Genomic DNA, 115,343 nt, shown 5'->3' on the forward strand with positions numbered 1-115,343 from the left:
GGGTAGACAAGGCAAGCGCCCGCTGCCGCCGAGGCGATTGCCTTCGGGACTCCGTTCTCTTCCAGACAGCGAATGGCATCTTCTACCCGTCCTTTCTTGGCCAGGTTGATGGGAATCCCGACGTTGGACGCAGATGTTCCGATCTGATGGTTGATCTGAGTTTCACCGGTGCTGGTGTAAATTTCCGCATTGGCCGCCGGAGTGAAGCACAGTGCGGCAAATGCAACCGGGGTGACAATGGAGATAGTTGTGCGAATTATATTCATTGCTGGCTATCTTTCTATCGGGTTAGTTGCTCGGATCAAGGGTTAGAGTCTGGAGATCGCACGGCCTTGGCAGTAAGCCGCAGTGGCTGCACCAACGCCACCCGCAACGAGGCAGGCGGCCAGACCCGGGCCCATGATCGGCTTGCAGGCAACTATTACTGCGGCAATCATCCACGCGGGAATGCCGGCACTCGACAGGCAGGAATTCAGTTCACCGATCGCATCGCCGATTCCCCGCTTGATCGCTCTGTCCGTAGCGGCGGTGAAGTCTTGGTCGAGTACGACCTGATCCTTCGACCACTTCGTGACGTGCCCGGAGTCGGGCGTGTACTCGGTGAAATGAACCTCGCTGTAGTCGGTGACTTCGTTGTCGCGGTCGACGACCAGCTGCAGGGTGCTGAACGGCGTACCGCCCACCGCAAGTGGGATCGTGACGTGGCGTTCTCCGTTGGCCGCGATCTGCGTCATGCGCGAGAAGTCGAGTGCCGCGAGGTCGGTATTGACCTTGACCGAGCCGGATTCGATCGAATCGGTGACTGTTTGAATCGCGGCGGCGGATGTCGGTGGCGCGGCGGCGAACGCTGGTGCGGTGGTGCTCGCGCCGGCCAAGGCAGAGAGTAGAATTGCGCTGGTCGCTATGGACCTACTGATGATCATTGAGAAACTCAATCCTTAGGTTGGTATGTGACTGTCTGCGCGCATGCGCAGATCTCGGGTCGGGGAGTGACAGCTCCCCGGCTCGAGTTTCATGATTGGTAGTTATCAGCCCTAGTGAGTCATCTGGCCACCTTTCTCGGCATGGTGATATGGCCTCATGAATGAATGAGGTTTGTGCACTGCCGACTCTGTCGACACCTGTTCGATACGACTGGCTGCCATTTTTTGGCGGCAGTCGCCGATTGTGATGCGCGCAAAGCGCGCCTTCCCCGTTCCTCCCCGTCTTACACCGGCCCCCGATTTGTCCGGTTACTGGTATTGACGCACTGATCCTCGGATCGGTTCCGCTTATTTCAGATTTATTTTCTGACGGAGTGGCTTCATGACTGGCTCGGCTGTTGCCCACTCGACGTACTGCTCAGCTGGATGTGTGCGGATTCCGGGTGGCTTCGGTGACGGTGCAGAGGCGGCCCAGCAATGGGGTCGGCGGCATCGCCGACCCGGTGGTGCCCGTTCCTACGGTCCGTGCCGATGCTCGGTGACTACGTGCTGGTCAGCGGCCCGGGAAATGCGGTGCAGCCTCGCGACGCGCCTCGAATTCCGCGAGTACAACCCTTTCGCGCAGCATGATCGAGATAGGGTCCTTCGCAGAAGTCCCGGCGTAGCATGAGCCGGATTTGCGTGTTGTGTGTGGGATGTCCATACACCGAAGAGAGGGAACCCGTGCGTCGCAAGCTGTTCGCCGCCGCCATGCTCGCCATCGTCGCCGCCACCGGGCTCACCGCCTGCAGTAGCAGCAGCGATGCGAACGTGTTGAAGGTCGGCACCGAAGGCACCTACTCCCCGTTCAGCTTCCAGGGCACCGACGGCAAGATCACCGGTTACGACATCGAGGTGATCCAGGCGGTCGGCGACAAGCTCGGCAAGAAGGTCGAGTTCGTGCTGACCCCGTGGGACGCGATCTTCGCCGGCCTCGAGTCCAAGCGCTTCGACCTGGTCGCCAACCAGGTGACGATCAACGACGAGCGCACGAACAAGTACGCGCTGTCGAGCCCCTACACCACCTCCGACGGCGTGATCGTCACCCGCGCGGACAACAACGCCATCACCACCCTCGCCGACCTGAAGGGCAAGACTTGCGCCCAGTCCGCGACCAGCAATTGGGGCAAGGTCGCCACCGGCGCGGGCGCGAAGGTCGAGGCCGTCGAAGGTTTCGTGCAGGCCATCCAGCTGCTGAAGAACGGCCGCGTCGACGCCACCGTCAACGACACCCTCGCGGTCGCCGAGTACACCAAGAAGACCGGCGACACCGGCGTGAAGGTCTCCGGCAAGACCGGCGAGACCAGCAAGCAGGCGTTCGCGGCCCGCAAGGGCGACGCGGTGATCGCCGATGTCGACCGGGCGCTCAACGAGCTGCGGGCCGACGGCACCCTGGCGAAGATCTCGGACAAGTACTTCGGCACCGACGTCAGCAAGTAGCCGACGCTCTCCATGGATGCCGCTACTCGGGAACTGATCTGGCACAACCTGTGGCCGATGCTGCAGGCCACCGTCGAGAAGACCCTGCCACTCACCGCGATCAGCTTCGTCATCGGCTTGGTGATCGCGGTGTTCGTGGCGCTGGCCCGGATGTCACCGATCTGGCCGCTGTCGGCGGCCGCCCGGTTCTACATCTCGATCATTCGGGGCACGCCGCTGCTGGTGCAGCTGTTCATCGTGTTCTACGCGATGCCGCAGTTCGGCCTCGTGATCGATCCGTTCCCAGCGGCGGTGATCGCGTTCAGCCTCAATGTCGGCGGGTACGCGGCCGAGATCGTGCGGGCGTCGATTCTCAGCGTGGCGAAGGGGCAGTGGGAGGCCTCGCAGGCGCTGGGCTTGCGCTATCCGCAGATGATGGGACTGATCATCCTGCCGCAGGCCTCGCGGATCGCGGCCCCGCCGCTGTCCAATACGTTGATCTCGCTGGTGAAGGACACCTCGCTGGCCTCGACCATCCTGGTGACCGAACTGTTGCGCGTCGCGCAGATCGCGGCCGCGCCGACCTTCGACTTCTTCGCGCTCTACGGCGTCGCGGCGATCTACTACTGGGTTATCTGCCTGTTCCTCGGCTTCGGCCAGACCCGATTGGAGACGCGCCTGGCCCGGCACGTGGCGACCTGATCGATCGGGTCCTCCGAGACCCGATCGGACGCGACAGCTAACTACCAGCGAGTAACATTTCCGCGCTGCTGTCGGGACGCCACGACGCTGGCCAGGCATGTTGCGCAATGCGTAACGCTTGGAGGTTTCACCAAGTAAACGTTCATTTTTTTACCCAGCTTTCACCTGGGGCACAGCGGGCCCCGGGTACCGGTCGGGACTAGGCTCTACCCGTGATGCGACGGACGAAGATTGTGTGCACGCTCGGCCCGGCTACTGCCACCGAGGACCGTATCCGCGAACTCGTCGAGAGCGGCATGGACGTGGCTCGACTGAACTTCAGTCACGGCGAACACGCGGATCACGCTGAGAACTACAAGAAGGTGCGGGCGGCCTCCGACCACCTCGGCAGAGCGGTCGGCATCCTGGCCGACCTGCAGGGACCGAAGATTCGACTCGGCCGATTCATCGAGGGCAAGACCGTCTGGGCGACGGGTGAAGAGGTCAGGATCACCGTCGACGAGGTCGACGGCACCCACGACCGTGTTTCGACCACATACAAGGAACTCGCGCAGGACGCGAAGGCGGGCGACCGGCTGCTCGTCGACGACGGCAAGGTCGGGCTCACCGTCATCCGGGTGGACGGCAACGACGTCGTCTGCCGGGTGACCGAGGGTGGACCCGTCTCCAACAACAAGGGCGTTTCGCTGCCGGGCATGGACGTCTCGGTGCCCGCGCTGTCCGAGAAGGACATCGAGGATCTGGAATTCGCGCTGAAGCTCGGCGTGGACTTCATCGCGCTGTCGTTCGTGCGGTCCCCGGCCGATGTCGAGCTGGTGCACGACATCATGGACCGGGTCGGACGCCGGGTGCCGGTGATCGCCAAGCTGGAGAAGCCCGAGGCCATCGACAACCTGGAAGCCATCGTGCTCGCGTTCGACGCGGTCATGGTGGCCCGCGGCGACCTCGGCGTCGAGCTCCCGCTGGAGCAGGTGCCGCTGGTGCAGAAGCGGGCCATCCAGATGGCGCGCGAGAACGCCAAGCCGGTGATCGTGGCGACCCAGATGCTGGAGTCGATGATCGAGAACTCCCGCCCGACCAGGGCCGAGGCCTCCGATGTCGCCAACGCGGTGCTCGACGGCGCCGACGCGGTGATGCTCTCCGGCGAGACCTCGGTCGGCGCCTGGCCGATCGAGACGGTGCGCACGATGGCGCGCATCGTGCATGCGGTGGAGACCGAATCGACCAGGGTGCCCCCGCTGACCCACGTGCCGCGCACCAAGCGCGGTGTCATCTCCTACGCCGCCCGCGACATCGGCGAGCGGCTCAACGCCAAGGCTTTGGTGGCGTTCACCCAGTCCGGTGACACGGTGCGCCGCCTGGCCCGGCTGCACACCCCGCTGCCGCTGCTGGCGTTCACCCCGCTGCCGGAGGTGCGCAGCCAGCTCGCGCTGACCTGGGGTACCGAGACCTTCATCGTGCCGATGGTGGACACCACCGACGCTATGATCCACCAGGTCGATGTAGCACTGCTGTCCATGGAGCGATACCAAAAGGGTGACCTCGTGGTAATCGTGGCCGGCTCCCCGCCGGGTACGGTCGGTTCCACCAACCTGATCCACGTGCATCGCATCGGTGAGGAGGATCATTAATAGTGAACAGTTCCCTTGGAGGGTCGGTCGTCGATTCGTCGGCGGCCGGGAAGTCTGATCTCGACGTTTTGCTCGGTCTGCTCGATCTGCAGCAGATGGACGAGGACGTGTTCGTCGGTCAGCATCCGGAGAAGGTGTGGAGCCGCACGTTCGGCGGCCAGCTCGTCGCGCAGGCGATCATCGCGGCGGGCCGCACGGTCGGTGACCGTCCGGTACACGCGATCAACGCGCATTTCGTGCGCGGCGGCGATACGAAGAAGCCGATCGAGTACCGGGTGGACCGGCACCGCGACGGCCGCGCGTTCGCCAACCGCACCGTCACCGCCCTCCAGGACGACCAGGAGCTGTTCGTGATGCTCGCGGCGTTCCAGGACTGGAACAAGGGCCTCGAGCACGGGCATCCGCTGCCCGACGTGCCCGACCCGGACACGCTGCCGCGCATCGAGGAGAGCTTCGTCGGCTTGGAAGACAAGCTGGAGATGTTCATCAAGGCGCCGCACCCGATCGACATGCGCTACACCAACGACCCGGCCTGGATACTGAAGGGCACGGGGGAGCGGCTCAACCACAATCGAGTGTGGATGCGCACCGACGGGCGGCTGCCCGACGATCCGCTGCTTCATGTTGCGACGCTTGGTTATTCGTCCGACACCACGGTGCTGGACTCGATCATCACCACGCACGGACTGTCCTGGGGACTGGACCGGATCGTGGCGGCCACGGTGAACCACTCGATCTGGTTCCACCGGCCGTTCCGGTTCGACGAGTGGGCGCTCTACGCCACTGAATCCCCGGTCGCCTCGGGCTCGCGCGGTTTGGCCACCGGCCGCTTCTTCTCGCGCAGCGGGGAGTTGCTGGCTACCACGGTGCAGGAGGGGCTGATTCGGCACTTCCCGGCGCGGGGGGCCGACGCCGCGCGGTAGGTTCACTGTTCGCCGACTTTCGCCGCATCCGCTTCCCTGCCGGGAAGCTGGTGCGGCGCAGTCGTTTCGGGGGTCCTAGCGTCAGATCCGTTCGCGCTCGACGTCGAGGTCCAGATCGGCCCGCTGCATGGCGCGGATGGAGAACGGGATGTTTTGGCCCGGCTCGGTGCGGGCGACACCGTAAATCCCGTGCAGCAGTTGCTGTTCCAGGCGAGCCACGTCGGCGTCGGTGAGCACGGTGGGCGCACCGACCAGGCTGAGCGCGATCTCGTAGGTGCCGCGGTCGCCCGGCTCGTCGCCGGGATGCTCCATCCGCCACTGGGTTTCGAGGGTCACGTGGGTCGGCTCGTCGGTGTCCACCGGCAGCGTGAAGCGCCACGCGAACATGTCGCGGTCCTGCAGGTGGTCATCCACCACCTCGCGCACGGTCTCGACGATTCGTTCGAGGGTTTCCGGTGTCACATACACATGGAGCGAAACATCCGAAATGCGTTTCGGCATGTCTATTCCTGTCGTGTGTCGAACCAGCAACGGCGGAAAGTTGTTGTCCGCGGGAGTGTAATACTTCCGGCGCGGAAATGGACATAGCAGCCCTGCATTGCTGTGTCGAAGGGGTGATATTCGCTGAGCCGGAAGACTACCTGACGCGGTGCGCGGCCAGAAAAGTCGCCAGCGGCGGGTTGGCGTCCGGCTCGATGATCAGTCCGCGCTGCTCGTCCGCGACGGGTCTGGTCTGCTCGTGCGGGGCCAAGGCGAGCAGCAGCGGGACCAGCGCCTCGGCGATCCGGTCGCCCACGTCGCAGTACGCCTGCTCGGACAGCCCGATCGGGTCGGTGATGTTCTCCCGGCCGACGATCGACAGGTCGTTGCGGGACTCGTGCAGTTCGGCGATGGAGCGGGCGCCGGTGACGTGGGCGATCCGGTGCGCTTCCAGCAGGGTGAAGGTGCGGCAGGCCACCCCGAACCCCATCTCGCTCACCGTGTCGCGGATCTGCTGGGTCATGGTGAGCACCAGGTCGGCGTTGTCGACCATCTCGTCCTTGAGGCGCCGGGCCTTGAAGTTGCTCGCGTCGCCGCCGAGGCCCTCGATGGCTTGCGCGGCAAGTGGTTCGACCGGGAAACCCACCAGCGCCCGGGTGCCCGCGCTCTCCGCGGTGAGGTTCGGCAGGGCGTGTTCGACCGCGATAGCGCGGGTGAGGCGCTCGGCAATCACAGAACGGCAAACATTGCCGTTGCAGACGAACAGGACGTGCATAGGAATACGGTAAACGTTCGATAACGCCGTCGATGTCCGAAAACCTCCGAAACGTGCGCTCTGGAGCAATATTCATCTGCAGGTCAGTTGCCGTACACGAGGAACGGCGCACAAGTTCCGGAGATGAGGTGTGCGTCGCATTTGCCGTTGATCATGTTCAGGTGTGTCCCTGTGCACTTACCCCATGATGGGACCATCGAAACACAGCGTTGTGATTAGCTTGTGATACGAACTACTCGGGTTCGCCGCTGTAGTAACTCTTTTCGTCCACCACCGGCGCGACCTTCGCCGGCTCGTCCCGCACCCGGCCCCTGGTGGAGAACATCCGCCCGCGCGAGGCGACCACCGGCGCGAACCGTGCCATGCCGGTCGGGGAGTGCATGTCGCCGTACATCGCGTCGATGCCGCCGCGCATGAAGTACGCCTCGTGCCAGAACCCGGTGCCGCCGGAGTCCTGCAGAAACTTCTGCCACCAGTCCCGGTGTGGGGCCGATCTGGTCCAGCGTTCCAGGCTGTCCAGGTCGCGCCAGTACTGCCGGGCGCCCCAGTGCGGCGGGAACAGCGACCAGATCACGTCCTCGTGCGAGAGCAGCCCGTCCGGCCGATCCTTGTGCGAGCGATAGAGTTTCGGCCCGAGGCCGAGCAGGCGCAGGATGCCGCGCGGCTTGTGCACCCGCATCCCGAGGTAGATGACCACCAGATCTGGGTATTCACTCAGATCGACAGTCGTTCTGTTCACCCGCATCGCAACCTCCGCTGATTTGGGCGTCGTTGTGCCCTACTCTACGGATGAATACGAGCTGGGAGCCCGAACGGTTCGATGTGGTGTGCTGCGCCCCCGGTTCATGCACCGAGGGCGCCGCTCTTCGCGAATATCAGGGCTTGCGTGCGACTCCGCCGTACGCGGAAATGGGCTGTGCCTCGCCCACTTCGGTCGTCGGGGGCCGCCACTGGGTGATCGAGACGAAGCCGGGCTCGATCAGCTCCAGGCCGTCGAAAGCGGCGCGGATCTGCGCCTGGGGGCGGGGGACATAAGGCACGCCGCCGCTGTTGGTGTAGTTCTCGCACAGCGTGACGTAGGCCTGGCTGTCGTCGGTGCCGTCCCACAGCACCAGGTAGCTGCCCGGCTGGACCTCGCCCATCACCGTGCGCACAATGCGCAGCATTTCGTCGTAGCTCTTGGCGTGGCCGAGCACGCCCATGAACATCACGCCGATCGGTTCGTCGAAGTTCAGCACGTTGCGCGCGTCCGCGACGATCTGCTCCGGGTAGTGGTAATCCGAGTCGATGTAAGTGGTGACGCCTTCGTTCGTGGTGCTGTTGAGCAGCGCGCGGGCGTGCGCGAGGACCAGCGGATCGTTGTCGACGTACACGACTTTCGACTCCGGCGCGATCGACTGGGCGACCTCATGGGTGTTCTGCATGGTGGGCAGCCCGGTGCCGATGTCGAGGAACTGGCGAATACCTTCCTCACGGGCGAGGTGGCTCACCGCGCGGATCAGGAACTGCCGCGACTGCACCGCCATCGTGCGGATGTCCGGGTCCACCTCGAGGCTGGCATCCCCGACGACCTGATCGATTTCGTAGTTGTCCTTGCCGCCCATCCAGTAGTTCCAGATTCGTGCGGAATGAGGGATATCGGTCCGGATCGTGGGGATGTGGTCATCGGACATGATGTTTCGACTCCTCAGCGAAATGACCGGCAGCACCGCCGATCATGTTGGTACGAGTTGCATCCGATCTGCTGTGCGTCAGTATAAGTTTCAAGCTTCAACCGTGGTGGAGATCCGCCAGCTACCCGTTCCTTTTCTCCCGGGATTCGGTGGGTGTGTGCGTACGCGGACGTTCCGATACGCACCACTACACCCCTGCGGTGAAGACCGTGCGCGCATTGCGCCGGACGTGCAAACCCCCAGCACAACAGGGCTACGCCCCGTCACAACCAACCCGCTCGCTCGGGCTTCTGGCGATGCCGCCCCAGGTGGCCGACTGCTCAGAAGGATGACGGCACACGACCGCCCGTTGGAGACCTCCAAGGCCCTCCGACCGGACACTCAGCACCACTCGGGTAAACCCTTGTCAGGCAATCGGACCCGAATGTTTCCCCTTTAGAGATGGTGTGCACGCCCCTTGTCATCCGCCCGCATGTAGGGCGTACGGCTCACAGAAGGGGTGTGAGGTTCCAGTCTGCACCCTCGAAGGGTGTGAAAGCGTGCTGATTTGGGACGGAATCGCCTGTGTGCCAACAATTCTGGCCGTCACCTGCCATAGAGTGGTGATACCTCTTCCCGAGGGGCGATGGACACGGTCCAGACATCGCGCCCAGGGAGGAGGTGGTGGGGAATGGCGAAACATCGCCGGAAAAAACGAGAGGCTCCGGTCGATTACGGCATCATTTTCACAGGTGCTGCCGTGATCGCCGGAGCGCTCGTACTGGTCCGCCGAGTGCGGGCTAGGTAATCCCACCAGGTGGGGCGTCGTGCCACCGGCGTCCCACCGCCCAGCATCACTTACGTGACGACTCGATTGTACTGGTTGCCGCCAGCGGCGCGCGACTTCCCAGCGAATCAAATGCGAAGCCGAACCGGCCTTTCCCCGCCGCAACCGAGCCATTTGCGCTGCTAAAGGTTGTGCGGTTCCAGTCTGCACCCAAAGAGGGTGTGAACGCACGCTGATTCGGCGTGTAATCGCCTGTGTGACAACACTTATGGTCGTCACCTGCCATAGAGTGGTGAGACCTCTTTCCGAGGGGCGATGGACATGGTCCAGACATCGCGCCCAGGGAGGAGGTGGTGGGGAATGGCGAAACATCGCCGGAAAAAACGAGAGGCTCCGGTCGATTACGGCATCATGTTGACAGCAGGAGCCGTAATCGCCGGAGCACTCGTCTTGGTCCGCTGGAAGCGGGCTAAGTAAACCCACAGGTGGGGCGTCGCACGAACGGCGTCCCACCGCCCAGCATCACTCACGTGACGAGTCGATTGTACTGGTTGCCGCCACCGGCACGCGACTTCCCAGCGAATCAAATGTGAAACCGATTCGGCCATGTGCCGTTCGACTCGCCTGAGCGAGGTGTGCTGTCGAGCGGGCCGCACACCTGGCGAAATGCGCCGAACCGACTACGACAAGCGCGTTGGCAACTATTCAATTGTTGGCGCGTTGGATGGAGCGTCGGGCCAGGCCGCGGAGGCCGGGGAGCTGGATGGCTCGCAGCATCAGTTCGCCGGCCCAGACTTGAGTGCGGGTCGACGGGGCGAATCGGCCTATTCCTTTGCGGGCCAAGGCCTGTCGTTTATGTGCTTCTGGGCGCAACGCCGTCTCCCACGTCGCGAGAGCGGTCGGAATGTCGTCGCCGTGTGCTGCGAGCGCGGTGCCGAGCCGGTCTGCGCCGTCCAGGGCGAGGGCGGCACCGTAACCGGCGAATACCGTTACACACCATGCCGCGTCGCCGAGCAGAACGACTCGGCCCTGACTCCAGCGGTCCGTCACGATTTGGCCGACCGAGTCGAAGTACGCGGTGGCGGGGTCGGCCGCGAGTTGGCGCAGAGCGTCGGCGACACCGCCGCCGAGGTCCCCGAACGCTCGGTCGAGTGCGGGCGCGGCGCCCAGGGCGAGCTCGGCGGTCGGGTCGGGGCAGCGGTAGGTGAAGAACGCCGAGGACCGTTCCGGTCCGAAATTCATCACCGCGGCCGTGCGTCCGGGTCCGATGAAGGTGGTGCCGGCGCCTTCGGGGACGTGCTCCGGAACTGTTGCCAGCGGGAATGCGCCGACCATGTGGCCCAGGTCCACGAAGTGTTCGGATTCGGCGCCGAATACGAGCTCGCGGACTCGGGAGTGCACGCCGTCGGCGCCGACGAGGAGGTCGCTGTGCAGGCGGGTGCCGTCGCTGAGGGTGACCACGACTTCCTCGGCGGTCTGGTCGATGGTCTGCACGGTGGTGCCGAAACGGATATCGGCGAGGTCGGCCACCGCGTCGTACAGTGCCGACTCCAAGTCGCCGCGGAACAAGCTCAAAGCCCTGTTCCCGACAGCGGACTCGGCGACCGCAGCCGGGATCCGGAATTTCTCCCGGCCGTCGGCGTGCACGAGGACCGAGGTGAAGAATCCGATATCACGCGGAGTCAGTGCTGGTAGCAGGCCGAGGCGCTCGGCAGCGGCGTATCCGGGTCCGTGCAGGTTCAGCAGGTAGCCGCTGCTGCGGCGAGCTGGGGCGCGTTCGATCATAACGACGTCCCAGCCTTGCTGATGCAGCCGCAGTGCGGCGGCCAGCCCGGCGATACCGGCGCCGACGACCGTCGCCCGCTGCTGTGTGCCGGCGCGATGGTGCGTGGGGTTGTTGCGAGCTTCCATATGCGACTCCTGGGTCCGTCCGGTGTCGGCGAAAGTCCTTCCAGCGCAGTCGCCCTTGCCGTCAACTAGTAGTTGACGGCAAAGCGATCGTCAACCTATGGTTGACGCATGAGTCAGCTGGCGCCACCGCCCGATCGTCGTGCACCGATTGCCACCGGCGTTCCGTGCAGCAAAGGCATTGCCGTCGGCCCGGTCCGGCTGGTGCGCAGTGTCGATGACTTCGACGCGGTTCAGCCGGGCGACGTCATCGTCTGTCGCACAACCGTTCCGGCGTGGACAATGCTCTTCGGTATCGCGGCCGCGGTGGTGACCGAGACCGGCGGGATACTGTGCCACGCGGCAATCGTCGCCCGCGAGTACGGAATTCCGGCCGTGGTGGCGGTCGAGGGCGCGATGCGGACCCTGGCCGATCACCGGGCCGTCTCGGTCGATGGGACCAGTGGACAAGTCCATGCCGTTCGCTCCCGGTTTGGGTGGAAAGGCCTGAAATGACGCACGTTTCGTGCAGTTCCCTGCTCGCGTTGCACGCCATCCGCCTCGGCGGGTTCGTCGATACCTCCTTGGTGGCCGACAGATTCGGAATGCCGGTCGGCCTCGCCGAGTCCCACGTGCGTGACTTCCAGGCGCGGGGCTGGGCCGGCCATTTCCGATTCGGCGCGGACGCAGGGTGGTCGCTGACCGAGAGCGGCCGCGCCGAAAACGAACGGCTACTCGACGACGAGCTTTCCGCCTGCGGGGCAAAAGCTTTGGTGCAGGACGTCTATCGCCGGTTCCTGCCACTCAACGCACGGCTGGTGCAGGCTTGCACGGCCTGGCAGCTGACCATCCTGCCCGACGGCAGCATGCAGGACAACGATCACGCCGACACACAGCGGGACCGGCAAACCCTAGCCGAACTCCGAAGCCTCGCACAGGAATTGGTTCCGCTGACAAAGCAGCTCACCGAACAACTCGTCCGGTTCTCCGGTTACGACGCCCGTTTCGCCGCCGCCGTCTCCCAGGCCGCCGACAATCCCGACATGGTTACCGGCATCGAACCCGATTCCGCCCACCGCATTTGGTTCGAGCTGCACGAAGATTTGATTGCCACGCTGGGTATCGATAGGGCACTCGGCTCCGGCGCCTAGGTCGACGTTTTAGAAGCTCGCGGCAAGGCGAGGCGGCACCGTTGTTCGGTGCCACCCGCGCTGCTCGCGTGTAGGCCTATCGTTGCGGTCCTACGGCTAAGCGGTTCTTTACGTATTCACCCACTCGCAGCAGCCTTTTGGCATTCTTCGTCGGTACCTCCGGCGCGTCGGCAGTTTCCGTAGGCCTCGCCTCTTTGCCGGCTCTTCTCGAACTGTTGTCGTGCCCGTTCTTCCTCGTCCTTCTTGGTCTTGTTGATGATTGCGTACTCGACGTAGACAGTGGGGTCCGTGGGATCGTCGCTGATCGACGGCGGCTTGACCCCTGGTTTGGGTGGCCACACGGATACGGTCTTTTGCATGAGGTGGTCATCGCCGCCGACGGGGTCGCGGTCCCACAGGTCGATTTCGAAGGTGAACGGCGTGTCCTTTGCCTTGTCGCCGGTGAACTTCTTGGTGATCTCGGTGGTCCCGTACGCCCAGGCACGGAGCAAGCCGGACTGTGTTCCTTCCCGCTCGGGACGGTTGGGCTCGCACACCTCGACGGCTTCGTCCCTTTCCGCCCGGAAGAACGTGTAGCCCGCGGCGCTCACATAGTCCTGCACGTCGACTATCCCGTAGATCTCGGCGCAATACTCTTCCGGGTCGACACGGTGCGAGATATCTCTGATCTGCACGTAATAGATCTCCAGCCGGTACTCCGCCGCTGGATAGTCAGCCGCGGGCTGCGCCTGCGCCCAGCCGACCGACAGAGAACCCAGAAGGGTCGTCGTTGCTGCTACCGCAATGATTTTGCCAGGTATCCGCACTCTGCTCACAATCCTTCGAACTCGGCGTCGCCGGATCGCGACGACGCGGCCTGAACTCGGGGTTGTTGTCCTGCAACCCTATTCGAGGCGGAGACTTGGACGGATGGCTCAGCAGCGAGATTCGGCATAATCACGATGCCAGCGGCAAGTCACTGGGCAACATCACCAACAGTCAGTCGCAGCGCTCGCCGAAGTTCCGTTGACACCAACAACATTCACTCGTCGGAAGCGCAGCCGCGAGGTACGCCTTGACGGCTTCGTTATCCTCGAACGCGCCACGGGCCGACGGTCGCGGCTTCGGACTGTTCCGGCTACCCGATGATGGGCAACTCGAAATCGAATACCACGTCGTGGCTTTCGCGCTGCGGCACACTATCGCGCGGTAGCTGACCAACGGTAGTTGGCAATGAACTGGTACCGCAGGTCTGCCGTTCCGAGCTGACCTGCGGTACCTTCGGGCCGGGAGGCGAGCGGCCTGCGCCGGCTGTTAGAGCAAGTCGATGTCGACGTTGAGGTCGAGCAGGCCGTCGACGCCTGCGCTCGCATCGATCGAGTCGTCCAAGCCCAGCGCGGTGATCAGATCGGCGTTGAGCTCTTTCCCGTTCGCGAGGTCGACGTCGACATCCAAGGTGGCGTCGATGTCGATTCCGGTGCTGACGTCCATATCGCTGGACAAGGTGGTGCCGAGAGCCTTGTCGAGGGCGGCGAAGAAATCGGCGGAAAGTTCGATTCCGTCGCCTGCCGCCAGCTTCAGCGTGGCGATCGTGCTGTTGTCCTCCAAGACGATCGCGGCGCTGTCCGGATGCCTGATCGTCGCGAATCGAATGTTGGGTTGGCTGCCGAACTTACCCCTCAGGGCACCGGTCTCGAGGTCATAGGCCACGTTCGAGATCGTCAGCTTCTTCTCTCCTTTCGACAGCTGAATACCGCCCTGAAGGCGCACCGTGCCACCGGTGACCTTCTTTCCGTATGTGATCTTGCTGCCTTTATCGACAGGCAGGATGACGGCGCTGTCGTCCATTCGCGCACCATCGACTGCCTTTACTGCGATGCCTTGGGCGTCCAGGTCGATCGCCTGGTGCAAGTCGAGGGTCAATCCGGTTCCCGCGAGCGTGGACTCGCTCTGACGCTGGGACTGGGCGTGGACCAAAGCGGACACCGGGGCGGCGTCGGCAGCGGGAAGAAGGATCGTCGGGAGGGCGAGGAGTGCCCCCGCGGCGGCTAGGGCGGCGGCGCTGCGGCCATAGGATTTGATAGTCACCAACGTCATTCGGTCCCGACCGAGTTGCGGATGGGGTGCCGAATCCCATTGATGCCGTTGAATTCGATCGCCGATATCGCTGTCACGTGTGGATATCGGCGATCGACACAGACTGGTGTCAAACCTCTTCCTCGGTGACGTAGCCGCCACCGTGGGGCAGCTCGTGATAGACCTTCTTCCTGGGGACGACGATGCTGTCATCGCGCTCGAGCGGCATCGACTGGCTGGTGGTATTGCTGGGGTATTCGTAGGGGTTGGTGGAGTACTCGACATCGAACCAGTGGTAGGTCGGCGTACCCTTCCACTTCTTGCCGGTCTCGATCTCTTCGACGATGACCCAGTCCAGATACCACGCGGCACCGAGTCCGCTCATATCCATTTCGATGTTGAGGTATTCGGGATCGCCACCGAGGTAGGTGGTTTGAATGACGTAACCGTCGAGATCCCCTTGCTCGAAGTCGTCGTAGCCGGGTTTATCCAGGTCGAACCACCTCGACTGTTGGTATCGGCTCCGGATACTGGCTCTCACCCTGGCGTCCGTACCCGCACCGTGGACGTCTCCGGTCTTCAGAATGAGCTTGTATTGCGGCATAGCACTTCGCCTTTCAGCGTAGAAGCAAGCAGCTAGCCGACATCGGGGCGACGATCGCCCGTAACGGTGTAGAACTTCCCGCCGGATGCCGGCTCGGTGGAAGTCGAAACAACGGTCCCGGACTTCTCTGTCAGCGGACCTACCCGACTGATACCACCCGGCATCACGCCCAAACTTCCTCTGAAACAATACTTTCCGGTTCTTCACGGCGAATGTTCGGCGTAAGTCCACCAACAGAGCGCCGTGGCCGCCCGCACCTACCCCATTGCCGACGGCGACGGCATAACAGCGAACACGAACTCACCTGAACGGTGCGAAGAAGGTGTGCGCGTCCACCTGATAACGATGACCCACCGACTTACGCAACCACCGCAGGGGGGTTCGGGGGGCGAAGCCCCGCCGAGCGGGGTCTGGGGGCTGCGCCCCCGGTGTAACGACGAGACACCCCCGCCCGCGCGTTCCGCGAGCAAGGGTGTCCCGGTGTCGAGTGCCGAGTGTGGGACTCGAACCCACACGTCCTTTCGGACAACGGTTTTTGAGACCGTCGCGTCTGCCAGTTCCGCCAACCCGGCGCACCGGGAGGAAATGATAGCGGGTGGGGTGGGCTGGGACCTAACTGGTCGGTCGTCGACCCGCGGCCGGGCGGTTTGCCCTGGGTATATGAGTTCTATGCCGAAGTGAAAGGTACTCTTTACATCACTCGATAGCGCGGTGGTGAGGTCGATGGTCGGCTAGTTGGACCAACGTCCACCCTTCGGCGTGTCGGGACAGGCATCTGAACCAGAGGGGTCTACCTATGAGCACAGCAGCAGGGGGCGCAGGCACGAAGCGCGACGCGGGGGCGAAGCGGGTTGTCGTCGCCGAGGACGAGGCGCTCATCCGCATGGATCTGGTGGAGATGCTGACCGAAGAGGGTTATCTGGTGGTCGGTGAGGCCGGCGACGGTCAGCAGGCGGTGGATCTCGCGGTGGAGCATCGACCGGATCTGGTGATCATGGATGTGAAGATGCCGCGCCGGGACGGCATCGATGCGGCGGCCGAGATCGCGTCGAAACGTGTTGCGCCGGTGGTGATTCTGACCGCGTTCAGCCAGCGTGACCTGGTCGAGCGGGCGCGTGACGCGGGTGCGATGGCCTATTTGGTGAAGCCGTTCACCAAGTCGGATCTGGTGCCGGCGATCGAGCTGGCGGCGAGCCGCTTCCATGAGATCACCGCGCTGGAGGGCGAGGTGGCGAACCTGTCCGACCGGCTGGAGACGCGCAAGCTGGTGGAGCGGGCCAAGGGCGTGCTGATGCAGACCCAAGGTCTTTCCGAGCCGCAGGCGTTCAAGTGGATTCAGCGGACCGCAATGGATCGCCGGACTACGATGAAGGCTGTCGCGGAGGTCGTGCTGGAGAACCTCGCTCCCAAGTGACCTCGGCCGTCGCCGGGTGTGAATTTTACGCGTGCGAAACGCGATCGTGAACAAAAATTCGACACGATGTCGCGTTCATGATCCGAATGTGATGCGGAACTAACGTATGAACGCTAAGTTCTGACCGGGCTGACGTGGTCGGCCTCCTCGGTGATCCCGGGGGAGCACAGGACTTAGAGGTGAAACGTGCTTAGTTCGACATGGCACAGTCGTACGACGCGAGGTGTTTTGGCTATCGGCGCTGCCGCCGCGCTGGTGCTGACCGGTTGTAGTGACAAATCGACCAGCAGCAACGGTACGGATTCGTCCGGTACCAGCGGCGCAGCCGGGCTGTCCATCCAGCCGGTAGTGCAGGTAGACATCAACGGCAAGGAAGTTGCGAAGACTGACGCGTCCAAGGCCGCCGACCCCGCCGGTGACGGCAAGGCGACCTGCGCTCCGACCAGCATCGCCTTTGCCGGCGCGTTGACGGGCCCGAATGCCGCGCTCGGGATCAACATCGACATGGGCGCGAAGCTGGCGCTCGATCAGCACAACAAGGCCAACCCCGGCTGCCAGATCACGTTGAAGTCGTTCGACACCGAGGGCGATCCGCAGAAGGCCACCCAGGTCATCCCGCAGATCGTGAACGACAAGTCGATCGTCGCCCTGCTCGGCCCGACGTTCTCCGGTGAGACCAAGGCGACCGGCAAGATCCTCAGTGATGCCGGCCTGGCCTCGCTGACCTCCTCGGCCACCAACGCCACGCTGACCCAGAACGGCTGGACCAGCTTCTTCCGCGGCCTGGCCCATGACGACGTGCAGGGCCCGTCGGTGGCGAAGTACCTGACCGGCACCGCGGGCTACAAGAAGGTCTGCGTCATCCAGGACAACAGCGACTACGGCACCGGCCTGGCCAAGAGCATCACCGAGGGTCTCGGTGCGGCGGCCGACGCCAGCTGCTCGTCCAGCATCAAGACCGGTGACAAGGACTTCTCCGCCACGGTCACCAAGATCGCGGGTGCGAACGCGGACGCTGTCTTCTTCGCCGGCTACTACGCCGAGGGTGCGCCGCTGGCGCAGCAGCTGAAGTCGGGTGGCTTCAAGGGCGTTTTCGTCGCCCCGGACGGCACCAACGACCCGCAGTTCCTGTCCCAGGCGGGCAGCGCGGCCAAGGGCGCGACGCTGACCTGCCCGTGTGGTCCGGCTCCGGAGAAGTTCGAGAAGGACTACCAGGCTTTCAACAAGCAGCCTTCGGGTGTCTACTCGGTCGAGGCCTACGACCTGGCCACCATCCTGGCCAAGGGCATCGACGCGGGCAAGGTAACTCGTCCCGACCTGCTGGAGTACGTGCGTAGCTACGACGGTGCCGGACTGGCCCGTCAGTACAAGTGGAGCGCCAACGGCGAGCTCAGCAACGCACTGATCTGGATCTACACGGTCAAGTAACCCATACACACGAGTCGCGCAGCACGTACCGGGGTTCGCGCGAATCCCGATACGTGCTGCTGTTTCGTGAGGGTGAATGAATGAGGGCGAATTACGAATGACACCCACTGCATTAGCCGGCGCTGTACAACTCGCCGGCGGGTCAATCGACTTCAACTATGAAGGCGTGATCCAAGATTTCTGGCGACTGACCGTCGACGGATTGTCCTATGGTGCGATCTACGCACTGGTCGCTGTCGGCTACACCCTGGTCTACGGCGTTTTGCGGCTTATCAATTTTGCCCATTCGGAAATATTCATGCTCGGCCTGTTCGGTCAGTACATCGGGCTCATGTTGCTCGGTTTCTCGCCGAGCGGTGATGTCTACTCCCAGGGCATCATCCTCACCATCACCTATTTGGCGCTGGCGATGATCTTCGGCATGGCGGTCTCCGGGGCCGCGGCAGTCGGATTGGAACGCGTCGCCTATCGGCCGCTGCGCAGGCGTGGCGCCAAACCCCTGATCTTCCTCATCACCGCCATCGGCGCCTCGTTCGTGATCCAGGAAATCGTGCACTTCGTGCTGCCGAAGATCTGGCCGTCCGTGGGTGGCACCAATGCCCAGAAGCCGATCATGCTGGTGGAGCCGACCACGCAGTTCAGCTTCGGCGGCGCGGACATCAGCAATGTGACGCTGGTGATCATCGTCTCCGCGATCATCCTGGCCATCGCCACCGAGCTGCTCATCAATCAGACCAAGTTCGGCCGCGGCATCCGGGCCGTGGCGCAGGATCCCGATACCGCGACGCTGATGGGTGTCTCGCGGGAGCGGATCATCATGCTCACCTTCCTCATCGGCGGCGTGCTCGCCGGTGCGGCCGCGTTGCTGTACGCGCTCAAGATCCCGAACGGGATCATCTACTCGGGCGGATTCATCCTCGGCATCAAGGCATTCAGTGCCGCGGTGCTCGGCGGTATCGGTAACCTGCGCGGCGCGCTGCTCGGCGGCCTGCTGCTCGGACTGGCGGAGAACTACGGCCAGATCCTGTTCGGCACCGAATGGCGCGACGTGGTCGCGTTCGTGGTGCTCGTGCTGGTGCTGATGATTCGACCGACCGGCATTTTGGGTGAGAGTCTCGGGAAGGCACGAGCATGAACGTTTCGACCAAGACTGCCGCCCCGCCACCGGCGCCGGGGCGTCCGATGCACGGCGTCGGTGACGCCCTGCGTTCCTGGTGGGGCGGTCTGTCCCGGCCGGCCCAGTGGGCGGTCGGGGTCCCCGCCATCATCGCGCTGGCGTTGCTGCCGTTGTTCCCGCCGCCGTTCATCGACACTCCCGGCACCAGCTTCGGCGGTGTGATGGCGCAGTTCGCCATGTACGCCCTGCTCGCTGTCGGCCTGAATGTCGTTGTCGGACAGGCGGGTCTGCTCGACCTCGGTTATGTCGGGTTCTATGCCGTCGGTGCGTACACCGTCGGCCTGCTCACCAGTCCGAACAGTCCATGGAATCAGACCGGCGGCGGCTGGTTGAACGACGACTGGGCGTGGCTGGCCTGCTTGCCGCTGGCGGTGGCGGTCACCGCGATGTCCGGCCTCATCCTCGGCACGCCGACGCTGCGCTTGCGCGGCGACTACCTGGCGATCGTGACGCTCGGCTTCGGTGAGATCGTCCGGCTGCTGGCCGACAACCTCGGTGACGTGACCAACGGCAGCCTCGGCCTGTCCGGCATCGCTTACCCGCGCGTCGGCGAGTCGGAGGCGAAGCCGAACGGCGTGTTCTCCTCCGGCAATGTCGGAAACTCCGACTCCGCAAACCTTCTCGACAAGGCCAACGCGGGTGCATGGTGGTTCTGGGTCGGCATGGTGCTGGTGATCGTCACCCTGCTGATCGTCGGCAATCTGGAGCGCAGCCGCGTCGGCCGGGCCTGGGTAGCGATCCGGGAAGACGAGGACGCGGCCGAAGTAATGGGCGTGCCCGCGTTCAAGTTCAAGCTGTGGGCGTTCATGATCGGCGCCGCGGTCGGCGGGCTCTCGGGCGCGCTGTACGCGGGGCAGGTGCAGTTCATCAATCCCACCGGGTTCAACATCATCAACTCGATGCTGTTCCTGTGCGCGGTCGTGATCGGCGGGCAGGGCAACAAGCTCGGCGTGATCGTCGGCGCGTTCGTCATCGTGTATCTGCCGAACCGGTTGCTTTCGGTGCAGGCGGTCGGGCAGACGGCGGTCGGCTGGCTCGCGTTGATCTTCACCATCGTGCTGGTGGTCGGGCTGATCGTGGGGTGGCGCCGGTGGGCTCGTGATCAGGAACGGCCGATCCGGCTCGGCTATCTGGCCGGCGGACTGGTTGCCCTGATCGTGATGCTCGTCGTGCTGAACAACGTGCTGGTCTTCCAGAAGCCGGGCGCCCAATCGCTCGGCGACTACAAGTATCTGTTCTTCGGCATCACGCTGATGGTGGTCATGATCTTCAAACCGCAGGGCCTGTTCCCGGTCCGGCAGAAATTGCTCGCCTACGGGCGGCAGGTGTACCAGGCCGTGCGCAGACCGTCCGGCGACGACACGATCGGAGCGACCCGATGACCGGGCCGGGCGCCGGTGGCGCACTGTTCGACAACGAGGACATGGCCGCGGGTTATGTCGCCGAACCCGAGGTGGAGCCCAGTGCCGGTGTGGTCGACGTGACCGCGGTGATTCCGGACCTGGCCGACGCCGAGACGGTCGCGGAGGTCGTGGCCTCGCATCGCGAGATCTCGACCGAAGTCGGTGCGCCGCTGCTGCGCACCGACGAGCTGACCGTGAAGTTCGGTGGTCTGACCGCGTTGGACGCGGTGAGTTTCGAGATCCGCCGCGGCGAGATCCTCGGGCTCATCGGGCCCAACGGCGCGGGCAAGACCACCTGCTTCAACGCGATCACCGGGGTGTACCGCCCGTCCTCGGGCACCGTGTATTTCGACGGCGCACCGCTGACGAAGACCAAGCGCAACGCCATCACCCGGCTCGGCATCGCGCGTACCTTCCAGAACATCCGGCTCTTCAACGAGATGACCGCGTTGGAGAACGTGGTGGTCGGCACCGACGCCAGGCACAAGACCTCGGTGCCCGGCGCCATCTTCCGCACCGCGCGGCACCGCCGCGAGGAACGCGACGCGATCGAGCGGGGCATGGCGCTGCTCGAATTCGTCGGTATCGCACCGATGGCGGTGGAGAAGGCGCGCAACCTGTCCTACGGCGATCAGCGCCGGTTGGAGATCGCCAGGGCGCTGGCGACCGAGCCGAAGTTGCTCTGCCTGGACGAGCCCGCGGCCGGCTTCAATCCGAGCGAGAAGTCGGCGCTGATGGATCTGATCCGCAAGATCCGCGACGACGGGTTCACCGTGCTGCTGATCGAGCACGACATGCGCCTGGTGATGGGCGTGACCGACCGGATCGTGGTGCTGGAGTTCGGCCGCAAGATCGCGGACGGGCTGCCCGCCGAAATCCGGGAGGACCCCGCGGTGATCGCCGCCTATCTCGGTGTGCCCGACGACGGCATCGAGTCGGGGACGAGCGCGCACGGGACGGACGGGTAGGAGCAGCGATGACATCGCACAGAGAACCGGATCAGCAGACCGTCGACGTGACCAAGGGAGCTTCGGCCGAGACCCTGCTCGAGGTCACCGACATGGTCGTCAACTACGGCAGAATCCAGGCGCTGCACGGGATTTCGCTGCGGGTGGCGGCGGGCGAGCTGGTGACCCTGCTCGGCGCGAACGGTGCGGGCAAGACCACCACCATGCGGGCGTTGTCCGGCCTGCTGCCGCTGACCCGCGGCAAGATCATGTTCGAGGGTCGCGACATCACCCACATGAAGGCGCACGAACGGGTGGGTGAGGGCCTGATCCAGGCACCGGAAGGCCGGGGTGTTTTCCCCGGCATGACGGTGCAGGAGAACCTCGACATGGGTTGCTACGGAAGGCCGTTCAAGCAGAAGGCGGAGTACAACCAGACGCTGGAATGGGTGTTCGAGCTGTTCCCGCGCATGTCGGAACGGCGCAAGCAGGTCGGCGGCACGCTCTCCGGTGGTGAGCAGCAGATGCTGGCCATCGGCCGGGCGTTGATGGCGCGGCCGCGGCTGCTGTTGCTGGATGAACCGTCGATGGGCTTGGCGCCCATGATCATTCAGCAGATCTTCAGGATCATCACCGAGATCAACCAGCAGGGCACCACCGTGCTGCTGGTCGAGCAGAACGCTCAGCAGGCGCTCTCGCGCAGCGACCGCGCCTACATCATGGAGACCGGTGACGTCACCAAGACCGGCTCCGGTCGCGACCTGCTCACCGACCCGTCGGTGAAGTCGGCCTACCTGGGCGTCGGGTAGTTCCGGTGTAATCCCCAGGGCCGCAAGGCCGTCCTCGAGGCATGATCGTGACCATGAATGGTCACGATGAGCTGACGGGTCTGGCCGAGCGGTACTGGGACACCTTCCTGGCGGCCAAACCCAGCGACGCGACACTGCTCGGCGATCGGCGCTTCGACGATCGGGTCGAGGATCTGTCCGTCGCGGCCGAACAACAATTGCTGTCGACCTGGCGCGACTTGTTGCGCCAGGTCGACGCGTTCGACGCCGAGCGGCTCGACCCCACCGATCGCACCACCCGCAGCCTGCTGCGCACCGAACTGGCGGGCGCGATCCAGCGGCTGGAGTGCCGTCCGCTGGAAATGGCGTCCGATCAGATGGAGGGCGTGCACGCCTACCTGCTGACGATGGCGCCGCAGACCAACGCGCCGGAGCCGGCCAACGCGCTCGCGCTGGTGCAGCGCTTCCGGCAATTCGACACCATGCTCGCGCAGGCCGTCGATCGATTCCGGGACGGGTTGGCCGCGGGCCGCACGCCGCCCCGGATCACCCTCGAGCGGTCGCTGAACCAGCTCGACGGATATCTGGCCTCGGAGCTGGCCGAGGATCCCTTCGTCACCTTCGCCGGCCCGCCGAACTGGGATGGCGAGGCGAACTGGCGCGCCGAATTGACCGAGGTGGCACGCGATGTCATCCGACCGGCGTTCCAGCGCTACCGGGAGGTGCTGTTCAACGAACTGCTGCCCGCGAGCCGGCCGGACGACAAGCCGGGCCTGTGCTGGCTCGGCGCCGACGGCGCGGACATCTACCAGCGCCAGCTGCGCTACCACACCACCCTGCCCGATCTCGGTGCCGACGAAATCCATGAGCTGGGCCTGACAGAGCTCGCGGCGCTGCGTGAGGAATACGCGACGATCGGCGAGCGGCTGTTCGGCACCGCCGACCTCGGCGAGATCTTCGCCAGGCTGCGCGACGATCCCGCGCTGTGTTACGTCGACGGCGAACAGATCATGTTCGACGCGCGGCACGCGCTGACCTCCGCGAACGCCCAGGTGGGCAACTGGTTCGGCAGGCTGCCCAAGGAATCCTGCGAGATCGTGCCGATGCCGGAGTTCCTCGCCGCGGACGCCCCTGCGGCGTACTACTTTCCGCCCGCCGCGGACGGTTCCCGGCCGGGCACCTACTTCGTCAACACCTATCACCCCACCGGCCGCGGGCGGTTCGAGACGGCCGCGGTGGCGTTCCACGAGGCCATCCCCGGCCACCACCTGCAACTCACCATCGCCAACGAACTCGACCACCTGCCGCGCTTCCAGCGCCAGTCGTACGCGAACACCGCGTTCGTCGAGGGCTGGGCGCTCTACACCGAGCGGCTCGCCGACGAAATGGGTTTGTACGAGGACGATCTGGGCCGCCTCGGCATGCTGTCCGGCGATTCCATGCGCTCCTGCCGCCTCGTCCTCGACACCGGCCTGCACGCGAAAGGCTGGAGCAGGCAGCAGGCCATCGACTTCATGGTGGCCAACGCGCCCGCCGGCATCGCCGAGATCACCACCGAGGTCGACCGCTACATCGGCATGCCCGGCCAGGCCGTCGGCTACAAGATCGGCCAGCTGGAAATCCGCCGCCAGCGCCTCGCCGCCACCGAACGCCTCGGCAGCGCCTTCGACATCAAGGCCTTCCACGACATAGTCCTCGGCTCCGGCTCCCTCAGCCTCCCGGTCCTCCGAGAACTCGTCGCCACCCTGTAACCCCGTGCGCCGCCCGCCTCAGAATTCGTACTCGGGCGGGCGGCGCTGGAGACCCTCCGGGGGTGAAGGAGAGGTCGCTGCGAACGGGCCGGGCGCGGGCAGGATCGGCGCGGCTTGCCGTCCCGCGTTCGCGCAATGAACAGGCGGGGTTTCGGGGTGGGTGGGTGTCGGCGTATCACCTTGTCGGTGCTGGTCCCTAGACTCTGGGGCGTGAGTTCACCCACGACTGCTCAGCGTCCTGTCACCGCGTCCGGCTCCAGCGAATCCGCACCGGGAGACCGGCCGACTCTGCTGTTGCTGGACGGGCATTCGATCGCCTATCGCGCGTTCTTCGCGCTACCGGCGGAGAACTTCAAGACGGTGACGGGGCAGACCACCAATGCGGTGTACGGGTTCACCGCGATGCTGATCAACCTGCTGCGCGACGAGAAGCCGACGCACATCGCGACGGCGTTCGACGTGAACCGCAAGACGTTCCGCACCGAGGCGTACCCGGAGTACAAGGCGAACCGGTCGCAGACTCCGGACGAGTTCCGCGGGCAGGTCGAACTCACCAAGGACGTGCTCGGCGCGATGGGCATCCCGGTGATGGCGATCGAGGGCTTCGAGGCCGACGACATCATCGCCACGCTCACCACCCGGGCGGTGGACGAAGGCTTCCGGGTGCTGATCGTCTCGGGTGACCGCGACGCCATCCAGCTGGTCAACGAGAACGTGACCGTGCTCTACCCGCGCAAGGGCGTCTCCGACCTGACCCGGTTCACCCCCGACGAGGTGTTCGCCAAGTACGGCCTCACACCCACCCAGTACCCGGACTATGCGGCGCTGCGCGGCGACCCGAGCGACAACCTGCCCGGCATCCCCGGCGTCGGCGAGAAGACCGCGGCCAAGTGGATCCGGGAGTACGGCGATCTGAACTCGCTGGTGGACAAGGTGGACGAGGTGAAGGGAAAGGTCGGTGACGCGCTGCGCGCCAACCTGAGCAGCGTCATCCTGAACCGTCAGCTCACCGAGATGGTGCGCGACATGCCACTGCCGTACACCCCGGACCAGCTGGCGCAGCAGCCGTGGGACCGCAACAAGATCCACCAGCTCTTCGACGACCTGGAGTTCCGCGTGCTGCGGGACCGGCTGTTCGAGACCCTGGCCCCGAAAGAGCCGGAAGCCGAGGCGGGCTTCGAGATCAGCGGCGGTGCGCTGGAGGTCGGCGCGGTCGCCGACTGGCTCACCGAACATGCCAAAGCCGGTGTCCGGCAGGGCGTCTCGATCGTCGGCTCCGGCACCCCCGGCAACGGTGACGTGCGCGCACTGGCCATCGCGGCGGGCGACGGCGAGAGCGGCTACATCGACGTCTCGATCCTGACCCCGGAAGACGAAGCGGCACTGGGCGCCTGGCTCGCCGACCCGGCCGTGCCGAAGGCGCTGCACGAGGCGAAGGCCGCCATGCACGCGCTGCGCGGCCGCGGCTGGACGCTCGGCGGGCTCACCTGCGACACCGCGCTGGCCGCCTACCTGGTCCGCCCCGGCCAGCGCAGCTTCAACCTCGACGACCTCTCGCTGCGCTACCTGCGCCGCGAACTGCGCGCCGAAACCGATGAGACCCCGCAGCTTTCGCTGCTCGACGACGAGGACACCGTCGACGCCGAACTCGCGCAAACCGAGATGCTGCGCGCCAGGGCCGTCGCCGACCTCGCCGACGCCCTCGACACCGAACTGCAGCAGATCGAGTCCGTCCCATTGCTCGAGGACATGGAACTGCCGCTGCTCAGCGTGCTGGCCAACCTCGAGGACGCCGGCATCGCGGTCGACACCGACCAGCTGGAGACGTTGCAACGCCAGTTCGCCGACAAGGTGACCGACGCGGCCAACGCGGCCTACGAGGTGATCGGCAAACAGATCAACCTCGGCTCGCCCAAGCAGCTGCAAGTGGTGCTGTTCGACGAGCTGGACATGCCGAAGACCAAGCGCACCAAGACCGGTTACACCACTGACGCCGACGCGCTGGAGTCGCTGTTCGAGAAGACCGAGCACCCGTTCCTGCAGCACCTGCTCGAGCATCGCGACGCGACGCGACTGAAGGTGACCGTCGACGGTCTGCTGAAATGCGTCGCCGACGACGGGCGCATCCACACCACGTTCAACCAGACCATCGCCGCCACCGGCCGGCTCTCCTCCACCGAGCCGAACCTGCAGAACATCCCGATCCGCACCGACACCGGCAGGCAGATCCGCGACACCTTCGTCGTCGGCGCGGGCTACCAGTCGCTGATGACCGCCGACTACAGCCAGATCGAGATGCGCATCATGGCGCACCTGTCCGCCGACGAAGGCCTGATCGAGGCCTTCAACTCGGGTGAAGACCTGCACACCTTCGTGGCGTCCAAGGCCTTCGACATCCCGATCGCCGAGGTGACCCCGGAGCTGCGCCGCCGGATCAAGGCGATGTCCTACGGGCTGGCCTACGGTCTGAGCTCCTACGGCTTGGCCGCCCAGCTGAAGATCAGCACCACCGAGGCCAAGGAGCAGATGGACGTCTACTTCGACCGCTTCGGTGGCATCCGCGACTACCTGTACGAGGTGGTCGAGCAGGCCCGCAAGGTCGGCTACACCTCGACCCTGTTCGGCCGCCGCCGCTACCTGCCCGACCTCGACTCCAGCAACCGGCAGCGCCGCGAGGCCGCCGAGCGGATGGCGCTCAACGCCCCCATCCAGGGCACCGCCGCCGACATCATCAAGGTCGCGATGATCAACGTGCACAAGGCGATCGAGGCCGCAGGCCTGCGCTCCAGGATGCTGCTGCAGATCCACGACGAATTGCTGTTCGAGGTCGCCGAGGGGGAGCGGGAGACTCTGGAGGCGCTGGCCAAGGAACAAATGGCCGCTGCGATCCACCTCTCGGTGCCCCTCGACGTCTCGGTCGGTACCGGTCGTAGTTGGGACAACGCCGCGCACTGACAGTAACCATTGGCGCGCGGCGCCCGGATGGCGGATGTCGCCGTGTGGGGTGCTGACGGCAGCCGCTGTTGTCAGCACTGAGCTCCGTCGACGCCGATGCCACGCGGCACACTGGTTGCCGCCATGTCCCGTCGGGCATTGACCGCACTCGTGAGCGGGGCGTGTGGCGAATCTGTGCGGCGTTTCGGCTAGCGATGTCCCGCTGGGTGCTGATGGTCCTGGCGGGTGGGACGTGGCGGGGTCAACGTGGCGGTTGCCGCCGCTATGTCCCGTCGGCTAACGGCGCTGTACATGAGCGGGATATGGCGGAGGCTTCACTCGGTGGATGCCGCCGTGGTGTCCCGTTCGGCGTTGACGGCCTTTCCTGAGGGGACATGGTGGATGGCGCGGTGGTGTCCGGTGTGAGTGGAGGCCGCCGGTGGGACATGGTGGCGCCATTAGATGGCGTGCCGGGAGAGACCGTGGCGGCCGAGGATCCAGTGCGGTCAATGGATCGGATCGTCGGCGCCGGGCACTGACGGTGGCAGGGCGCCGAACCCATCGGCGCCCTGTCGATCTCGTTTCGTGGCGGGCTGATAACCGCTGCGCGCCGCGGCTTATCGGTTCGCGCGAAGGGGCGCCAGGCCGCAGGCGCTCGGTCAGGCGATGTCGGCGGGTGTGGCCAGTGCGGCTTGCATCGCCACTCCGTCTACGTAGGTGTGTTTTTCGCGCACCGCGCCGTTCTCGACGAGGACCAGGTCTGCGATGTCGACCTCGACGGGGTTGCCGGTGACCGAGGTGCCGGTCAGCTGCCACTGGACCACCCAGAAGTCGTCGCCGACGCGCAGGTTGACCAGGTGGAAGGTGAGATCGGGGACCAGGGCGAAGGTTTGCGCGGCGGCGGCGCGGATTTCGGCGCGGCCACGCGCGGGCTCGCTCCCGGAGTGCAGGTGGAATATCGAGTCGGGAGTGTGCAATTCGACGATGCGATCGGGGTCGCGGTCGGCCCAGCAGGCGTGATAACGCTCGAACAGTTCGGTGGTGCTCGCGGACATAATGCTGAATCTCTCTGATATACAAACAGTCTGACTGTATGTTCCTGGATATCGGCACCGCCGGTCAAGGGCGCGGTGGCTCGGCTCGAAGCCGGGTTCGGTGCTGCCCTAGACTTCGACGTCGCTATGAACGCTGATCGTCGAACCCAAGCCGAACGTTCGGCCTCGACCCGTGGTGCGGTGATCAGGGCCGCGCGAGAACTGTTCGGGCAGCACGGATATGGCGCGGTGAGTACGGTCGCGGTGGCCGAGGCGGCCGGGGTGAGTCGTGGTGCGCTCTACCACCAGTTCAGTGAGAAGCGGGAGCTGTTCGAGGCGGTATTCGACGACCTCGAACGCAGCCTGGTCCAGGTGATCGGCACCGCGGTCGCCGCGTCGCATTCCGATGATCCGCTCGCCGACCTGATCGTCGGCTGCCTGGCGTGGTTGCAGGCCTCGACCGCCCCCGAAGTGCAACGGATCGCGCTGCTGGACGGCCCCGCGGTGCTCGGTTGGCGTCGGTGGCGGGAGATCGAACTGCGGCACACGATCGGTCTGGTGGAGAACGCGTTGGCCGGGGCCATCGCCGCAGGACGCGTCAGATCTCAACCCGTGCGGCCGCTGGCGCTGGTCGTCGTCGGCGCGCTGGACGAAGCCGCGCAATACCTCGCGCACACCGAAGACGTCATCGCGGACACCGCGGCTGTCCGCTCGGTGATCGAGCAGCTCATCTGGGGCCTTGCCATCGATCCGGAGCCTCGGTCTGCCGACTAGTTCCGTAATCGGGCCGGACGACAGTCCTGCGGCCTGGCTCGATGCGGTGGCGTGACGGCCCGATTCGATCCGGCGGCGCGACGCAGCGGCGCGACGGTCTGGTTCGATGTTGCAGCGTGACGGCCCAATTCGATCCGGTGGCGTGACGGTGCGGTTCGATGTGGCGGCGTGACGGTCTGGTTCGATCCGGTGGCGTGACGGTCTGGTTCGATCCGGTGGCGTGACGGCCCGGCTCGACGCAGCTGTGTGACGGTCCGGCGGGAAACAGCGAGCCTCGGCGCGCTAACGGCTGCATCGCGACACTTTGTGCAGCAAGCAATGTTGCTGTGGCCCTTGGCATCGCGGGCGTGCCGCGGATCGAGGTCAGCCGCCGGATGCCACGGTTCGCCGTTGTTTGGCGCGATGCGCGAGCACCTCGAGGACGCGCTGCCAGGCCGGTGACGCCTCGGAGATCTGTGCGGTAACCAGCTTCAGGTATCCGGACGCATTGCCGTCGCGTTCGTACCGGATCTCCCAGGCGTCCAGGTCATCGATGAGCTGGTCCAGGCGTGGGTCTTGTGGATCCCACTCGACCGATTGATCGCAGGCGAGATACAGGCGCAGCGTTTCGGGGTCGTCCAAACCCGCGTTCTTGTCCCGTATTCGCTGCGGCATGACGTGCGGCTCCAGTGCCTGCATCAGGATCCACGCGTCGCGCTCGAGGCGCACTCGCTGCTCGCTCACCCCGAGATCACGCATCCGGTCCAGGATGGCGACCACATCGGCGGGCAGCACAAGGCTTTCGCCACCGGCCAATTCCGCGATCCGGCGGCGATATTCGCTGAGTTCATCGATCTTGCGTCGCAACGTCGCGTCGATGTCGGTGATGGCGGCGGCGAACTCGGTCGGCTCGGCATGCAGCAGCACGTCGATCCGGGCCAGCGGCACACCGGCATCGGCGAGCGTCCTGATCCGGATGAGATCCACCGCCGCCTGCGCGCTGTAGCGGCGATAACCCGACGCATCGCGTTCGGGCTCGGACAACAGCCCGACCTGGGTGTAATGCCGGACGGTGCGCACGGTCACGCCGGCGGTCGCCGCCAACTGGCCGATCGTGAGCACCGTCCACCTCGGATCGTCGCGAAATATGATCGCGCCGAGTCTAGGGCGGTACGCCGGAGTGGGTGCACTCAGTTGTGTGCCCGGTCGATCACATCGCGAATCGCTTGGACCACCGCATCGGGACGGTCGAAGCACAGCCGATGGTGCACGGTGTCGGAGAGGATGCGTTGCTCCCCGTGCGAGACCGCAGCCACCAGTGCTGCGTCCATGCGCGTCCGGCCGTCCTGCATCGCGCGTGATGTCGCCGCATCCTGCGTAGGGTCCTCACCCAACACGCTCAGTGCGACCACCGGAACGTCCGGAATGTTCGGTCCAGCCTGCAATTCCGCCGCGAGCGCGACCAGCGTGCTGCGCTCGGCGAGGCCTACCGCGCGCCATTCGGCACTGTCCTTTGCCTCGATCAGCGATCGCCGCACCTGCTCCGGGTAGTCGGCGAACAACTCGGCGTTCATCGCGCGCAGAGCTGGCCGCAGCTGGTCGAGCTGCTCAGGACCGGGTGCCTGCCGCTCGAACTCGGCGAAGGACGCGGTCGGTGGCATGAAGTCGTCCCAGTCGCGGTGCAGACCGTCCAACCAGGCCAGCCCGGCGACCTCCTGGGGGTACAGCTGTGCGTACCGGTGCGCGTAGAACGCGCCGAGTGAGTGTGGCGCGAGCACGTACGGGGCGGGGATCTGCTGGGCGTGCAGCAGCTCGTGCAGTTCCGTGGCGACGGCGGTGAGGGTGCGCGGCAACGGGATCGGATCGCTGTAGCCCGTACCGCCACGGTCGTACAGCACCGCCGTGGTGAACTGTGAAACCTGTTGCTGGACAAGCAAATAGTCCAGACCGACAGCGCTGGCGCCCGGCAAGAACACGACGGCGGGCCCGCCACTACCGGACCGGTGCAGGAAGATCCGGCGGCCTCCGATCTCCTGGAATCCGCCGATCGGGGGAACGAGCCGAGCCGCGGAAGTGATGGTGTTGTTGATCATGGGGTAAAGCCTCCGACCCTGACGCAGCGTCAGGGTCAAGCCGCATCGCGGCCGAACCTGCACGGCGGGAAGTATCGACTCGGCGGCCGCCATCGCGGGAACGTCGAAAGTGCGGCAGCGTCGACGCGTGCGGCCGCCCCGACAGCGTGTGGCGCTCCCGCGACCCCTGCGTGCTCCGGTCGCCAGGGCCATCCCTGTCGGTGACGCCGGGTCGCGAGGGCAGCGGGCCGTCCGATTCGCATGGGAATGCGGTGTCGCCGTCCAGTTGCGCAAGCGAATCGCCGGGGCAATGTGAGGCGAGCATGTGTCGCTGTCGGCACGCCAGTAAACGAATCACGGTGAGCAGGACCGGTCCGCTCGAGCCCGCGCGAATTTATCGTGGGCCACGCCACATATAAACAACCACGCATACCTAACGCAGGGGACCGCCCATGACCGTCACCGATGAGTACCTGGAGAACAACGCCGCCTATGCGAGCAGCTTCACCGGACCGCTGCCGCTGCCGCCCGCCAAGCATGTCGCGGTGGTGGCATGCATGGACGCCCGGCTGAATGTCTATGGGGCGCTTGGCATTCAGGAGGGGGAGTCGCACGTCATCCGGAACGCGGGCGGCGTGATCACCGCCGACGAGATCCGCTCGCTGGCGATCAGCCAGCGCCTGCTCGGTACCCGCGAGATCATCCTGATCCACCACACCGACTGCGGCATGCTCACTTTCACCGACGACGACTTCAAGTCGTCGATCCAGCGGGAGGTCGGCATCAAGCCGGAGTGGGCGGCGGAGGCGTTCACGAACCTGGAAACCGATGTGCGCCAATCGATTGCCCGCATCGTCGCGAGTCCGTTCGTGCCGCACAAGGATTCGATCCGCGGCTTCATCTTCGACGTGGCCACCGGCAAGTTGAACGAGGTCGTCGTCCACTGATCCACCGCACTCAATGCAAGGTCCGCCGATCGGACCACGTCACGCGATCCGGGTCCACGGGCCCGGATCTCGTCGTTCCACCAACGCGACACGCCTTCCCGACACGCCTGTGCAGATGTCGTGTAGATGACGCCGAGCTGAACATGTGCCGCGCATAACGGCCGTGATCGGCCCGCATTGCCGCTGTGCGGCCCTGAGCTGGGCAAAGGCTACCGGCCGGTAGACAAATCGGGCATCAAATATGGTTGCTATTGCGCTGAGATGTCCCTATCCTCAAGCGCGTGCCGAATCCCGCCGACCGCCACAGCGCAGCGCTCAACGTCGCAGACCGCGACAGCGCCGCGCTAATTCCGCTTACCGCGATGGTGGCGCAGCGGCGACTTCTCCTCGTAGTAACCCGCCGTAGCGGGGTCTGATTCGGACCGGCCCCCTCGCTGCGGGCTGAATGACTTGTTAGTGCTGGTCCCCTCTGTCAACTGAGCCACGACATTCCTCGGGAAGACCTACTTTCAATGACAATCCTCACTCTCGATACCCACGCGTTCCATGCCGCCGCCCCCAAGGGTCTGCGCCACGAAAGTGCCGACCTCACCCCGGCGCAGTTCCATGACCGCTACTGCGAGCACACCGGGCCGATTCGGCTCGGTGACTGGTCGCCCGCGGGTAGCCGAAGCGCCGATTTCGCCGTGACGCTGGAGTTCACCGACCACCTGCGCACGGTGGTCGCCTCCGGCAGCCTCGTCGCGGCGATGACCTCGGCCCTCTACGAGGAGGGCTACCACGTCGAAATTCTGCAGTTCCACCAGCGTCGCACCGGCGAGGGCACCGCGACCTTCGTGCAGTGCGAGTGCAATGGTCGACGAGGCTGGGGTGCAGCTTTGGCCGACGACAGCGCGGAATCGACGGTTCGCGCGATGATTGCCGGCGTCAACCTGCTCGGTAGCTGACACAGCAGAAGGGCCGTTCATCGAACGGCCCTTCTGGTTCAGCGAGTTACTGCTCGGCGCCGGCCTGCTGCTCGGCCAGCTGCTTGCGCACCTCGTCCATGTCCAGCTCCTTCACCTGGGTGACCAGGTCCTCCAGCGCGGCGGCGGGCAGCGCGCCGGGCTGGGCGAACACCAGCACTCCCTCGCGGAAAGCCATGATGGTCGGGATGGAGCGGATGTTGGCGGCGGCCGCGAGCCCCTGCTCGGACTCGGTGTCGACCTTGCCGTACACGACATCGGCGTGCTTCTCCGAAGAGGCTTCGAAGGTGGGTGCGAAGCTCTTGCACGGGCCGCACCACTCAGCCCAGAAATCGACGAGGACCACGTCGTTTCCGGTGACTACCTCGTCAAAATTTTTCTCGGTCAGCGTCTGGGTGGCCATGACGTCCTCTCGTATTCGGTATGCCGACTGCAACGCCGGCCATTGCCTAAATCATCCACGGCCGATCGGCACGCGCGGCGCTGGTCGCCGTCCTCTGGCCGTATACCCAGGCCGGCCGCCGGGAAATCCCGCCTGACCAGATGGCCTCCGGACGGTAGCGGTCGGTGGGTCGGTGCGCCCGTGGGCGCAGCGGGGCGCGAGGATGAGGTGGTGCGACTGGGACTGATCGACGGCGACGGCATCGGACCGGAAGTGGTGCAGGCCACCCGGCAGGTCGTCGATGAGGCGGTGTCGGCGGCGGGTGCCGCGCCGATCGAATGGGTGCCGCTGCTGATGGGGCATCGGGCCATCGAAGAATACGGCGACCCGTTGCCGGAGCAGACCTTGCAGGCACTGGACGGCGTGGACGCCTGGATCCTCGGCCCGCACGACAACGCCTCCTACCCGGCGGAGCACCGCACCGCGGTCGCGCCGGGCGGTGCCATTCGCAAGCGCTTCGGGTTGTACGCGAACATCCGTCCGGCCCGTGCGTTCGCCGGTGTGCGGGCGGCCGCGCCGACGATCGATCTGGTCATCGTCCGGGAGAACAGCGAAGGTTTCTACGCCGATCGCAATATGTTCGCCGGGTCGGGAGAGTTCCGGCCGACCGAGGACGTCGCCATGATGGTCGGCGTGGTGACCAGGCAGGCCTGTGAGCGGATTGCGCACGAGGCGCTGCGGCTCGCCACGACGCGCCGCAAGCGACTGACCATTGTGCACAAGGCCAACGTGCTGCCGATGACGATGGGTCTGTTCCGCGACGTGTGCTATGAAATTGCCCACGCCTATCCCGGGGTCGAGGTCACCGACGAACACGTCGACGCGACGGCCGCCCATCTCGTGCGCGCGGCCGCCGATTACGACGTGCTGGTCACCGAGAACCTGTTCGGCGACATCCTGTCCGACCTGGCGGGCGAGCTGAGCGGTTCGCTCGGGCCGGCCGCTTCGCTCAACTGCTCGGCGACGCACGCGATGGCGCAGGCGGTGCACGGCGCGGCGCCGACCATCGCGGGGCGCAACCGCGCCAACCCCGCCGCCCTGCAACTGTCGGCGGCAATGCTGTTGCGCTGGTTGGGGACTCGCGACCGCCGCGGCGACCTCCAGCACGCCGCCGAGCGCATCGAACGGGGTGTCGCCGCCGCGTTCGAAGCGGGCATCGCCACGGCGGACCTGGGCGGACTGGCATCGACCAGCGAGTTCACCGAACAAGTTTGTGCTAGGGTCCACCGCCGGTAGTCAGAGTGTGGTAGCTCGGAGTGTTCAGCAAGGAACGGATGAAAGTTCCGTTACTGTCCAGCACGAAGCGTCTCGGTCGCTTAGATTGCCAACGGGTGGTGACACCCGGGTTTCTTGAATCCGAAATGTGGAGGGCTGCTGTGTCTGTTCGATCGGTTCTTGGCAGGCGCGCCCTGCAGGCGGTGTGCGTACTCGCCGGAGGCGCACTTGTCCTGACGGGCTGTAGTAACACCGAAGACTCCGGACCCGCCGTGGAGAAGGTGAAGGTCGAGAAGAACGACTCGATCGCGGCGCAGCTCCCCGACAAGATCAAGCAGTCCGGCAAGCTCGTTGTCGGCGTGAACATTCCGTACCAGCCCAACGAGTACAAGGATCCCAGCGGCAAGATCGTCGGTTACGACGTCGACCTGATGGATGCCGTCGCCGCGACCCTGGGTGTGAAGGCCGAGTACCTCGAGTCCGCCTTCGAGAAGATCATCCCCACCATTCAGGCCGGCACCTACGACGTCGGTATGTCCTCGATCACCGACACCAAGGAGCGCGAGCAGCAGGTCGACTTCACGACCTACTTCAACGTGCGCACCCAGTGGGCGCAGCAGAAGGGCAAGCCGGTCGACCCGGACAACGCCTGTGGCAAGCGGGTCGCCGTGCAGGCGACCACCATCCAGGACACCGACGATCTGCCGGCCAGAAGCAAGAAGTGCCAGGACGAAGGCAAGCCCGCGATCGACATCAAGTCTTTCGAGGAGCAGAGCGCCGCGACCAACGCGCTGATGCTCGGCCAGGTCGACGCCATGGCCGCGGACCTGCCGGTGACGGTGTACGCGATCCAGAAGAGCGAAGGCAAGATCGAGAAGACCAGCGCGGCGGCCTACGGTGCGGCGCTCTACGGCTGGGCGGTGGCCAAGGGTTCGCCGCTGGCCGCCGTGCTGCAGCAGGCCGTGCAGAGCCTGGTCGACAACGGCAAGTACCTGGAGATCGCCAAGAACTGGGGCGTCGAGGAAGGCGCCATCACCAAGTCGGTCATCAACGGCGCCGCGAGCTGATCGCATGACCTCGAACGAAACCAAGCCGGAGCCCGGCGACCCCGGGCCCGGTGTGGCAGAGGATGCCAACGAACCGGAACCGATCAAAGCGGTTCCGCTGCGTAGGCCCGGCCGGTGGATCGCCGCCGCGGTCATCCTGGTGCTCGTCGCACTGTTCGTCTACGGTGCCGCGACCAATGACGCATACCAGTGGGGTACCTACCGGAAGTACCTGTTCGACAGCCGGATTCTCGCCGGCGCGGTGGTCACCCTCGAACTGACCGTGCTCGCCATGGCGATCGCCGTCTCGCTCGGCACACTGCTCGCGGTGATGCGGCTGTCGCCGAACCCGGTGCTGCGCTCGGCGGCCTGGGTCTATCTCTGGATCTTCCGTGGCACACCGGTTTTCGTGCAGTTGGTGTTCTGGGGCCTGTTCCCGTCGCTGTACAAGCAGATCGTGCTCGGCGTCCCGTGGGGCCCGCACCTGTTCGAGCTGAACGTGCAGAACATGCAGGCCGCGTTCACCTTCGCGGTGATCGGCCTCGGGCTCAACGAAGCCGCCTACATGGCCGAGATCGTGCGCGCAGGCATCAATTCCGTCGGTGAAGGACAGCGCGAGGCCTCGACCGCGCTCGGCATGTCCTGGAGCCTGACCATGCGCAGGACGGTGCTGCCCCAGGCGATGCGGGTGATCATCCCGCCCACCGGCAACGAGCTCATCGGCATGCTGAAAACCACCTCGCTGGTCACGGCGTTGCCGTTGAGCACCGACCTCTACGGCCGGGCTCGCGAGATCTACGGCGTGAACTTCCAGCCGATTCCGCTGCTGCTGGTCACCGCCACCTGGTACCTCGCGATCACCAGCGTGCTGATGGTCGGGCAGTTCTACCTGGAGCGCTACTACTCGCGCGGCCTGTCCAGGCAGCTGACCGGTAAGCAGCTGCAGGACCTGGCCGACGCCCAGACGATTGTGAAGGCGAAATGAGTGCGGACACGAGCGTCGCGAAGGACGCTCAACCGATGATTGTCGCGGACCGGGTCTGCAAGAACTTCGGTGCGCTGCAGGTGCTCAAGGGTGTCTCGCTGGAGATCGGGCGCGGCGAGGTGCTGTGCGTGATCGGGCCGTCCGGTTCGGGCAAGTCCACCTTCCTGCGCTGCATCAACCACCTCGAGCAGGTCAACGCCGGTCGGCTCTACGTGGACGGCGAACTCGTCGGCTACCAGGAGAAGAACGGCAAGCTCTACGAGCTGCATCCGCGCGAGGCGGCCCGGCAGCGCCGCGAAATCGGCATGGTGTTCCAGCATTTCAATCTGTTCCCGCACCGCACCGTGCTGGAGAACGTGGTCGAGGCGCCGATCCAGGTCAAGAAGATCCGCAAGGCCGATGCGATGGCCAAGGCGCAGGAGCTGCTCGACCGAGTCGGCTTGGCGGAGAAGGCGAATGCCTACCCCGCCCAGCTGTCCGGCGGCCAGCAGCAGCGCGTGGCCATCGCCCGCGCGCTCGCCATGGACCCCAAGCTGATGCTGTTCGACGAGCCCACCTCGGCGCTGGACCCGGAGCTCGTCGGCGAGGTACTCCAGGTGATGCGGGAACTGGCCCAGTCCGGCATGACCATGGTCGTGGTCACCCACGAAATGGGTTTCGCCCGTGAGGTAGCCGACAAACTGGTCTTCATGGACGCCGGTGTGATCGTCGAAGCAGGCGCCCCCCGCGAACTGCTGGCCAACCCCAAACACGAACGCACCCAAGCGTTCCTGTCCCGCCTCCTCTGACCACTCGCTGAGCCGCACACCCTTTGCCTGAGCCGCACACCGCCTATACCGGGCGTGCGGGTAATGCCAAGGGTGTGCGGCTTACTTTGGCTCTGGCGCAACCACTTCCGATGGCCGCAGTGCGATGCGTAGTTGGCCGATGAGGACTTTTGCCGCGGGGGCGGCGGGGCGGTCGGTGCGCCAGGCCAGGGCCAGCCGACCGTGTAGCTCGGGTTCGATAATGCGGATCGTGCGTACGCCGAAGGCCTTTGCCTCCGCGGCGGTCACCTCGGGTACGACGGCGATGCCCAGGCCGCGGGCGGCCAGCTGGAGCAGCAGTGGCGGAGCGGCGGCTTCGAAAGCGATGTTCGGCTCGAACCCGACTGCCGCGCAGGAACGTTCGAGGACACCGCGAAGGCCGGTGCCCCGGGGTAGGCAGATCAGCGGGTGATCGCGTAGATCGGCGAGCGGGATGTCGGCACCGTGGGTTCGGTCGCCGGCGGCTACCGCGGCGACGACGGCCGTTTCCAGCACGACATCCAGGCCGATGCCCGAATCCATTGCCGCGCCTGTCAATCCGACGAGTGCGACGTCCAATTCGCCGCGGCTCAGCGCGGCCAGCATGCGCTCCGAGGTGTCCTCGGTGAGGCTGATGCCGACCTGGGGGTGGTCGTCGTGGAAGTCCGCGATCACGGCGGCGACGTCGAACTCCTCGGTGGCGACACCGGAGATCAGGCCGATGCGGACGTGACCGCGCAGCAGGCCGGTGAACTCGTCCACGGTCTCGGTGATGCGTTCGGTGGCGGCGAGCGCGGCGCGGGCGTGCTTCAGTACCGCCGTGCCGATCTCGGTCGGCGTCACCGTGCGGCCGCCACGGTCGAGCAGTTGCTGGCCGAGCTCGCGTTCGAGCTGGCGGATCTGTGCGCTCAGGCCCGGTTGTGCCAGGTGCAGGCGGGCGGGGGCGCGGGTGAAATTGGCTTCCTCCACCACAGTGACGAAGTAGCGGAGCTGACGCAGTTCCATAACTGTTGATTCTAACTTCGAGAAGATCTATCTGTTGTACTTCTGGGCGGGCAGCGAGCATCGTCGGAGGCATGGGAAACACCGCAGCGCACACCATCGACAGCGACACCTTCACCGGCCCGGTCTTCCGCCCGGGTGACCCCGGCTACGACGAGGAGATCGCCGGCTTCCAGACCGCGTACACGCACCGGCCCGCACTGGTCGTCGGTGCCGTACACGCCGAAGACGTCCGCGCCGCGGTGGAATACGCCGCGGGGCAGGATCTTCCGGTCGCGGTGCAGGCGACCGGGCACGGCCTGTCGGTCGCGGCCGACGGGGGAGTGCTGATCAGCACTCGTCGGATGACCGGCATCGACATCGACCCGGAGGCAAAGACGGCACGCGTCGGTGCCGGCGTGCGTGCCGGTGCACTGGTCGAGGCGGCAGCTGCGCACGGCCTCGCGCCGCTGAACGGTTCCTCGCCTTCGGTCGGCGTCGTCGGCTATCTGCTCGGCGGCGGAATCGGTCTGCTGGCAAGGGAATTCGGCTATGCCGCGGAGCAGGTGCGCGCCATCGAGCTGGTCACCGCCGACGGACGTGTGCGCAAGCTCGTCCCCGGCGACGAGCTGTTCGGCGCGGTCCTCGGCAGCGGCGGCAACTACGGCGTGGTCACCGCGCTCGAGCTGGCGCTGCTGCCCGTCACCGAGGTGTACGGCGGTCAGCTCGTATTCGACACCCCGCTGGTCGAGCAGGCCCTCGAGGTCTGGCGGCAGTGGACCGCAACGGTTCCCGACCAGCTGACCTCCACCGTCGCCACCCTGACCTTCCCCGACATCCCGCAGGTCCCCGCCCCGCTGCGCGGCCGCTACGTGGCCTCGTTCCGGATCGCTTTCAACGGTGCTGCCGAGGAAGGCGAACGGCTGGTCGCCCCGCTGCGGGCGGTGGGCGACCGTCTGAAGGACGACCTGCGCCCGATGCCCTACACCGAATCGCACACCATCCACAGCGACCCCGATCACCCGCACGGCTACGCGGCCACCAACGCTCTGCTCGGTGAATTCACCGCAGAAACGTTGTCCGCCTTGCTCTCCGCCGCGGGCCCGGACTCCGGCACCGACGCCGTCGTCGACCTCCGCCACCTCGGCGCAGCACTGAGCAGGCCGCGCGGGAACGGCATCGTCGTCGACCACCGCGACGCCGCCTACGTCGTCCGGGTCATCACCGACCCCGCCGACCCCACCGCGGCCAAGGACAAGATCGGCAACGCTCTCGCCCCGTGGACCATCGGCCACAGCCTCAACTTCCTCTACGGTGCGGGTGCCGACGCCGACGAGGCCCAAACCCGCGCCGGATACGCCCCCGACACCTACGCGCGTCTCGCGCAACTGAAGGCAAAGTACGACCCGCGCAACATGTTCCGCTTCAACCGCAACATCCGTCCCGCCGCGAGCTGATCCACCGCAGCCCTGGGAATCTCCGCTTGGAACTCCCAGGGCTTCGCTCCACCGGTGCGATTCCCGGAATTCGTTGGTGCCGACCAACGCCATCGTCTGCTATCTTCGTGATATCACTTTGATACCTGGAGGATGTCATGAAGCTTCGGCCCGCATTACACGTCAACGGCTTCTTGGTGCTGGTGGCGTGGCTGGTGCTCACCCTGTTGTTCGGCGGCGCGGCGGCGCTCGGCTACGTCGCGGCGGCGCAGAACGGCAACGTGCCCGCGCTCGTCGGCGCGATCGTCGCGAGTTTCCTGGTGCTCGTGCTGCTGCTGTCGGCGACCGGCCTGATCATCGTGAACCCGAACGAAGCCCAGGTGGTCCAGTTCTTCGGCCGCTACATCGGTTCGGTGAGCGATCCCGGCTTCTACTCGGTGCTGCCGCTGACCGACCGCAAGCGAATCTCGTTGCGCGTGCGTAACTTCGAGACGCAGAAGCTGAAGGTCAACGACGCCGACGGCAACCCGGTCGAGATCGCGGCCGTCGTGGTCTACAAGGTGGTCGACAGCTTCAAGGCCGCGTTCGCCGTCGACGACTACGAGGAGTACGTGCAGACCCAGTCCGAGGCCGCGGTCCGGCACCTGGCCACCACGCACCCTTACGACTCGCACGACGACACCCGCACCAGCCTGCGCGACGGCAGCGAGGTGGCCGAGGAGCTCACCGTCGAGTTGCGCGACCGCACCCTGCTGGCCGGCATCGAGGTGCTCGAGGCCCGCATCACCCACCTCGCTTACGCCCCGGAGATCGCCCAGGCCATGCTGGTTCGTCAGCAGGCCTCCCAGGTGGTCGCCGCCCGTACCCAGATCGTCGAGGGCGCGGTCGGCATGGTCAGCCTCGCGCTCGACCGGCTCACCGAGCAGGGTGTGGTGGAACTGGACGAGGAGCGCCGCGCCGCCATGGTCTCGAACCTGCTGGTCGTGCTCTGCGGTGACAGAGCCACCCAGCCTGTCGTGAACGCCGGCTCGCTCTACAACTGAGCGCCGAAGCCCATGGCTGAGCGCAAGAAGCTGCTGCTACGGCTCGATCCGGCCGTCCACGAGGCGATCGCGAAGTGGGCGGCCGACGACCTGCGCAGCATCAACGCCCAAATCGAATTCGCCCTACGGCTGGCGCTCGAACAGGCGGGCCGAAAACCTAAATCATGAGCACGAGGGCCGGTGGCGAAGCGAACTGCGCCACCGGTTCGTTATGAAAGGCCCTGCCGCAGAACAAAATATGGCGGCGGGGCCTACTCGTGTTCAGTCGCCGCCGCGTCCGGTTCGGTGGACCGGTCTGCGCTGAGGTAGGCGTCCAGGTGCGGTGCGGCGGCGAGCATGGCCCGGCTGCGCCGGTTGAGCCGCGCCCGCCATTCGTCGAGCACATCCGACAGGTCGTCCGAATCTCCCACAGCGCGTAAGTGATCCACGAAGAGTTTGATGCGGGCGAGCGGGTAGCCGCCGCGACGGAGTTGCCGGGTCAGGTGGGCGTCGCGCACGACGTCGGGTGGGTAGATCCGGTAGCCGGTGGCCCGTTCGCGGTGCGGGCGAAGGATTCCCGCCTCTTCCCACTTGCGCAGCGATGCGGGATGCAGGCCGAGGCGATGCGCCAGCGCGCCGATGGTGAGGCCGTGGGACCGGTCCTCGACCGGTCGTGGCGCGGCGGCCAGGGTGCCGAGGGCGGCGGCGACCTCGTCGAGCGTCTTGCGCTCGTGCAGCAGGTCGGCGTGCGCCTGGTCGATGAGACGGAACAGTGCGGCCTCGTCGCCTCGATGCGCGGCCCGCAGCATCGCGGCGGACGTCTGATGCCCGTAACCCGTGCGCAGGGCTAGGAACGCGCGCAACGCTCGAGCGTGCACTTCGGAGTATCGGCGGTAGCCGGCGTCGCTGCGCTCGGCAGCCGGGAGGATTCCCTCGTCTTCGTAATTGCGGACCGCCTGGGTGGACAAACCGTGCTCACGAGCCAGGTCGGCGGGCCGCAGAGTTCGCGCTGCCATCTCCCTAGTTTGAGGGTTAGCGCGCGTTGCTACCAGCCAGCACCAGGAAAAGTCTCAACCGATTGTTCAACGATACGGTCGAAGGTACCTGATGGAACACCCAGAAAGGCACCGCATGACCAGGCAACTCTCCGTGCACGACATCGGTCTCCAGTTCGGCGGCGAGACCGATGCCGGCGCGACCATCGGCCGATTCCTCGACACCCTCGACTGGCCGCCCGCCCTGCTCGGCCTCGGCGAGCCGACCCACGGAGTCGAGGCCTTCCCGCTTTTGCGTAACGAACTCCTGAAGTATCTGGTCGAGCACCACGGCTACCGCTCCATCGCCCTCGAAATCGACTGCGTCGCAGCGGCTGTCCTCGACGACTACGTGCGGACCGGTCGCGGCGAATTGGCCGACGTTGTCGCGGCGGGCTTCAACCACGGCTTCGACGCCTGGCCGTCCAACCACGAGTTGATTGCCTGGCTGCGTGACTACAACACCGGCCGCGATCCGCGATACCAGGTGCGCTGCTACGGATTCGACGCCCCGACCGAGATCACCGCCGCTCCGAGTCCCCGCGCGACGCTGCTCGGCGCACACGCCTACCTACGCGAACACGTACCCGCCGAACGACTTCCGCACGACGCCGAAACCCTGGACACCCTGCTAGGCGACGACGCCGACTGGACGAACCCCGACGCGATGATGGACGCGGGCCGCTCCATCGGCCAGACCGACCGTGCCCGCACACTGCGCTTGGCCGCCGACGACCTGCTCGCGGTCTACACCACCGAGGCCCCCGGTCTGCGACAAGCCAGCTCCGACAACGACTTCGAGCGCGCCTATCTGCTCGCCCGGATGGCCCACGGCCTGCTCCGCTACCACGCCGCAATGGCTACTCCGGGTCCCGACCGAGCCGCCGTTCTGCTCGGGCTGCGCGATGGCATGATGGCGGACAACCTGCTCGACATCGTCCGCATCGAGAAACATCGCGGGCCCTGTCTGGTGTTCGCCCACAACAGCCACCTCCAGCGGACCGAGTCCAGCTGGCAGGGCCACTGGGAGGGCGCGGACTTTTCGTGGCGCTGGTGGAGCGCAGGCGCCATCGCGGCGGCCACCCTGAACACCGAGTACGTCTTCATCGCGGCGGATTACGGCCACTGCGCGAATGCCCCGTTACCGCAGGACGATCCGCGCAGCCTGCACGCCGTCCTTGCCGCCGCGACCACCGACCGGGCACTGTTCCCCGCCCGATTACTGACCGCCGCTCTCGATTCGGACGTCACCACGCGCGTCTCGACGGACCACCGCTACGGTCCGCTGTCGCCCGCGGCGCTCGACGGCGCCGACGCCGTCGTCTTCATCGCGCAGGTTTCTCGGTGACGAAGATGGCGGTGCCGGGGAAGATCTCGCCGCGCAGCGGGCTCCACTGACCCCACTCGCGGTCGAGCCACTCCGGCCAGTCCGGTTCGACGATGTCCACCACCAGCAACCCGGCCGCCACGATTTCGCGGACCCGGTCGCCGATGGTGCGGTGGTGCTCGACGTAGGTCGGCTCACCCTCGCTGTCCACCTCGACATAAGGAGTGCGGTCGAAGTAGGGGATGGCGGCGGTGAGCCCGGCCGGGCCTGGATCGTCGGGGAAGATCCAGCGCATCGGGTGGTTCACCGAGAACACCCAGCGACCGCCGGGCCGCAGCACCCGGGCGACCTCGCGCATCACTTGGGCAGAATCCGCGACGAACGGAATCGCGCCGAACGCCGAGCACGCCAGGTCGAACGACTCGTCGGCGAAGGGCAGGATCTCGGCGCCGGCCTGGATCAGCGGCACCTGCGGCCCGCCCCGCTCCATCGCGGCCCGGCCGCGCGCCAGCATGCCCATCGACAGATCAAGCCCGACCGGGTGTGCCCCCTGCCCGGCCAGCCAGCGTGCGCACGGCGCCGACCCGCAGCCGATCTCCAGGACCCGCTTGCCGGCCACCTCGCCGAGGAAGCGCATGTCGCCTTCGTGCAGCCCCTCCGGGCACCAGACGAATTCGCCATCTGGGGAATCCACGCCGAGAAAATCGGCGTGCGTCTCGTGATACTGGCCCGCGTCGGCGTCCCACCAGCGGCGACTGGCCTGTTGACTGGCGGCCGAGCCGATCCGGGTGCGCGCGGTTCCCGCGGTTCCGAGCAGTGTGTTTGCCTCTGCATGGCGATCTTCCGACACGCCGTCAGCGTATCCCGGCGTGGCGGCCGGACCGGTTTGCCCGCCTGGACCAAGGTCGCGTACGCTGAACGCGCGAGTGCCTTCTGTACAGCCGTACCGGAGTCAACCACCCGTGCTGAGTTTCACGTGCGTTACGTGCGGTACGTTCCTAGTGTCCGTCTTCACACCACCGCGGTGAATTCGCCAGCGTACCGAAAGTTCCAATGTCCGCAACCGACCACAATCCGTCCGGAGCAAACCGACATATGCCCACCACCGTCACCTCGCCGCAGGTAGCCGTCAACGACATCGGCTCCGCCGAGGATTTCCTCGCCGCCATCGACGCCACGATCAAGTACTTCAATGACGGCGACATCGTCGAAGGAACCATCGTCAAGGTCGACCGCGACGAGGTCCTGCTCGACATCGGTTACAAGACCGAAGGCGTCATCCCTTCCCGCGAACTCTCCATCAAGCACGATGTCGACCCGAATGAGGTCGTTTCCGTGGGTGATGAGGTCGAGGCTCTTGTTCTCACCAAGGAGGACAAGGAAGGCCGCCTGATCCTGTCGAAGAAGCGGGCTCAGTACGAGCGCGCGTGGGGCACGATCGAGGAGCTCAAGGAGAAGGACGAGGCCGTCAAGGGCACCGTCATCGAGGTCGTCAAGGGCGGCCTGATCCTCGACATCGGTCTCCGCGGCTTCCTGCCCGCCTCGCTCGTCGAGATGCGTCGCGTCCGCGACCTCCAGCCGTACGTCGGCAAGGAGATCGAGGCCAAGATCATCGAGCTGGACAAGAACCGCAACAACGTCGTGCTGTCCCGCCGCGCATGGCTCGAGCAGACCCAGTCCGAGGTCCGCAGCGAGTTCCTGCACCAGCTGCAGAAGGGCCAGGTCCGCAAGGGTGTGGTCTCCTCGATCGTCAACTTCGGTGCCTTCGTGGACCTGGGTGGCGTCGACGGCCTGGTGCACGTCTCCGAGCTGTCCTGGAAGCACATCGACCATCCCTCCGAGGTTGTCGAGGTCGGCACCGAGGTCACCGTCGAGGTCCTCGACGTCGACCTGGACCGCGAGCGGGTTTCGCTCTCGCTCAAGGCGACCCAGGAAGACCCGTGGCGTCAGTTCGCCCGGACCCACGCGATCGGCCAGATCGTGCCCGGAAAGGTCACCAAGCTGGTTCCGTTCGGTGCGTTCGTGCGCGTCGAAGAGGGCATCGAGGGCCTGGTGCACATCTCCGAGCTGGCCGAGCGCCACGTGGAGGTCCCGGACCAGGTTGTCGCCGTCGGCGACGACGCGATGGTCAAGGTCATCGACATCGACCTGGAGCGTCGCCGGATCTCGCTGTCGCTGAAGCAGGCGAACGAGGACTACCACGCCGAGTTCGACCCGTCGAAGTACGGCATGGCCGACAGCTACGACGACCAGGGCAACTACATCTTCCCCGAGGGCTTCGATCCCGACACCAACGAGTGGCTCGAGGGCTTCGACAAGCAGCGCGAAGAGTGGGAAGGCCGTTACGCCGAGGCGGAGCGTCGCCACAAGATGCACACCGCTCAGATGGAGAAGATGGCGGCCGACGCCGCGGCCGAGGCCGCGAACGGTGGCGGTTCGTCCAACTACTCCTCCGAGAGCGGCGGCGGCGCGCAGGCGTCCTCCTCCTCTTCCAGCTCGACCGAGTCGGCCGGCGGTTCGCTGGCCAGCGACGCGCAGCTGGCGGCACTGCGGGAGAAGCTCTCCGGCAACGCCTGATAGACACCTGTGACGAAGGCCCCGGTCCACTGGACCGGGGCCTTCGCCCATGTCGGGGCCGTGGCGGCCGATTCCGCCCGGTATTCTGAACGATGATGTCCGATGCCGCTGTTGAGCTCCCGTCCACTTCCTGGGAGCGCAGGAAGATCGAGGCGATGAGCCGGATCCAGCGGGTCGCGCTGGATCTGTTCGACGAGCACGGGTATCGCAATGTCACCATCGAACGGGTCGCCGCGGCGGCCGGGGTCTCGCCCAGCTCGGTGTACCGCTACTTCGGCACCAAAGAGATGCTCGTGCTGCACGACGAGGCGGACCCCAAGGTGCTGGAGGCGATCCGCACCGCAGGCGGCGGCACCACCGTCGAACCCGCGGGCCTGATCGCCGTCGCGCGGATGCTCGTCCCGCTGTTGATCGAATCGCTGCTGACCGAGGAGTCGGAGCGGCGCATCCGCCAGCGGCTGCAATACACGGCGGCGATTCCGGAGATCAAGGTCGGCCAGACCAAGCAGATGCGTGAGCTGGAGGACCAGTTCCGGATGCTGTTCGCCGAACGAACCGGCTTCGCCGCCAACGATTTACGGGTACGGATGGCTGCGGCCACCGCGGTCTGGGGTTGCGTCGCGGCGTTGGACCATTGGGCCGGAATGGATTTCGCGGGGCGGCTGAAGGACGTCTACACCGAGGCCGTCGGATCGATCATCGACCAGATCGAGACCATGTTCCGCTAGTCGACTTCCGCTTCGGTAGCCACCAGTTCCAGCGCCCGAACAGCCGCATGAACGCGGGCACCAGCACCAGCCGCACGAGCACCGCGTCGATCGCGATGGCGACCGCGAGCGCGAACCCGATCTGTTTGAGCTCCAGCACATTCGCGGTCACGAAGCTGGCGAAGACGGCCACCATGATCGCGGCGGCCGCGGTGATCGGCCTGGCAGTGCGTTGCAGCCCATCGGCGACTGCCGCGGCATTGTCGTGGTGCACATCCCAGTGTTCCTTCATCCGGCGGATGAGGAACACCTCGTAATCCATTGATAGACCGAACAACACGGCGAACACCAGCATCGGCAGGTATATCTGGAGGAACCCGGTGCTGTGGAAGCCGAGAGCCGACTCGCCGATGCCGTGCTGGAAGACGGCGACCGTAATACCCAGTGCCGCACCGGTGGCCAGCAGATTCAACAGGATCGCCTTCACCGCCAGCACAAGGCTGCGGAACGCGGCGACGAGGAAGGCGAAGGAGACGGCCAGCACCAGCGCGATCACCCAGGGGAATCGACCGGTGATCCGTTCGGACACATCGACGAACAGCGCGGTGGTGCCGCCGATGCGCACCTCGGCGTCGCCGAGAGACGCTGCGCGGGAACGCATATCGGTGACCAGATCGGCGGCGTCGGTGGACCCGAACGCGGCGCGCGGGACGACGGCCGCGAACATCCGGCCGTCCGCGTACTGCGGCAGCACGGTCGCGATCCGGGGGTCACGGGAAAGTTCACCGATGAACTGGTCGGCTTCCGCGCGGGCCGCACTGGTCAACGGTGCGGTGTCCGCGCCGGTCGCGACCACCTCGATCGGTGCCAGCAGGCCGGGGGTGAAGTTCTTTTCGACCAGGGCGATCGCCTGACCGGCGGGGCGCTCGGTGAGTGCGTCGGTGCCCACGTCGACGCCGTAGCGCAGGCCGGTGAGCGGCGCGGCCGCCACGATCAGGAGCGCGACGCCGACCGTGCCGAACAGCACCGGACGTGCCATCACGGTGTGCGCCCACCGCGCCCAGGCGCTCGACGCCGCCGCGGATCGCACCTCCGCGGGACGCATCCGCTCGGGCAGCGCTCCGCGATTCACCGCCGGGCCCAGCGTCGCGAGCAGCGCGGGCAGCAGGGTGAACGCGGCGGTCATGGTGGCGAGTACCGCGGTGACCACGCCGACGGCGATGCCGTTCAGCATCGGCAGCCCGACGACGGCCAGCGAGCACAGCGAGATCATCACGATGAGCCCGGAGGCGAGCACCGTCCGGCCGGTGGTGTCCATCGCCGCGCCGACGGCCTCGTGAATGGCGTTGCGGTCGCGGCGGTTTCGGACGCCGCGGCGGGTCAGCTCCTCGTTGAAGCGGCTGACGATGAACATCGCGTAGTCGATCGCCGTGCCGGTGGCGATCATCGTCGCCACCGAGAGCACCAGGGAATCGAAGGCGAGGAAGGTCGTCAGGCCGAAGAGTGCGCCGACGGCTACCGCGATGCCTGCCGCGGTCACCGTGATCGGTAGCAGAGCTGCGGTCAATGCCCCGAGTGCCAGCACCAGCAGCACCGTCGCCACGGGGATGCCGAGGGTTTCCGCGCGTTGCAGGTCGGCCGTCTCGATCTGCATCATCTCGGACTGGATCGGCGCGTACCCGGTGAGCATGACCTGGGTGCCCGCGCCTGGTCCGGTCTCGATGGCCGCCTGTAAATCCTGCACGACCTGTACTCGGGCCGAGATGTCGCCGTCGACGCCGATGATGCCGAACGCGGTGTGCCGGTCGGCGGATATCTGGGCGGCATTGCCGTCGAACGGGCCGATGGCCCCGGCCACGCCCGAGGTCTGCCTGGCGACAGTGATCGCCCGATCGATGGTCGCGCGGTATGCCGGTGTATCGACGGTGTGCTCGGCCGAGTGGAAGACGATCAGGTCCTGCTCGATGCCGAACCGGGAGAAGTGTTCCGCGACAAGATGATCGACCGCGACCGAGTCGGAGCCGGGCACCGAGTAGTCGGGTGTGCCGAGCCGGGCATGCAACGCGGGATAGGCCGCGCCGCACACCACGACCAAAAGCAGCCAGACGCCGAGCACGATCTTGCGATGCCTCGCCATCGCGACACCCCACCGCCCGGCCGCACCCCACCGCCGGGCTGGAGCGGGCGGTTCCGGCCGTTCGAGGATGGTGGGTTGTGCCATCGCCCCTCCAGGGATCGCTATCTGACAGTCACTATCAGGTGCCTGTCAGCATAGGAACAGCGAGGGAAAATTAGCAAGGGACTGTCATGAGGGGAGTCTGTCCGGCGAGGTTCTCGTCCCTCATGCGGTGCGGATGGCCCGGGTGTGTGGGGGACCACCGCACCGCATCAGCATGGCCGGGGTACGCCAGGGCGATGCCGCCGATCGGTCGACCAGCGGGCAGGCGCCACGCGTCGAAGTCAGTTGTCGGCGCGGCGCTTCCGCTCACCTTGATGGGCGACACCGGTTCGCCGCGATGGCTTCGTGGTCCCGCGCTTCACCTGCGGCGTGGTGGTCGGCGCCCGTAACGGGCCGACCGCCTGGGCCGTGGTGAGGGCGACGACCTGGATCTGCTCCAATCGCAGGCCGAGTCCGGCGAGCCGGGCGATCACGCCGAGGCGATGTTCCGGCAGGCCTGGCCGAATCGGCAGTGGTTCCTGGCCGGGCCTGCGCAGCACGTAGGTCCTGCGGTCGGCGTCGAAGTCGATCGGCGCACCATCGCGCACGGCGCGGTAGGCGTCGAGGTCCAGGTTGTTGTGCTTGATCGGATCGATCAGCAAGGCGTCGATCAACCGCTCGGCGTGCGCGAGACGCATGTCCCGATCCGGCGGATCCAGGTGTTCCACCTGCCGCGCGATCCGCCACCGATAGCCATCGGCGGCGGCGCGCAACAGGTACCGATGCCGTTCGATCTCAGCCGCCAGCTCGACCAGCCGCTCGACGTCGACAAACATCGGTTCACGCGGGTCGGGCATCGAAGCTGGAACGTCGGGCATTGCGCCTCCTCGGTCGAGTTGCCAATTACGTTGGGCAACAACTCGATCGACGTCCGACCTGGTTTCTATTGTGGCAGAGGGGTACGACAGGTTTCGGACAGCCGTGCACCCAGCAGTGTGCTGGGCACTGCGTCAGTAACCGACCGTGAAGCGGCGCTGGAGGTAGCGCGGCTGTTCGACCTCGTCCAGCAGGGCGACGGCGAGATCCTCGGCCGAGAGATCGGGCGCCCCGTCCGCGGCGATGAGCAACTGGTCGCCGCCGACGCGGAAGCGGCCGGTTCGCGTGCCGGGGTTGATCCGGCCGGCCGAGGGACTGAGATAGGTCCAGTGGCGATTGGACAGCCGGTACACGTTCAACGCATCCCGCAACGCCCGCACCACCTCGCCGTACTCGGCGGGCACGCCGAGATCCTCGGTGAGGGAGCGCACGAAGTCCGCGCCGGTGTCGACCAGTTGCAGGCCGGGTGCGATCTCCAGGCTGCCCGCGCCGCCGACGGCGATCACCCGGACTCGCGGGTGCCGTTCGAGCGCACTGATCATCGCCTGCGCCCCGACCACGAAATCGCCTGCGCGCGCGATGGTATCGGCGATGCCGTGCCCGGCGTTGACCGCGCTGATCACCACGTCGAGGCCGGAGAGGGCGGCCGCGATGCTGTCGGCGTCGAGCCAGTCGGCGACCTGCCAGGTCACGGTGCCGCGCTCGGCGGGGAAGCGATCAGCATCCCGGCTGAACGCGGTCACCCGATGTCCGCGTCGCGTCGCCTCGTCGACGGTGCGGCTGCCGATGACGCCTGTCGCGCCGAAAATCCCGATGTGCACGATGTACTCCCTAAACGCTGTCCAGTTACTACACGCCGTTCAGTAACGACACGGGTGATAGTAGCCAAACGCTGTAGAGTGTCAACCGTGGTGGAGGCCGTGAAGAGTCGCAGAGAGCGCATGCGTGAGCAGGCGTCCGGTGAGATCAAGGCCATTGCCCTGCGGTTATTGGCCGAGGGCGGCCCCGACGCCGTCTCGTTGCGCGCCATCGCCCGCGACATGGGCATGACGGCCGGCGCCATCTACGGCTACTACGCCACCCGTGACGACCTGATCTCCACCCTGATCTCCGACGTGTACACCGCCCTGGTCGACCGGGTCGAGGCCGCGCGCGACGCGGTCCCCGCCGACGACCCCGCCGGGCGAATCGTGGCGTGGGGTGAGGCCGTGCGCGACTGGGCAATTCAGCATCCCGCCGAGTTCCGGCTCATCTACGGCGACCCGGTGCCCGGCTACCAGCCGCCGCCGGGTGGACCCGCCGCCACCGCCGCATTGCGGGCGTGCACCGGCCTCGTCGGTCTGACCGCCGCCGCGTGGCCCAGCGCGCAGAAGCATCAAAACCGCGGCGACACAACATGGTCCGACTTCGACGCGGGTCTCGTCACCCACGTCCGCGCCGACTTTCCCGAGTTGCCCGCTGCCGCACTCGGTCTCGCGTTACGCATGTGGGGTCGCATGCACGGACTGATCGCGCTGGAGGTCTACGGCCACCTCGTTCCCCAATCACAGGATCCCGCAAAGCTTTTCCACCTCGAGATGCTCGATCTGGTCCGCTCGCTCGGGCTGTAGCCGGTAGCTGGGTTGCCGAGGGGAATGGTCGTCGCGAAGGCCTCGTCGCAATTGTTGTCTAGATGGTTGCTCGCTGCGTGCTGACCGGGTTCGTCAGACCCCGAGGTAGCCGAGCGTCGCGGCGAACATGATGCCGGTGAACAGTGGCCAGAACAGGATTTTCGGGAGCAGGTTGTCGCGCCAGGCGACGGCTTTGCTGAAAGCACCGTGCAACAACATCGTGGCGTTGAGGGCAACCAGCAGCGTCATCACATAGAGGGTGAAGTACCAGTACTCGATGTAGGAGATGCCCGCGGAGCCTATTTCGGTGCGGGCGGCGTTGTCGTTGACCGCCACGACGAGCACGGTGGACACCGAGAAGGTGATGATCGCGAAAGCGGTGAAACCCGAAATGGGCCGGCGGTCGGGGTCGGTGGTGATCACGAACAGCGACAGGAACATCAGGACGGCGAGCAGCAGCACCGGCACGATCCGGCCGAGCATCGGTCCGAGCAGGCCGCGGCTGACGCCGACGTTGAAATACAGCTCGTCGGTATTGGACAGCCCGGGATGGGACAGCATGCTGTATTCCTGACGGTTCAGGCTCCACACCGTGTAATCGGGTGTCCAGTCGCCGAATACGAGGTCGGGGTCCAAGCCGTTGAGGGCCTTGCCATCCCACGGCGGGAACGACTCGAACGAGGGCACCAGCTGGACCGGATGGATCATGTCGACCGGGCGCATCCGCAGCCAGATGTCCTGGTGATCGAGCGGATAGTCCTCATAATTGAATTGCTGCCGGATGACCGTAGAGAACGACCAGACGATCACGCGGTTCTCGCCGAGTGGATACTCGAAGACCTTTTTGGGGCAGTGCGGATCCTCGGCCTCGAGTAGCAGGACGCCGGGCTCGATGTCTTCCGGAAAGCCGGGCGGGATGTGCTGCCAGATATGTCCGGTGGCTTTCACGTTGTGGGCGTTGATGAATTGCAGCGCATTCAACAGCACGCCGGTGGATACCCGGGGCACGACGCGATCCTGGGGGAGGTGCGGCGCCACCGCGGTTTCCGCTTCGGCGTAGCTCGACACCGTAACGCCTTTCTCCGCGACCGGCGCGTGCCTGCTTCCGGCGTGGGTCCACGAGTACACGGTGCCCGCGGCCAGCGTCAGGGATACGACGGCGGAGGCGAGCCACAACCACAGCTTCGCCTTCGGCGCGCAGCGCGAGACCACCTCCCTGATCGGCATGGTCGGGAGATTAGCTCGAGGTTAGCCATCGGGCCGGGACCTGCCGGATCGGCGGGTATGTCGCGCCCGACTCGGTGCATGTGCCCGAATTCACTTTTAATGCTAATGAAAATCATTACCGATAGTCTACGATGCTGACATGGCTTTTTCTCGGATCGGGATGTGTGCTGCCCCAACGGCATTCGTGGCAAGCACGCCGGCCCGCAGCCCGGTGGATGGGGTGCCGCCGTCCGGACGGCTGCTCGATTCGCCCAACGACATCGGAGTTCTATGAGCAACGCACTGCACATCCTCACGCGCACCGATCTGGCCGATATCGACCTCCCGCCCGCCGAGGTGATCGACCTGGTAGAGGACGGCTACCTGGCGTTCGCGCAGGGCGATTCCCGCTGCCCGGTGAAGCTGATGATGCCGATCCCGAAGACCGAACGCGACGCGGTGTCGTACTCGATGCTCGGCTACGACGGTTCGCTCGACCAGCTCGGTTTCAAGACCTCCTACCGGCAGGGCAGCGAGAGCGCGGACAAGTACTACACGACGATCAGCCTCTACGACGACACCACCGGGCTGCCGTTCGCGTTCATGGACTGCCAGCGCGTCGGCGCCTCGCGCACACCGGCCACCACGGCGATCATCGCGAAACACGCTGCCCGCGAAGGCGCTACGAGCGCGCTCATGATCGGCACCGGCGTCCAAAGCCGTAACACATTGCCGTACTTGCTGACCGCCCTGCCTAACCTGGAGCGGCTGCGGTTGTTCGGCACCCACCCGGACGGCATCGCGGAAAGCATTGCGGCACTGCACCGCTGGTTCCCGGACCGGGACATCGAACTGGTCGACGACGTGCCCGCGGCGGTCGCCGAGTCCGACATCGTCGTCGTCGCCTCCGGCCGGGCCGCGCATCCCAAGGTGCGCACCGAGTGGCTGCCGCCGGGCGGGCTGCTGATCTCGGTAGCCAGCAAGGGTGTCGAGAGCGGCGCCTTACGCGCGGCCGACTACACGATCGCCACCAGCACCGGGCAACTCGGCGTCACCGGCACCCGGCTTGCCGGACCGGAGGGGCAGCCGGTGATCGATGCCGAACTGCCCGACATCGTGGCGGGGCGGGCACCGGGACGGTCCGGCGGCGACGATCGGGTGTTCGCTTTCGCCAGCGGCATGATCATCACCGACATCCCGGTCGCGCACGCACTGGCGACGCGCGCGGTGGCGGCCGGACGTGGACAGCGGGTGGAACTGTGGTCCTGAACGCCGCACTGCTCGATCTGCCCGCACTGCCTGCGCTGGAACAGGAATGGCAGCGCCGGGTGCGCACGGACCCGCAGCTGCTCTTCGATATCCACCATGCTGTCGGGGGCCCGTTCCACGTCGTCTATCCGGAGCAGTTCGCCCGAAATCTGCGCTCCTTCCAGGAAACCCTGGCCGGGCATGGTGTGCATGGCCAGGTCTACTACGGCAAGAAGGCGAACAAGGCGGGCTGCTGGCTGCCTGCCATCGCCGATCTCGACGGAGCCGTGGATGTCGCCAGCGAGCCGGAGCTGGTGCACGCGCTGGCGCACGGCATTCGCGGTCGCGACATCGGGGTGACCGGGGCGGCCAAAACCGATGCGCTGCTGCGGCTGGCCGCCAGGCACGACTGCGTGATCGCCATCGATGCCCTCGACGAGCTGGCCCGGGTCGCGGAGATCGCGCGCAGCGCGGGGCGGGTGCGGATCCTGTTGCGCCGGTTGCCGCCGAACGCGCCGCACAGTCGATTCGGTTTGTCGGCAACAGATCTCGATACCGCGATGACCCTGTGTGCGCAGTGGCGGCCGCAGATCGAGTTGATCGGATTCTCGTTCCACCTCGATGGTTACGCCGTCGCACCGCGGGCAGAATTGGCTTACGACCTGATCCAGTTGTGCGCCAAGACTAAAGCGCAAGGCTTGCCGATCACCGCCCTCTCGATCGGCGGCGGCTTCGCCTGCCGCTACGTGGGAGACGACGATTGGCAGGCGTTCCTGGACCACCGGCGCGACGACTGGTTCCACGCGGGCAAACGATTCGAGAAGTTCTACCCGTACGCGCAGGAGCCGACCGGCGCCGACATGCTGGACGCCATCCTTACTACGGGCTTCGACGGTCGCACACTGGCAAGCCACCTGCGCGACAACGACATCCAGCTGTTCATCGAACCCGGCCGGGCGCTGCTCATCGATGCGGGCTTCACCGTGTTCCCCGTGCTCGGTTTCAAACAGAACGCCGACTACGGCATCACCACCGTGCACGGGCTCAGCATGAGCGTGTCCGAGCAGTGGAAAGGCAGCGAGTTCCTGCTGGCTCCGATCCTGGTGCCGCGGCGCACGGACCCGGCCGCGCAACCGATCGCCAGCTGCGTCGGCGGCGCGAGCTGCATGGAGTACGACGTCCTCACCTGGCGCAAAGTGCCGCTGCCGCAACGGCCTGCACACGGTGACCTGCTGCTGTACCCGAATACGGCGGGCTACCAGATGGACAAGAACGAGAGCGAATTCCACCAACTCCCGTTGCCGCCGAAGGTAGTCGTCACACATCAGGAAGGCCGGTTCCTGTGGCGCTTGGACAGGTAGATACGAAGGCATACGTGGATTCGCATCGGCAAGTGGCTGTGCACGACCCCGTGGCGCACCTCCCACGGCGGCGCGAGAACGTCGTCCGCTCAGCCTCCGAGCTCATCGGCTCCACCCCGCTGCTCGAACTCATCCGCACTGGCACCGGCACCCGCCTGCTGCTGAAGCTGGAGCAGTTCAACCCGACCGGCTCCGCGAAGGTACGCATGGCGCGGGAGATGGTGCTGCAGGCCGAACGCAGCGGCGAACTGCGCCCCGGCGGGCACATCGTCGAACCGACCTCCGGCAACACCGGCACCGGACTCGCGCTCATGGCTCTGGAGCGCGGCTACACCTTCACCGCCGTGGTCGATGGCCACGCCGCCGAGGACAAGCTGCGGGCGATGAAAGCGATGGGCGCGCAGCTCGTTTCGGTGGACAGCGGCACCGGCGGCGGGCCGAGCACGGTCGAGCGCAGGCGGATCGCCGCGGAGATCGCGGCCCGCACCGGCGCGTACCGCCCCGACCAGCACAACAATCCGCACAACAACGCGGGCTACCGCGAACTCGCCCACGAACTGCTCGCCGATATCGACACCGACGTCGACTACCTGATCGGCGCCGTCGGGACCGGCGGATCCCTCTGCGGCACGGTCGAAGAACTGCGCAGGCTCGGCTCCCGCGTCCATGCCCTCGGTGTCGAACCGACGGGCTCCGTCATCTTCGGCGGTGCGGCCGGCGGTTACTGGCAGTCCGGCGCGGGCAGCCCCGCCGGATTCCCGGTGGGCGGCAACGTGAAATACGACGCCATCGACGAGGACTGCCGAGTCGGCGACATCGATGCGTTCGCCACCGCCCGGGTGGTCGCGCGGCGCACCGGCATCCTCGTCGGCGGAACCGGCGGCGCCGCAATCCATGTGGCGTTGCGCCGTCTCGTGCATGTGCCCGCGGGCAGCACGGTCATCGTGCTGGTGTGTGATGCGGGGGAGAAGTACCTCGACACCGTGTACGACGACGACTGGCTGCGCGAACGTGGCCTGCTGGACCGGGCGGCGCAACAGCGAATCATCAGGCTCTGCCGGGCGTACGACGAATCGGTGCGGCTGGCAGCATACGGCGTTCGGACGGGAGCTTAGGTCACATGGCGTTTCGAGAGTATCGAGCGATCGTCGCGCTGGCCGCGCCGATCGCGGGTATCCAGCTCGCTCAGGTGGCACTGACCACGGTCGACCTGGCGATGATGGGGCTGCTCGGTGTCGCCGCCGTCGCCGCGGGCGGGCTCGCGCTGCTGCTGTACAACCAGCTGCGCACCATGTGCGTCGGCATGATCACCGGCGTCGGGAACATGATCGCCGGGGCCGTCGGTGGTAGCGAAAAGCGCACGGGGCAACGCGATCTCGACGAGCAAGCGCGGTCCGAGATCCGCGGGTTCGTCCGCGCGGCGGCCTTCGTGGCGACGGTGACGTCGACGGCGGGCGCACTGCTGCTGATCGCGCTGGGCTACGCGCTGCGCTGGCTCGGCCAGGCCCCCGACGTGCTCGAGCTGGCCCGCCCGATCATGTGGACGCTCGCGCCCGGCCTGATCCCCATGCTCTGGCTGAACGTGTTGCGGCAGTTCGCCGTCGGCATGCGGCGGGCGGGCTCACTGTTGCGGGTGACGCTGCTGTCGATCGGCGTCAACGCACTGCTCAATGCGCTGTTCATCTTCGGCTGGTTCGGCGTGCCGAAACTCGGCTTGGCCGGCATCGGCCTGTCCACCACGCTCGTTCAGCTCTGGACGTTCGGCAGCTATCTGCGCACCGTGCGGCGCGACCCGCTGCTCGGCGACCTGCTGTCCCTGCGCGCGTGGCAGGCGGACCGGGCCACCGTGACCCGCATCGTCCGGATGGGCACGCCGATCTCGTTGACCTACGGCGCGGAAGCGGCGATCACCTCCATCGCCGCGGTGCTGATGGGCAGCTTCGGACCGGTGGCGCTGGCCGCGAGCAATATCGTCAACCAGCTGGCCTACATCGTCTACCAGGTCAATATCGGTCTGTCCCAGGGCTCTTCGATTCTGGTGAGCCGTACGGTCGGGCAGGGCGACGGGCACGCGGTGGCGGCCATCGCGCGGCGCACCGTGCTGCTGGGCTTCGCTTTCATGACCGTGGTCGGCCTCGGCTACGTGCTGTTCCCCGGCGCGGTACTCGCGCCGTTCCTCGGCTCGCACCACGACGACACCGCCGTCATCGCCGCCGCCTCGACGCTGCTGTGGTTCGCGATCATCCAGCAGTACTGCAAGGGCTCACAGAACCTGTCCATCGGCCTGCTGCGCGGCATCGGAAATACCAAGGCGGGGATGCAGAGCACGTTGATCGGCTACTTCGCCATCGGGGTACCCGCCATGGCCGTATTCGGGTTCGGTCTCGGGTGGGACGGGCCCGGCATCTGGCTCGGGCTCTGCCTCGGCTTCGGGGCCACCGCCGCGCTGGTGTGGCGGAAGTTTCTGCGCGGCGCCGCCGACATGGCCACGCCCACGCGGGAATCCGTGCCCGCGAACCGGTGAAAGCGGGCAAAAGGTGTGAAACACTCAGAACGGCGGGACAATTCGGGCAGCCCTCCGGCAACCAGGCGGAATCACTCTCTCGCACCGTGCTTTCGCCCACTTCCCGATCCGGCTAAACGATCTTTCTCTGCGGTGTCGCAGCACGTCGGGTAGGGTCGGCGCCGATCGCGAAATTCTGCTCGACAGCCCTGGCGGAAAGGTCGGCCGAAGAGATGTGCGCAGCGGGGCCGTTCAGCGGGCTCAATCGCAGACAATTCCTAGCGAAGGCGGCGGCGGCCGGTGCGGTGGGCGCGTTGGCTTCTTGGGCCAACCCGATCATCGAACGGGCCTACGCCGCCGACCCCGCCGGCCTGGGCGGACTGGGCGATATCGAGCACTTCGTCTTGCTCATGCAGGAAAACCGCTCCTTCGATCACTATTTCGGCTCCCTGTCCGGCGTTCGCGGGTTCGACGACCCGTCGGCGGCCTGGCGCCAGTACGGCTGGACGCCGGGCGCGGGTCCGGGGCCCGACGGGTACCTGAATCCGTTCCGTCTCGACACCACCCGCGGCGCCTCGCTCGACGGCGAATGCATCAACGACCCGGACCACAGCTGGGGCGGCATGCACCACGCCTGGAACGACGGCCGCAACGACCAGTGGATGCCGATGTCGGTCGAGAGCGTCGGCCCGGCCAACGCGCCCGCGGCCATGGGTTATTACCTGCCCGAAGACATTCCGATCCACACCGAGCTCGCCGACGCCTTCACGCTGTGCGACAACTACCACTGCTCGGTGCTCGGCCCCACCGACCCGAACCGGCTGTACTGGATCAGCGCGACCATCGACCCGGACGGCCGCGCCGGCGGTCCGCTGGTGGAAACCCCCACGCTGATCCCGCAGCACGTGTACAGCTGGCGTACCTACCCGGAGAACCTGTCCGAGGCGGGCGTCAGCTGGAAGATCTACAACAACCGCGACATCGGCCCGTTGTCCTCGGTGCTGCTCGACGGCATGCTCGGCTGCTTCACCCAATCCGCCGACCCGAATTCGGAATTGGCGCGCCGCGGTAGAGCACCGGTCTACCCCAACGACTTTCAAGCCGACGTCGCCAACGACACGCTGCCCGCCGTCTCGTGGGTGATCCCGTCACTGCTGAACTGCGAACATCCCGCGCTGCCTGCGGCTTTCGGCGCCTTCGGCATCGTGCAGCTGCTCGACATCCTCACCTCGAACCCGAAGGTGTGGGAGAAGACGGCGGTGATCATCAGCTACGACGAGAACGGCGGCTTCTTCGACCACGTCACCCCGCCGACTCCGCCACCGGGTACGCCCGGCGAGTTCCTCACCGTGCCGCTCGACCGCGTGTCCTCCTCGGCGGGCATCGCCGGTCCGATTGGTTTGGGCTATCGTGTTCCCGCGCTGGTGATTTCGCCGTACACCCGGGGCGGCCTCGTCGCTTCGGAGACGTTCGACCACACCTCACAGCTGCGACTGCTGGAAACCAGGTTCGGAGTGGAGGTGCCGAATCTGACCGCGTGGCGACGCGGGGTCACCGGCGATATGACCTCCACCTTCGATTTCGGCTCGGCACCGAATATAGCGAAACCGGTGCTGCCGGACCCGAAACCGAAAATGGATGCCGCGGTCGCCCAATGCGGCCCGAATATCGCGTTGGGTACGGCGGAGACCGGGATCCCTTATCCGGTGCCGCCGAATTCGATGCCGACACAACAACCCGGCACCCGGCGCAAGCCGAGCGGGTTGATTCGGGCATGAGAGTGGCCCAGCCCTGGCGGGGGCTGGGCCACTTCTCGACGTGTACGCCTCAGCTCGCGGTGGCGGGCACCCACCGGACCGACGGGACGGCGGAGCGTTTTCGCATAGCGGCGAAGCTGTGCCGGGCCGGGCTGATCAACGCGCTGAACCATGTGCGGCGGTGTTCGGCTAACGCGGCCGCGACGGCGGGGATCTGGGTGCAGTGCACGCCACCCGCCATGCCCAGGCGGTGGCGAGCCGTCTGGTTGTATCTGGTGCCCAATGATGTTCCTTTGCTTGCTGGTGCTGGCGCCCTGGATCGCCACGGCGAAGATTAGCCGAACGAAAGTGCCGTGCAGAGTATTTTGCGCAAGTAATTGGGTCGGCGTGTCGGAAAGTTGTCGCCCGAGTACCGGGTCCGGCCGGAATTGTTGCGAAATGGTCTCGGCCTCGTCACGGATCGGGCAATTACGGCGGCGGCAGGTGGAAAGCGCGGGCCGGATGGGTAATCGAGCCGATTGTGTCGCCGAAGTCGAACGTCGGTCCTTGCGGCACTGCCTGGCAGTGTGGGCGCGCAGGCCGCCCCGGCCGCGGGATGCGAGACTGGTCCGATGTTGCGGATCGGCCTCACCGGAGGCATGGGAGCGGGCAAGTCGACGGTGGCGCGAATTCTCGCCGATCTCGGCGCGGTGATCATCGATTCCGACCTGATCGCCAGGGAGGTCGTCGCGCCGGGTACCGAGGGCCTGGCGGCGCTCGTGGACGCGTTCGGCACCGAGATCCTGGCGGCCGACGGCAGCCTAAACCGGCCCACCCTGGCGGCCAAGGCGTTCGCGGACGACGAATCGCGCGCGACGCTGAATTCGATTACCCATCCGCTGGTGGGCAAGCGCACCGCCGAACTCATTTCCGCGGCCGCGGCCGATGCGATTGTTGTGCAGGATATTCCGCTGCTCGTCGAAAATGGTCTCGCACCATTGATGAACTTGGTAATTGTCGTCGATGTCGATGCGGAAACTCGGCTGCGCAGGCTGGTCGAATTCCGCGGCGTCGCCGAAGCCGATGCGCGAGCGCGTATTGCCGCGCAGGCCACCGACGAACAGCGGCGCGCGGTCGCCGACGTGTTGCTCGACAACAGTGGCGCGCCTGCGGCGATCGAGGACGAGGTGCGGCGGCTGTGGCAGGAACGGCTGGTGCCGTTCGAGCAGAACCTCCGTGCCGGGACGCCCGCGCGTAAGAAGGACATCCGGCTGGTGCCGGCGAACCCGGACTGGGCCGTGCAGGCGCAGCGGCTCATCGCGAGGCTGTGGGTGGCGTGTGGGGCGGCGGCGTCGCGCATCGATCACATCGGCTCGACCGCCGTGCCGGAGCTGCCCGCCAAGGACGTGCTCGATCTACAGATCACCGTCGCGGACCTCGCGGCGGCCGACGGACTGCGGGATGCGTTGGGGGCGGCGGGATTTCCGGTTCGACCGGAGATTACGGAAGACTGCCCGAGGCCGACGGCGCAGGATCCGGCGGGCACGGACGTCACGTTGTGGACCAAGCGTTACCACCAGAACGCCGACCCCGGCCGCCTCGCCAATGTGCATGTGCGCGTGGCCGGTACGCCCGGGCAGGAGTACGCGCTGCTGTTCCGTGACTGGTTGCGCGCCGACGCCGACGCGCGCGCCGAATACCTCGAGGTCAAGCGTGCGGCGGAGGCGAAGGCGACCGGACTGACCGGCGAGGCGGCGACGATCGCCTACCTCGACGTCAAAGAGCCCTGGTTCGCCGCCGCCTACCCCCGCATGCAGGCTTGGCGGGATCGCTAGCGGTGTTGCCGTCGGGAACTAGAGCCAGGTGAGGGTGACGCCGCGGGATTGCAGCCAGCGGTCCAAGCTGTAGTCGTGCGCGGCGATGCCGTCGATGGCGGTGGTCGCGGTCTCGATGGCGGCCTGGGCCTCGGCGGCGGTGAGTAGGCCGGCGGTGTGCGCGGCGAGCAGTTCGTCGACGTCGAGCAGTTCGGTATTGCGGCCCGTGCGCACGACGATGTCGAGGTAGTGGTCCACCGACTTCCAGCGGTCCGGCTCCAGCTGGCGGAACTCGCCGAGGTCCAGGTAGAAGTCCTGGTCGCGCTGGTGCTCAGGGTTGTAGTGGAAGACGGAGGCGCGCAGCGCCAGGTCGGGCAGCAGCCACGATTCGATGTAGTGGAACTGCTCGTGGTCCGAGGTGCGCGCCATGTACAGGCCCCACGGCGCCACCTGGTACCGCTCGACCGGCCGCACGAATCCCTTGGGATCGGTGTTGGTCAGCGCCGCGAGGTCGAAGTACTCGACCTTGGGCCGATGTACGTCGACGGAAGGTGCCTGGGTCATGCATTCAGAATCTACCGCCGCGCCCACGGAGTCGAGTGACCTGGCGGTTACATCCAGGTGAGGGTAATGCCGTGGGTGGCCAGCCAGTCCTCGACGCAATGGTCGTTGGCGGCGAGGCCGTCCAGCGCGGCCGTCGCGCACTCGAACGCCCGGTGCGCCTGTGCGGTGTCCACCATTCCGGCCGCGTGGGCGGCGAGCAGCTCGTCGACGCCGAGCAGTTCGACATTGTGGCCGCGGTGCACCTCGATGTCGAGGTAGTGATCGACGGCCTTCCAATGTTTCGGCTCGATCTCGGTGAACTCGCCGATATCCAGGTGGAAATCGTGATCCACGTGATGCGCCGGGTTGCGGCGGGTCAGCGTCACGCGCAGCGACAGCGCGGGCAGCAGCCAGCACTCCAGGTAATGGCGGTGCGGAACGGGCACGATGCGGGCCATGTACACGCCCCACGGTTCGTGGTGGTAGCGCTCGACCTGGCGGACGAAGCCCTTGCAGTCGGTGCTGGTGAGTTCCGCGAGGTTGAAGAACTCGACGTGCGGCCGGTGCGGTGGGTGCCCGGGCGGTAATGCGGTGTTCGAGGCGGCGGCGTCGGTGTGCTGATTCAGTCCGGGGACCGCTGCGCGGAGGTGCCGGGCGATAGTTCCTGCGAAGCCGGTGGTCGGCACGGTATTGAGCAATGGAATCAGACCTCTCATGGCTCTTGTTCTTCGCCACATCCGAACGCGTTGTCCGAACAACCAAATCAGCGTACACCTGGGGAATGGTGGGTGGGCGCAATGACGCGATATGTTTTTGGCTACGAATTGTGTTGCGGCAAGGGACATTTCGGACACATAACGGCGGCCGAAAGTGAAACGGCATTGGTGCGCCTATGTTGTCTCGCCATGTGCGGCGGAACTATGAACAATGGCGGCCGGGCACATGCGGCCAGCGCCCGGGCCGCCGGTAATGGATTGCTGGGAATGCGCGAGCAACGACCGTCGTTCAATAACTCGGGACTCGGCGCGAGGACGCTACGGCGAAGCTGACCGAACCCAGGTCCGCGGCCACCACCGCCCGCGCGACCCGAGAATCTGTCGGTGGCTGGGCTTAGGCTGGTGAACATGGCATTTGCAACCGAGATTCCGACGGAAGGCTACGCGGAGCGGGCGGTGGCCGAGACGCCGCTCGCGCACTCCGAGCACCGGCCCGTCGGCGAGATCGAGCGCACCGACGGGCGCTTCCAGGTAGTCAGTGAGCACGTGCCCGCCGGCGACCAGCCCGCCGCCATCGAGGAGCTGGAACGGCGGATCAAGGCGGGGGAGCGCGACGTCGTGCTGCTCGGCGCCACCGGCACCGGTAAGTCGGCGACCACCGCCTGGCTCATCGAACGGCTCCAGCGCCCCACGCTGGTGATGGCCCCGAACAAGACCCTGGCCGCCCAGCTGGCCAACGAGCTGCGGGAGATGCTGCCGAACAACGCCGTCGAATACTTCGTCTCGTACTACGACTACTACCAACCCGAGGCGTACATCGCCCAGACCGACACCTACATCGAGAAGGACAGCTCGATCAACGACGACGTCGAGCGGCTGCGGCACTCGGCCACGTCGAGCCTGCTGTCGCGCCGCGACGTGGTGGTGGTCGCGTCGGTGTCGTGCATCTACGGCCTCGGCACCCCGCAGTCCTACCTCGATCGGTCGGTGCAGCTCGAGGTCGGCGCCGAGGTGGACCGCGACGCACTGCTGCGCCTGCTCGTCGACGTGCAGTACACCCGCAACGACATGGCGTTCACCCGCGGCTCGTTCCGGGTGCGCGGCGACACCGTCGAGATCATCCCGTCCTACGAGGAGCTCGCGGTCCGCATCGAGTTCTTCGGCGACGAGATCGAGGCGCTGTACTACCTGCACCCGCTCACCGGCGATGTGGTGCGCCAGGTCGATATGCTGCGCATCTTTCCGGCCACCCACTACGTGGCGGGCCCGGACCGGATGGAGCGTGCGGTCCGCGACATCGAGACCGAGCTGGAGCAGCGGCTGGCCGAGCTGGAGCGGCAGGGCAAACTGCTCGAAGCGCAGCGGCTGCGCATGCGCACCCAGTACGACCTGGAGATGATCCGGCAGGTCGGCTTCTGCTCCGGCATCGAGAACTACTCGCGCCACATCGACGGCCGCCCGGCCGGCTCGGCCCCCGCGACGCTGCTCGACTACTTCCCCGACGACTTCCTGCTCGTCATCGACGAGTCGCACGTGACGGTGCCGCAGATCGGCGGCATGTACGAGGGCGACATGTCGCGCAAGCGCAACCTGGTGGAGTTCGGCTTCCGGCTGCCGTCCGCGGTGGACAACCGGCCACTCACCTGGGAGGAGTTCGCCGAACGGATCGGCCAGGCGGTGTATCTGTCGGCCACCCCCGGTCCGTACGAACTGGGCCAGGTCGGCGGCGAGGTCGTCGAGCAGGTCATCCGCCCGACCGGGCTGGTCGATCCGCAGGTCGTGGTCAAGCCGACCAAGGGTCAGATCGACGATCTGGTGCACGAGATCCGGCTGCGCACCGAGAAGGACGAGCGGGTGCTGGTCACCACGCTCACCAAGAAGATGGCCGAAGACCTCACCGACTATCTGCTCGGGCTCGGCGTGCGGGTGCGATACCTGCACTCGGAGATCGATACGCTGCGCCGCGTCGAACTGCTGCGTCAGCTGCGGCTCGGCGAGTACGACGTGCTCGTCGGCATCAACCTGCTGCGCGAGGGCCTCGACCTGCCCGAGGTGTCGCTGGTCGCGATCCTCGACGCGGACAAGGAAGGCTTCCTGCGCAGCAGCACCAGCCTGATCCAGACCATCGGCCGCGCGGCGCGCAACGTGTCCGGCGAGGTGCACATGTACGCCGACAAGATCACCGACTCGATGCGGCACGCCATCGACGAGACCGATCGGCGCCGGGCCAAGCAGGTCGCCTACAACACGGAGAAGGGCATCGACCCGAAACCGTTGCGCAAGAAGATCGCCGACATCCTCGACCAGGTGTACCGGGAGGCCGAGGAGACCGAGGTGGAGGTCGGCGGCTCCGGCCGCAACTCCAGCCGCGGCCGCCGTGCCCAGGGCGAGCCGGGGCGTGCGGTCAGCGCGGGCGTCTACGAGGGCCGCGACATCAAGTCGATGCCGCGCGCCGAACTCGCCGACCTGGTCAAGGAACTCACCGCGCAGATGATGAACGCGGCCCGCGAGCTGCAATTCGAGCTCGCAGGCCGGCTGCGCGATGAGATCGCGGACCTCAAGAAGGAACTGCGCGGCATGGACGCCGCCGGGTTGAGTTGAGTTGCGGTGGTGCGCTTCCGTCCCGGAGGGGTGCGGCCGCACACCTGTTGGGTTCCCGCACCACCTTTAGGTTCCCGCACACCGACTTGCCGTGCGACACACCGGGTCCGCCGCAAGAGGGGGTGCGGGAATCTGCGTCAGCCCTGCGTGGCCATCCATTCGTTGACGCGGCGTTCGGCTTCCTCGCGGGAGACGTCTTCGACCTTGGTGATGACCGCCCAGCGGTGGCCGAAGGGGTCGATGACTACGCCGAAACGGTCTCCGGTGACGAAGGTTTGGGGTTCTTCGGCACTGCGGGCGCTGTGTTCGACGGCGCGCTTGATGACCGCGTCGACGTCGGGGCAGTAGTGCACGATCGAGGTGTGCACCCACTCGCCGTTCGGGGCGAGCACGTTGTTGTCCGGGATGGGCATGCCCAGCTGGAGGGTGGAGTCGCCGATCTTCAGTTCGGCGTGCGCGGGCTGTCCGTCCGGCTGGTCGCTGCGGGTGATCACCTCGGCGCCGAAGACGGCGGAGTAGAAATCGATGGCCTTGTTGCCGTCGCTGACCGCGAGGAAACAGGTGATGGAGTGGTAGCCGTCGGCGATGGGGTTCACGGTGTTCGTCATGACAGCAATCCTGGTCGAGCGGGTGTTTCCGGTCTTGTAAGAAAGCGACACGGTGTCCGACCGGAACGAGACCATGCCGGGCAGCACTGATTCCGCGTCGGGACTGCCGCGGAATCCGGTCGCGCCCGCGGACACCACCGGCATCCTGCACCCGGACGAACAGGCCAAGTACCGCTCCCTGGCTAGGCTGCCGGCCGGCCCTGCGGTGGATCGTTTCGTCGAGTGGTATTGGTCGGTGCGCTGGGACCTGCACGGCCGGCCGCCATACCGGGCGGAGGTGCTCTCCTACCCGAGCGTCAACGTCACCTTCGAGCGATCCGCAACCCGCACAGGCGGTTTCGTCACCGGCGTGTGCACGACAAAATTCATCCGGGAACTGCACGGAGCGGGCGAGGTGTTCGGCGTGCGCTTCCGCGCGGGCGGTTTCGGCGCCTACACCGGACTCGACGTCGGTTCGTTCCGTGACACCACCGTCGACCTGATCGACGTCATGCCCGAGGCGCGCGGACTGACCGATCGCGTCCTGGACTCAGCCACCGACGAGCAGCGCAGCGCCGTGCTCGACGAGTTCCTCGCGGCCCGGCCCGCCGCCGGCGATCCGACCTACCTCCTGGTGCTGCGCATCATCGATGCGATGGCCGGGGATGAGCGGTTGACCAGGGTCGACCAGATCACCGACCGATTCGGCATACCCACCCGCACCTTGCAGCGGATGTTCCGGCGCTACGTCGGCGCCGGCCCGAAGTGGGTGCTGCGCCGCTACCGGCTGCAAGACGGCGCCGAACTGCTCGCGCGCGGCCGCACCGAAGATCTCGCCGCATTGGCCGCCGAACTGGGATACTTCGATCAGGCGCACTTCTCGCGGGAGTTCACCGCGGAAGTCGGAATGGCTCCACTGGAATACGCCAAGAATTCGCTACGCTCGCGCAACGAGGTCACGGCAAAGGTCTTGCCGACCAGGACATAGCTGCCGGGCCGACCGTATTCGACCATTCGACCACGGGCTCGGGAATACCTCCCGGAACTCTTAGTTGAATGTTGCACTACCTACTGTCAGCCAATTGAGGGAGCTGGACATGGATGTCGTGGTGTTGATCGGACGGGTGTTGTTCTCGGTGTTGTTCCTCAGCTCAGCGCTCGGTCACGTCATGCAGACCGAAGCGATGGCGGGTTACGCGGCGAGCAAGGGGGTGCCGATGGCGAAGCTCTCGGTGCTCGGCTCGGGTGCGCTGTTCGGCCTCGGTGGACTGAGCGTGCTGCTCGGCGTGTGGGCCGATCTCGGCTCGCTGCTGCTCGCGGCGTTGTTGCTGGTGACCGCGGTGCTGATGCACCCGTTCTGGAAGGAAACCGATCCGCAGGCCAAGCAGGGCGAGATGGTCAACTTCAACAAGAACGTGGCGCTGGCCGGTGCCGCGTTGATGCTGTTCGCGTTCTTCGCGCACGTCGATGACCTCGGATTGACCATCACCGGACCGCTTTTCGACCTCTGATCTTGCTTGCCGCGCTAATATTGCGCGTCCTTTTTACTGCAGGAGAGGAACGCATGGACATCATCGGAGCGATTCTGGGCTTATTCTGGGCGAACTATCGGCAGTGGCCGTAATGGCACGCTAGTCCCAGGCTCGGACGGCCCGTCCCGGTGCAAGATTCGCGCGCCGAGGCGGGCTGGTGTCTGTTCGATCGACGCTGGTATGTGACGAATATCCCAGGGGGACAAGATCGTTCACGGGGGTTGTGCTCGATCACAGTTTACCGGCCGGACAATTGTGTCCGCGCTGGTTGCCGATGCCCTTCCCGCATTTCCTGGCGAACGTGTGGCGCCAATACCCGGACACCTCCAATGTGATGTGTCGCGATTGCTGTTACTTCCGGTCCGTTTGCCGCTAGGGTCGAACCGAGTCGCTGCGCCGGGGCACGTCTTGGTATGGAACCCGGACGTAGGCACCCTTAAACCGCACAGTTGGAGGAGAGAATGACCGCCTACCGGACCATTGTTGTCGGTACTGATGGCTCGGACTCGTCATACGTCGCCGTCGAGAAGGCCGCCGCGCTGGCTGGAGTGTCCGCCGCGACCCTGGTCATCGCGTGTGCCTACTACCCGACCGACGATCGCGACGTGGCCGCCGCCGCCGATGTGCTCAAGGAAGAGGCCTACCAGGTGCGCGGGTCCGCCCCCACCAACGAGATCCTGCGCACCGCGCGGGACAAGGCCGCGGCCGCGGGCGCGGTGGACATCGTCGAGCGCGCCGTGGTCGGCGAGCCGGTCGAGTCGCTGCTCACGCTGACCAAGGAAGTGGACGCCGATCTGCTCGTGGTCGGTAACCGCGGGCTGAACACGCTGACCGGTCGCCTGCTCGGCTCCGTCCCGTCGGACGTCGCCCGCAAGTCGCGCTCGGATGTGCTGATCGTGCACACCGTTCGCTAGCAGAACTTCCGAGAACTCCGCATTGCACCCGGTGGCGCAATGCGGAGTTCTCGCGTTTCAGCGCAGGGCAACGCGGGGCACGCTTTTCAGCGCAGCGCGCGCAACACCTCCGGCAGTTCCTCGCTGTGCACCACACCCAGACGCTGCGTCGCACGGGTCAGCGCAACGTACAGATCGTTGAGCCCACGCGGTGATTCGTCCAGGATCGCTTGCGGCTCCACCAGATACACCGCGTCGAACTCCAGCCCCTTCACGTCGTGCACGGTCAGCACCCGCACCGATTCACCGGCCAGGTCGGCCAGTTCCTCCACCAGCGCGTGCGGCGCGATCACCGCGGTGGTGCCCGGCCCGGTCTCCCCGGCGACCAGCTTCGCGATCTGGTCGCGCACGTCGCTCGCGGCGACCCGGTAGCCGCGCGGCGGGTTTCCGCTGTCGCGCACCGAGCGTGGCGCCGAGGCCGCCGGATCGATCGCGGCGAGCACGTCCGCGGCCACGTCCATGATCTCGGCCGGGGTCCGGTAGTTGACGGTCAGTTCGGTGAGCTTCCACCGTTTGGCCACATACGGTTCCAGCACCCGCTGCCAGGACGAGGCGCCGGCCGGGTCACCGGTCTGCGCGACATCGCCGACCACGGTGATCCAGCGATTCGGGATGCGCCGCATCACCATTCGCCACGCCATCTCCGAGAGCTCCTGCGCCTCGTCCACGATGACGTGCCCGTAGGTCCAGGTGCGGTCGCCCGCGGCGCGTTCGGCGGTGGTCTGCCTGGTGCGCACGTCCTGGCGTTCGGCGAGCTGGCTCGCGTCGATCAGGTCGTAGGCCATCAGGATTTCCGGATCGAGGTCGTCTTCCAGATCCTGTGGCGCCGAACCGGTCAGGATGTCGAGCGCGTCCTGCGCCTCGGCCAGCTGTGCGCGCCAGCGGCGCCGGGAACGTTCGCGCTCCTCGGTGTCGTCCACGCCGAGCAGCTCGGCCAGCTCGTCGAGCAGCGGGGCGTCGGCGGCGCTGAATTCACCGTTGTCCGGCCGCACCAGCTCGGCGCGGTCCTCGGCCGACAGCGTGCTCGCGACCCGATCGAGCCGCTTGGGATCGGCGAGCAGATCGGCGAGCACGTCCTGCGGGGACAGCAGCGGCCACAGCGTGCCGATGGCCTGCTGGATCTCCTGATCGGCCCGCATCTCGTCGCGGATCTCGGCAATGTCGGTGCGGCTGAGCAGGCTCGGGCCGCCGGACAGGTCGCCGCCCATCGTCTCGGCCAGCTGATCGGTGAGCGCGTCGATCACCGCGCTGGTGAAGATCGGCTTGGCCAGGTTGTGCGGCCTGCGCGAGGAGCGTGCGCGGCCGCGGGCCTTGGTGGCGATCTTGCGGTCCAGCGTCACCGGGTAGCCGTCGAAGCTGAGCCGGATCGGTTCGGCCGGTACTTCCTGCCGGTCGCGGACCGCCTGCTTGAGCACCTCCAGCATGTCCAGCGAGCCCTTGATCTCGCCGGCCCGCAACGAATCCTCCCTGCTGGCTTTCACACCCGGGTAGAGGTCGCCGATGGTGGACAGCAGCACGCCGGTCTCACCGAGCGAGGGCAGCACCTGACCGATGTAGTCGAGGAAAGTGGCGTTCGGCCCGATGATCAGCACACCGCTCTTGGCCAGCTGCTGGCGGTAGGTGTAGAGCAGATAGGCCGCGCGGTGCAGCGCGACGGCCGTCTTACCGGTGCCCGGCCCGCCCTGCACGACCAGCACGCTCTTGTGTTCCGAGCGGATGATCGCGTCCTGCTCGTGCTGGATCGTCTCGACGATGTCGTTCATGTGCCCGGTGCGGGCCGCGTTGAGCGCGGCGAGCAGCGCGCTCTCGCTGCCGACCCCGCCGTCGTCGTCGGTCGCGCCTGCCCGGCGGGCGGCGTCCAGGTCGAGGTATTCGTCGTTGATCGCGGTGACGCTGCGGTTGCGCGAGCGGATGTGCCTGCGCCGGGTCACGCCGTCCGGTGCGGCGGTGGTGGCCAGGTAGAACGGGCGGGCCAGCGGGGCGCGCCAGTCCAGCAGCAGCGTCTCGTAGTCGTCCTTCTCGTCGAGGATGCCGAGCCTGCCGATGTAGCGGTACTCGTCGGCCAGATCGATCCGGCCGAAACACAGACCGTGTTCGGCCGCATCGTATTTGGCCAGATCCTCGGTATAGAGCTGGCTGAACGATTCGCGCTCGCTGCGTGCCTGCGGGGTGCCGCCGGATTCCAGCAGCACGGTGCGTAACCGGTTGCGCGCGTACTCGCGCATTTCGTCGAGCCGGTCGTACAGCACCGAGAGGTACGCCTGTTCCTGCTCGGTCTCGCGGGTCAGCTCCGGCGCGCCGTCACTGGCGGCACGATCCTGAGTGAGGTCGGGCAAACTGAACTCCTTCACCGCGATGAGCCGAGCGAACGCTACACACGCACGGCAATGCGCACGCGAACGCTCGGAAAACAAGGTTGTCGAGTCTACTGCGATTGCGGCGAACTCGCCGTAACCGCTGGTGAACCGCGGTTCCGGCCGGACCGGCAGCAGCGCGTGTTCGAGAATCATCGGTGGAGCATGTCAGGACGCGTGCGTGCTGTTCGGCCTGCGTCCCTTGCTGACCGCGCCCTCGCGATGCCCGGTCGGCTTGGCCCGATACATCGCCAGGTCCGCGTCGTGCAGCACGGCCTCGGGGGTGCGGCGGTCGCCTACGGTGAGCGGGGTGACGCCGATCGAGGCGTTCACCTCGATCCGGTGCCCGCGCGCGATGATCGGCTCAGCCATCGTCGAGCGCAGCCGGGCCACCAGCGCGTCGATGTCGACCCGCCGGGTGCGCCCGGACAGCAGCACCAGGAATTCGTCGCCGCCGAGCCTGCCGACCAGGTCGTCGCCGCGCAGCGCGCGCTGCAACCGTTGCGCGACGATCTGCAGCACGGTGTCGCCGATCGCGTGCCCGAGCGTGTCGTTGATGGCCTTGAACCCGTCCAGATCGATGAACAGCACGGTGGACACCGGCAGGTCCTCGCTGGTGGCCAGCGCGCCCGCCAGCTGGGACAGGATCAGCGAACGGTTCGCCAGCCCGGTGAGCGAGTCGTGGGTGGCCTGGTACTCCAATTGCCGTCTGCTGGCCCGGAACTCGGTGATGTCGGCGAACGAGGACACCGCCGACGAGCGCGGGTCGTCGGGATTGAGCAGGCGGCTGCTGCCGGAGAGCCAGCGCCGCTGCCCGTCGGCGCGGTCGACGCCGAAGACGTAGCCGGTGATGGTCTCGCCGGTGGCGAGTGTGCGGGCGATCGGGTGGCGGGTCGGCGGCAGTGGTTGCGCGTTCGCGTCGAGCAGGGTCATCGGCAGGGACTGGATGGTTTTGCCGATGAGCTCGTCGCGGGCATTCTCGCTGCCGAAAATTCGCATGGCCGCGGGGTTGGCCGACTCGATGCGACCCTCCGGATCGATCACCACCACGCCCTCTTCCAGCTGGGAGACGACCGTGGTGAAGTGTTGCTCGGCCAGGTGCTGTGCGGCTTCGGCGTGGCGCTGCGCGGTGAGGTCGTGGATGACGACCTGATAGGCGAGGTGGTCGTGCCAGGCGGTGAGCACCGACACGGTCTCCACCGGCACCGGGACGCCGTCCACCCGGACCAGCGTCATCTCGGTCGGCACCGAGGCGGCGCCCTTGGTGGTGAGGTGGCTGATCCGCTCCAGCATGCCGGGGACCGAGCCGGGATGGACGAACTGGGTGAGTGGCTTGCCGATCACGTCGTCGGCGCTGTCGGCGGCGAGCAGACGCACGGTGGCAGGGTTGACGTAGACAACGACCCCGCGCTCGTGCACGCAGATGCCGTCGGGCGTGTGCTCGACGAGAGAACGGTAGCGCTCAGCTAGCTGCTCGGCGGCGTCGACCGCAGCGGCTACCTTGTCCTCACCCACTCGAACCCCCGATCGTCGACCCGATTATGGCCATTGGAACATGGGATTATTCTGGTATCGACGTGCAGAAGATCACAGCGTCGACGCTATTGCTTCGATCACAGTTCGAGCACTTGATCGGGCTCTGTCTGGTGATCATTACAGAACCGGTTCTGTAGAAATATCTCGGCCGACCGCAGATCGGCCCAGGAATCGGCGAAGGAGCGATGCTATGCCGGACACCATCCCGAACAACCGACAACAGCATCAAGATCATATGACGTTCGCCGGGATCGGTGCCGTCACGGCATACGGCTGGGGCCGTGAGGCTTTGTGGCACGGTCTGCTGAGCGGAAAATCGGCCGCGTCGGTGCAGTCGGGTTACGGTCCGGGCCGCGATCAGGATGCCTGGGTTTCGCTGGTGCCCGACGGTGGCGATCATGCGGTCAGCACCAGCCGGTACGGGCGAGCGATGCACGAGTCGGCCCGCGAGGCGATCACCGATGCGCTGGCGCGCGGGTGGCGGCCCGGCCGGACGGTCGGCGTGCTGCACGCGATCGTGCTGGGTGACGTGGTCAACTGGCGTGACTTCTACCTCGTCGATCACGGCCATCGACGGTCCCGCGACTACATGCGGTTGATCCCGTCCACCCCGGTCTCGGTGCTCATGCAGGAATACGGCTTCCACGGCCCCGCCATGAACGTGTCCGCGGCGTGCAGTTCGGCCAATGTCGCGCTGATCACCGCGCAGCTCTGGCTCGACGCCGGCATCGCCGACGACGTGGTGTGTATCGCCACCGATATGTCCGCCACCCCCGACATGGTCGAGCACTTCGTCGGCCTCGGCGCCGCGGTGACCGACACCGACCCGTTGGACGGGTGCCGTCCGTTCCAGGAGGGCAGCCGCGGCTTCAGCTTCGGTGAGGCGTCGGTGGCGTTCGTGCTGAGCCGTTCGGTGGATCGGCCCTACGCGGCGATGCTCGGAGGCGGGATGACCAACGACGCCTATCACGTGGTGTCGGTGGACCCCACCCATGAGCAGATCTTCGAATGCACCCGCCGTGCCCTCGACAACGCCGGGGTGACCGCGCAGGACGTGCGCTATTTCAACGCGCACGGCACCGGTACCCGGCAATGCGATATGGCAGAGCGGGATCTGCTGACCAATCTGTTCGACGATCGGCCGCACATCTACGCGCTCAAACCGCTGGCGGGTCACTGTCAGGGTGCGGCGGCCGGTGTGGAGGTGGCGGTGGCCGCGCTCGGGTACGACCGCGGCATCGTGCCCGCGGCGCCGATCGTCGCGGCACCGCATCCCCGGCTGCTGGATGGACCGCAGCCGTTCGAAGGTGGCATCACCGCGAAACTGTCGCTGGGCATGGGCGGCAACAACTCTGTTGTGCTGCTCGGGCCTGCCGATTGAGATTGCCGGCACAACTCTGCCTCGCTGGTTCACGGCAGCGGCACCGACCAGCACAGCCGAGTCCCCGGCATGTCGTCGTCCGTCGTGTTCCCGGCAGGCCCGACGGTGAATTGCCCGTCGGCCTTCTCCGCGCGCTGCTCCAGATTGCGTAGTCCGCTGCGCACCACGTGATTCGGGATGCCCCAGCCGTTGTCGGTCACCGCGATGGTCAGATCGTCGTCGACACTGATCTCCACCGCGACAGTATCCGCCCCCGAGTGCCGGACCGCATTACTGACGGCCTCGCGCACCACGGCTTCGGCATGATCGGCCAGTTCGGCTTCCAGTACCGACAGCGGTCCGGTCACCGAAAATGTCGACCGCAGTGGGGTTTCGGTGGTCTGCTGGCGGATCGCCTGCTCGATCCGTTGCTGCAGCGGATTGCCGTGGCCGCCGTGCAGGTCGAAGATCGAGGTGCGGATCTCCTGCACCACCTCTTGCAGATCGTTGACCACCGTCGAAAGGCGTTGCCGCACTTCGGGGACGGTAGCCCGGGCCACCGCGCCCTGCAGGGTGATGCCGACCGCGAACAGGCGCTGGATGACGTGGTCGTGCAGGTCGCGGGCGATCCGATCACGGTCGGCCAGCAGATCCATCTCGCGCATCCGCAGCTGCGCGTCGGCCAATTGCATGGCCAGCGCGGCCTGATCGGTGAACGCGGCGGTCAGCTCGACCAGCTCGTCGGAGTACGGCGCGGCGCCGACCGGCCGCACGGTGGTGAGCACGCCGAGGGTGCTGTCGGGGGTGCACAGCGGCAGGATCAGCAGCGGCCCGGCGTCGGGTAGCGCGAGGCCGACACTGATCGCGCTCGCGTCGTCGAAGCGCAGCGGGGTGCGCCGGGTGAACGCCTCGCCGAGCGCGGTGCCCTCGGTCTGCACGGCCTTGTCCGCGTATCCCGCACCGGGACCGCACCATTGGGTGACGGCGAGCTCTCCTTCCTCGTCGGGCCCGGTGAGGAAAGACTGGTGCGATCCGGTCAGCGTGCGGGCGTGCTCGACCACGTGCGCCAGCACGTTGGCGGACCGGTTACCCGCCAGGAATTCGGTGGCGATATCGCGGGTCGCCGCGATCCACGCCTGCCTGGTGCGCGCCGATTCGTAGAGCCGCGCGTTGTCCACCGCGATGCCCGCGGCGGCCGCGAGGGCCTGCACGAGTACGTCGTCATCGTCGGTGAAGGGTTGCCCGCCTGCCTTTTCGGTCAGATAGAGGCTGCCGAACACCTCGCCGCGGATCCGCACCGGCACCCCGAGGAAGGTGTGCATCGGCGGGTGGTGCGGCGGAAGCCCCACGGAGGCAGGGTGATTGGTGAGTTCGTCGAGCCGGAGCGGTTTCGACTGGTTGAACACCACGCCCAGCACACCGTGCCCTGCGGGCAAACGCCCAATGGCACTGCGGGTTTCGTCGTCCATGCCCTCGTCGATGAACTGCACCACCTGCTGGTCGTGGCCGCGCACGGCGAGCGCGCCGTAGCGGGCGTCGACCAGGCTGGTGGCGGTGCGCACGATGGTGCGCAGCGTCTCGTCCAGGTCGAGCCCGGAGGTGACGGCGAGCATCGCCTCGACCAGCCCGTCCATCCGGTCGCGCGAGTCCAGGATGAGTTCGACCCGCTCCTTGACCTCGCTGAGCAACTCGCGCAGGCGCAGTTGCGAGAGGGTGTCGCGCACGGAGTAGGGGTCGGTGCCGCGGTCCTCGGTCATCTCGGTTTCCCCTTGTGGTGCGCGCGTGAACTGCGCCTCGCGCCAGTCTAGTTCGCCCTTGGGGGACTTTCGGCCCTGTTCGCCGGGGCATTGCGATGGTGATATGGGGCGACGGGGTCGAATTCGAAGTCAGGGCGTGTCACATGAAGTCGTCGGGATTGCTGCATCCGTCCGCACCACAACATTGGCTGACCGCAAGTGATCTCGATTTGGCGGTGACCACGTTCGGCGCGGTGCCGGACGTGGACGTGACGCGGGCGGTCCGGGCGATCGGCCGGGTGCTGCGCCGCCACCATCTCGACGCGGCGACCAGGGTCCGGGTCACCGCGCCGCCGGAGACCGACGCGGTGACGGTGGTGCAGGCCAATATTCGTTGCCGCGGTGTCGCCACCCGGGTGCAGGTGACCGGGCCCGGCGGGTTCGCGGTCACCTTCGCCGCCGAACGGCTGGACCGGCAGCTGGCCCGGCTCGCGACGAGCACGAGCCGGGATTGGCCCGATCCGGCGCGTCCGCCGCTGGCTCAGGTCACCGAGCCGCGCCCGATCGTGCGTCGCAAGCCGGTCGAGCTACTCACCGGCACCCCCGCCGAGGCGACGGCGGTGATGGATGCGATGGACTACGACGCGTACTTGTTCACCGACGGCGAGACCGGCCTGGACGCGGTGGTGGCGTGGGGTGACCCGCTCGGCGTTCGGCTGTCCCGCCAGGATGCGGTGACGAACGGCCCGCAGCGGGTGAATCTGCTACCGATCGCGGTGGATCCGGAACCGGCACCCGTCCTGGACGAGGACCGGGCCGCGCGGATTCTGTGTCATCACGGCCTGCCGTTCCTGTTCTTCACCGACTCTATCGACGGGCGCGGCCGACTGCTGTACCGGCGTTACGACGGCGATCTGAGCCTCGTGGAACCGGCCTGACAGCAATACCGGTTGCACGATCCCTCATGCCCGTACGAACCGGTCCGACGGTGCCGGGCGTCTGAAGGAACCGGTCTGACGGCCAACGGTTTCCAGGCTGAGCCGCCACCACGGCGTTCCGGTCAGCTCAGCGGGGCCGACCAATGCACCCGCGTGCCCCCGTCCGCAGCGCGCTCGACACTGCACCGCCCGTCCGATTCGCCGGCCCGCTGCGCGAGATTGGCCAGCCCACTGGCGGTTACGTCGTCCGGCACGCCGGAACCGTTGTCCTGCACCAGGATGGTCAACTCGTCGCCGACGGTGATCTCGATCGTCACCACGTCGCCACCGGAATGCCGTACCGCGTTGCTGACCGATTCGCGCACAACGGCTTCCGCGTGCTCGGCCAGCGCGGACCCGACCACCGACAGCGGCCCGTCGACGCGCAGCCGCGCCCGGATCGCGGTCGCCGCGGTCTGCTGCCGGATCGCGTCCTCCAGGCGCCGCCGCAGCGAGGCGCCCGTGCCGCCGTGCAGATCGAAGATCGTCGTGCGTATTTCGTGCACGATCTCCTGTAGTCGATCGATCTCATCCGAAAGCCGTTGCCGGACTTGCGGATCGTCGACGCGTGCGGCCAGGCCCTGCAGTCCGAGCCCGACCGCGAAGACTCGCTGGATGACGTGATCGTGCAGGTCGCGCGCGATCCGGTCGCGGTCGGCGAGCACATCGAGTTCACGGGCCCGGCGCTGCGCCTCGGCGAGCTGCATGGCCAGCGCCGCCTGATCGGTGAACGCCGCCGTGAGTGCGACGAGCTCCTCGGAGTACGGCGCGGCCTCGGCCGCACGCACCACGATCAGCACCCCCAGCACGACCCCGGCCGTGTGCAGCGGCAGGATCAGCGCCGGCCCGGCCGCGCCGACCGGCACCCCCAGGTCAATGCCCTGAGCATCGGCCAGGTGCACCGTCGTTCGCTCCGCGAAGGCCTTGCCCGTGGCGGTGTCGGTGAGCCGCACGATGTGCTCCGCGTCCGGTGCGGCCGCCCGCGACCATTGCGCGACAACGAGTTCGGTGGCCTCCTCGGGCGGGATGCCCGGCTCGACCACCGCGAGGATCGCCTGCGCCGACTCGGTCAACGTGCGCGCGTGCTCGACCACCTGCGCGAGCACCCGCTGCGATTCGGTCCCCGCCAGGAACTCGGTGGCGATGTCCCTGGTCGCCTCGATCCAGGCCTGCCGGGTGCGGGCCCACTCGTAGAGCCTGGCGTGGTCGACGGCGATGCGGGTGGCCGTGTCCACGATGGCGCGCAGGGTGTCGATCACGGAGTGCGGCACAGCGTCCGTCATGTCGCGGTTCAGCGCTCGCCCAGCTTGCTGGCCAGCACCGCCGCCTGGGTCCGCCGCTCCATGCCGAGCTTGGCGAGCAGCCGGGACACGTAGTTCTTCACGGTCTTCTCGGCCAGGAACATGCGCGCCGCGATCTGCCGGTTGGTGAGGCCCTCACCGAGCAAAGCGAGCAGCCGCCGTTCCTGTTCGGTGAGCCCGGCCAGCGGGCCGTCGTCGTCGGGGGCGCCGTCGCGCAGCCGGGCCCGCAACGCGGCGGCCGCCCGGTTGTCCAGCAGTGAGCGGCCCGCGCCGACCGCCTTGATCGCGGCGGCCAGTTCCATGCCCTTGATGTTCTTTACGACGTAGCCGCTGGCGCCGGCCAGGATGGCGTCGAGCATCGCCTGGTCGTCGGTGTACGAGGTGAGAATCAGGCAGCGCAGCCCCTCGACCTCGGCCAGCAGATCGCGGCACAGTTCGATGCCGTTGCCGTCGGGCAGTCGCACATCCAGCACCGCGACCGCGGGCCGCAGCACCGGGATTCGCGCCATCGCCTGCGCGACATCACCCGCCTCGCCGATCACCGTCAGCTCCGGATCACCCTCCAGCAGATCGACCAGGCCACGTCGCACGATTTCGTGGTCGTCTACGAGAAATACCTCGAGCACGGCGGCCTCCCTGTCGTCGTTACGCCGAAACGAGCCTGCGCGAATTCCTCGAGTAGATAACGAGGTTCCGGGTAAGCTTGCAATGAAGTCAACCAGAGGGGCCGTGGGCAGCGGAGCCATAAGGCTCATATGTACGTGGGAACTCGAGATGACATATTCAGCGACACTAGATTTCAGCGCGATCTTCGGATCGCCGCGCACCTGTCCGGGATGCGGATCCAACGCAGTCGATGCCTTTGATGAACTACCCGATATTTCCGTGCGCTGCGCTGGCTGCGGCGCGCAATGGGGTTCCGCCGAGGAAGGCCGAGGCGTCGAAGAACGCAGGCTCCCATGAGAATCGGGCAGATAGTTCCGCCATGGGTCCCGGTCCCACCGCCCGCCTATGGCGGCACCGAATCGGTCGTCGCCAATCTTTCCGTCGGCCTCGACATGCTCGGCCACGACGTGCACCTTTTCACGGTCGGTGAATCCACCTGCCCGGTGCGCCGCTACTCGCTGTACGAGCAGCCGACCAGCCAGATCGGCGTCGGTGAGGCCGAGCTGATGCACGTGCTCGCCGCCTACGAGACGCTGGCCGACGTCGACATCATCCATGACCACACCTCGCTCGGCCCGTTCGTCGGCGCCATCCAGGACGGACCGCCGGTCGTGGTCACCAACCACGGCCCGTTCTCGGAGATGCGTCAGGAGCTGTTCCGCTCGATGGCGCGCCACGCGCACATCGTCGCGATCTCCGAATCGCAGCGGCGCATGGCGGGCAGCGTGCCGATCGCACAGGTGATCCATCACGGAATCGACCTCAACACTTACAAGTACGGCCCGGGCGGCGGCGGATACGTGGTGTTCGTGGGCCGGATGAACGAGACGAAGGGCGTGCACCGGGCGGTGCAGATCGCCCGGCTCGCCCGGCGCAAACTGCTCATGATCACCAAGATGCGCGAACCCGAGGAGCGCCGCTACTACACTGAGCGGGTGCGTCCACTGATGGGCCCCGACGACCCCGAACCGCGTGAGGAACCCACCGCGCGCCGGGTCGAGCTGGTGCGCCACGCCGACGCGTTGATCAATCCGATCGAATGGCCCGAACCGTTCGGGCTGGTGATGGCCGAGTCGTTGGCTTGCGGCACACCGGTTCTCGCGTTCCCCAACGGCGCGGCCCCGGAGATCGTCGACCACGGCAGGACCGGATTCCTCTGCCGCGACGTCAACGAGATGGTGGACGCCCTCGACAAGGTGCACACGCTGGATCGCCGGGCTTGCCGCACGTCGGCCGAGCAGCGGTTCGGCAGGCTGCGCATGGCGCGCGATCACGAGCGGCTCCACCGCCGCATCGTGGCCGAGCGCACGACCCGGGTCATGGTGCCCACTCCGGTGGCGTGAGTTCGCCGAGCGCCCCCGGGGCTCCCGCGTGACCCATCCGTGGGGCGACGGCTCGGATACGGAGGCGCCGACGGCCATCAACGCTGGGGTCACCCTGGTCGAGGGCTCGACCTTCTGCATCAGCGACGTCAGCGGCGCGATCACGCCGAATCGCGCGGCTGGCTTGTTCGTTCGCGACACCAGGGTGCTGTCGTACTGGCGGCTCACCGTAGACGGCCTGGAACCGCAACCGCTCACGCTGCGCTACGACGAGCCGTACAGCGCGACGCTGCTGGCCCGGACCGCGCCGCGCGCGGGTACCGCCGACAGCACCGCGCTGGTGATCATCGGCAGGCATGTCGGCGACGGCATGCGCGAGGACCTGGTGGTGCGCAACCTGTCCAGCGTGCCGCTCGACTGCACGATCAGGCTGGAGCTGGACGCCGACTTCGCCGACCTGTTCGAGGTGAAGGAGGGGCGCACCGGCCGCGAGCAGGTGGTGGTCACCGCGGCGCGGGCCACCGACGGCGCCATCCAGATCAGCCGCGAAGAGCTGGGCATGGCGGTGACCGTCAGCGGCAGCTCGGCCACCGCGTCGGGTCGCGAATTGTGCTGGCAGGTAAGCCTTCCCGGACGCGGGGAATGGTCCACCTGCATCGAGTACCTGCCCGCCCTCGGCACCGATATCGCACCACCGCGCTACCCCTGCGGCACGCCGGTGAACCGCAGCGCGCCTGCGCAGCGGTTGCGTGAGTGGTACGCCAACTCACCGACCGTGCATACCGAGGACGAAACCCTCGCCTCGGTACTGCAACGCACCCTCACCGATCTCGGCGCACTGCGCATCTTCGACCCCGACCACCCCGAACGCGCGGTGGTGGCCGCGGGCGCACCCTGGTTCATGGCGCTGTTCGGCCGGGACTCGCTGCTCACCTCGTGGATGGTGCTGCCGCTGGATCGCAGGCTGGCCGTCGGCACGCTGCAGAGCCTGGCCGATTTGCAGGGTAAGAAAGTGCACGCGACGACCGAGGAGCAGCCGGGCCGGATCCCGCACGAGGTGCGTTTCGGCCGGGCGGCGACGCTGCTGCTCGGCGGCGGCACCGCCTATTACGGCACGGCCGACGCCACGCCGCTGTTCGTCATGCTGCTCGGCGAGTTGTATCGGTGGGGGCTGGACGCGCGCATCCGCGACGAACTGCTGCCGCACGCCGATCGCGCGCTGGAATGGATCGAGCGCTACGGCGACGCGGACGGTGACGGTTTCGTCGAATACCAGTGCGCCGCCGAGCACGGCCTGGCCAACCAGGGCTGGAAGGACTCCTGGGACGGAGTGAACTTCGCCGACGGCACGCTGCCCGAGGCGCCCATCGCGCTGGCCGAGGTGCAGGGTTACGTCTACGCGGCGTACCTCGCACGGGCCACGCTCGCCGCGGGCACCGGTGACCACCAGGCCGCGGAGCGCTGGCGAGGCAAGGCCGCACAGTTGAAAACCGCGTTCAACGAGGCGTTCTGGCTGCCCGACAAAGGCTGGTACGCGATCGGCCTGGACCGAGACAAGCGGCCGATCGACGCGCTCAGCTCCAATATCGGGCACTGCCTGTGGACCGGGATCATCGACGACGACAAGGCCGCGCGGGTCGCCGACCACCTGCTCTCGCCGGAAATGTTCAGCGGTTGGGGGATCCGCACGCTGGCCACCTCGATGGGTGCCTACAACCCGGTCAGCTATCACAACGGCTCGGTGTGGCCGCACGACAACGCGATCTGCGCCGCCGGTCTGATGCGCTACGGCTTCACCGACCACGCGAACAGGGTGGTCTCCGCCGTGCTCGACGCCTCGACCCGCTTCGGCTACCGGCTGCCCGAGCTCTTCTGCGGATTCGATCGCGCCGAATTCGACATCCCCGTGCCCTATCCGACGTCGTGTTCGCCGCAGGCCTGGGCGGCTGCCGCACCGTTGCTGTTTTTGCGTACCCTGTTGAGACTGGAACCGAGTGTTCCGGAGGGGGTGCTGTCGGTCGCACCGGTGGTCCCCGCTCGCTATCTGCCGCTACGCGTCGGCGGACTGCGGGTCGGCTCGAATGTGCTGTCGGTCACCGTCGACGCTGAGGGCTGGCAGGTCCGCGGTTTGTCCGGCGACCTGCGGCGGACCGAGCACTGAGCCTGGCGGAACCCACCGCGATCTCGCCGGCGCGAGCGCCGTTGTAGCTGGTACACCTCGCGCGAGCGAAACTTGTCGGTGGGCGCGTTTAGCATGACGGCCGGATACGTCTGGACGCCGTTTGTCGGTTCCTCTGAACACGATCGAGAAGGGAAACACCTGGTGGCGGAACGCCTCACTGTGCGCGGAGCTCGGGAGCACAACCTGAAGGGGGTCGACCTCGACCTGCCCCGCGACAGTCTCATCGTGTTCACCGGACTGTCCGGCTCCGGCAAGTCGAGTCTGGCGTTCGACACGATCTTCGCCGAGGGTCAGCGGCGGTACGTGGAGTCGCTGTCGGCGTACGCGCGGCAATTCCTCGGGCAGATGGACAAGCCCGACGTCGACTTCATCGAGGGGCTCTCGCCCGCGGTGTCGATCGACCAGAAGTCGACCAACCGCAACCCGCGCTCGACCGTCGGCACCATCACCGAGGTGTACGACTACCTGCGCCTGCTGTACGCGCGCGCCGGCACCCCGCACTGCCCGGTGTGTGGCGAGCTGATCGCCAAGCAGACCCCGCAGCAGATCGTCGACCAGGTGCTCGCCATGGAGGAGGGCATCAAGTTCCAGGTGCTCGCGCCGGTGGTGCGCACCCGCAAGGGCGAGTTCGTCGACCTGTTCGACCAGTTGAACACCCAGGGCTACTCCCGGGTCCGGGTCGACGGCGTGGTGTATCCGCTGACCGATCCGCCGAAGCTGAAGAAGCAGGAGAAGCACGACGTCGAGGTGGTCGTCGACCGCCTGTCCGTCAAGCACAACTCCAAACAGCGCCTCACCGACTCGATCGAGACCGCGCTGCGGCTGGCCGACGGCATCGTCGTGCTCGACTTCGTCGACCGGGACGAGCACGCGCACGATCGGGAGCGCCGCTTCTCCGAGCGACTGGCCTGCCCGAACGGGCACCCGCTCGACATCGAAGACCTGGAACCCCGGTCGTTCTCGTTCAACTCGCCCTACGGCGCCTGCCCGGACTGCACCGGACTCGGCATCCGCAAAGAGGTCGACCCGGATCTGGTGGTGCCCGACCCGGCGCTGAGCTTGAACGACGGCGCCATCGCGCCGTGGTCGCGCGGACAGACCGCGGAGTACTTCACCCGGCTGCTGTCCGGGCTCGCCTCGTCTGTCGGCTTCTCGATGGACACCCCGTGGGAGAAGCTGCCGCTCAAGGCGCGCAAGGCCGTGCTCGAGGGCAGCTCCGACCAGGTGCACGTCTCCTACACCAACCGCTACGGCCGGAAGCGTTCCTACTACGCCGATTTCGAGGGCGTGATGCCGTTCCTGCAGCGGCGCATGGAGAGCACCGAGTCCGAGCAGATGAAGGAGCACTACGACGGCTACATGCGCGACGTGCCGTGCCCGGTCTGTGACGGTGCCCGGCTGCGCCCGGAGATCCTCGCGGTCACCATCAATGCCGGTGGTGACAACAAGTCCATCGCCGAGGTCAGCGACCTGTCCATCGGGGAGTGCTCGAAGTTCCTGAACTCGCTCACACTGGGCGAGCGGGAGGCCGCGATCGCCGGGCAGGTGCTCAAGGAAGTGCAGGCGCGGCTCGGGTTCCTGCTCGACGTCGGCCTGGAATACCTGTCGCTCTCGCGGGCCGCGGCGACGCTGTCCGGCGGTGAGGCGCAACGCATCCGGCTCGCCACCCAGATCGGCTCCGGACTGGTCGGCGTGCTCTACGTGCTCGACGAGCCGTCCATCGGCCTGCACCAGCGGGACAACCGGCGGCTCATCGAAACCCTCACCCGGCTGCGCAATCTCGGCAATACGCTGATCGTCGTCGAACACGACGAGGACACCATCCGCGCCTCCGACTGGGTGGTCGACATCGGCCCGCTGGCCGGCGAGCACGGTGGCCGCGTGGTGCACAGTGGTCCGTACCAGGAGTTGCTCACCGAGCCCGAATCCCTCACCGGCGCTTACCTTTCCGGCCGTGAGCGGATCGAGCTGCCGCTGGTTCGCCGTTCGATCGACAAGAAGCGGCTGCTCACCGTGGTCGGCGCGACCGAGCACAACCTGCGCGGGATCGACGTTAACTTCCCGCTCGGTGTGCTCACCGCGGTCACTGGTGTTTCGGGTTCCGGCAAGTCGACGCTGGTCAACGACATTCTGGCGACCGTGCTGGCGAACAAGCTGAACGGTGCGCGGCAGGTGCCGGGCAGGCACACCAGGATCAAAGGGCTGGACGACCTGGACAAGCTGGTCCAGGTGGACCAGTCGCCGATCGGCCGCACCCCGCGCTCCAACCCCGCCACCTACACCGGGGTGTTCGACAAGATCCGCACCCTGTTCGCGTCGACCACCGAGGCGAAGGTGCGCGGCTACCAGCCGGGCCGATTCTCCTTCAACGTCAAGGGCGGTCGCTGCGAGGCCTGCTCCGGTGACGGCACCCTGAAGATCGAGATGAACTTCCTGCCGGACGTGTACGTCCCGTGCGAGGTCTGCCACGGGGCCCGCTACAACCGGGAAACCCTCGAGGTGCACTACAAGGGCAAGACCATCGCCGAGGTCCTCGACATGTCGATCGAGGAGGGCGCGGAGTTCTTCGAGCCCATCAGCTCCATCCACCGCTACCTCAAGACCCTGGTGGACGTCGGCCTCGGCTACGTCCGCCTCGGCCAGAGCGCCCCCACCCTGTCCGGTGGCGAAGCCCAGCGCGTGAAACTGTCCGCCGAACTCCAGAAGCGCTCCACCGGCCGCACCGTCTACATCCTCGACGAACCCACCACCGGCCTGCACTTCGAAGACATCCGCAAACTGCTCAAGGTGATCAACGGCCTCGTCGACAAGGGCAACACCGTCATCGTCATCGAACACAACCTCGACGTCATCAAGACCGCCGACTGGGTGATCGACATGGGACCCGAAGGTGGCTCCGGCGGCGGCATGGTCGTCGCCGAAGGCACCCCGGAAGACGTTGCCGCGGTAGCCGAAAGCTACACCGGGCAGTTCCTCCGCGAAGCGCTGGAACAAGCCGACGCCCCCACCCAGAAGACGCCCGCGAAGAAGGTGGCTGCCAAGGCGTCGCCCACCAAGGCGGCCGCCAAAAAGGCCCCCGTGAAGAAAGCCACCAAGGCGGCCGACAAGCCGACCGAAGCGCAAGCGGCGGCGAAAACCGCCACCAAGCGTTTGGCGCGCAAAGCCGCCGCGCTGCGCTGAGGATTGCGTCACCCGGTTGCCTGCCAGGTCCGCAGGCAACCGGGGCAGCACACCGACCTGGTTCTTCACGCAGCGTCCGCGTCGCTAGCGGGTATGTGAAGAATTAATCAAATGCGAAAAGTGTTGGCGCGTCAATTAGAAGTACTGTTTGTCGGGGAATTCCTTTCTGTGTCACCGGGTTTGGGGAGGGGTGGGCTGGGGGTTTGAGGGTCCCCAGTTGCGGGCGTTCACGGGGGGTAATTGTTGTGTTTTCATGGGGAAGTATGAATCTTCTTCGTCGGGCTGCGGCTCGGTATCTTGTTTCTGGTGTAATCGCAACGGTGGCAATGGGTTTCGTTGCATTGCCGAGTTCCTTCGCGGAGCCGGGGCCGCCGGCTCCGCCCGGGGCGCCGAGTACGCAACCGGCGCCGCTGGAGCCGGATCAGCAGTCGCGGGTGTATTTCAAAATTCCGGTGGCCAATGAATTCGTTCGGATGCAGACGCGGTTTACGGTGCCGGCGAAACCGGCGCGGGTGGGGACGATGTTTTTGTGGCCTGGGCTCGAGCCTCGGGAAGGGGGGAGAAATTACTATCCGATCGGGTTGGGGGTGCTGCAGCCGGTGCTGACGTGGGGGCCGGCTTGCGCGCCGGTGCAGCAGCCGCCGACGTACTCGACGTGGTGGATTTCCGGGCAGTACGTCAACGTGTATTCGAATGATCCGCGCTACCGCGGGTGCCACTCGGGGCGTGCGATGTCGGTGCAGGTGGGGGAGGTGCTCGAGATGGACATCGCCCTGGATCAGTCGACCGGCCTGTGGACGCAAACCATTACGGGACAAGCGGGTTCGGTGCGCTACTCGATCAATCTGCGTAAGCAAGCCCAGAATATGGCGTTGTTCGCGATCGAACCGTGGGACAACGCGCGACTCGCCAATCGGCTGGTGTTCTCCGGCACCACGCTCACCTTCCGCGACGAAGCCGCGCAGAGCTGCCTGAACCCGGAACTCACCTACACCGGAACGGGTGGCACCATCTCCCCGCCGACCGTCGCCGGTCGCCGCTGCCACATCGACACCGTCACCGTCAACGTCCCGCGGAGTGCGGCCTAACCGCTTCTGCTGGTGGCGAAATCGGTTCCCGCCCGCGGGGGTGCGGCTCTACCGTGACGGCATGCATTCACCGATCACGGGCACCGCCGCGGGCGTGCCGTTCACCGCGCTGCCGCCGACCGGCGACGCCCCCGCGCCGCTGATCGTCACCTGGCACATGCTGGACGCGCCGAGGTCGGACGCGGCGTTCGCTGCCGCGTTGCCGATGCACGGTCTGCCCGCCTGGCGGGTGCACCTCGGTATGCCGATGTGCGGGGCGCGCATGGTCGACGGCAGCATGGACGCCGGTCTGGCGTTGGTGCGCGAAGACGTCCTGATGTCGTTTCTGCACGCGTTCGTCCAGCAGGCGACCGCGGAGTTCCCGGCCGCGCTGGCGTCGATCCGGGAGCAGCTGCCGGTCGGCGACGGCCCGATCGGCGTGCTCGGTGGTTCCCTGGGCGGTGCCGTCGCGCTGCGAGTCCTCGCCGAAACCGAGACGCCGATCTTCGCGGGCGCCGTCGTGAACGCCGCCATCCGGATGCGATCCGTCGTAGACCTGTTCCCCGGCGACTATCCGTACGACGCCGAGTCCGAGAAAGCCGTCGACAGTTTGGATTTCATCGCCAAGGCGGGCCTCCTCGCCGGCCGCGCACCGCTGCTGGTGGTCAGTGGCGAGGACGATCATCCGGCGCTGCGTGCCGACGCATTCGAGCTCGTCGACGCGATCGGCGACGGCGCCGAACTGCTCTCGATCCCCGGTTTGGCGCACCCACTCGCCGAGGAGCCCGGCATCGAACCCGCACCCCAGCTGCCGACGGCCCGCGCGGTGGACGTCGGCCTGACCGAGTGGTTCCGCCGCCAGCTCGGGGGCTGAATCCCGCACCAACTATCTGGAAGCGCGCCGATTCTCGGGACTCCTAGGTGGGCACCGGCTATCGCTCGGGGCCCGCGGATTGCGCGGGTTCTCGGGCGCCGCACCGGTTCTTTGGGTTCGCGGGTAGGTATCGATTGCTGGGCCGTGCGCCGGTTCTTGGGGCTTCGCAGGTTGGGGTCGGTTGCTGAGTCCCGCACTGACTCTCGGGATCCGCACTGAATACAGCCCCCCGAAGTCAGTGCGGATCCCGAGTTAGGGTGCGGCTATTGGGCTGTTCGGTTGGCTACCGTGTGGATGAGGTCGGCGAGTTCTGTTGGCTTGGACCACATGGGCCAGTGGCCGGTGGGGAGGTCGATGTAGTCGGCGTCGATGCGGGTGAGTTCGGTGAAGTCGGGGACTTCGCCGCTGTCGCGGAATTTCTTGGCGAGTTCCGCGGTGATGCTGTTGCAGATGATGGTGGTGGGTATCGCGAGGCGCGCGGGGGAGTCGCTGAGTTCCAGGGGGCCGGCGGCGATGGTGGTCGGTTCACCGACGGCGCGTTCGCGGAAGCGGTTCAGGGCGGCCTCGTCCAAGCCTTCGAGGCTGTTGCCGGTCTCTTCCAGTTGCGGCCAGTCGGGGAGCAACCATTCGGGGCCGAGTTCGGCGAGTGCGGGGTTGATCGCGAAGCCGGCGGGCAGCGGGGCGGAGTCGACGTAGATCGCGCGGTGGAAGCGGTCCGGCGCGCGGTCGGTGGCGAGGTAGGCGGGTGCGGCACCGCCTGAGTGCGAGACGAGTACGGCGGTTTCCGTGGCCGGGACGGCGTCGATGATTGCTTGTGCTTGCGTTTCCAGCGTGGCCGAAAGCCGCTCGGGGTCAGCGGGATCCAGGCCCGGCAGGGTGAGTGCTCGTACTTCGTTGCCGCGTTCGCGCAGGTCGGCGGCGACCTCGTCCCAGGCCCAAGCGCCGAGCCAGAAACCGGGGACCAGAACTATCCGTGTAGCCATGGGCCTACCTTGCCCTACCGCGTCGACATCCGCGAGGCGACCTGCACTTCCCTAGTTTCCTTAAACTTCCCTATTGTGCAGATAGATAGGGAAGTTTAAGGTAATCAAGTGAATGATCGCCTCTACTCCGTGGAACAGGTCGCCGAACGCCTCGGCCTGCACGTCCGCACGATCCGCAATTACGTGCGCGACGGGCGGCTCACCGCGGTCCGGATCGGTAAGCAGTACCGGATCGCGCACGAGGATCTGGAAGCCTTCACCGGCCGTCCGGTGCCCGCACCGCTGCGGGAGACGGTCGAGCGGCAGCGGCACGTAGAGGTGTCGAGCATCGTGCAGGTCGACGCGGTCGATCCCGGGATGGCCGATCGGCTGACCACGCTGCTGATGGGCGCGGCCAACACCCGGTCCTCCGGTGACGAACCGCTGCGGATCGAGACGATGTACGACGCGGAGCGGGCGCGGCTGAAAGTCATTGTCCTGGGCGGTCTTGCGGACACGGCACGGCTGTTCGACTACATGGAAGGGGTGCTCGCATCATGAGCGAGCAGAAAATCTACAAGTCCGAGAAAGGCGCCGCGCAGATCCGGCAGCGCTACGCGGAACTGCTGCAGACCTGGCCGGTACCGGCCGAGCACCTGCGCGTGCCGACCCGCGAGGGGGAGACCTTCGTCGTGGCATCCGGTCCGCAGGACGCGCCACCGCTACTGATCCTGCACGGGTCAGGCGCGAACACGACGATGTGGCGCGGCGATATCGCCTCCTGGGCAACACATTTCCGCACCTACGCGGTCGACATCATCGGTGAGCCCGGCGGCAGTGCGCCGTCGCGCCCGCCACTCGACTCCGATCGGCTCGCGCAATGGCTCGACGATGTGCTGGAAGGTCTTGGGCTCAGCACGATTTCGGTCGTGGCAACGTCACTCGGCGGCTGGGTGGCGCTCGACTACGCCATCCGCCGACCGGAACGGATAACCCGCCTCACCCTGCTGTGCCCCGGCGGTATCGGCGCGCAAAAGATGGGCTGGCTGCCGAAAGCCATGTTCCTGAGCCTCTTCGGGCACCGCGGTGTGCGGCGGACCGCCCGCACCATGACCGGCCTGGACGTGCCGCTGACCGAAGAAACCCTCGATGAGATCGTCCTGACCTTCACCCAGTTCAAGCCGCGCACCGAGCGACTCCCCATCTTCTCCGACGATGCACTGCGCGGACTGACCATGCCGATGCTGGTGCTGGTCGGTGACCGCGACGTCATGATCGACTCCGCAGCCACCGCCGAACGCGTGCGCCGATGCGTCCCGAACGCAACAGTGCACGTGCTCCCCGACGTCGGCCACGCCATCCTCGGCCAGACCGAGGCGGTAGCCGATTTCCTCCTCGAAAGGCGCGCCTCCCAGCCCGCCCACTCCTGACGCAGGTCAGCAAGCTGGGGCACGCTGTGCCCGCTGCCAGGCGATCAGTTCGTGGGCGAACCGAACCAGCGGCTCAACGCTTCCCGTAAGCGTTCCGCGTCGGAATGCGCATCTCCGTTGGCCGCCCAAGCCACGTACCCGTCCGGCCGGATGAGCATTGCTGCGGCGGGCGTGTCGGAAGTCGTCGCGACCACGGTGTCGACCCGGTCGCGCCAACCTGCCGCGACATCGGCGTAAGCCCCGGCACGATCTCGGGCGATGTAACCGGCACTCCCGTCGGTGCGGGCACCGTTGAGCGTTAGCAACACTGGCCGCGCCGTCCGCAGTACCTCCGCGACCCGCTGTGTGCCACTGCCGGTTTCAAGGGTGAAGTCCGGCACCATCCGCCCGGACAGCGGGTGGTCGTCGCCCACCTCGTAGCGAGTGTCCGCCCCAGACATCAACCGCGCGATGTAAGCGGTGTTCTCCGGCTGCTGGAGCAGCTCGTCGAACAGTGTGCGCAGCGCGGTGACCTCGGGACCCGGTGCGAAGAGCGCGGTTTGGGCCAGGGAACTCATCATGACGCGGACGCCGACCGGATGCCGTTCGGCGTGGTAGGTGGCCAGCAGGCCGTCGGGCGCCCACCCGTTGATCTCGGCGGCGAGCTTCCAGCCGAGGTTGGCGGCATCCTGCAGGCCGAGATTGAGTCCGGGCCCGCCGATCCCGGAGTGCACGTGTGCCGCGTCGCCGAGCAGGAACACGTTGCCCGCCCGGTACCGCTCGGCCTGCCGGGTGTTCTGATTGTCGATGCGGCGCAACGCATGTGGTCCCGGCCCGCGCGGCGCCTCGATCGGCAGGTCGACACCGAGTACTCGCCGCACGCCCGCGCGCAGTTCCTCGATCGTCATCGGCGTGCCCGCGGGCACCGGCTCGACCCCGAACTCCATGCTCGCGACGAGCGGCCGTCCCGGTTCGAGTTCAGCGAAGACGAACCCGCCGCGTTCGAGTCGGTTGTGCCCGAACGGAAGCCGCCCGAAACCGGGCACCTCGACGCCACCGTCGGCGGTCCGCAGTTCATCGGGCAGCCAGACGTGTCCCATCCGCACGATGCTGTCCGTCGCGGTGTGCCCGGGGAATTCGATGCCGGCCTGTCTGCGAACCAGGCTTTTGCCGCCGTCGGCGCCGACCAGGAAAGTGGTGTCGAGTCGATAGTCGCCCTCGGGCCCGGCCACCGTGACGATGACGCCCCCGTCCTGCTGGGTCGACTCGGTGAGCCGATGCCCCCATCGAACCTCGACACCCAACCCGCGCACCCACTTCTCCAGTAGACGAACAAGTTTCGGCTGCGGAATAGCAAGTATGGCCATCGGATTGTCCGGCAGCTCGGCGAACGACAACCGCAGCCCGGCGAAGAAGTACCTGGGCAGCGGCAGCGGCGCACCGGGCGCACCGCCGAACTCGTGATACAGCCCACGCATGTCGAGCAGCCGAATCACCTGGCCGACAAGGCCGTTCGCTTTCGGTTCGACACTCGGCGCGGTCAGTTCCTCCAGCACGATCGCCCGCACGCCGGCCAACGCGAGTTCACCGGCGAGCAGCAATCCGTTCGGTCCGGCACCGGAAATGACTACGGCGGCAGAGTTTTCAGGCATGACAAATACACCCCTTGTTCGATGATGAGTTTCTGGTGGTGCGGTCAGCGCGGCGGTTCGGGCAGCCCTGCGGCGACTTGGTCGAGGGCGCGGCGCAGCAGCGGGGCGATGGGGACCGGCGGGTCCGCGTGCGCGTACGCCACCATGGCGGCGTCGATGACGGTGCCGATCATGCCGGTCACCAGCCGCGGATAGACATCGCGCAGCGGGTCGGTCCCGGTGCGTTCCGCGATCAGCTCGAGCCAGTCCTCGGACACCCCGGTGAACAGCGCGGACCGTAATTCGGGCGCGCGGAACAGTTTCCGGACTTCGGCCAGCTGGGCGGCGGTGGGGACGCGGAACTCGGCCTGTTCGGCTTCGAGCGGCTCGAGCAGCGCCGCGGTGAGCGCGCTCCAGAGCGGTTCGGCTGCCGGGCGTTCGCGAAATGCCGCCAGGCTGCGCCGGATCCGGACCGACTGCCGGTAAATGATGGCGTCGAACTTGCCGGTGAAGTAGTTGTTGAAGGTGCGCACCGAGACACCGGCCCGCTTCGCGATGTCCTCGCGGGTGACGTTGTCCAGGCCGCGCTCGAAAGCGAGCTCCAGCGCCGCGTCGCTGAGCGCCATGCGGGTATCGAGCTTCTTGCGTTCGCGCAGACCGAGCACTTCTTCATCGGGCATGCCACCAGCCTACGGCAAAAACTTGCCCGGCGGGCAAAATTTCCCGCCGGGCAAAATTATCGGTAGCAGCGAACCGGCGAAGTTCAGGTCACTGCTGTCGCAAAGCGCGCGGAATCAGTAGACGGGCCCCGTGTACTTCTCGCCCGGGCCCTTACCCGGCTCATCTGGATGCGCCGACGCCTCCCGGAACGCACGCTGCAACGACTGCAACCCCTCACGAATCGGCCCCGCGTGCGGCCCGAGGTACTCCACCGACGCCGTGACCAGCCCGGCCAGTGCCGTGATCACCCGGCGCGCCTCGTCCAGATCGCGCCGTGTGCTGGTCTCCGGATCCTCGTCCGCGAGCCCGAGCTTCTCCGCCGCCGAGCTCATCAGCATCACCGCGGCCCGGCTGATCACCTCCACCGCCGGGATGTCGGCCAGTTCGCGCACGGAGTTGTCGAGCTCTTCAGTCATGGCTATGAGGCTAGCGAGGCCGCTCGGAGGAGTCGGAGCTGGCCGATCTCCGCGATGTTCTTCATCAGCTCCGAGTTCACCCAGCTCGCCAGGTGCGCCACCGTCAAACCCGCGTCGGCGGGCCACGGGAAGGCCGCGGGCCGGTCCAGGCCGGCCTCGGTCAGGTCGTCCAGGGTGCGCAGCCAGGTGTCGCGCAGCCCGTGCAGCCAAACAATTGCCGCGACGCCGTCGCCTGGCCAGTGCACGTCTTCGCGCGCGGGCGGGGTGCGGCCCGCGACCTGATCGATGGCCGCGCTCCACCACCAGCCGATATGCCAGCTGAGCCAGCCGATGGTCGGCGCCGGGATGGGGTCGGGTTCGGTGTCGGCCCAGTCCGGCCGCCACACTCCCTCGGCGTCGGGGCGTACTGTCCAGTGGAGTTCGGCGGGCGCCCAGCCGAAGTCCTCGACGCGCAGCGCGTCGAGATGGAGTTCGGCGAGCGACCAGGTCAGTTCGAACTGCCATCGGAGCAGGTCACGGCGTGAAGTAGACACCGGGGGAGCGTGGCAGGCACCCGTGCGCGCGGGCAAGCGGTTTACCGCGATTCGGCGATAGCCGAACAGAATGTTAGACTTTCTGCTGACGACCGCCCCTGGTTGTGTCTTCTTCCAAGATTTCGAGCCCGGGGCTGATAAGTGGAGCCCGACTCCCACCGTTACCGACGAGCGATCGTCAGGTCAAACGGTCCGGTCACCCGCCTTCTCGGAGGCGGGTTTCTTGTGCCGGGGTTCTCTCAGGAGAACCGCGTGCACAAGATCGCATGCGAGTCTTTGGCATGCGCTGACCGGTCGACCTCGGGCCCCGACGCGGAATACCGCTCCGGGGCTTTTGTGTTGAAAAGGGGTTGCAGTTATTGCGTGCGGTCGTCTTGACGACACCGCTTGACCTAGGAGGCCCCATCAGCACTGAGACCCGCATCAACGATCGCATCCGTGTTCCCGAGGTTCGCTTGATCGGACCGAGCGGCGAGCAGGTTGGGATCGTGCGTGTTGAAGATGCACTACGCGTCGCCATGGAGGCAGATCTCGATCTCGTCGAGGTCGCTCCGGATGCACGTCCGCCGGTCTGCAAGATCATGGACTACGGCAAGTTCAAGTACGAGACGGCGCAGAAGGCGCGCGAGTCTCGGAAGAACCAGGTGCAGACCGTGATCAAGGAGCAGAAGCTCCGCCCGAAGATCGACGACCACGACTACGCGACCAAGAGGGGCCATGTCATGCGCTTCCTCGAGGCGGGGTCGAAGGTCAAGGTCACCATCATGTTCCGCGGACGCGAGCAGTCCAGGCCCGAACTGGGCTACCGGCTGCTGCAGCGTCTCGCCGCGGACGTGGCGGACCTGGGGTTCGTCGAGACCTCGGCCAAGCAGGACGGTCGCAACATGACCATGGTCCTCGCGCCCCACAAGGGTGCGAAGACGCGAGTGAAGGCACAGCAGGAGTCCGCAGCTCCGCGGCAGCAGCAGCCCGCTGCGCAGCCGAGCCCCGCGCCCGCTGAAGCCGTCACCGCAGACAGCGCGCCCGCCGCGGCTCCGGCCGAGCAGGCCGACCCGCCGCAGTAATACCGATAAGAGCCGGCGGTCCGCAAGGGCCGCCGGGACGAGACAGATTAGAGGAATCCATGCCGAAGATGAAGAGCCACAGCGGCGCCTCGAAGCGATTCAAGGTGTCGGGCCGAGGCAAGCTGCTTCGCCAGCAGGCGAACCGCCGCCACCTGCTCGAGCACAAGTCGACCCGCCGGACTCGTCGTCTGGATGGCACGGAGGCCGTCGCGTCCGTCGACGTCCCGCGCGTGAAGAGGCTGCTCGGTCTCTGAGAGACCTAGCCAGCGACCGCGTTCCGGATTCCGGACGCCGACCGAACTGACAATCTCCGGGTGCCCGCATGCGCCCCCTAGATCGACAAAGGACTGACCCATGGCACGCGTCAAAAGGGCCGTCAACGCTCAGAAGAAGCGTCGTTCCATCCTCGAGGCCTCCAAGGGCTACCGCGGCCAGCGTTCGCGGCTGTACCGCAAGGCCAAGGAACAGCAGCTGCACTCGCTCACCTACGCCTACCGGGACCGCCGGGCGCGCAAGGGTGACTTCCGCAAGCTGTGGATCGCCCGCATCAACGCCGCGGCGCGCCTGAACGACATCACCTACAACCGCTTCATCCAGGGCCTGAAGGCCGCGGGTGTCGAGGTGGACCGCAAGATCCTCGCCGAGCTCGCCGTCTCCGACGCCGAGGCGTTCGCCGGTCTCGTCGCGATCGCCAAGGCCGCCCTCCCGCAGGACGTCAACGCGCCCGCCGCGTAAGTCACCGGGTGACAAGCGAATACCTTTCGGAACGACCCGTGGACGCGCTCTCCGAGCGCAATCCACGGGTCGTTTCCGCTGTCAAGCTGCACCGCGGGGCGCAGCGCCGCAAGACCGGGCTGTTCCTCGCCGAGGGGGCCAATTCGGTGGCGGCCGCGCTGGATACCGGGCGAGTGCAGGAGTTGTTCTACTCCGCCGGCGCCGCGGCTCGCGAGCACGAACTGGTCGCCAGTGCTGTGGGGATGGGGGTGCGCACCACGCTGGTCAGCGATCGGGCTGCCCAGCAGTTGGGGGAGACCGTCACCGCGCCAGGGCTCGTCGCGGTGTGTGCGCTGATCGACGTGCCGCTGGCCGAGGTACTCGCGGCGCAGCCCCGTATGCTCGCCGTGCCGGTCGAGATGGCCGAACCCGGCAATGCCGGAACTCTTATCCGGGTGGCCGATTCGGTCGGTGCCGACGGGGTGGTGCTGGCCGGTGACTCGGTCGACCCGCACAACGGCAAGTGTGTACGCGCCAGCGCGGGCAGCCTGTTCCATGTTCCGATCGCCCGGCATCGCGACGTCGGCGAAACGCTGGATTCCCTGGTGGCGGCGGGTATCACGATCCTCGCGACGGCCGCTGATGGCGAGGTCGATCTCGACGACGCCGACGAACTGTTCACCGGACCCGTCGCTTGGTTGTTCGGTAACGAGGCGCACGGCTTGGATCCCGCCGTGACGCGGCGCGCCGACCATCGCATTCGCATACCGATCCGCGGCCGCGCCGAAAGCCTGAACCTGGCCACCGCGGCGGCCATCTGCCTGTACGCGAATTCCCGGGTGCGCTACGCGAACCAGGGCTGAGCCGCACACTCGCTGATTTCCCGCACAACGACTTGCCGCGCTGACACGCGTGCGTATGTCAAAAGGTGTGCGTATTCAATCGCCGAGTTCGATGCAGTCGTTCAGGATCTCGGTCGCCCATGGCGTCTCGACCGCGTCCGGACCCGCCACCTGGATCGCGCTCATGACGGTGAGCAGCATGCCGGTGGCGACGAACCGGCGGGTCTCGTGCACGCCCGCGCCGGAGAGATCGCGCACCAACTGGTAGACCTTGCCGAAGCGGGCGCGCACGGCATCGCCGATCGCCGGCTCCCCGCTCGCCGCGAACCCGTGCAGGAACACCTGCAGCATCTCCCGGTCGGCCAGGAAGACGTTGAAGCCTTGCCCGAGCGCATGCAGCGCTTCCGCCGGCGTCGCATCGGGTTCCGCTGCCTCGCCTGCCGCACGGAACACCTCTTCGATCCGATCGCATACTCGATGCAGCGCCGCGAGGAACAACTGCTGTTTGGTGCCGAAGAGCCGGATCACATACGGCTGGGAAACCCCTGCGCGCCGGGCGATCTCGTCGGTCCGGGTAGCCGCGTAACCGGCTTCGGCGAACGCGGCGACGGCGGCCTGCAGCACCTCTTCGCCGCGCTCGGCCGCGGTCATCCGCACCCTGGTCGAACTCGCCATCGCGCGCTACTCCCTTCTCCCGCCCCCACTGCCTGGACACATTATCAGTGGATGCATACCCCGGTTATCGGTCGATAGCACCAGGTGACCGCGGTCGCCATTGTGCAGCCGCGAGGTGGTGAATCAGGGCGGAGGACGCGCTGCGGGGAATCCGTGTGAATCGGATATGACGCATCCAATAGGATTCCACCAGCAGCAATGTGGGCAGGGAACGAGCCGTGTCCGCGAACCGATCCCCAGGGGAGAGTCGAACCACCGTGGCCGACGACAACGACGCAGTCGAGCAGAACGCGACGCTGACCGAGGAGGCACTGGCCGCAGCCGCGGCGGCGGCCGAAAAGGCGTTCGCCGCTGCCGCCGACCTGGATGCGCTCGCGGTCGCGAAAACCGAGCATCTCGGCGGCAAGGCGCCGCTGGCGCTGGCGCAGCGTGCCCTCGGCAGCCTGCCCAAGACCGAGAAGGCCGACGCGGGCAAGCGGGTCAACGTGGCGCGCGCCCGGATCTCCGAGGCGTTCGAGGCGCGCCGCGCGGCGCTGCTCGAAGAGCGGGACGCCGCGGTGCTGGTGGCCGAGGCGATCGACGTCACGCTGCCCGCCCGCAGGCACCCGTTCGGCGCCCGGCATCCGATCACCGTCATCTCCGAGCAGGTCGCCGACGTGTTCGTCGCGATGGGCTGGGAGGTCGCCGAGGGTCCCGAGGTGGAGACCGAGCACTTCAATTTCGACGCGCTCAACTTCCTGCCCGACCACCCGGCCCGCACCATGCAGGACACCTTCCACATCGCGCCGGAGGGCTCGCGCCAGGTGCTGCGCACGCACACCTCCCCGGTGCAGGTGCGTTCGCTGCTGGAACGCGAGCTGCCGATCTACGTGGTGTGCCCCGGCCGCACCTTCCGCACCGACGAGCTCGACGCCACGCACACCCCGGTGTTCTCCCAGGTGGAGGGGCTGGCCGTGGACAAGGGCCTGACCATGGCGCACCTGCGCGGCACGCTGGACGCGTTCGCCCGCGCGCTGTTCGGGCCGGATACCCGAACCAGGATGCGCCCCAACTACTTTCCGTTCACCGAGCCCTCCGCCGAGGTCGACGTCTGGTTCCCGGACAAGAAGGGCGGCGCGGGCTGGGTCGAGTGGGGCGGGTGCGGCATGGTGAACCCGAAGGTGCTGATCGCCAGCGGGATCGATCCCGAGGTGTACAGCGGGTTCGCCTTCGGCATGGGCCTGGAGCGGACGCTGCAGTTCCGCAACGGCATCCCGGACATGCGCGACATCGTCGAGGGCGATGTGCGTTTCACGCTGCCCTTCGGCATCCGGTCCTGAGCCGGCCCCCACCGAGACCACCCTTCGATCGAGAGAGCGAAACGTCAAGTGCGAGTAGCGCAGTCCTGGCTGACCGACATCATCCAGCGCACCGTCCCCGACTGGTCGGTGACGGCGGAGGAACTCGACGCGGGCTTCGTCCGGGTGGGGTTGGAGGTCGAAGAAGTCGACGAACTCGAACGGATCGGCGGCGATATCGACAAGCCGCTGGTCGTCGGCCGCGTCGCCGAGATCACCGAGCTGACCGAGTTCAAGAAGCCGATCCGCTTCTGCAAGGTCGACGTCGGCAACCCGGACCTTCAGGAGATCGTCTGCGGGGCAACCAACTTCGCCGTCGGCGACCTGGTCGTCGTGGTGCTGCCCGGCGGTGTGCTGCCCGGTGGTTTCGCCATCTCCTCGCGCAAGACCTACGGGCACGTCTCCAACGGCATGATCTGCTCGGTCGCCGAACTCGGTATCGGCAAGGATCATGCGGGCATCCTGGTGCTGGAACCGGGCACCGCCGAGCCCGGCGCGGACGCGAACGAGCTGCTCGGCCTGGACGATACGGTCATCGAGCTCAACATCACCCCCGACCGCGGCTACTGCTTCTCGGTGCGCGGCCTGGCCCGCGAACTCGCCTGCGGCTTCGACCTCGAGTATGCCGACCCCGCCGTGCGCACCCTCCCGGATGACGAGCCGGACGCCTGGTCGGTCCGGCTCGAGCCCGACTCGAAGTGCACCCGTTTCGCGGTGCGCCGGGTCACCGGTATCGACCCGAATGCGGTGAGCCCCTGGTGGTTACAGCGCAGGCTGCTGCTGTCCGGCGTGCGCCCGATCTCGCCCGCCGTCGACGTCACCAACTACGTCATGCTGGAACTGGGCCAGCCGCTGCACGCCTTCGACGCGGCCAAGCTCACCGGCGGCCTGGTGGTGCGCACCGCCAACAAGGGCGAGACGCTGCGCACCCTCGACGAGGTCGAGCGCACCCTGGACGCCGAAGACGTGGTGATCGCCGACGATTCCGGCGTCATCTCGCTGGCCGGCGTGATGGGCGGCGCGACCACCGAGGTCGGTGCGGAGTCGACCGACATCGTGCTGGAAGCCGCCACCTGGAACCCGCTGCTCGTCTACCGCACCTCGCGCAGGCACAAGCTGGTGTCCGAGGCGGGCAAGCGGTACGAGCGAGTGGTCGACCCGGAGATCAACGTGGCCGCGCTCGACCGGGCCGCTACGCTGCTCGCCGAAATCGCCGGTGGCACCGTCGAATCCGCGCTCACCGACGTCCGCGTCCCGGTGCCGTCCGCGCCGCCGATCCGGATGGACATCGACCGGGCCGACCGCGTCGCCGGTGTCGTCTACCCGACCGGTACGTCCGCGCGCAGGCTCGCTCAGATCGGCTGCACCGTCGAGGTCGCGGTCGACGAGACCACCGGTCACGGGCAGCTCGCGGTCACCCCGCCGAGCTGGCGGCCCGACCTTGTGCAGCCCGCCGACCTGGTCGAGGAGGTGCTCCGGCTGGAGGGGCTCGAGCAGATCCCGTCCGTGCTGCCCGCCGCGCCGGCCGGCCGCGGCCTCACCGCCACCCAGCGGCGGCGTCGCTCGGTCAGCCGCGCACTGGCCTTCGCCGGTGCCGTCGAGGTGCCCGCGCCGGTGTTCCTGCCCGCCGGTGTCTTCGACACCTGGGGTCTGGACGCCGACGACCCGCGTCGCGCGACCGCCCGGGTGCTGAACCCGCTCGACGTGGAGCGCGCCGAGCTGGCCACCACGCTGCTGCCGGGACTGCTGGAAGTGGCCGCCCGCAACATCTCTCGCGGCGCCCGCGACCTCACCATCTACGGCATCGCGCAGGTGGTGCTGCCCGGCGACAACGTGCGCCCGGTCGAGGCGCTGCCGGTCGACCGTCGCCCCACCGATGAGCAGATCGCCGGACTGATCGACTCGCTGCCCGCCCAGCCCGTGCACGTCGCGGCCGTTCTCACCGGTCGCCGCGAACCGCGCGGTGCGTGGGGGCAGGGCCGTCAGGCCGAGGCTGCCGACGCCTTCGCCCTCGCCGATGCGGTGGCCGACGCGGCGGGCGTCACGATCGAACGCCGTCCGGCGGCGCACCTGCCCTGGCATCCGGGTCGCTGCGCCGAACTGGTGGTGGACGGCACGGTCGTCGGTCACGCAGGCGAACTGCACCCCGCCGTGCTGGAACGCTCCGGTCTGCCGCCGCGGACCTGCGCCGTCGAACTCGACCTCGACGCCCTGCCGCTGCTCGAACCCCGCCCCGCCCCAACGATTTCCCCGTTCCCGGCGGTGCTGCAGGACGTCTCGGTCAGTGTCGAGAAGAGTACTCCCGCCGCATCGGTGGAGTCGGCGCTGCGCACCGGCGGCGGCGACCTGCTCGAAGACATCGCGCTGTTCGACGTCTACGAGGGCACTCAAGCAGGTGAGGGCCGCAAGTCCCTCACCTACGCCCTGCGTTTCCGCGCCACCGACCGCACCCTCACCGAGGACGAGGCCAGCGCCGCTCGCGACGCCGCGGTAGCCGCCGCAGCGGACGCCGTCGGCGCGGTCCTGCGCGGATAGCCGGACCAATCATCCTGCCGCACAAGGAATTGTCAGCAATTCCTTGTGCGGCAGGGCAGTGTGCGGCAGGGCAGTGTGCGGCAGGGCAGTGTGCGGCAGGGCAGTGTGCGGCAGGGCAGTGTGCGGCAGGGCAACGTGGACGCGCGCACGTGAATTGCCTTGGCACGCATGGTCAGTCAAGAATGCAGTGTGCGTCGGCGCGGTCGGTGTGCGGGGATGGCAGCCCGACGTCCGAACGACTTCCGGCCCGCACGATGCTCACGCGGGTTCGGGTACCACTCGGTGATCAGCTACCGACCTGCGCTCGACCGAACGCTTCTCGGCAGTAGCGATCATCGCGGCCCCCGCGACGAGGACGGGAACGGCGTAGGCGGACATCGCCGCGAAACCCAGCGCAGTCCACATCGCCACCATGAACAAGGAGAGCAGTCCAGCAGTGCATGCCGCGGTGATACGGGGGAGCACCCCCAGAACGAGTGCGGCACCGAGCACCACCTCGAGCACCGTCGCCGCTACGGCGGCCGCCCCGGCGAGCCCACTCGCGAAGCCCGGCAACAACGTTCGCGTGTAGTCGACGAAAGCCTCGAACGATCCCCACGAAACACCCGCACCACCCGGCGCACCGAAGAGCCCGAACCGATCGGCCACCGAACCGAGCAGCAGCAGCCCGAGCGTCACCCGTACGCCGACGTGCATGAAGTGGAAGCGCGCGAACGTGATGGCGTGAACCGCGACGATCACCACGGCAGTCGCGGTGATCCACCCGAGCGCCCCGTCGAACAACAACAACCAGACAACTTCGGTGACCAGAGCGGCATAAGCAAGACCCACAGCGACAGTGCGCATATCAGAACCCTTCAAGCTAGTAAGGTGCCTTACCAACAGTAGGAGCAAGGAGAAATATGGTCAAGCGCCTTACTAATCCTTTGGTTGATCGCCCCGCACCACTCGGCAGTCTGCTGTCCGCCGCGGCACGCACCTTGGCGGCCGAACTCGACGCGGGCATCGCCGCCGCCGGTTTCACCGATGTGCGCGCCGCGCATGCCCCGGTCTTCCAGCTGATCGAACCGGACGGCACCAGGCAGACCACGCTGGCCGAGCGGGCCGGGATGACCAAACAGGCCATGGGTGAACTGATTCGCCATCTCGAGCAGCACGGCTACGTCGAAGTCGAGGTGGACCCGGCCGATCGGCGCGCCCGCCTCGTGCGCCTGACCACCCGCGGCTGGGCCGTCGTCGACGCGGGTATCGCGGTGGTCGAGCGTTTCGATCGGCACCTGGACGAGATCGTCGGCGCGGACGAGGTCACCCGGTTGCGCGGCACGCTGCTGCGCATCATCGGCGGCGCGGGCTCCAGCCATGCCGTCGCGCAGCAGAGCACGAAAGTCATGCGGGTCGAGTGACCAGAACCATCGGGGGAGAGTAAGAACGACATCATGCGACATCCGGCCAGTCCGATCCTGAACGCGCTGACCTATCTGCCGGATCGGCGGATCCTGCAGACGCCCGCCATCCTCGGCATGGCCTATACCGACCTGTCGATCAGCACGGCGGACGGGGAGACGCTGCACGGCTGGTGGTTGCCCGCGCCGAAATCGGTCGGCCACATCCTGTTCGCGCACGGCAACGCGGGCAATATCGGCGATCGCATCGCACTGTTCGCGCTGCTCGTCGAGGCCGGGTTCGATGTGCTCGCGTTCGACTATCGCGGATACGGGCGCAGCACCGGCCGCCCCACCGAACACGGCACCTATCTGGACGCCCGCGCGGCCCGCCGGGTACTGCTCGAGCAACCCGGTGTCGACCCGAATCATGTTCTCTACCTGGGGAAGTCGCTCGGCGGCGGCGTTGTGCTCGAACTCGCCCAGGCGCATCCGCCCGCGGGCGTGATGCTGATGTCGACCTTCTCCGGCCTGCGCGACGCCGCCAGATCCGTCTACCCCTTCCTGCCCGGCCCGCTCGTCCCAGACGCGTACCCGAACGCGCGGCGCATCCGCTCCCTGCGCGCCCCGGTCTTGATCATGCACGGCGACCAGGACGAACTCCTGCCACTGCGGCACGCCGAACGCCTCTACGCCGCGGCCCGCGAACCGAAACGCCTGCAGATCTTCCCCGGCGCGGGCCACAACGACCTGATCATGGTGGGCGGCTCGGCCTGGTTCGAGCTGGTGCGTGACTGGGCCGGTGCCATCGTCCGACCCTGAGGCGGCCCGCCTTGCGCTGCGTAGCCTGGTGCCATGACAGAGAACAGCGAGATGGCGGCCCGGCTGGCGGCGCTGTCCGACCGCGAACTGATCGGCGTACTGCTGGTCGCCACGGCGGAACGGCCCAGCTTCGCGACCGTGCACGCGGCCCTGATCGGCCTGCTGGACACCGGTGATGCGACTGCCTCACCAGGTGTGACTCCTACCACGATGCCCCCGTCGGTGCATGCCGCCCCGCCGCTGCACGACGTATCCGGCCAGGTCGGAGGGGCCTCTGCGGTACCCGCGGTACCGGTACCGCCGACCGGTATCACGGCACCGACTGAGACGGGTGGATATTCCGCCTCCGGCGTCCCTACTTGGGGGTCAGTTCGCGATAAGGTCGAGCAGCGCTACGGCACCGCGCAGGGGATGAGCGAGCTCGACCAGCAGACCCCGGCGGGCCGCAGCGCCGACGAGCAATGGGACGCGCGCGAGCAGGCGGCGCGTGAACGCCTGGATCAGATACGGAAGTCGTTGCGCGGCAACGACACCGAAACACACGGGCCGTAACCTGGCCGGGCGCCGTACTACGACTGTGATTGGTGGAACTCGATGCCCGAGCCGCGCGAGATTGCTGAACGACTACTCGATGCCCAGGTCGACTTCGTGCTGGCCGAGGTCAGTGGCGACCGCTTCGCCGAAGTCGTTGCCCGCGATGTCGAGTCGGTGCTCGGTGTCGCGGACACCCTGATCTTCCGCGACATCGTCGAGGTCGATCAGGCCAAGCAGACCGTCGCGACGATCATCGATCTGATCGGTGGCAGTCCGGTGCTCGCCGACATGGTCGGGGTGTTCGCCGACTCGATCTACGACCACATCGCGAACAACAACGAGTACACCCTCGGTCAGGTGGTCGACCGCGAACCGGTGGAAGCATTGCTGGAGAAGATCTTCGGCATGCACCAGGCCCAGGAGCGCATCCTGGACCGGCTCACCGAGAGCCCGCTGGTCGCCACCGTCGCGTCGAAGTTCGTGGACAAGTTGATCTCCGATTTCATGGAGGCCAATAAGCAGTTCGCCGGCAAGATCCCCGGTGTCTCCTCGCTGATCTCGATGGGCCAGTCCGCCGCCAAGAGCGCGAAGAAGGCGACCGAGAGCACCTTCATCGGCGACATGGCAGGCAAGGGCGCGGTTTTCGCGCTCAAGCGCACCAACAACGCGATCCGCGAAATGTTGCGCGACGCACCGGTGCACGACGCCGCCATGGAATTCTGGGATCTGCACGCCGACGAACCGGTGAGCGGGCTGCGCGATTATCTGTCGCAGCGGGACCTGAACGAACTGGTGCTGCTCTGCTATGAAATCGCGGTCACCACCAGGGAGAAGGAATACTTCGGTCTGCTCGTCGAGGAATGCGTCGAGGTGTTCTTCACCAAGTACGGCGATTACACGCTCGCGGCCATGCTGCCCGAGCTCGGCCTCTCCGGGGCTGACATCACCACTGAAATCCTGCGCTACGGCCCCGCCGTCATCGACGGCGCGAAGCGAAACGGCGTGCTGTCCAAGCTGATTCGGGAGCGGCTCGAGCCGTTCTACACCTCCGAGCAGGTCCTCGCGATCCTCGGCGGCGAGTAGTTCCACCGCCACTTGCTGGCGCGTTGCTGATCGGCGCCGAGTAGCCGTAACTCTCGGTGCCGCCAAGCGGTGTGTGCCGTGGCGGCACGAGGTGCGCGCGGGGCGACGACTCCGCTACTATCCGAGGGCATTTCGGGTCGGCGCCCGGAGTGTCGACGGTTCTTCCTGTTGATCCCCCCGAGCGGGTGGGTTATTAGTTCTGCTTCAACCTTGTACAAGATTAACTGACCGCAACTGGACAGTTAGTAGCAACAGGTTGCAGCTCGGGTTGAAAAGTATGAACAAAGTTCCCCATCCGGGGTTCTCGAGTTGACGCCGGACCGGGCATATGGGATTTTGCTCGGAGACTTTCCGTGCGCTCGTCGTGGAGCTGTCACGGCCGGCTTTTCGGAGGAGTAGCAGGTTGGTGCGTTCACGTCTACGGCAACCAAAGCCCGGGGACACACCGGATCTCATATCTGCGGTTTCCCCCGGGATGCCCAGCGGCAGAATGGCGGCCATCGTCCGGCCGCGAACCATCGGTGGTCAGCTCACCCGAATTCTCGCGCTCGCGCTGATTTTGGTGCTCGCCCTGCTGGGAGTCACTGTCTTCCGGGAGATCTCGGACTATCGCGAGTCCAACGACACGGTGAAGGCCGTCTCGCTGGCGCTGAGCGTGCAGGACCTCACCAACCAGATCCAGCGCGAGCTCGGGCTCAGCAACGGTCTGCTCGGTGGTGACAACCGCCTGCAGCAGCCCCTGCTGGATCAGCGCGGCAAGGTCGACGCGGCGCTCGCCTCGCTGACCGCCGACGCGGCCGGGGACGCCCCCGGCGCCGATCAGGTGCGCTCGGCGCTCGGCCAGCTGAATCTGCTGTCCAACACCCGCACCCAGATCGACTCGCGCCGCGTCAGCAGGCAGGTCGTCTTCCAGTTCTACACCGACGGCGTGAGCGCGCTGAACCGCCTCGCGCTCGGCCTCGACCAGGCCCGCGACCCGCAGATCCAGCGCGGTCTGCAGGCGCTGTACGCGCTCGGCGCGGCCAAGGAAGAGGTCGACAAGGAGCGAGGCTTCCTCAACGGCGTCTTCACCGCGGGCCGGTTCAACGGCGGCGAGTACGTGCAGTTCATGGAGATCCGCTCCACCAAGCTCGCGGGCTTCACCGCGTTCTCCCGCTACGCGACCAAGAGCCAGCAGGCCAAGCTGGACGCCGCGATGTTGAGCGAGAACGCCACCAAGGCAGAGCAATCGGAGAACATCGCGATCGCCTCCAGCGAGGGCCCGCTGGTCCGCGAGGTCGATCCGATGACCTGGTGGACGCAGATGTCGAGCGTCCTCGATGAACAGCGCACCGTGCAGCAGGCGGTCGGCAACGATGTGCAGGAGCGCGCGGACAGCCTGCGTAATGCCGCGGCCACCAAGCTGATCGCGTTCCTCGTCATCTCCGCGATCGCCATCGCCGCCATGATCGTGCTGGTGATCACCTCGGTGCGCGCCATCGTGCGCCCGCTGGCGGCGCTGGCCGGCGAGGCCGACGATGTGGCCTCGCGCCGCCTGCCCCAGGTCATCGAGGCGTGGTCGCGGGCCGACGACAGCAGGCCGGAGGCGCCGATGCCGGTGCAGGCCCCGCCCGGGGCGAGTACCGAGATCGCCGCCGTGGCAGGCGCACTCGACCGGGTGCAGAGCACCGCCTTCGAACTCGCCTCGCAGCAGGCGCTGGTGCGCCGCAACACCACCGAGTCGATGGCCAACCTGGCCAGGCGTAACCAGAACCTGGTCCGCCGCCAGCTCGGCCTGATCAGTGAGTTCGAGCGCGAGGAACTCGATCCCAAGGGTCTGTCGAACCTGTTCGAGCTCGACCACCTGGCCACCCGCATGCGCCGCAACGCCGAAAGCCTGCTGGTGCTCGTCGGTGAGGCCAGCCCGCGGCGCTGGGCCCAGCCCATCGCGTTGAGCGACGTGATCCGGGCCGGCCTGTCCGAGGTCGACGACTACCGCCGGGTGGTACTGCGCCGGGTGGACGACGTCATGATCACCGGCGCGGTGGTCAGCGAGCTCGCGCACATGCTCGCCGAGCTGATCGAGAACGGACTCGCCTTCTCCCCACCGGATCTCGAGGTCGAGATCTACGGCCGCCGGGTACCGCACGGGTATCTGCTGGCCGTCGTCGACCACGGTGTCGGCATGCCGATGGACCAGCTGATCCAGTCGAACGCCAGGCTGCGCGGCGAGCAGGACTTCATCGTCGCGCCCACCCGCTACCTGGGCCACTACGTGGTCGGCCGGCTGGCCGAGCGGCTCGGCATCGACGTCGAGCTCAACGTCTCGCCGGTCAGCGGCATCGTCGCGCGCATGTCGCTGCCGCTGGACATCCTTGTCCAGGAACAGGATCGGCGGCCCGCCGCGGTGCAGGCCAAGATCTCCGGCGCCGGGCTGGAGCGCTCCTGGGGCGCCGACTCGGAGTCGACCAGCGTGCCCGAACTCGAACCGTCGCCTGCCAACGGCGCGATGACCTCGCCCGCGGTGATCCGGGGTAACAACCCGCCGGAGCCGACCGTGCCGAGCCAGCGTGGTCCCGCACACGCGGCGCCGTCGAACGAGCTCAACGGCACGCCGCGCCAGGCCGAGGGGCCGTGGACCGCGGCACAGCGGGCGATACCGCGCGAAGAGCGGTTCGACACCGGACCGCAGCACGCGGCACCGCCCGCCTCCGGGCCTGCTCCCTCCGCGTACTCCCAATTCGTGTCCCCGCCAACGGTTTCCACCCCGCCCGACAACGCGGATCGGTTGCTGACCGATACCGGCACGTGGCGGCTGCCGGATGCGCCGCCGGAGCAGCACCACGGCGTCAACGGGGCAGCCCCGGCGGGTGCGGGACCGCGCACCACGCGTAACGGACTTGTCAAGCGCAACAAGAAGTCTCGTTCCGCGGGCACGGCGCCGGGCACCGAGCCGCGCCGGGAAACCAACGGCGCCAGCGAACGTCGCGATCGGGCGCCGATTCCGGAACGCTCGCCGGAGGAAACCCGTAGCATGCTTTCGTCGTTCCGGGCCGGACACGAGCGCGGTGTACCGCCGCCGCCGTCGACGACCCGTCCGTATGTCGGTGCCCGCGACCACGACGCCCGCGCCGACGATCAGGCTCAGACCATCGCAGAGGAGAACCGGTGACCACTCACTTGCCGAGCGCCGACCCGCACACGTTCAACTGGATGCTCGCCAACTTCGTCCGGGAAACCGACGGCGTCCGCGACACCGTGGCGGTCTCCTCGGACGGATTGCTCATCGCGATGTCCGATGGTCTGGACCGCACCTCAGCAGACCGGCTCTCCGCCATGGTGTCCGGTCTGGCCAGCCTCGCCAAGAGCGCATCGCGCAGTTACTCGTTCGATGGGCTCAAACTGATCATGATCGAGATGAAGCGGGGCTTCCTGCTCGTCTCGGCCATGGGTGACGGCAGTTGCCTCGGCGTCATCGCCGACGGCAACTGCGATGTCGGTCTGGTCGGCTACGAAATGGCCGTGCTGGCCGAACGCGCCGGGTCGCTCCTTGACCCGACGTTGATTTCCGAATTGCGAGAGACGTTGCGAAGATGAGAGATCCTGACCGGCCGAGGCTGCCGGACCCGCGGATGATCCCGATGAACCAGATGTTCGGATGGTTCGATCCGGATCGTCCAGGCCAAAAAGAAGCCCCGGCCGAAGAGCTTGTCGACAGTGATGAACAGTTTGTGCGTCCCTTTGTCGTCACCGCGGGGCGCACCACGCCGTTGATGGACGGTTTGCGCATCGAAACCCTGGTGCAGGCACCGCCTTCGGCGCTGTCCGCACCGCTGCAGTTCGAGCAGCGCACCGTGGTGCAGCTGTGCCAGCAGCCGCACTCCATCGCGGAAATCGGTACCGCGCTGCGCGTTCCGGTCGGTGTCGCGAAGGTCGTCGTGAGCGATCTCGTCGCCGGGGGTTACGCGACGGTGCGTGAGGCCGATCAACTGTCCACCGCTGCCATCGAGAGGATCAGGGACCTTGTACGGGCACTCTGACAACCCGCCGCCCGCCCCGACGATGCCGTCCTCGGTGAAGATCGTGATCAGCGGTGGATTCGGCGTCGGCAAAACCACGTTCATCGGCGCCATCTCCGAGATCGAGCCGCTGGTCACCGAGGCGGCGATGACCGAGGTCGCGATCGGCGTCGACGATCCGGGCCGGCGCGCGGAGAAGACGCAGACCACGGTCGCGCTCGACTTCGGCCGAATCACCTTGGACCGCTCGCTGATCCTGTACCTGTTCGGCACGCCGGGCCAGGACCGATTCGTCTTCCTGTGGGACGACCTGGTCGACGGCGCGCTCGGCGCGGTGATCATGGTGGACACCAGCCGGATCGGCGACTGCTACCCCGTGCTGGACTACTTCGAGGAGAAGCAGACGCCGTTCGTCGTGGTGGTCAACCGCTTCGACAACGGCATGCATTTCGACCTCGGCGAGGTCCGCGAGGCACTGGAACTCGACGACTGGATCCCGGTGCTGGAATGCGATGCGCGTGACCGGGAATCGGTGAAAGAGGTGCTCGTCGCACTGCTCGAGCAGGTCCTCTTCCACCGACTATCCGTGCAGGGACTCCCTGCCTGACCACTTTTCATCGAACGGGACATGATCGCGACAGCTGTCGCCGTCATGTCCCGTTCGGTGTCTAGGGTGGCGGAGTGGGTGAGATGAAGGAGCGGATGCTCCGCGGGGAGTTGTACCGGGACAACGACGCCGAGTTGGTGGCGGAGCGGCAGCGGGCGCAGGCGCTCTGCGCGGAGTTCAACCAATCCGAGGCGGGCGAGCGGCGCGACGCGGTGCTGCGCGAACTGCTCGGGAAGCTGGGGGAGGGGTCGTGGATCATGCCGCGATTCCAGTGCGACTACGGGTATCTCATCGAGATCGGGGCGAACAGTTTCCTGAATTACGATGCGATCCTGCTCGATTGCGCGCCGATCGTCATCGGCGACGATGTGTCGATCGGTCCGCGGTGTCAGCTGCTGACGGCGCTGCACCCGATGGACGATCACGAGCTGCGCAGGCAGCGGTGGGAGACCGCGGCGCCGATCCGGATCGGCAACAATGTGTGGTTCGGCGGCGGGGTCATCGTGTGCCCGGGCGTCACGGTCGGGGATGACACCGTGGTCGGGGCGGGCAGTGTGGTCACCAGGGACCTGCCGTCGAAGGTGTTCGCGGCGGGTAATCCGGCGCGGGTGATCCGGCAGCTGTAGCGCGGCGCGTGTCATAGCGGGTAGTTAGCCTGGGGGCATGTTGCGGACGTTGGCTATCGAGAACTACCGATCGCTGCGACAGCTGGCGATGCCGCTGGGGCGGCTCAACGTGGTGACCGGGGCCAATGGCAGTGGGAAGTCCAGCCTCTATCGCACGTTGCGGCTGCTGGCGGACTTCTCGCGCAACGGGGCCATCGCCGCGCTGGCCCGTGAAGGCGGCGTGGCGTCGGCGCGCTGGGCGGGGCAGGGCAGCACGCCCAGCGGTGATGCCGCATTGCGGGTCGGCTTCGCGGGTGAAGACTTCGGGTACGCGGCCGAGCTCGGCACGCCGACCCCCGACAGCGAATCGAAGTTCAATCTCGACCCGGTGATCAAGGCCGAAGCGGTCTGGGCGGGGCCGGTACTGCGCCCTTCGACGCTGCTCGCGGATCGGGGCGGCCCGGTGGTGCGGCTGCGCGCCGACGACGGCGGCTGGGCGATGGTGCCGCACGCGCTGCAACCGTTCGACAGCATGCTCAGCGAGCTGGCCGATCCGCAGAGCGCGCCGGATCTGCTGGTGCTGCGCGAGCGCATCCGGTCCTGGCGGTTCTACGACCACCTGCGCACCGACGCCGACGCGCCCGCCAGGTCGCCGCAGATCGGCACCCGCACCACCGTCCTCGGTCACGACGGCGCCGACCTGGCGGCGGCCCTGCAGACCATCCGCGAGATCGGCGACGCGCACCTGCTCGACAAGGCGATAGACCGCGCGTTCCCCGGCAGCGAGGTCGAGATCCTCGACTACGACGGCAGATTCGAGCTCGCGCTCTATCAACGCGGATTGCTGCGCCCCCTCGGCGGCGCCGAACTGTCCGACGGGACCCTGCGCTACCTACTGCTGGTCGCGGCGCTGCTGACTCCGCGCCCGCCCGAACTCCTGGTCCTCAACGAACCCGAAACCAGCCTGCACCCCGAACTGCTCGTCCCGCTTGCCGAGCTCATCGCCACCGTCGCCGAGGACACCCAGGTCGTGGTCGTGACCCACGCCAGGCCGCTGGTCACCGCGCTGGCGCAGAGCACACCGGAGTTGCAGACCATCGAGCTGGTCAAGGAAAACGGCGCAACCACCATCGCGGGCCAGGGCATGCTCGATCAGCCGGCCTGGTATTGGCCGAAACGGTAGGCCGGGTCCGCGCCTCGGTGCTATTTCTGTGCTGTGGTCAGGGACACCAGGACTGCCGATGAATTCCGCTCGGCCGCGCCGTCGATAATGTTGTCCCGCTTTACCGAAGGAGAACACACACCATGAGCAACGGCAAAGACCTCGCCCTCACCCACGTCGGCGTGCTCGTCGGCGACCAGGACAAGGCCCTCGAGTTCTACCGCGACCTGCTCGGCCTCGAGCTCCGCCAGGACATGCCGTTTCCCGGTGGCCGCTGGCTGACGGTCGGCCCGGCCGGTCAGCCCACCATCGAGTTCCTGCTGGAGACCCCCGCGATGGTGCCCGACGACGCGGCCCGCGTGGCGGCCGAGTCGCGCCTGAACAACGGCGCGGCGGGCATGCTGATCTTCACCACCGAATCCGCCGACGACACCTTCGCCCGCCTGCGTGACGCGGGCGTCGAGGTCACCCAGGAGCCGATCACCCAGCCGTACGGCATGCGCGACTGTGGTTTCCGCGACCCGTGGGGCAATCACCTGAGGTTCTCCCAGGTGCTCGGCTGAGCGTTGCCGGCCGCCGGCGGCGACACGGTGTGGGCTCCGTCGCATACCACCGCGTCGCCGACGGCAATACTGTTTGATCATGGGCGAATCGACGAGCGAGACGCAACAGGACGCCATCCGGCCGCTGCGCGACGACATCCGGTTTCTCGGTGGCGTCCTCGGCGACACCATCCGGGACCACGAGGGCCCCGAGGTGTTCGATCTGATCGAGCGGGTGCGCATCGAGGCCTTCCGGGTGCGTCGCGCGGAGGTCGAGCGCAGCGCGGTCGCCGAGATGCTCGACGGTGTCGACATCGCGGTGGCGCTCCCGCTGATCCGCGCGTTCAGCTATTTCGTGCTGCTGGCCAACCTTGCTGAGGACATTCAGCGCGACCGCCGCCGCAAGGCGCACGAGGCGGCCGGTGAGCCGCCACAGGATTCGTCGCTGGCCGCCACCTATCGCAAGCTCGACGCGGCGGCCCTGGACGGTGCCGAGGTCGCCGATCTGCTGGCCGACGCGCTGGTGTCGCCGGTGATCACGGCGCATCCCACCGAGACCCGCCGCCGCACCGTCTTCGACGGGCAGACCAGGATCACCGAGCTGATGCGACTGCGTCAGCGCTACACCGACACCGAGCGTGAGCGCGTCGACTACGAGCAGCAGATCCGCAGGCAGGTGCTCGGGCTGTGGCGCACCGCGCTGATCAGGTTGGCGCGCTTGCGAATCCAAGACGAGATCTCGGTGGGTCTGCGCTATTACGACATCACCTTGTTCGACGTGATCCCGGCGATCAATGCCGAGGTGCGTGCCGCGCTGCGCTCGCGTTTTCCCGGCGTCGAGCTGCTGCCGCGGCCGATCCTGCGGCCCGGCTCGTGGATCGGTGGTGACCGCGACGGAAACCCGTATGTGACAGCGGATGTCGTGCGGCAGGCCGGACACCAGGCCGCGACCGTCGCCTTCTCGCGGTACCTGCGTGACCTGGTCGAGCTGGAGAAGGCGCTGGCGTTGTCGGCGCGTTTGGTCCCGGTGACTCCTGAGGTGGCCGCGCTCGCCGAAGCCGGTTATCCCGACCCGTCGACCCATGCCGACGAACCGTATCGCCGTGCGGTGCACAGCATCCGGGCCCGGCTGACGGCAACCGCGCGCCGCGCCCTCGGCGATGTGCCGCCGAACGGTCTGGATGTCGGCGCCGAACCGTATCCGACGCCGCAGGCGGTGCTCGACGATCTCGACGCCGTAGATGCCTCACTGCGCGCCAGCGGTGACGGGCTGCTCGCCGACGACAAGCTCGCCGCGCTGCGGCATGCCATCGAAACCTTCGGCTTCCACCTCCAGGGTCTGGACATGCGGCAGAACTCGGAGGTGCACGAACAGGTCGTCGCCGAGCTGTTGGCTTGGGCCGGTGTGCATCCGGACTACACGAGCCTGTCCGAACACGAGCGCGTCGAGCTGCTCGCGGATGAGCTGCGCACTCGCCGCCCGCTGCTCGGCCCGTACGCCAGGCTGAGCGAGCTGGCCCGCAAGGAAGTCGACATCGTCTGCGCCGCACGCGATGTGGTGGACACTTTTGGCACCGAGGCGGTGCCGAACTACATCATCAGCATGTGTACCTCGGTCAGCGACATGCTGGAGGCGGCGCTGCTGCTCAAGGAGGGCGGCCTGCTCGATCCCGGTGAGCCGGACGGTCCGCCGCACTGCTCGGTGGGCATCGTCCCGCTGTTCGAGACGATCGAGGACCTCGGTGCGGGCGCGGCCACTCTGGCTGCTGCACTGGATGTTCCGGTGTATCGCGACCTGGTCGCCGCGCGCGGGATGCGCCAGGAGGTGATGCTCGGGTACTCCGACTCGAACAAGGACGGCGGGTACCTGGCCGCGAACTGGGCGCTGTACCGCGCCGAGCTCGACCTCGTCGAGGTGGCGCGCAAGACCGGAATTCGTTTGCGGCTCTTCCACGGTCGCGGCGGCACCGTCGGCCGCGGCGGTGGCCGCAGCTACGACGCCATCCTGGCCCAGCCCGCCGGCGCGGTGCACGGCTCGCTGCGGCTGACCGAGCAGGGCGAGGTGATCGCCGCGAAGTACGCCGAACCCGGTGCGGCGCATCGCAATCTGGAGTCGCTCATCGCGGGCACGCTGGAGTCGACGCTGCTCGACGTGGAGGGACTCGGGCCGGACGCGGAGCCGTCCTACGAGCTGATGGACGAGCTGGCCGACCGGGCGCGCGCGGCGTACTCGCGACTGGTGCACGAAACACCGGGCTTCGTCGAGTATTTCCGGCAGTCCACGCCGGTGGCCGAGGTCGGCGACCTGAATATCGGCAGCAGGCCCGCCTCCCGCAAACCGACGAACTCGGTAGGGGATCTGCGCGCCATCCCGTGGGTGATGTCCTGGAGCCAGGCCAGGGTGATGCTGCCCGGCTGGTACGGCACCGGAACCGCGCTGGAGGAGTGGATCGGTGGCGATCCGCAACGCCTCGCGACACTGACGGATCTGTACCGCCGCTGGCCGTTCCTGCGCACCGTGCTGTCGAACCTGGCGCAGGTGATGGCCAAGAGCGACCTCGATATCGCCGCCCGCTACGCCGAGCTGGTCGAGGACGCGGCGTTGCGGGAGAAGATCTTCGGCATGATCCGCGACGAGCACGCCAGGACCATCCGCATGCACGCCGCCATCACCGGCAACGATCACCTGCTCGCCGACAACCCGTCGCTGGCCGAGTCGATCCACAACCGCTTCCCGTACCTGGAGCCGCTGAACCAGATGCAGGTGGAACTGCTGCGCAGGCTCCGCGGGGGTGACGACTCCGAACTGGTGAAGCGGGGCATCCTGCTGACGATGAACGGCCTCGCCACCGCGCTGCGCAACTCCGGCTAGTGCCTCGTCCGGTTACGTTGCGGCGGTAGCACCGTGCCTGTCGCCGCACACGTTTTGACATCCGCACGCGTGTCAGGGCGGCGAGTCGGTGTGCGGGAAATCAGAAGGTGTGCGGCCGCTACTGCGAGCGGCTCCCGGCGATGCGTGGCTCCGCTCATCTGTGCGCGGTCAGCTGACTTCACTGCACCGCCTCGCGCGCCCGGGCGGCATGGCTGAGCGTGGTGTCGATGAACGCCTGCGCCGCGGCGGTGAGCGGTCCGCCGCGGTGTACCAACCACTGCGGCAGCTTCTCCGGCGGGTCGAAGCGATACACCTCGGCCCCGGCCCGGCAGGCCAGGTCGTGCCAGCCGTCGGGCATCAGCCCGGCGCCGATGCCGCGCAGCACCATCGGCAGCACGACGCTGCGGTCGCCGACCTCGGCGGCGATGCGCAGATCGCCGACGGTGGCGGCGAGCCGGTCGAACCGGGCCCGGACGGCGGTGGCGGGCTGGGTGATCACGAAGCTCATGCCGCGCAGGTCTTCTGGCGTCACTGTGCCATCGGTGCCGATCTTGGTGCCCGGCGGCGCCACCAGCAGGAACTGTTCGTCGCGCAGGTGATGGGCCACCAGACCGCGTCCGGCGGGGCGTTCCGCGCTGCCGCACACCCCCGCCTCGCAGCGCCCGCGCAACACCATGGCGACCACCTCCGCCGCGGACAGTGCCGACCAGGTGCCCACCGTCAGCCCGGGGTGATGCTCGCGCAGTTCGGCGATGGTGCTGATCACCGGTTCCAGCGTGGAGGACGAGGTGGCGGCGACATCGACGCGCCCGACCACACCGGCGCCGACGGCTTGCGCGGCGGCCCGCAGCGCGTCCAGATCGCGCAGCACCTGGCGCGCCCGGTCGGCCATGAATTCGCCGGCATTGCTCAGTACGGCATTGCGGCCGACCCGATGGAACAGCGCCACCCCGAGTTCGCGCTCCAGCTTGCCGATCGCCCGAGACAGCGACGGCTGGGCTACCCGTAAAGCCCGCGCAGCGTGGGTGAACCCGCCGTGCTCGACGATCGCGACGAAGTACTCGAGTTGCCTGCGTTCCATAACCGTAGGCTATCGGTTTGGTGCCATAGATGTCTTGGACGTACGTACCGCTCCGGGGAGATACTCACCAGGTGTTCACCACGCGTCCTACCTTGCAGGGCACCTTCGGGATGGTGTCGTCCACCCACTGGCTCGCCTCGGCCGCCGCGATGGCGGTACTCGAGAACGACGGCAATGCGTTCGACGCGGCGGTCGCCGCGGGGTTCGTCTTGCACGTGGTCGAGCCGCATCTGAACGGCCCGGCCGGTGAGGTGCCGATCATTCTCGCACCTGCCGGCCTGCCGCCGCGCGTGCTGTGCGGCCAGGGCCCGGCCCCGGCCGGCGCGACGATCACCCGCTACAACGCGCTCGGCCTGGACCTGGTGCCCGGCACCGGTCCGCTGGCCGCCGCGGTGCCCGGCGCGTTCGACGCCTGGATGGTGCTGCTGCGCGACCACGGCACGATGCGACTGGCCGACGTGCTGTCCTACGCCATCGGAAATGCCGAGCGCGGCCATCCCGCGGTCGACCGGATCGGCGAGACCGTCGAGACGGTGGCCGACCTGTTCGAGAACGAGTGGACCACCTCCGCGGAGATCTACCTGCGCGACGGAAAGCCGCCCGCCGCAGGCGCATTGCTGCGTAACCCGGCGCTGGGCGCGACCTGGCGCAGGCTGATCGCCGAGGCCGAGGCCGCGGGCACCGATCGGGAGACCCAGATCGAGGCCGCGCGCCGCATCTGGCGGGAGGGCTTCATCGCCGAGGCATTGGTCGCCGCCGCCGCGCGGCCGACCATGGACACCTCCGGCGAGCGGAACATCGGCACGCTGACCGGTGACGATCTCGCGAATTTCAGTGCCACCTACGAGAATCCGGTCACCTACACCTGGAACGGCTGGACCGTCGCGAAGCCGGGCCTGTGGAGCCAGGGCCCGGTCATGCTGCAACAACTCGCGCTGCTGCCGGAACGCCTGGAGTACGGCACGCCGGAGTACTACCACACCTTGATCGAGGGCTCGAAGCTCGCGATGGCCGACCGCGAGGCCTGGTACGGCGACAGCACCCAGGTGTCGCTCGCGACGCTGCTTTCCCCCTGGTACAACGCGCAGCGCAGCGCGTTGATCGGACCGCAGGCGTCCTACGAACTGCGGCCGGGCAGCCCGGATGGCCAGCGCCCCAGGCTGAGTGGTTACGTGCAGACCAATTCCGTTGGGGCCGTCGATGTTCCGCGCGGCGCGGGCGAGCCGACGGTGGCCGCCTCCGGTGCTACCCGCGGCGACACCTGCCAGCTCGACATCGTGGACCGCTGGGGCAATATGATCGCGGCGACGCCCAGTGGTGGCTGGCTGCAATCCAATCCGGTGGTGCCCGAGCTCGGCTTCCCGCTCGGCACTCGACTACAGATGGCTTGGCTGGAACCGGGCCTGCCCAATTCGCTTGCGCCGGGCCGTCGTCCGCGCACCACGCTCAGCCCGTCGCTGGCGCTGCGCGACGGTGAGGCCGTCATGGCGTTCGGCACCCCGGGCGGCGACCAGCAGGATCAGTGGAGCCTGCATTTCTTCCTGGCCGTCGCCATGCGCGAAAAGGTGCGTGGCGGACTCGATCTGCAAGGCGCGATCGACGCACCGAACTGGCATCAGG

General features: G+C 66.9%; 104 protein-coding genes and 1 tRNA gene (2 of these 105 cut by a window edge). 66 read left to right on the plus strand and 39 right to left on the minus strand.

The window, feature by feature from the left end; genetic code table 11:
• A protein-coding gene (locus tag DBO33_RS42730) for a hypothetical protein (RefSeq protein ID WP_159080229.1) crosses the window boundary here: on the minus strand, positions 1-266 show its 5' portion. 79 nt of this gene lie to the left of the window's left edge; the window shows 266 of its 345 coding nt (coding positions 1-266); the start codon lies at positions 264-266; its stop codon lies off the left edge, out of view.
• A 42-nt stretch (positions 267-308) separates the two neighbouring features.
• Entirely contained in the window at positions 309-875 is a 567-nt protein-coding gene (locus DBO33_RS12945) for a glycoside hydrolase family protein (RefSeq protein WP_107655253.1), read from the minus strand.
• Between the two features lie 771 nt (positions 876-1,646).
• Here DBO33_RS12945 and DBO33_RS12950 point away from each other — a divergent pair.
• From DBO33_RS12950 to DBO33_RS12965, 4 genes are all read left to right on the plus strand, one after another.
• Complete coding sequence (locus DBO33_RS12950; RefSeq protein ID WP_107655254.1) at positions 1,647-2,402, plus strand: transporter substrate-binding domain-containing protein; 756 nt, start codon at positions 1,647-1,649, stop codon at positions 2,400-2,402.
• Positions 2,403-2,414: 12 nt separating this feature from the next.
• Positions 2,415-3,083, plus strand: a complete 669-nt coding sequence (locus DBO33_RS12955) for an amino acid ABC transporter permease (RefSeq protein ID WP_107655255.1) — start codon at positions 2,415-2,417, stop codon at positions 3,081-3,083.
• A gap of 212 nt (positions 3,084-3,295) precedes the next feature.
• Complete coding sequence (gene pyk, locus DBO33_RS12960) at positions 3,296-4,714, plus strand: pyruvate kinase (RefSeq protein WP_186818892.1); 1,419 nt, start codon at positions 3,296-3,298, stop codon at positions 4,712-4,714.
• A 95-nt stretch (positions 4,715-4,809) separates the two neighbouring features.
• Entirely contained in the window at positions 4,810-5,637 is an 828-nt protein-coding gene (locus tag DBO33_RS12965) for an acyl-CoA thioesterase (RefSeq protein ID WP_234391361.1), read from the plus strand.
• A gap of 81 nt (positions 5,638-5,718) precedes the next feature.
• Here DBO33_RS12965 and DBO33_RS12970 read toward each other — a convergent pair whose 3' ends face one another.
• From DBO33_RS12970 to DBO33_RS12990, 5 genes are all read right to left on the minus strand, one after another.
• On the minus strand, positions 5,719-6,138 hold the full coding sequence (locus DBO33_RS12970) for a hypothetical protein (protein ID WP_107655258.1): 420 nt from the start codon (positions 6,136-6,138) through the stop codon (positions 5,719-5,721).
• A gap of 136 nt (positions 6,139-6,274) precedes the next feature.
• Positions 6,275-6,892: an arsenate reductase/protein-tyrosine-phosphatase family protein gene (locus tag DBO33_RS12975; RefSeq protein WP_107655259.1), complete on the minus strand. Its 618-nt coding sequence runs from the start codon at positions 6,890-6,892 to the stop codon at positions 6,275-6,277.
• A gap of 232 nt (positions 6,893-7,124) precedes the next feature.
• The gene (locus DBO33_RS12980; protein ID WP_107655260.1) at positions 7,125-7,637 is read right to left on the minus strand and encodes a phenylacetaldoxime dehydratase family protein; all 513 of its coding nucleotides are present in this window, start codon (positions 7,635-7,637) and stop codon (positions 7,125-7,127) included.
• A gap of 130 nt (positions 7,638-7,767) precedes the next feature.
• Positions 7,768-8,565, minus strand: a complete 798-nt coding sequence (locus DBO33_RS12985) for an SAM-dependent methyltransferase (RefSeq protein WP_107655261.1) — start codon at positions 8,563-8,565, stop codon at positions 7,768-7,770.
• Positions 8,566-10,036: 1,471 nt separating this feature from the next.
• Positions 10,037-11,242, minus strand: coding sequence for an FAD-dependent oxidoreductase (locus DBO33_RS12990; RefSeq protein ID WP_107655262.1), 1,206 nt, complete (start codon positions 11,240-11,242; stop codon positions 10,037-10,039).
• 108 nt (positions 11,243-11,350) lie between these two features.
• On the opposite strand from DBO33_RS12990, the gene DBO33_RS12995 reads away from it, so the two are divergent.
• Both DBO33_RS12995 and DBO33_RS13000 read left to right on the plus strand, forming a co-directional pair.
• Entirely contained in the window at positions 11,351-11,734 is a 384-nt protein-coding gene (locus DBO33_RS12995; RefSeq protein WP_107655263.1) for a PEP-utilizing enzyme, read from the plus strand.
• Positions 11,731-12,369 (plus strand): transcriptional regulator, encoded by a 639-nt coding sequence (locus DBO33_RS13000; protein ID WP_107655264.1) that lies wholly within the window; start codon positions 11,731-11,733, stop codon positions 12,367-12,369. The genes DBO33_RS12995 and DBO33_RS13000 overlap by 4 nt, the downstream gene beginning before the upstream one ends.
• A 116-nt stretch (positions 12,370-12,485) precedes the next feature.
• Here the strand turns inward: DBO33_RS13000 and DBO33_RS13005 are convergent, their stop codons facing one another.
• The 4 genes from DBO33_RS13005 to DBO33_RS13020 all read right to left on the minus strand — a co-directional run bounded on the left by DBO33_RS13005 (position 12,486) and on the right by DBO33_RS13020 (position 15,600).
• Positions 12,486-13,175, minus strand: a complete 690-nt coding sequence (locus tag DBO33_RS13005) for a hypothetical protein (RefSeq protein WP_107655265.1) — start codon at positions 13,173-13,175, stop codon at positions 12,486-12,488.
• 487 nt (positions 13,176-13,662) lie between these two features.
• Entirely contained in the window at positions 13,663-14,436 is a 774-nt protein-coding gene (locus tag DBO33_RS13010) for a hypothetical protein (protein ID WP_159080230.1), read from the minus strand.
• 118 nt (positions 14,437-14,554) lie between these two features.
• Positions 14,555-15,028 carry a PLAT/LH2 domain-containing protein gene (locus DBO33_RS13015; protein WP_107655267.1) on the minus strand — a complete coding sequence of 158 codons (474 nt, stop codon included), beginning with the start codon at positions 15,026-15,028 and terminating at the stop codon, positions 14,555-14,557.
• A 488-nt stretch (positions 15,029-15,516) separates the two neighbouring features.
• Positions 15,517-15,600: transfer RNA gene (locus DBO33_RS13020), tRNA-Leu, on the minus strand.
• Positions 15,601-15,824: 224 nt separating this feature from the next.
• Here DBO33_RS13020 and DBO33_RS13025 point away from each other — a divergent pair.
• From DBO33_RS13025 to polA, 8 genes are all read left to right on the plus strand, one after another.
• Entirely contained in the window at positions 15,825-16,442 is a 618-nt protein-coding gene (locus tag DBO33_RS13025; RefSeq protein ID WP_014983319.1) for an ANTAR domain-containing response regulator, read from the plus strand.
• A 228-nt stretch (positions 16,443-16,670) separates the two neighbouring features.
• A complete protein-coding gene (locus DBO33_RS13030; protein ID WP_107655268.1) occupies positions 16,671-17,870 on the plus strand; it encodes a branched-chain amino acid ABC transporter substrate-binding protein in 1,200 nt (399 codons plus the stop codon).
• Positions 17,871-17,967: 97 nt separating this feature from the next.
• Positions 17,968-19,005, plus strand: a complete 1,038-nt coding sequence (locus tag DBO33_RS13035) for a branched-chain amino acid ABC transporter permease (RefSeq protein WP_107655269.1) — start codon at positions 17,968-17,970, stop codon at positions 19,003-19,005.
• Positions 19,006-19,052: 47 nt separating this feature from the next.
• Positions 19,053-20,429, plus strand: coding sequence for a branched-chain amino acid ABC transporter permease (locus DBO33_RS13040; RefSeq protein ID WP_107655270.1), 1,377 nt, complete (start codon positions 19,053-19,055; stop codon positions 20,427-20,429).
• A complete protein-coding gene (locus DBO33_RS13045) occupies positions 20,426-21,418 on the plus strand; it encodes an ABC transporter ATP-binding protein (protein ID WP_107655271.1) in 993 nt (330 codons plus the stop codon). Before DBO33_RS13040 ends, DBO33_RS13045 begins: the two co-directional genes overlap by 4 nt.
• A 92-nt stretch (positions 21,419-21,510) precedes the next feature.
• A complete protein-coding gene (locus DBO33_RS13050) occupies positions 21,511-22,206 on the plus strand; it encodes an ABC transporter ATP-binding protein (protein ID WP_107660221.1) in 696 nt (231 codons plus the stop codon).
• A gap of 53 nt (positions 22,207-22,259) precedes the next feature.
• Complete coding sequence (locus tag DBO33_RS13055) at positions 22,260-23,936, plus strand: DUF885 domain-containing protein (RefSeq protein ID WP_234390810.1); 1,677 nt, start codon at positions 22,260-22,262, stop codon at positions 23,934-23,936.
• Between the two features lie 210 nt (positions 23,937-24,146).
• On the plus strand, positions 24,147-26,891 hold the full coding sequence (gene polA, locus DBO33_RS13060) for a DNA polymerase I (protein ID WP_107655273.1): 2,745 nt from the start codon (positions 24,147-24,149) through the stop codon (positions 26,889-26,891).
• Between the two features lie 638 nt (positions 26,892-27,529).
• On the opposite strand, the gene DBO33_RS13065 is transcribed toward polA, so the two are convergent.
• Positions 27,530-27,925: a nuclear transport factor 2 family protein gene (locus DBO33_RS13065; protein ID WP_199856598.1), complete on the minus strand. Its 396-nt coding sequence runs from the start codon at positions 27,923-27,925 to the stop codon at positions 27,530-27,532.
• Positions 27,926-28,051: 126 nt separating this feature from the next.
• Between DBO33_RS13065 and DBO33_RS13070 the strand changes: the two genes are divergently transcribed.
• The gene (locus DBO33_RS13070; RefSeq protein ID WP_107655275.1) at positions 28,052-28,678 is read left to right on the plus strand and encodes a TetR/AcrR family transcriptional regulator; all 627 of its coding nucleotides are present in this window, start codon (positions 28,052-28,054) and stop codon (positions 28,676-28,678) included.
• Between the two features lie 363 nt (positions 28,679-29,041).
• Here DBO33_RS13070 and DBO33_RS13075 read toward each other — a convergent pair whose 3' ends face one another.
• On the minus strand, positions 29,042-29,779 hold the full coding sequence (locus DBO33_RS13075) for a MerR family transcriptional regulator (protein WP_107655276.1): 738 nt from the start codon (positions 29,777-29,779) through the stop codon (positions 29,042-29,044).
• 68 nt (positions 29,780-29,847) lie between these two features.
• The gene (locus tag DBO33_RS13080) at positions 29,848-30,750 is read right to left on the minus strand and encodes an alpha/beta fold hydrolase (protein ID WP_107655277.1); all 903 of its coding nucleotides are present in this window, start codon (positions 30,748-30,750) and stop codon (positions 29,848-29,850) included.
• Between the two features lie 431 nt (positions 30,751-31,181).
• Here DBO33_RS13080 and DBO33_RS13085 point away from each other — a divergent pair, with 431 nt between their 5' ends.
• Together DBO33_RS13085 and DBO33_RS13090 are read left to right on the plus strand one after the other, a co-directional pair.
• Complete coding sequence (locus DBO33_RS13085) at positions 31,182-31,676, plus strand: beta-class carbonic anhydrase (RefSeq protein WP_107655278.1); 495 nt, start codon at positions 31,182-31,184, stop codon at positions 31,674-31,676.
• A gap of 512 nt (positions 31,677-32,188) precedes the next feature.
• Positions 32,189-32,623, plus strand: coding sequence for a 2-isopropylmalate synthase (locus DBO33_RS13090; protein ID WP_107655279.1), 435 nt, complete (start codon positions 32,189-32,191; stop codon positions 32,621-32,623).
• A gap of 46 nt (positions 32,624-32,669) precedes the next feature.
• On the opposite strand, the gene trxA is transcribed toward DBO33_RS13090, so the two are convergent.
• The gene (gene trxA / locus DBO33_RS13095) at positions 32,670-33,044 is read right to left on the minus strand and encodes a thioredoxin (RefSeq protein ID WP_107655280.1); all 375 of its coding nucleotides are present in this window, start codon (positions 33,042-33,044) and stop codon (positions 32,670-32,672) included.
• A gap of 210 nt (positions 33,045-33,254) precedes the next feature.
• On the opposite strand from trxA, the gene DBO33_RS13100 reads away from it, so the two are divergent.
• The 4 genes from DBO33_RS13100 (at position 33,255) to DBO33_RS13115 (ending at position 37,117) form a co-directional block, all read left to right on the plus strand.
• Positions 33,255-34,319, plus strand: a complete 1,065-nt coding sequence (locus tag DBO33_RS13100) for an isocitrate/isopropylmalate dehydrogenase family protein (RefSeq protein WP_234390811.1) — start codon at positions 33,255-33,257, stop codon at positions 34,317-34,319.
• A 125-nt stretch (positions 34,320-34,444) separates the two neighbouring features.
• Complete coding sequence (locus DBO33_RS13105; RefSeq protein WP_167769008.1) at positions 34,445-35,365, plus strand: ABC transporter substrate-binding protein; 921 nt, start codon at positions 34,445-34,447, stop codon at positions 35,363-35,365.
• A gap of 4 nt (positions 35,366-35,369) precedes the next feature.
• On the plus strand, positions 35,370-36,329 hold the full coding sequence (locus tag DBO33_RS13110; protein WP_234390812.1) for an amino acid ABC transporter permease: 960 nt from the start codon (positions 35,370-35,372) through the stop codon (positions 36,327-36,329).
• 35 nt (positions 36,330-36,364) lie between these two features.
• Positions 36,365-37,117: an amino acid ABC transporter ATP-binding protein gene (locus DBO33_RS13115; RefSeq protein ID WP_107660224.1), complete on the plus strand. Its 753-nt coding sequence runs from the start codon at positions 36,365-36,367 to the stop codon at positions 37,115-37,117.
• A gap of 81 nt (positions 37,118-37,198) precedes the next feature.
• Here DBO33_RS13115 and DBO33_RS13120 read toward each other — a convergent pair whose 3' ends face one another.
• On the minus strand, positions 37,199-38,119 hold the full coding sequence (locus DBO33_RS13120; protein WP_107655282.1) for a LysR family transcriptional regulator: 921 nt from the start codon (positions 38,117-38,119) through the stop codon (positions 37,199-37,201).
• 71 nt (positions 38,120-38,190) lie between these two features.
• Here DBO33_RS13120 and DBO33_RS13125 point away from each other — a divergent pair, with 71 nt between their 5' ends.
• The 3 genes from DBO33_RS13125 to DBO33_RS43540 all read left to right on the plus strand — a co-directional run bounded on the left by DBO33_RS13125 (position 38,191) and on the right by DBO33_RS43540 (position 40,742).
• Entirely contained in the window at positions 38,191-39,552 is a 1,362-nt protein-coding gene (locus tag DBO33_RS13125) for an FAD-binding oxidoreductase (RefSeq protein WP_107655283.1), read from the plus strand.
• 137 nt (positions 39,553-39,689) lie between these two features.
• A complete protein-coding gene (locus DBO33_RS13130; RefSeq protein ID WP_107655284.1) occupies positions 39,690-40,574 on the plus strand; it encodes an SPFH domain-containing protein in 885 nt (294 codons plus the stop codon).
• A gap of 12 nt (positions 40,575-40,586) precedes the next feature.
• Positions 40,587-40,742, plus strand: a complete 156-nt coding sequence (locus DBO33_RS43540; protein ID WP_186818832.1) for a hypothetical protein — start codon at positions 40,587-40,589, stop codon at positions 40,740-40,742.
• Positions 40,743-40,825: 83 nt separating this feature from the next.
• On the opposite strand, the gene DBO33_RS13135 is transcribed toward DBO33_RS43540, so the two are convergent.
• Positions 40,826-41,569, minus strand: coding sequence for a MerR family transcriptional regulator (locus DBO33_RS13135; protein WP_234390813.1), 744 nt, complete (start codon positions 41,567-41,569; stop codon positions 40,826-40,828).
• 91 nt (positions 41,570-41,660) lie between these two features.
• Here DBO33_RS13135 and DBO33_RS13140 point away from each other — a divergent pair, with 91 nt between their 5' ends.
• Positions 41,661-42,935, plus strand: coding sequence for an erythromycin esterase family protein (locus DBO33_RS13140; protein ID WP_234390814.1), 1,275 nt, complete (start codon positions 41,661-41,663; stop codon positions 42,933-42,935).
• On the opposite strand, the gene DBO33_RS13145 is transcribed toward DBO33_RS13140, so the two are convergent.
• Positions 42,913-43,764, minus strand: a complete 852-nt coding sequence (locus tag DBO33_RS13145) for a class I SAM-dependent methyltransferase (RefSeq protein WP_107655286.1) — start codon at positions 43,762-43,764, stop codon at positions 42,913-42,915. The genes DBO33_RS13140 and DBO33_RS13145 overlap by 23 nt on opposite strands.
• 245 nt (positions 43,765-44,009) lie before the next feature.
• On the opposite strand from DBO33_RS13145, the gene rpsA reads away from it, so the two are divergent.
• Together rpsA and DBO33_RS13155 are read left to right on the plus strand one after the other, a co-directional pair.
• Positions 44,010-45,491: a 30S ribosomal protein S1 gene (gene rpsA / locus DBO33_RS13150; protein WP_107655287.1), complete on the plus strand. Its 1,482-nt coding sequence runs from the start codon at positions 44,010-44,012 to the stop codon at positions 45,489-45,491.
• A 95-nt stretch (positions 45,492-45,586) separates the two neighbouring features.
• Positions 45,587-46,219: a TetR/AcrR family transcriptional regulator gene (locus DBO33_RS13155; RefSeq protein WP_159080231.1), complete on the plus strand. Its 633-nt coding sequence runs from the start codon at positions 45,587-45,589 to the stop codon at positions 46,217-46,219.
• On the opposite strand, the gene DBO33_RS13160 is transcribed toward DBO33_RS13155, so the two are convergent.
• The 3 genes from DBO33_RS13160 to DBO33_RS13170 all read right to left on the minus strand — a co-directional run bounded on the left by DBO33_RS13160 (position 46,188) and on the right by DBO33_RS13170 (position 50,053).
• Positions 46,188-48,419 carry an MMPL family transporter gene (locus DBO33_RS13160; protein WP_107655289.1) on the minus strand — a complete coding sequence of 744 codons (2,232 nt, stop codon included), beginning with the start codon at positions 48,417-48,419 and terminating at the stop codon, positions 46,188-46,190. The genes DBO33_RS13155 and DBO33_RS13160 overlap by 32 nt on opposite strands.
• Before the next feature lie 239 nt (positions 48,420-48,658).
• The gene (locus DBO33_RS13165; RefSeq protein ID WP_159080232.1) at positions 48,659-49,234 is read right to left on the minus strand and encodes a hypothetical protein; all 576 of its coding nucleotides are present in this window, start codon (positions 49,232-49,234) and stop codon (positions 48,659-48,661) included.
• A gap of 132 nt (positions 49,235-49,366) precedes the next feature.
• Complete coding sequence (locus DBO33_RS13170; protein ID WP_107655291.1) at positions 49,367-50,053, minus strand: NAD(P)-dependent oxidoreductase; 687 nt, start codon at positions 50,051-50,053, stop codon at positions 49,367-49,369.
• A gap of 99 nt (positions 50,054-50,152) precedes the next feature.
• Here DBO33_RS13170 and DBO33_RS13175 point away from each other — a divergent pair, with 99 nt between their 5' ends.
• Positions 50,153-50,842 (plus strand): TetR/AcrR family transcriptional regulator, encoded by a 690-nt coding sequence (locus tag DBO33_RS13175; protein ID WP_234390815.1) that lies wholly within the window; start codon positions 50,153-50,155, stop codon positions 50,840-50,842.
• Positions 50,843-50,935: 93 nt separating this feature from the next.
• Here DBO33_RS13175 and DBO33_RS13180 read toward each other — a convergent pair whose 3' ends face one another.
• Complete coding sequence (locus tag DBO33_RS13180; protein WP_107655292.1) at positions 50,936-52,069, minus strand: hypothetical protein; 1,134 nt, start codon at positions 52,067-52,069, stop codon at positions 50,936-50,938.
• Between the two features lie 270 nt (positions 52,070-52,339).
• Here DBO33_RS13180 and DBO33_RS13185 point away from each other — a divergent pair, with 270 nt between their 5' ends.
• The 5 genes from DBO33_RS13185 to DBO33_RS13205 all read left to right on the plus strand — a co-directional run bounded on the left by DBO33_RS13185 (position 52,340) and on the right by DBO33_RS13205 (position 58,938).
• On the plus strand, positions 52,340-53,317 hold the full coding sequence (locus tag DBO33_RS13185; protein WP_107655293.1) for an ornithine cyclodeaminase: 978 nt from the start codon (positions 52,340-52,342) through the stop codon (positions 53,315-53,317).
• Positions 53,308-54,657, plus strand: coding sequence for an alanine racemase (locus DBO33_RS13190; RefSeq protein ID WP_107655294.1), 1,350 nt, complete (start codon positions 53,308-53,310; stop codon positions 54,655-54,657). Before DBO33_RS13185 ends, DBO33_RS13190 begins: the two co-directional genes overlap by 10 nt.
• A 38-nt stretch (positions 54,658-54,695) precedes the next feature.
• Positions 54,696-55,772 carry a PLP-dependent cysteine synthase family protein gene (locus DBO33_RS13195; RefSeq protein ID WP_234391362.1) on the plus strand — a complete coding sequence of 359 codons (1,077 nt, stop codon included), beginning with the start codon at positions 54,696-54,698 and terminating at the stop codon, positions 55,770-55,772.
• A 5-nt stretch (positions 55,773-55,777) separates the two neighbouring features.
• Entirely contained in the window at positions 55,778-57,181 is a 1,404-nt protein-coding gene (locus DBO33_RS13200) for an MATE family efflux transporter (RefSeq protein ID WP_107655295.1), read from the plus strand.
• 212 nt (positions 57,182-57,393) lie between these two features.
• Complete coding sequence (locus DBO33_RS13205; protein WP_107655296.1) at positions 57,394-58,938, plus strand: phospholipase C; 1,545 nt, start codon at positions 57,394-57,396, stop codon at positions 58,936-58,938.
• Between the two features lie 49 nt (positions 58,939-58,987).
• Here the strand turns inward: DBO33_RS13205 and DBO33_RS42735 are convergent, their stop codons facing one another.
• A complete protein-coding gene (locus DBO33_RS42735; protein WP_135236016.1) occupies positions 58,988-59,200 on the minus strand; it encodes a hypothetical protein in 213 nt (70 codons plus the stop codon).
• Between the two features lie 328 nt (positions 59,201-59,528).
• Here DBO33_RS42735 and coaE point away from each other — a divergent pair, with 328 nt between their 5' ends.
• Positions 59,529-60,731 carry a dephospho-CoA kinase gene (coaE, locus tag DBO33_RS13210; RefSeq protein WP_107660228.1) on the plus strand — a complete coding sequence of 401 codons (1,203 nt, stop codon included), beginning with the start codon at positions 59,529-59,531 and terminating at the stop codon, positions 60,729-60,731.
• A gap of 18 nt (positions 60,732-60,749) precedes the next feature.
• Here coaE and DBO33_RS13215 read toward each other — a convergent pair whose 3' ends face one another.
• The gene (locus DBO33_RS13215; RefSeq protein ID WP_107655297.1) at positions 60,750-61,274 is read right to left on the minus strand and encodes a DUF402 domain-containing protein; all 525 of its coding nucleotides are present in this window, start codon (positions 61,272-61,274) and stop codon (positions 60,750-60,752) included.
• Between the two features lie 47 nt (positions 61,275-61,321).
• On the minus strand, positions 61,322-61,969 hold the full coding sequence (locus DBO33_RS13220; RefSeq protein WP_107655298.1) for a DUF402 domain-containing protein: 648 nt from the start codon (positions 61,967-61,969) through the stop codon (positions 61,322-61,324).
• 408 nt (positions 61,970-62,377) lie between these two features.
• Between DBO33_RS13220 and uvrB the strand changes: the two genes are divergently transcribed.
• On the plus strand, positions 62,378-64,570 hold the full coding sequence (uvrB, locus tag DBO33_RS13225) for an excinuclease ABC subunit UvrB (RefSeq protein WP_234390816.1): 2,193 nt from the start codon (positions 62,378-62,380) through the stop codon (positions 64,568-64,570).
• A gap of 137 nt (positions 64,571-64,707) precedes the next feature.
• Here the strand turns inward: uvrB and DBO33_RS13230 are convergent, their stop codons facing one another.
• Entirely contained in the window at positions 64,708-65,178 is a 471-nt protein-coding gene (locus DBO33_RS13230; protein ID WP_107655299.1) for a VOC family protein, read from the minus strand.
• A gap of 52 nt (positions 65,179-65,230) precedes the next feature.
• Here DBO33_RS13230 and DBO33_RS13235 point away from each other — a divergent pair, with 52 nt between their 5' ends.
• The 3 genes from DBO33_RS13235 to DBO33_RS13245 all read left to right on the plus strand — a co-directional run bounded on the left by DBO33_RS13235 (position 65,231) and on the right by DBO33_RS13245 (position 67,603).
• The gene (locus tag DBO33_RS13235; RefSeq protein ID WP_234390817.1) at positions 65,231-66,145 is read left to right on the plus strand and encodes a helix-turn-helix domain-containing protein; all 915 of its coding nucleotides are present in this window, start codon (positions 65,231-65,233) and stop codon (positions 66,143-66,145) included.
• A gap of 94 nt (positions 66,146-66,239) precedes the next feature.
• Positions 66,240-66,668, plus strand: a complete 429-nt coding sequence (locus DBO33_RS13240) for a DoxX family membrane protein (protein ID WP_234390818.1) — start codon at positions 66,240-66,242, stop codon at positions 66,666-66,668.
• Between the two features lie 482 nt (positions 66,669-67,150).
• Complete coding sequence (locus DBO33_RS13245; RefSeq protein WP_014983412.1) at positions 67,151-67,603, plus strand: universal stress protein; 453 nt, start codon at positions 67,151-67,153, stop codon at positions 67,601-67,603.
• 86 nt (positions 67,604-67,689) lie between these two features.
• Here the strand turns inward: DBO33_RS13245 and DBO33_RS13250 are convergent, their stop codons facing one another.
• On the minus strand, positions 67,690-69,978 hold the full coding sequence (locus DBO33_RS13250) for a HelD family protein (protein ID WP_407670610.1): 2,289 nt from the start codon (positions 69,976-69,978) through the stop codon (positions 67,690-67,692).
• A 186-nt stretch (positions 69,979-70,164) separates the two neighbouring features.
• Complete coding sequence (locus tag DBO33_RS13255; RefSeq protein WP_107655301.1) at positions 70,165-71,511, minus strand: diguanylate cyclase domain-containing protein; 1,347 nt, start codon at positions 71,509-71,511, stop codon at positions 70,165-70,167.
• A 211-nt stretch (positions 71,512-71,722) separates the two neighbouring features.
• Between DBO33_RS13255 and DBO33_RS13260 the strand changes: the two genes are divergently transcribed.
• Positions 71,723-72,913 (plus strand): beta-ketoacyl synthase N-terminal-like domain-containing protein, encoded by a 1,191-nt coding sequence (locus tag DBO33_RS13260; RefSeq protein ID WP_234390820.1) that lies wholly within the window; start codon positions 71,723-71,725, stop codon positions 72,911-72,913.
• A gap of 29 nt (positions 72,914-72,942) precedes the next feature.
• Here DBO33_RS13260 and DBO33_RS13265 read toward each other — a convergent pair whose 3' ends face one another.
• Positions 72,943-74,649 (minus strand): sensor histidine kinase, encoded by a 1,707-nt coding sequence (locus tag DBO33_RS13265; RefSeq protein ID WP_107655302.1) that lies wholly within the window; start codon positions 74,647-74,649, stop codon positions 72,943-72,945.
• A 143-nt stretch (positions 74,650-74,792) separates the two neighbouring features.
• Here DBO33_RS13265 and DBO33_RS13270 point away from each other — a divergent pair, with 143 nt between their 5' ends.
• On the plus strand, positions 74,793-75,566 hold the full coding sequence (locus tag DBO33_RS13270) for a sigma 54 modulation/S30EA ribosomal C-terminal domain-containing protein (RefSeq protein ID WP_107655303.1): 774 nt from the start codon (positions 74,793-74,795) through the stop codon (positions 75,564-75,566).
• A 122-nt stretch (positions 75,567-75,688) separates the two neighbouring features.
• Here DBO33_RS13270 and DBO33_RS13275 read toward each other — a convergent pair whose 3' ends face one another.
• Entirely contained in the window at positions 75,689-76,888 is a 1,200-nt protein-coding gene (locus tag DBO33_RS13275) for a sensor histidine kinase (RefSeq protein WP_107655304.1), read from the minus strand.
• A gap of 8 nt (positions 76,889-76,896) precedes the next feature.
• Positions 76,897-77,532, minus strand: a complete 636-nt coding sequence (locus DBO33_RS13280) for a response regulator (protein WP_107655305.1) — start codon at positions 77,530-77,532, stop codon at positions 76,897-76,899.
• A gap of 333 nt (positions 77,533-77,865) precedes the next feature.
• Between DBO33_RS13280 and DBO33_RS13285 the strand changes: the two genes are divergently transcribed.
• The 5 genes from DBO33_RS13285 (at position 77,866) to DBO33_RS13305 (ending at position 86,197) form a co-directional block, all read left to right on the plus strand.
• Complete coding sequence (locus DBO33_RS13285) at positions 77,866-78,915, plus strand: glycosyltransferase (protein ID WP_107655306.1); 1,050 nt, start codon at positions 77,866-77,868, stop codon at positions 78,913-78,915.
• Between the two features lie 28 nt (positions 78,916-78,943).
• Complete coding sequence (locus DBO33_RS13290) at positions 78,944-81,055, plus strand: amylo-alpha-1,6-glucosidase (RefSeq protein ID WP_107655307.1); 2,112 nt, start codon at positions 78,944-78,946, stop codon at positions 81,053-81,055.
• Positions 81,056-81,217: 162 nt separating this feature from the next.
• A complete protein-coding gene (uvrA, locus tag DBO33_RS13295) occupies positions 81,218-84,256 on the plus strand; it encodes an excinuclease ABC subunit UvrA (protein ID WP_107655308.1) in 3,039 nt (1,012 codons plus the stop codon).
• A 581-nt stretch (positions 84,257-84,837) separates the two neighbouring features.
• Positions 84,838-85,344 (plus strand): hypothetical protein, encoded by a 507-nt coding sequence (locus tag DBO33_RS13300; RefSeq protein ID WP_159080233.1) that lies wholly within the window; start codon positions 84,838-84,840, stop codon positions 85,342-85,344.
• A 61-nt stretch (positions 85,345-85,405) separates the two neighbouring features.
• The gene (locus DBO33_RS13305) at positions 85,406-86,197 is read left to right on the plus strand and encodes an alpha/beta hydrolase family protein (protein ID WP_107660233.1); all 792 of its coding nucleotides are present in this window, start codon (positions 85,406-85,408) and stop codon (positions 86,195-86,197) included.
• A gap of 263 nt (positions 86,198-86,460) precedes the next feature.
• Here the strand turns inward: DBO33_RS13305 and DBO33_RS13310 are convergent, their stop codons facing one another.
• Positions 86,461-87,180 (minus strand): alpha/beta fold hydrolase, encoded by a 720-nt coding sequence (locus DBO33_RS13310; RefSeq protein ID WP_107655310.1) that lies wholly within the window; start codon positions 87,178-87,180, stop codon positions 86,461-86,463.
• A gap of 108 nt (positions 87,181-87,288) precedes the next feature.
• Between DBO33_RS13310 and DBO33_RS13315 the strand changes: the two genes are divergently transcribed.
• Together DBO33_RS13315 and DBO33_RS13320 are read left to right on the plus strand one after the other, a co-directional pair.
• The gene (locus DBO33_RS13315; protein WP_107655311.1) at positions 87,289-87,720 is read left to right on the plus strand and encodes a helix-turn-helix domain-containing protein; all 432 of its coding nucleotides are present in this window, start codon (positions 87,289-87,291) and stop codon (positions 87,718-87,720) included.
• The gene (locus DBO33_RS13320) at positions 87,717-88,589 is read left to right on the plus strand and encodes an alpha/beta fold hydrolase (protein WP_107655312.1); all 873 of its coding nucleotides are present in this window, start codon (positions 87,717-87,719) and stop codon (positions 88,587-88,589) included. Before DBO33_RS13315 ends, DBO33_RS13320 begins: the two co-directional genes overlap by 4 nt.
• Positions 88,590-88,633: 44 nt before the next feature.
• Here the strand turns inward: DBO33_RS13320 and DBO33_RS13325 are convergent, their stop codons facing one another.
• From DBO33_RS13325 to DBO33_RS13340, 4 genes are all read right to left on the minus strand, one after another.
• The gene (locus DBO33_RS13325) at positions 88,634-90,220 is read right to left on the minus strand and encodes an FAD-dependent monooxygenase (protein ID WP_107655313.1); all 1,587 of its coding nucleotides are present in this window, start codon (positions 90,218-90,220) and stop codon (positions 88,634-88,636) included.
• Positions 90,221-90,264: 44 nt separating this feature from the next.
• A complete protein-coding gene (locus tag DBO33_RS13330) occupies positions 90,265-90,879 on the minus strand; it encodes a TetR/AcrR family transcriptional regulator (protein WP_107655314.1) in 615 nt (204 codons plus the stop codon).
• 114 nt (positions 90,880-90,993) lie between these two features.
• Positions 90,994-91,335 carry a DUF1844 domain-containing protein gene (locus DBO33_RS13335; protein ID WP_107655315.1) on the minus strand — a complete coding sequence of 114 codons (342 nt, stop codon included), beginning with the start codon at positions 91,333-91,335 and terminating at the stop codon, positions 90,994-90,996.
• 2 nt (positions 91,336-91,337) lie between these two features.
• A complete protein-coding gene (locus DBO33_RS13340; protein ID WP_107660234.1) occupies positions 91,338-91,868 on the minus strand; it encodes a DinB family protein in 531 nt (176 codons plus the stop codon).
• A gap of 350 nt (positions 91,869-92,218) precedes the next feature.
• Here DBO33_RS13340 and infC point away from each other — a divergent pair, with 350 nt between their 5' ends.
• From infC to DBO33_RS13360, 4 genes are all read left to right on the plus strand, one after another.
• Entirely contained in the window at positions 92,219-92,932 is a 714-nt protein-coding gene (gene infC / locus DBO33_RS13345; protein WP_107655316.1) for a translation initiation factor IF-3, read from the plus strand.
• A gap of 59 nt (positions 92,933-92,991) precedes the next feature.
• Positions 92,992-93,186, plus strand: coding sequence for a 50S ribosomal protein L35 (rpmI, locus tag DBO33_RS13350; RefSeq protein ID WP_040689021.1), 195 nt, complete (start codon positions 92,992-92,994; stop codon positions 93,184-93,186).
• A gap of 100 nt (positions 93,187-93,286) precedes the next feature.
• Positions 93,287-93,667: a 50S ribosomal protein L20 gene (gene rplT / locus DBO33_RS13355; RefSeq protein WP_107655317.1), complete on the plus strand. Its 381-nt coding sequence runs from the start codon at positions 93,287-93,289 to the stop codon at positions 93,665-93,667.
• 38 nt (positions 93,668-93,705) lie between these two features.
• On the plus strand, positions 93,706-94,509 hold the full coding sequence (locus DBO33_RS13360) for a TrmH family RNA methyltransferase (RefSeq protein ID WP_107655318.1): 804 nt from the start codon (positions 93,706-93,708) through the stop codon (positions 94,507-94,509).
• A gap of 75 nt (positions 94,510-94,584) precedes the next feature.
• Here the strand turns inward: DBO33_RS13360 and DBO33_RS13365 are convergent, their stop codons facing one another.
• Positions 94,585-95,163, minus strand: coding sequence for a TetR/AcrR family transcriptional regulator (locus DBO33_RS13365; RefSeq protein ID WP_107655319.1), 579 nt, complete (start codon positions 95,161-95,163; stop codon positions 94,585-94,587).
• A gap of 257 nt (positions 95,164-95,420) precedes the next feature.
• Here DBO33_RS13365 and pheS point away from each other — a divergent pair, with 257 nt between their 5' ends.
• Complete coding sequence (pheS, locus tag DBO33_RS13370; RefSeq protein ID WP_107655320.1) at positions 95,421-96,482, plus strand: phenylalanine--tRNA ligase subunit alpha; 1,062 nt, start codon at positions 95,421-95,423, stop codon at positions 96,480-96,482.
• 48 nt (positions 96,483-96,530) lie between these two features.
• Positions 96,531-99,035: a phenylalanine--tRNA ligase subunit beta gene (gene pheT, locus DBO33_RS13375; RefSeq protein WP_107655321.1), complete on the plus strand. Its 2,505-nt coding sequence runs from the start codon at positions 96,531-96,533 to the stop codon at positions 99,033-99,035.
• A 258-nt stretch (positions 99,036-99,293) separates the two neighbouring features.
• Here the strand turns inward: pheT and DBO33_RS13385 are convergent, their stop codons facing one another.
• Complete coding sequence (locus DBO33_RS13385; RefSeq protein ID WP_159080234.1) at positions 99,294-99,881, minus strand: hypothetical protein; 588 nt, start codon at positions 99,879-99,881, stop codon at positions 99,294-99,296.
• A 56-nt stretch (positions 99,882-99,937) separates the two neighbouring features.
• Between DBO33_RS13385 and DBO33_RS13390 the strand changes: the two genes are divergently transcribed.
• The 12 genes from DBO33_RS13390 to ppc all read left to right on the plus strand — a co-directional run bounded on the left by DBO33_RS13390 (position 99,938) and on the right by ppc (position 112,642).
• Entirely contained in the window at positions 99,938-100,438 is a 501-nt protein-coding gene (locus DBO33_RS13390) for a MarR family winged helix-turn-helix transcriptional regulator (protein WP_107655323.1), read from the plus strand.
• Positions 100,439-100,471: 33 nt separating this feature from the next.
• On the plus strand, positions 100,472-101,239 hold the full coding sequence (locus DBO33_RS13395; RefSeq protein ID WP_107655324.1) for an alpha/beta hydrolase: 768 nt from the start codon (positions 100,472-100,474) through the stop codon (positions 101,237-101,239).
• 33 nt (positions 101,240-101,272) lie between these two features.
• Positions 101,273-101,791: a hypothetical protein gene (locus DBO33_RS43545; RefSeq protein WP_199856600.1), complete on the plus strand. Its 519-nt coding sequence runs from the start codon at positions 101,273-101,275 to the stop codon at positions 101,789-101,791.
• Between the two features lie 42 nt (positions 101,792-101,833).
• Complete coding sequence (locus DBO33_RS13405) at positions 101,834-102,856, plus strand: hypothetical protein (RefSeq protein WP_107655325.1); 1,023 nt, start codon at positions 101,834-101,836, stop codon at positions 102,854-102,856.
• A gap of 475 nt (positions 102,857-103,331) precedes the next feature.
• Entirely contained in the window at positions 103,332-106,007 is a 2,676-nt protein-coding gene (locus DBO33_RS13410; protein WP_234390821.1) for a sensor histidine kinase, read from the plus strand.
• Positions 106,004-106,432: a roadblock/LC7 domain-containing protein gene (locus tag DBO33_RS13415; RefSeq protein ID WP_234390822.1), complete on the plus strand. Its 429-nt coding sequence runs from the start codon at positions 106,004-106,006 to the stop codon at positions 106,430-106,432. The genes DBO33_RS13410 and DBO33_RS13415 overlap by 4 nt, the downstream gene beginning before the upstream one ends.
• 35 nt (positions 106,433-106,467) lie before the next feature.
• Positions 106,468-106,875: a DUF742 domain-containing protein gene (locus tag DBO33_RS13420; protein ID WP_199856601.1), complete on the plus strand. Its 408-nt coding sequence runs from the start codon at positions 106,468-106,470 to the stop codon at positions 106,873-106,875.
• A 22-nt stretch (positions 106,876-106,897) separates the two neighbouring features.
• Entirely contained in the window at positions 106,898-107,461 is a 564-nt protein-coding gene (locus tag DBO33_RS13425; protein ID WP_107655327.1) for a GTP-binding protein, read from the plus strand.
• A gap of 74 nt (positions 107,462-107,535) precedes the next feature.
• A complete protein-coding gene (locus DBO33_RS13430; RefSeq protein ID WP_107655328.1) occupies positions 107,536-108,087 on the plus strand; it encodes a sugar O-acetyltransferase in 552 nt (183 codons plus the stop codon).
• Between the two features lie 37 nt (positions 108,088-108,124).
• Positions 108,125-109,249, plus strand: coding sequence for an AAA family ATPase (locus DBO33_RS13435; RefSeq protein ID WP_107655329.1), 1,125 nt, complete (start codon positions 108,125-108,127; stop codon positions 109,247-109,249).
• Positions 109,250-109,371: 122 nt separating this feature from the next.
• A complete protein-coding gene (locus DBO33_RS13440) occupies positions 109,372-109,791 on the plus strand; it encodes a VOC family protein (RefSeq protein ID WP_107655330.1) in 420 nt (139 codons plus the stop codon).
• A gap of 79 nt (positions 109,792-109,870) precedes the next feature.
• Entirely contained in the window at positions 109,871-112,642 is a 2,772-nt protein-coding gene (gene ppc / locus DBO33_RS13445; protein ID WP_107655331.1) for a phosphoenolpyruvate carboxylase, read from the plus strand.
• A 178-nt stretch (positions 112,643-112,820) separates the two neighbouring features.
• Here the strand turns inward: ppc and DBO33_RS13450 are convergent, their stop codons facing one another.
• Positions 112,821-113,723, minus strand: a complete 903-nt coding sequence (locus tag DBO33_RS13450) for a LysR family transcriptional regulator (RefSeq protein WP_107655332.1) — start codon at positions 113,721-113,723, stop codon at positions 112,821-112,823.
• A 71-nt stretch (positions 113,724-113,794) separates the two neighbouring features.
• Here DBO33_RS13450 and DBO33_RS13455 point away from each other — a divergent pair, with 71 nt between their 5' ends.
• Positions 113,795-115,343, plus strand: the 5' portion of a protein-coding gene (locus DBO33_RS13455; RefSeq protein WP_107655333.1) for a gamma-glutamyltransferase family protein. Its footprint extends 233 nt past the window's final position; the window shows 1,549 of its 1,782 coding nt (coding positions 1-1,549); its start codon is at positions 113,795-113,797; its stop codon lies off the right edge, out of view.

Source organism: Nocardia suismassiliense (assembly GCF_900269665.1).
Lineage (GTDB): Bacteria > Actinomycetota > Actinomycetes > Mycobacteriales > Mycobacteriaceae > Nocardia > Nocardia suismassiliense.

Bases quoted from the DNA above. Each gene is read 5' to 3' on its own strand.
- trxA (WP_107655280.1), bottom strand. From the start codon at position 33,044: ATGGCCACCCAGACGCTGACCGAGAAAAATTTTGACGAGGTAGTCACC.
- DBO33_RS13200 (WP_107655295.1), top strand. From the start codon at position 55,778: ATGGCGTTTCGAGAGTATCGAGCGATCGTCGCGCTGGCCGCGCCGATC.
- DBO33_RS13180 (WP_107655292.1), bottom strand. From the start codon at position 52,069: ATGCCGATCAGGGAGGTGGTCTCGCGCTGCGCGCCGAAGGCGAAGCTG.
- ppc (WP_107655331.1), top strand. From the start codon at position 109,871: ATGGGCGAATCGACGAGCGAGACGCAACAGGACGCCATCCGGCCGCTG.
- DBO33_RS13320 (WP_107655312.1), top strand. From the start codon at position 87,717: ATGAGCGAGCAGAAAATCTACAAGTCCGAGAAAGGCGCCGCGCAGATC.
- DBO33_RS13245 (WP_014983412.1), top strand. From the start codon at position 67,151: ATGACCGCCTACCGGACCATTGTTGTCGGTACTGATGGCTCGGACTCG.
- rpsA (WP_107655287.1), top strand. From the start codon at position 44,010: ATGCCCACCACCGTCACCTCGCCGCAGGTAGCCGTCAACGACATCGGC.
- DBO33_RS13000 (WP_107655264.1), top strand. From the start codon at position 11,731: ATGACGCACGTTTCGTGCAGTTCCCTGCTCGCGTTGCACGCCATCCGC.
- DBO33_RS12980 (WP_107655260.1), bottom strand. From the start codon at position 7,637: ATGCGGGTGAACAGAACGACTGTCGATCTGAGTGAATACCCAGATCTG.
- DBO33_RS13305 (WP_107660233.1), top strand. From the start codon at position 85,406: ATGCATTCACCGATCACGGGCACCGCCGCGGGCGTGCCGTTCACCGCG.
- DBO33_RS13185 (WP_107655293.1), top strand. From the start codon at position 52,340: ATGAGCAACGCACTGCACATCCTCACGCGCACCGATCTGGCCGATATC.
- DBO33_RS13385 (WP_159080234.1), bottom strand. From the start codon at position 99,881: ATGCGCACTGTCGCTGTGGGTCTTGCTTATGCCGCTCTGGTCACCGAA.
- DBO33_RS13105 (WP_167769008.1), top strand. From the start codon at position 34,445: ATGTGGAGGGCTGCTGTGTCTGTTCGATCGGTTCTTGGCAGGCGCGCC.
- DBO33_RS13425 (WP_107655327.1), top strand. From the start codon at position 106,898: ATGCCGTCCTCGGTGAAGATCGTGATCAGCGGTGGATTCGGCGTCGGC.
- coaE (WP_107660228.1), top strand. From the start codon at position 59,529: ATGTTGCGGATCGGCCTCACCGGAGGCATGGGAGCGGGCAAGTCGACG.
- DBO33_RS13260 (WP_234390820.1), top strand. From the start codon at position 71,723: ATGCCGGACACCATCCCGAACAACCGACAACAGCATCAAGATCATATG.
- DBO33_RS13120 (WP_107655282.1), bottom strand. From the start codon at position 38,119: ATGGAACTGCGTCAGCTCCGCTACTTCGTCACTGTGGTGGAGGAAGCC.
- DBO33_RS13160 (WP_107655289.1), bottom strand. From the start codon at position 48,419: ATGGCACAACCCACCATCCTCGAACGGCCGGAACCGCCCGCTCCAGCC.
- DBO33_RS13275 (WP_107655304.1), bottom strand. From the start codon at position 76,888: ATGACGGACGCTGTGCCGCACTCCGTGATCGACACCCTGCGCGCCATC.
- DBO33_RS13215 (WP_107655297.1), bottom strand. From the start codon at position 61,274: ATGACCCAGGCACCTTCCGTCGACGTACATCGGCCCAAGGTCGAGTAC.
- DBO33_RS13015 (WP_107655267.1), bottom strand. From the start codon at position 15,028: ATGCCGCAATACAAGCTCATTCTGAAGACCGGAGACGTCCACGGTGCG.
- DBO33_RS13450 (WP_107655332.1), bottom strand. From the start codon at position 113,723: ATGGAACGCAGGCAACTCGAGTACTTCGTCGCGATCGTCGAGCACGGC.
- DBO33_RS13140 (WP_234390814.1), top strand. From the start codon at position 41,661: ATGGAACACCCAGAAAGGCACCGCATGACCAGGCAACTCTCCGTGCAC.
- uvrB (WP_234390816.1), top strand. From the start codon at position 62,378: ATGGCATTTGCAACCGAGATTCCGACGGAAGGCTACGCGGAGCGGGCG.
- DBO33_RS13165 (WP_159080232.1), bottom strand. From the start codon at position 49,234: ATGCCCGACGTTCCAGCTTCGATGCCCGACCCGCGTGAACCGATGTTT.
- DBO33_RS13070 (WP_107655275.1), top strand. From the start codon at position 28,052: ATGAACGCTGATCGTCGAACCCAAGCCGAACGTTCGGCCTCGACCCGT.
- DBO33_RS13085 (WP_107655278.1), top strand. From the start codon at position 31,182: ATGACCGTCACCGATGAGTACCTGGAGAACAACGCCGCCTATGCGAGC.
- DBO33_RS13410 (WP_234390821.1), top strand. From the start codon at position 103,332: ATGCCCAGCGGCAGAATGGCGGCCATCGTCCGGCCGCGAACCATCGGT.
- DBO33_RS13335 (WP_107655315.1), bottom strand. From the start codon at position 91,335: ATGACTGAAGAGCTCGACAACTCCGTGCGCGAACTGGCCGACATCCCG.
- DBO33_RS13310 (WP_107655310.1), bottom strand. From the start codon at position 87,180: ATGGCTACACGGATAGTTCTGGTCCCCGGTTTCTGGCTCGGCGCTTGG.
- DBO33_RS13405 (WP_107655325.1), top strand. From the start codon at position 101,834: ATGCCCGAGCCGCGCGAGATTGCTGAACGACTACTCGATGCCCAGGTC.
- DBO33_RS13330 (WP_107655314.1), bottom strand. From the start codon at position 90,879: ATGCCCGATGAAGAAGTGCTCGGTCTGCGCGAACGCAAGAAGCTCGAT.
- DBO33_RS12995 (WP_107655263.1), top strand. From the start codon at position 11,351: ATGAGTCAGCTGGCGCCACCGCCCGATCGTCGTGCACCGATTGCCACC.
- DBO33_RS12990 (WP_107655262.1), bottom strand. From the start codon at position 11,242: ATGGAAGCTCGCAACAACCCCACGCACCATCGCGCCGGCACACAGCAG.
- DBO33_RS12955 (WP_107655255.1), top strand. From the start codon at position 2,415: ATGGATGCCGCTACTCGGGAACTGATCTGGCACAACCTGTGGCCGATG.
- DBO33_RS13325 (WP_107655313.1), bottom strand. From the start codon at position 90,220: ATGCCTGAAAACTCTGCCGCCGTAGTCATTTCCGGTGCCGGACCGAAC.
- DBO33_RS13055 (WP_234390810.1), top strand. From the start codon at position 22,260: ATGAATGGTCACGATGAGCTGACGGGTCTGGCCGAGCGGTACTGGGAC.
- DBO33_RS13130 (WP_107655284.1), top strand. From the start codon at position 39,690: ATGAAGCTTCGGCCCGCATTACACGTCAACGGCTTCTTGGTGCTGGTG.
- DBO33_RS13035 (WP_107655269.1), top strand. From the start codon at position 17,968: ATGACACCCACTGCATTAGCCGGCGCTGTACAACTCGCCGGCGGGTCA.
- DBO33_RS43545 (WP_199856600.1), top strand. From the start codon at position 101,273: ATGACAGAGAACAGCGAGATGGCGGCCCGGCTGGCGGCGCTGTCCGAC.
- DBO33_RS13115 (WP_107660224.1), top strand. From the start codon at position 36,365: ATGATTGTCGCGGACCGGGTCTGCAAGAACTTCGGTGCGCTGCAGGTG.
- DBO33_RS13025 (WP_014983319.1), top strand. From the start codon at position 15,825: ATGAGCACAGCAGCAGGGGGCGCAGGCACGAAGCGCGACGCGGGGGCG.
- DBO33_RS43540 (WP_186818832.1), top strand. From the start codon at position 40,587: ATGGCTGAGCGCAAGAAGCTGCTGCTACGGCTCGATCCGGCCGTCCAC.
- DBO33_RS13435 (WP_107655329.1), top strand. From the start codon at position 108,125: ATGTTGCGGACGTTGGCTATCGAGAACTACCGATCGCTGCGACAGCTG.
- DBO33_RS13390 (WP_107655323.1), top strand. From the start codon at position 99,938: ATGGTCAAGCGCCTTACTAATCCTTTGGTTGATCGCCCCGCACCACTC.
- DBO33_RS12970 (WP_107655258.1), bottom strand. From the start codon at position 6,138: ATGCCGAAACGCATTTCGGATGTTTCGCTCCATGTGTATGTGACACCG.
- DBO33_RS13205 (WP_107655296.1), top strand. From the start codon at position 57,394: ATGTGCGCAGCGGGGCCGTTCAGCGGGCTCAATCGCAGACAATTCCTA.
- DBO33_RS13125 (WP_107655283.1), top strand. From the start codon at position 38,191: ATGGGAAACACCGCAGCGCACACCATCGACAGCGACACCTTCACCGGC.
- DBO33_RS13110 (WP_234390812.1), top strand. From the start codon at position 35,370: ATGACCTCGAACGAAACCAAGCCGGAGCCCGGCGACCCCGGGCCCGGT.
- DBO33_RS13365 (WP_107655319.1), bottom strand. From the start codon at position 95,163: ATGGCGAGTTCGACCAGGGTGCGGATGACCGCGGCCGAGCGCGGCGAA.
- DBO33_RS13155 (WP_159080231.1), top strand. From the start codon at position 45,587: ATGTCCGATGCCGCTGTTGAGCTCCCGTCCACTTCCTGGGAGCGCAGG.
- DBO33_RS13285 (WP_107655306.1), top strand. From the start codon at position 77,866: ATGAGAATCGGGCAGATAGTTCCGCCATGGGTCCCGGTCCCACCGCCC.
- DBO33_RS13090 (WP_107655279.1), top strand. From the start codon at position 32,189: ATGACAATCCTCACTCTCGATACCCACGCGTTCCATGCCGCCGCCCCC.
- DBO33_RS13395 (WP_107655324.1), top strand. From the start codon at position 100,472: ATGCGACATCCGGCCAGTCCGATCCTGAACGCGCTGACCTATCTGCCG.
- DBO33_RS13040 (WP_107655270.1), top strand. From the start codon at position 19,053: ATGCACGGCGTCGGTGACGCCCTGCGTTCCTGGTGGGGCGGTCTGTCC.
- DBO33_RS13265 (WP_107655302.1), bottom strand. From the start codon at position 74,649: ATGACCGAGGACCGCGGCACCGACCCCTACTCCGTGCGCGACACCCTC.
- DBO33_RS12975 (WP_107655259.1), bottom strand. From the start codon at position 6,892: ATGCACGTCCTGTTCGTCTGCAACGGCAATGTTTGCCGTTCTGTGATT.
- DBO33_RS13045 (WP_107655271.1), top strand. From the start codon at position 20,426: ATGACCGGGCCGGGCGCCGGTGGCGCACTGTTCGACAACGAGGACATG.
- DBO33_RS13230 (WP_107655299.1), bottom strand. From the start codon at position 65,178: ATGACGAACACCGTGAACCCCATCGCCGACGGCTACCACTCCATCACC.
- DBO33_RS12985 (WP_107655261.1), bottom strand. From the start codon at position 8,565: ATGTCCGATGACCACATCCCCACGATCCGGACCGATATCCCTCATTCC.
- rplT (WP_107655317.1), top strand. From the start codon at position 93,287: ATGGCACGCGTCAAAAGGGCCGTCAACGCTCAGAAGAAGCGTCGTTCC.
- DBO33_RS13420 (WP_199856601.1), top strand. From the start codon at position 106,468: ATGATCCCGATGAACCAGATGTTCGGATGGTTCGATCCGGATCGTCCA.
- DBO33_RS13065 (WP_199856598.1), bottom strand. From the start codon at position 27,925: ATGTCCGCGAGCACCACCGAACTGTTCGAGCGTTATCACGCCTGCTGG.
- rpmI (WP_040689021.1), top strand. From the start codon at position 92,992: ATGCCGAAGATGAAGAGCCACAGCGGCGCCTCGAAGCGATTCAAGGTG.
- DBO33_RS13220 (WP_107655298.1), bottom strand. From the start codon at position 61,969: ATGAGAGGTCTGATTCCATTGCTCAATACCGTGCCGACCACCGGCTTC.
- DBO33_RS13135 (WP_234390813.1), bottom strand. From the start codon at position 41,569: ATGGCAGCGCGAACTCTGCGGCCCGCCGACCTGGCTCGTGAGCACGGT.
- DBO33_RS13080 (WP_107655277.1), bottom strand. From the start codon at position 30,750: ATGATCAACAACACCATCACTTCCGCGGCTCGGCTCGTTCCCCCGATC.
- DBO33_RS13050 (WP_107660221.1), top strand. From the start codon at position 21,511: ATGGTCGTCAACTACGGCAGAATCCAGGCGCTGCACGGGATTTCGCTG.
- DBO33_RS13440 (WP_107655330.1), top strand. From the start codon at position 109,372: ATGAGCAACGGCAAAGACCTCGCCCTCACCCACGTCGGCGTGCTCGTC.
- DBO33_RS13270 (WP_107655303.1), top strand. From the start codon at position 74,793: ATGAAGTCGTCGGGATTGCTGCATCCGTCCGCACCACAACATTGGCTG.
- DBO33_RS12965 (WP_234391361.1), top strand. From the start codon at position 4,810: ATGGACGAGGACGTGTTCGTCGGTCAGCATCCGGAGAAGGTGTGGAGC.